The organism is Kitasatospora sp. NPDC127111 (genome assembly GCF_042677465.1).
In the GTDB taxonomy this organism is placed as follows: domain Bacteria; phylum Actinomycetota; class Actinomycetes; order Streptomycetales; family Streptomycetaceae; genus Kitasatospora.
The window spans coordinates 9,400-105,196 of the sequence record NZ_JBHXTG010000020.1 but is presented as its reverse complement, the minus strand read 5'-3'; the positions used below and the strand labels follow the sequence as shown (position 1 = coordinate 105,196).

General features: G+C 74.8%; 66 protein-coding genes, 1 pseudogene and 1 riboswitch. Of the genes and pseudogenes, 27 read left to right on the top strand and 40 right to left on the bottom strand.

Going from position 1 to position 95,797, the window contains the following annotated elements; translation table 11 throughout:
- The 5 genes from ACFVHB_RS15495 to ACFVHB_RS15475 form a co-directional block, all read right to left on the bottom strand.
- Positions 1 to 6,297: type I polyketide synthase (locus ACFVHB_RS15495; protein WP_380321042.1), on the bottom strand; the 6,297-nt coding region annotated here is incomplete at its 3' end.
- 16 nt (positions 6,298 to 6,313) lie between these two features.
- Positions 6,314 to 15,760: an SDR family NAD(P)-dependent oxidoreductase gene (locus ACFVHB_RS15490; protein ID WP_380321038.1), complete on the bottom strand. Its 9,447-nt coding sequence runs from the start codon at positions 15,758 to 15,760 to the stop codon at positions 6,314 to 6,316.
- Between the two features lie 72 nt (positions 15,761 to 15,832).
- Positions 15,833 to 18,796, bottom strand: coding sequence for an AAA family ATPase (locus tag ACFVHB_RS15485; protein ID WP_380321035.1), 2,964 nt, complete (start codon positions 18,794 to 18,796; stop codon positions 15,833 to 15,835).
- 252 nt (positions 18,797 to 19,048) lie between these two features.
- A riboswitch (SAM riboswitch) is annotated at positions 19,049 to 19,161 on the bottom strand.
- 153 nt (positions 19,162 to 19,314) lie between these two features.
- Positions 19,315 to 19,848 carry a DUF4383 domain-containing protein gene (locus ACFVHB_RS15480; RefSeq protein WP_380321032.1) on the bottom strand — a complete coding sequence of 178 codons (534 nt, stop codon included), beginning with the start codon at positions 19,846 to 19,848 and terminating at the stop codon, positions 19,315 to 19,317.
- A gap of 188 nt (positions 19,849 to 20,036) precedes the next feature.
- Positions 20,037 to 21,404, bottom strand: a complete 1,368-nt coding sequence (locus tag ACFVHB_RS15475) for a glycosyltransferase (RefSeq protein ID WP_380321029.1) — start codon at positions 21,402 to 21,404, stop codon at positions 20,037 to 20,039.
- A 189-nt stretch (positions 21,405 to 21,593) separates the two neighbouring features.
- Here ACFVHB_RS15475 and ACFVHB_RS15470 point away from each other — a divergent pair, with 189 nt between their 5' ends.
- Together ACFVHB_RS15470 and ACFVHB_RS15465 are read left to right on the top strand one after the other, a co-directional pair.
- The gene (locus ACFVHB_RS15470; protein WP_380321026.1) at positions 21,594 to 23,681 is read left to right on the top strand and encodes a glycosyltransferase; all 2,088 of its coding nucleotides are present in this window, start codon (positions 21,594 to 21,596) and stop codon (positions 23,679 to 23,681) included.
- A gap of 775 nt (positions 23,682 to 24,456) precedes the next feature.
- Entirely contained in the window at positions 24,457 to 25,704 is a 1,248-nt protein-coding gene (locus tag ACFVHB_RS15465) for an NAD(P)/FAD-dependent oxidoreductase (RefSeq protein WP_380321023.1), read from the top strand.
- Between the two features lie 12 nt (positions 25,705 to 25,716).
- On the opposite strand, the gene ACFVHB_RS15460 is transcribed toward ACFVHB_RS15465, so the two are convergent.
- From ACFVHB_RS15460 to ACFVHB_RS15450, 3 genes are read right to left on the bottom strand one after another with little or no spacing between them, the layout of a single operon-like run.
- Positions 25,717 to 26,202 (bottom strand): hypothetical protein, encoded by a 486-nt coding sequence (locus ACFVHB_RS15460; protein WP_380321020.1) that lies wholly within the window; start codon positions 26,200 to 26,202, stop codon positions 25,717 to 25,719.
- Positions 26,199 to 27,740, bottom strand: coding sequence for an SDR family oxidoreductase (locus ACFVHB_RS15455; protein ID WP_380321018.1), 1,542 nt, complete (start codon positions 27,738 to 27,740; stop codon positions 26,199 to 26,201). The genes ACFVHB_RS15460 and ACFVHB_RS15455 overlap by 4 nt, the downstream gene beginning before the upstream one ends.
- Positions 27,741 to 27,753: 13 nt before the next feature.
- Positions 27,754 to 29,073 carry a cryptochrome/photolyase family protein gene (locus ACFVHB_RS15450; protein WP_380321015.1) on the bottom strand — a complete coding sequence of 440 codons (1,320 nt, stop codon included), beginning with the start codon at positions 29,071 to 29,073 and terminating at the stop codon, positions 27,754 to 27,756.
- Between the two features lie 243 nt (positions 29,074 to 29,316).
- Here ACFVHB_RS15450 and sigK point away from each other — a divergent pair, with 243 nt between their 5' ends.
- The 23 genes from sigK to ACFVHB_RS15335 all read left to right on the top strand — a co-directional run bounded on the left by sigK (position 29,317) and on the right by ACFVHB_RS15335 (position 59,715).
- Positions 29,317 to 29,988 (top strand): ECF RNA polymerase sigma factor SigK, encoded by a 672-nt coding sequence (sigK, locus tag ACFVHB_RS15445; RefSeq protein ID WP_380321012.1) that lies wholly within the window; start codon positions 29,317 to 29,319, stop codon positions 29,986 to 29,988.
- 29 nt (positions 29,989 to 30,017) lie between these two features.
- Positions 30,018 to 31,070: a MerR family transcriptional regulator gene (locus tag ACFVHB_RS15440; protein WP_380321009.1), complete on the top strand. Its 1,053-nt coding sequence runs from the start codon at positions 30,018 to 30,020 to the stop codon at positions 31,068 to 31,070.
- A 793-nt stretch (positions 31,071 to 31,863) separates the two neighbouring features.
- Positions 31,864 to 33,375 (top strand): sugar transferase, encoded by a 1,512-nt coding sequence (locus tag ACFVHB_RS15435; protein WP_380321054.1) that lies wholly within the window; start codon positions 31,864 to 31,866, stop codon positions 33,373 to 33,375.
- Positions 33,376 to 33,448: 73 nt separating this feature from the next.
- A complete protein-coding gene (locus ACFVHB_RS15430; RefSeq protein WP_380321006.1) occupies positions 33,449 to 34,765 on the top strand; it encodes a nucleotide sugar dehydrogenase in 1,317 nt (438 codons plus the stop codon).
- The gene (locus tag ACFVHB_RS15425) at positions 34,755 to 36,059 is read left to right on the top strand and encodes a glycosyltransferase family 4 protein (RefSeq protein WP_380321003.1); all 1,305 of its coding nucleotides are present in this window, start codon (positions 34,755 to 34,757) and stop codon (positions 36,057 to 36,059) included. Before ACFVHB_RS15430 ends, ACFVHB_RS15425 begins: the two co-directional genes overlap by 11 nt.
- On the top strand, positions 36,056 to 37,489 hold the full coding sequence (locus ACFVHB_RS15420; RefSeq protein WP_380321000.1) for a Wzz/FepE/Etk N-terminal domain-containing protein: 1,434 nt from the start codon (positions 36,056 to 36,058) through the stop codon (positions 37,487 to 37,489). Before ACFVHB_RS15425 ends, ACFVHB_RS15420 begins: the two co-directional genes overlap by 4 nt.
- Positions 37,476 to 39,068, top strand: a complete 1,593-nt coding sequence (locus tag ACFVHB_RS15415; RefSeq protein ID WP_380320997.1) for a Wzz/FepE/Etk N-terminal domain-containing protein — start codon at positions 37,476 to 37,478, stop codon at positions 39,066 to 39,068. The genes ACFVHB_RS15420 and ACFVHB_RS15415 overlap by 14 nt, the downstream gene beginning before the upstream one ends.
- A gap of 3 nt (positions 39,069 to 39,071) precedes the next feature.
- On the top strand, positions 39,072 to 40,997 hold the full coding sequence (asnB, locus tag ACFVHB_RS15410) for an asparagine synthase (glutamine-hydrolyzing) (RefSeq protein ID WP_380320994.1): 1,926 nt from the start codon (positions 39,072 to 39,074) through the stop codon (positions 40,995 to 40,997).
- Between the two features lie 38 nt (positions 40,998 to 41,035).
- Positions 41,036 to 43,237: a bi-domain-containing oxidoreductase gene (locus ACFVHB_RS15405; protein ID WP_380320991.1), complete on the top strand. Its 2,202-nt coding sequence runs from the start codon at positions 41,036 to 41,038 to the stop codon at positions 43,235 to 43,237.
- A gap of 2 nt (positions 43,238 to 43,239) precedes the next feature.
- The gene (locus ACFVHB_RS15400; RefSeq protein ID WP_380320988.1) at positions 43,240 to 45,183 is read left to right on the top strand and encodes an alginate lyase family protein; all 1,944 of its coding nucleotides are present in this window, start codon (positions 43,240 to 43,242) and stop codon (positions 45,181 to 45,183) included.
- A gap of 15 nt (positions 45,184 to 45,198) precedes the next feature.
- Complete coding sequence (locus tag ACFVHB_RS15395) at positions 45,199 to 46,725, top strand: right-handed parallel beta-helix repeat-containing protein (RefSeq protein ID WP_380321051.1); 1,527 nt, start codon at positions 45,199 to 45,201, stop codon at positions 46,723 to 46,725.
- Between the two features lies 1 nt (position 46,726).
- Complete coding sequence (locus ACFVHB_RS15390) at positions 46,727 to 48,004, top strand: O-antigen ligase domain-containing protein (RefSeq protein WP_380320985.1); 1,278 nt, start codon at positions 46,727 to 46,729, stop codon at positions 48,002 to 48,004.
- Between the two features lie 2 nt (positions 48,005 to 48,006).
- Positions 48,007 to 49,281 carry a glycosyltransferase gene (locus tag ACFVHB_RS15385; protein WP_380320982.1) on the top strand — a complete coding sequence of 425 codons (1,275 nt, stop codon included), beginning with the start codon at positions 48,007 to 48,009 and terminating at the stop codon, positions 49,279 to 49,281.
- Entirely contained in the window at positions 49,282 to 50,517 is a 1,236-nt protein-coding gene (locus ACFVHB_RS15380) for a methyltransferase domain-containing protein (RefSeq protein WP_380320979.1), read from the top strand.
- Positions 50,514 to 51,326, top strand: coding sequence for a glucose-1-phosphate cytidylyltransferase (locus tag ACFVHB_RS15375; RefSeq protein ID WP_380320976.1), 813 nt, complete (start codon positions 50,514 to 50,516; stop codon positions 51,324 to 51,326). Before ACFVHB_RS15380 ends, ACFVHB_RS15375 begins: the two co-directional genes overlap by 4 nt.
- On the top strand, positions 51,323 to 51,985 hold the full coding sequence (locus ACFVHB_RS15370) for a PIG-L deacetylase family protein (protein ID WP_380320973.1): 663 nt from the start codon (positions 51,323 to 51,325) through the stop codon (positions 51,983 to 51,985). The genes ACFVHB_RS15375 and ACFVHB_RS15370 overlap by 4 nt, the downstream gene beginning before the upstream one ends.
- A gap of 3 nt (positions 51,986 to 51,988) precedes the next feature.
- Positions 51,989 to 53,014, top strand: a complete 1,026-nt coding sequence (locus tag ACFVHB_RS15365) for an NAD-dependent epimerase/dehydratase family protein (RefSeq protein WP_380320970.1) — start codon at positions 51,989 to 51,991, stop codon at positions 53,012 to 53,014.
- Complete coding sequence (locus ACFVHB_RS15360) at positions 53,002 to 54,285, top strand: DUF4910 domain-containing protein (protein ID WP_380320967.1); 1,284 nt, start codon at positions 53,002 to 53,004, stop codon at positions 54,283 to 54,285. The genes ACFVHB_RS15365 and ACFVHB_RS15360 overlap by 13 nt, the downstream gene beginning before the upstream one ends.
- Positions 54,286 to 54,290: 5 nt before the next feature.
- Positions 54,291 to 55,628 carry a hypothetical protein gene (locus ACFVHB_RS15355; protein WP_380320964.1) on the top strand — a complete coding sequence of 446 codons (1,338 nt, stop codon included), beginning with the start codon at positions 54,291 to 54,293 and terminating at the stop codon, positions 55,626 to 55,628.
- The gene (locus ACFVHB_RS15350; RefSeq protein ID WP_380320961.1) at positions 55,625 to 56,572 is read left to right on the top strand and encodes a glycosyltransferase family 2 protein; all 948 of its coding nucleotides are present in this window, start codon (positions 55,625 to 55,627) and stop codon (positions 56,570 to 56,572) included. Before ACFVHB_RS15355 ends, ACFVHB_RS15350 begins: the two co-directional genes overlap by 4 nt.
- On the top strand, positions 56,569 to 57,834 hold the full coding sequence (locus tag ACFVHB_RS15345) for a polysaccharide pyruvyl transferase family protein (RefSeq protein ID WP_380320958.1): 1,266 nt from the start codon (positions 56,569 to 56,571) through the stop codon (positions 57,832 to 57,834). The genes ACFVHB_RS15350 and ACFVHB_RS15345 overlap by 4 nt, the downstream gene beginning before the upstream one ends.
- Positions 57,831 to 58,382, top strand: a complete 552-nt coding sequence (locus ACFVHB_RS15340; protein WP_380320955.1) for a dTDP-4-dehydrorhamnose 3,5-epimerase family protein — start codon at positions 57,831 to 57,833, stop codon at positions 58,380 to 58,382. Before ACFVHB_RS15345 ends, ACFVHB_RS15340 begins: the two co-directional genes overlap by 4 nt.
- A 7-nt stretch (positions 58,383 to 58,389) precedes the next feature.
- Positions 58,390 to 59,715 (top strand): glutamate-1-semialdehyde 2,1-aminomutase, encoded by a 1,326-nt coding sequence (locus ACFVHB_RS15335; RefSeq protein WP_380320952.1) that lies wholly within the window; start codon positions 58,390 to 58,392, stop codon positions 59,713 to 59,715.
- Positions 59,716 to 59,722: 7 nt separating this feature from the next.
- Here the strand turns inward: ACFVHB_RS15335 and ACFVHB_RS15330 are convergent, their stop codons facing one another.
- The 15 genes and pseudogenes from ACFVHB_RS15330 to ACFVHB_RS15260 all read right to left on the bottom strand — a co-directional run bounded on the left by ACFVHB_RS15330 (position 59,723) and on the right by ACFVHB_RS15260 (position 76,271).
- Positions 59,723 to 60,391, bottom strand: coding sequence for a phosphatase PAP2 family protein (locus ACFVHB_RS15330; RefSeq protein WP_380320949.1), 669 nt, complete (start codon positions 60,389 to 60,391; stop codon positions 59,723 to 59,725).
- Positions 60,392 to 60,543: 152 nt separating this feature from the next.
- Positions 60,544 to 61,362, bottom strand: a pseudogene (gene ddaH / locus ACFVHB_RS15325) (dimethylargininase); the annotation flags it as partial.
- Positions 61,363 to 61,422: 60 nt separating this feature from the next.
- Positions 61,423 to 62,790 carry an FAD-binding oxidoreductase gene (locus tag ACFVHB_RS15320; protein WP_380320946.1) on the bottom strand — a complete coding sequence of 456 codons (1,368 nt, stop codon included), beginning with the start codon at positions 62,788 to 62,790 and terminating at the stop codon, positions 61,423 to 61,425.
- The gene (locus ACFVHB_RS15315; RefSeq protein ID WP_380320943.1) at positions 62,787 to 63,125 is read right to left on the bottom strand and encodes a hypothetical protein; all 339 of its coding nucleotides are present in this window, start codon (positions 63,123 to 63,125) and stop codon (positions 62,787 to 62,789) included. The genes ACFVHB_RS15320 and ACFVHB_RS15315 overlap by 4 nt, the downstream gene beginning before the upstream one ends.
- Entirely contained in the window at positions 63,122 to 63,466 is a 345-nt protein-coding gene (locus tag ACFVHB_RS15310) for a cupin domain-containing protein (protein WP_380320940.1), read from the bottom strand. Before ACFVHB_RS15310 ends, ACFVHB_RS15315 begins: the two co-directional genes overlap by 4 nt.
- A 46-nt stretch (positions 63,467 to 63,512) precedes the next feature.
- Positions 63,513 to 64,184: a LuxR C-terminal-related transcriptional regulator gene (locus ACFVHB_RS15305; protein WP_380320937.1), complete on the bottom strand. Its 672-nt coding sequence runs from the start codon at positions 64,182 to 64,184 to the stop codon at positions 63,513 to 63,515.
- Positions 64,185 to 64,311: 127 nt separating this feature from the next.
- Positions 64,312 to 66,072 (bottom strand): tryptophan 2-C-methyltransferase, encoded by a 1,761-nt coding sequence (gene tsrT / locus ACFVHB_RS15300; protein ID WP_380320934.1) that lies wholly within the window; start codon positions 66,070 to 66,072, stop codon positions 64,312 to 64,314.
- 43 nt (positions 66,073 to 66,115) lie between these two features.
- Entirely contained in the window at positions 66,116 to 67,285 is a 1,170-nt protein-coding gene (locus ACFVHB_RS15295; RefSeq protein ID WP_380320931.1) for an acyl-CoA dehydrogenase family protein, read from the bottom strand.
- Between the two features lie 22 nt (positions 67,286 to 67,307).
- Positions 67,308 to 68,513 carry an acyl-CoA dehydrogenase family protein gene (locus ACFVHB_RS15290; protein ID WP_380320928.1) on the bottom strand — a complete coding sequence of 402 codons (1,206 nt, stop codon included), beginning with the start codon at positions 68,511 to 68,513 and terminating at the stop codon, positions 67,308 to 67,310.
- Positions 68,510 to 69,838 (bottom strand): ATP-grasp domain-containing protein, encoded by a 1,329-nt coding sequence (locus ACFVHB_RS15285; RefSeq protein WP_380320925.1) that lies wholly within the window; start codon positions 69,836 to 69,838, stop codon positions 68,510 to 68,512. Before ACFVHB_RS15285 ends, ACFVHB_RS15290 begins: the two co-directional genes overlap by 4 nt.
- The gene (locus ACFVHB_RS15280; protein ID WP_380320922.1) at positions 69,835 to 71,115 is read right to left on the bottom strand and encodes an ATP-grasp domain-containing protein; all 1,281 of its coding nucleotides are present in this window, start codon (positions 71,113 to 71,115) and stop codon (positions 69,835 to 69,837) included. Before ACFVHB_RS15280 ends, ACFVHB_RS15285 begins: the two co-directional genes overlap by 4 nt.
- A complete protein-coding gene (locus ACFVHB_RS15275; protein WP_380320920.1) occupies positions 71,112 to 72,401 on the bottom strand; it encodes an MFS transporter in 1,290 nt (429 codons plus the stop codon). The genes ACFVHB_RS15280 and ACFVHB_RS15275 overlap by 4 nt, the downstream gene beginning before the upstream one ends.
- Positions 72,398 to 73,456, bottom strand: a complete 1,059-nt coding sequence (locus tag ACFVHB_RS15270; protein ID WP_380320917.1) for an NAD(P)/FAD-dependent oxidoreductase — start codon at positions 73,454 to 73,456, stop codon at positions 72,398 to 72,400. Before ACFVHB_RS15270 ends, ACFVHB_RS15275 begins: the two co-directional genes overlap by 4 nt.
- The gene (locus ACFVHB_RS15265) at positions 73,453 to 74,988 is read right to left on the bottom strand and encodes a class I tRNA ligase family protein (RefSeq protein ID WP_380320914.1); all 1,536 of its coding nucleotides are present in this window, start codon (positions 74,986 to 74,988) and stop codon (positions 73,453 to 73,455) included. Before ACFVHB_RS15265 ends, ACFVHB_RS15270 begins: the two co-directional genes overlap by 4 nt.
- On the bottom strand, positions 74,988 to 76,271 hold the full coding sequence (locus tag ACFVHB_RS15260) for a lysine N(6)-hydroxylase/L-ornithine N(5)-oxygenase family protein (RefSeq protein ID WP_380320911.1): 1,284 nt from the start codon (positions 76,269 to 76,271) through the stop codon (positions 74,988 to 74,990). The genes ACFVHB_RS15265 and ACFVHB_RS15260 overlap by 1 nt, the downstream gene beginning before the upstream one ends.
- Positions 76,272 to 76,584: 313 nt before the next feature.
- Here ACFVHB_RS15260 and ACFVHB_RS15255 point away from each other — a divergent pair, with 313 nt between their 5' ends.
- On the top strand, positions 76,585 to 77,223 hold the full coding sequence (locus ACFVHB_RS15255; protein WP_380320908.1) for an ATP-dependent Clp protease proteolytic subunit: 639 nt from the start codon (positions 76,585 to 76,587) through the stop codon (positions 77,221 to 77,223).
- Between the two features lies 1 nt (position 77,224).
- Positions 77,225 to 77,827, top strand: a complete 603-nt coding sequence (locus ACFVHB_RS15250) for a ClpP family protease (protein ID WP_380320905.1) — start codon at positions 77,225 to 77,227, stop codon at positions 77,825 to 77,827.
- 108 nt (positions 77,828 to 77,935) lie between these two features.
- Here the strand turns inward: ACFVHB_RS15250 and ACFVHB_RS15245 are convergent, their stop codons facing one another.
- The 17 genes from ACFVHB_RS15245 to ACFVHB_RS15165 all read right to left on the bottom strand — a co-directional run bounded on the left by ACFVHB_RS15245 (position 77,936) and on the right by ACFVHB_RS15165 (position 95,644).
- A complete protein-coding gene (locus tag ACFVHB_RS15245) occupies positions 77,936 to 78,367 on the bottom strand; it encodes a helix-turn-helix domain-containing protein (protein WP_380320902.1) in 432 nt (143 codons plus the stop codon).
- Positions 78,368 to 78,460: 93 nt separating this feature from the next.
- A complete protein-coding gene (locus ACFVHB_RS15240; RefSeq protein WP_380320899.1) occupies positions 78,461 to 79,690 on the bottom strand; it encodes a nucleotide disphospho-sugar-binding domain-containing protein in 1,230 nt (409 codons plus the stop codon).
- 80 nt (positions 79,691 to 79,770) lie between these two features.
- Positions 79,771 to 81,126 carry an acetyl-CoA carboxylase biotin carboxylase subunit family protein gene (locus ACFVHB_RS15235; RefSeq protein WP_380320896.1) on the bottom strand — a complete coding sequence of 452 codons (1,356 nt, stop codon included), beginning with the start codon at positions 81,124 to 81,126 and terminating at the stop codon, positions 79,771 to 79,773.
- Between the two features lie 197 nt (positions 81,127 to 81,323).
- Complete coding sequence (locus ACFVHB_RS15230; RefSeq protein WP_380320893.1) at positions 81,324 to 83,405, bottom strand: PEP/pyruvate-binding domain-containing protein; 2,082 nt, start codon at positions 83,403 to 83,405, stop codon at positions 81,324 to 81,326.
- Between the two features lie 390 nt (positions 83,406 to 83,795).
- Positions 83,796 to 84,884, bottom strand: coding sequence for a hydrogenase expression/formation protein HypE (hypE, locus tag ACFVHB_RS15225; RefSeq protein ID WP_380321048.1), 1,089 nt, complete (start codon positions 84,882 to 84,884; stop codon positions 83,796 to 83,798).
- A 73-nt stretch (positions 84,885 to 84,957) separates the two neighbouring features.
- Entirely contained in the window at positions 84,958 to 86,082 is a 1,125-nt protein-coding gene (hypD, locus tag ACFVHB_RS15220; protein WP_380320890.1) for a hydrogenase formation protein HypD, read from the bottom strand.
- On the bottom strand, positions 86,079 to 86,369 hold the full coding sequence (locus ACFVHB_RS15215) for a HypC/HybG/HupF family hydrogenase formation chaperone (protein ID WP_380320887.1): 291 nt from the start codon (positions 86,367 to 86,369) through the stop codon (positions 86,079 to 86,081). The genes hypD and ACFVHB_RS15215 overlap by 4 nt, the downstream gene beginning before the upstream one ends.
- Before the next feature lie 13 nt (positions 86,370 to 86,382).
- Positions 86,383 to 88,704 carry a carbamoyltransferase HypF gene (gene hypF, locus ACFVHB_RS15210; RefSeq protein WP_380320884.1) on the bottom strand — a complete coding sequence of 774 codons (2,322 nt, stop codon included), beginning with the start codon at positions 88,702 to 88,704 and terminating at the stop codon, positions 86,383 to 86,385.
- A complete protein-coding gene (hypB, locus tag ACFVHB_RS15205; protein WP_380320881.1) occupies positions 88,701 to 89,564 on the bottom strand; it encodes a hydrogenase nickel incorporation protein HypB in 864 nt (287 codons plus the stop codon). The genes hypF and hypB overlap by 4 nt, the downstream gene beginning before the upstream one ends.
- 5 nt (positions 89,565 to 89,569) lie before the next feature.
- Positions 89,570 to 89,950, bottom strand: coding sequence for a hydrogenase maturation nickel metallochaperone HypA (gene hypA / locus ACFVHB_RS15200; protein ID WP_380320878.1), 381 nt, complete (start codon positions 89,948 to 89,950; stop codon positions 89,570 to 89,572).
- A gap of 117 nt (positions 89,951 to 90,067) precedes the next feature.
- Positions 90,068 to 90,181, bottom strand: coding sequence for a DUF6893 family small protein (locus ACFVHB_RS15195; RefSeq protein WP_380320875.1), 114 nt, complete (start codon positions 90,179 to 90,181; stop codon positions 90,068 to 90,070).
- On the bottom strand, positions 90,175 to 90,753 hold the full coding sequence (locus tag ACFVHB_RS15190; RefSeq protein WP_380320872.1) for a hydrogenase maturation protease: 579 nt from the start codon (positions 90,751 to 90,753) through the stop codon (positions 90,175 to 90,177). The genes ACFVHB_RS15195 and ACFVHB_RS15190 overlap by 7 nt, the downstream gene beginning before the upstream one ends.
- The gene (locus ACFVHB_RS15185; RefSeq protein WP_380320869.1) at positions 90,750 to 92,114 is read right to left on the bottom strand and encodes a hypothetical protein; all 1,365 of its coding nucleotides are present in this window, start codon (positions 92,112 to 92,114) and stop codon (positions 90,750 to 90,752) included. Before ACFVHB_RS15185 ends, ACFVHB_RS15190 begins: the two co-directional genes overlap by 4 nt.
- Positions 92,111 to 92,755, bottom strand: coding sequence for a DUF6084 family protein (locus tag ACFVHB_RS15180; RefSeq protein WP_380320866.1), 645 nt, complete (start codon positions 92,753 to 92,755; stop codon positions 92,111 to 92,113). Before ACFVHB_RS15180 ends, ACFVHB_RS15185 begins: the two co-directional genes overlap by 4 nt.
- Positions 92,752 to 93,399 carry a DUF5947 family protein gene (locus ACFVHB_RS15175; protein WP_380320863.1) on the bottom strand — a complete coding sequence of 216 codons (648 nt, stop codon included), beginning with the start codon at positions 93,397 to 93,399 and terminating at the stop codon, positions 92,752 to 92,754. The genes ACFVHB_RS15180 and ACFVHB_RS15175 overlap by 4 nt, the downstream gene beginning before the upstream one ends.
- Positions 93,396 to 93,863 carry a thioredoxin gene (locus ACFVHB_RS15170; RefSeq protein ID WP_380320860.1) on the bottom strand — a complete coding sequence of 156 codons (468 nt, stop codon included), beginning with the start codon at positions 93,861 to 93,863 and terminating at the stop codon, positions 93,396 to 93,398. Before ACFVHB_RS15170 ends, ACFVHB_RS15175 begins: the two co-directional genes overlap by 4 nt.
- The gene (locus ACFVHB_RS15165; protein WP_380320858.1) at positions 93,860 to 95,644 is read right to left on the bottom strand and encodes a nickel-dependent hydrogenase large subunit; all 1,785 of its coding nucleotides are present in this window, start codon (positions 95,642 to 95,644) and stop codon (positions 93,860 to 93,862) included. The genes ACFVHB_RS15170 and ACFVHB_RS15165 overlap by 4 nt, the downstream gene beginning before the upstream one ends.
- Between the last annotated feature and the right edge of the window lie 153 nt (positions 95,645 to 95,797).

Here is a 95,797-nt window from a genome sequence, read left to right as displayed (position 1 = left end):
GGCAGCCGCGAACACCGGGAACGACGCGTACAACTCACGCCCCATCCCCACCCGCTGACTCCCCTGACCCGAGAAGAGCACCGCGAGCCCGCCGGATCCGGCGGTGCCACGCACCACGCCGGGCCCGTCGAGCGACCGCAGCGACTCGGGTCCGTCGAGGACGACGGCCCGTTCCTCCAGCGCGGCGCGTGCGGTGACCAGCCGGCGGGCGACCGCCACCGGGTCGGCGTGCTCCAGCAGGTCGGCCACCCGCCCGGCCTGCGCCCGCAGCGCTTCCGGCGTGCGCGCCGACACCACGAACGGCACCACGACCGGCACCGGACCGCGGTCCTGGGCCTCAGCCGCCGAAGCCGCCTCCTCCGCCGGCGCCTGCTCGACGATCACGTGCGCGTTGGTCCCCGAGACGCCGAACGCCGACACCCCGACCCGCCGGGGCCGGCCGACCTCCGGCCAGGGCCGGGCCTCCGTCAGCAGCTCCACAGCCCCGGACGACCAGTCGACGTGCGGCGAGGGCTCGTCCACGTGCAGGGTGGGCGGCAGCACGCCGTGCCGGATCGCCAGCACCGACTTGATCACCCCGGCGACGCCGGCCGCCGCCTGGGTGTGCCCGATGTTCGACTTCACCGACCCGAGCCAGAGCGGGTGTTCGCGGTCCTGCCCGTACGTGGCGAGCAGCGCCTGCGCTTCGATCGGGTCTCCCAGCGTGGTACCCGTGCCGTGCGCCTCGACCGCGTCCACCTCGCCCGCGGTCAGCCTGGCGTTGGCGAGGGCCTGCCGGATCACCCGCTGCTGCGCGGGACCGTTCGGCGCGGTCAACCCGTTGGACGCACCGTCCTGGTTGACCGCACTGCCCCGCAGCACCGCCAGCACCTCGTGCCCCGACCGCCGCGCGTCCGACAGCCGTTCGACGAGCAGCAGGCCCACCCCCTCGGCCCACCCGGTCCCGTCCGCCGCCGCCGCGAACGCCTTGCACCGCCCGTCGGGCGACATCGCCCGTTGCCGGGAGAACTCGATGAACGTGGTCGGCGTCGACATCAGCAGGACGCCGCCCGCGACCGCGAGGTCGGACTCCCCGGAGCGCAGCGACTGCGCCGCCAGGTGCAGCGCCACCAGCGAGGACGAGCACGCCGTGTCCACCGTCACCGCCGGCCCCTCGAACCCGAACGTGTACGAGATCCGCCCGGAGGCGACGCTGCCGGCGTTGCCGATGCCGAGGTACGCCTCCAGCTCGGCGGGCACCTGCTGGGCGCCGGTGGCGTAGTCGCGCCCGGAGATGCCGGCGAACACGCCGGTACGACTGCCGCGCAGCGTGGTCGGGTCGATGCCCGCCCGCTCGAACACCTCCCAGGTGGTCTCCAGGAGCAGGCGCTGCTGCGGATCGATGGCGGGTGCCTCGCGCGGGGAGATGCCGAAGAACTCCGCGTCGAACTCCCCGATGCCGTCGAGGAATCCGCCGTGCCGCGCGTACGAGGTACCGGGCCGGTCGGGGTCCGCGCTGTACAGCGTCTCCAAGTCCCAGCCGCGGTCGGTGGGGAACTCGGTCAGTGCGTCGGCGCCGTCGGACACCAGCCGCCACAGGTCCTCGGGCGAGGCGACGCCGCCGGGGTAGCGGCAGGCCATGCCGACGATGGCGATCGGGTCGTCGTCGAGAGCGACCGGCGACGGGTCCGCCGCCGGGTCGGCCTCCTCCGTCCCCCAGAGTTCGGTGGCCAGCCAGTCGGTGAGAGCGGCCGGGGTGGGGTGGTCGAAGACCACGGTGGCGGGCAGCCGCCGGCCGGTGACCGCGCCGAGGCGGTTGCGGAACTCGACCGCGGTCAGCGAGTCGAAGCCCTGCTGGCGGAACGCCCTCGCCGGGTCGACGGCGTCGGCGGACCGGTGGCGCTGGACGGCGGCGGCCTGGGCCCGGACGATCCCGAGCAGACTGCGGCGGCGCTCGGCGGCGGGCAGCGCGGCCAGCCGGGCGACCGGGTCACCGTCGGCCGCGCCCGCTGCCCGGTCGGGCTCGGGGTCGCGGCGGACCAGTTCGGCGGCCAGCGGGTGGCGGCGGCCGTGGAAGAGCACCGGCCAGTCGGCGTCGGCGACCACCAGGTGGCGCTCGCCGTGGTCGAGGGCCTGGCCGAGGAGCTCGACGGCCTGCGCGGGCGGCAGCGAGACCAGGCCGTGCCGCAGCAGCTGCTGCTCCGCCCCGTCGGCGGCGATGCCGTCGCCGGCCCAGTGGCCCCAGGCGATCGACGTGGCCGGCAGGCCGGCCGCGCGGCGCTGGGCGGCGAGCGCGTCCAGGTAGGCGTTGCCGGGCGCGTAGTTGCCCTGGCCGGGGATGCCGCAGAGCCCGGCGACCGAGGAGAACAGCACGAACGCCGACAGGTCCAGGCCCGCGGTCAGCTCGTGCAGCAGGCGGGCCGCTCCGGCCTTGGCGCGCAGCGCGAGGTCGAGGTGGTCCGCGGTGAGGGTGGGGATCAGGCCGTCGTGGAGCGCGGCGGCGGTGTGCACCACGGCGGTGAGCGGCAGGTCGGCGGGGATGCCGGCGAGGACGGCCGCCAGCGCGTCCCGGTCCGCGACGTCCGCGGCGGCGAAGGTGACCCGGGTGCCGAGGGCGGCGAGTTGGGCCTCGAGCACGGCCGCGCCGGGGGCGTCGGCGCCCCGGCGGCTGACCAGCAGCAGGTGCTCGGCGCCGCGGCCGGCGAGCCAGCGGGCCACGTGGCCGCCGAGGGCGCCGGTGCCGCCGGTGATCAGGGTGGTGCCGTGCGGCTCCCACCGGCTCTCGGGCTCTCCGGCGGGCGCGGCGGGGACGAGCCGGCGGGCGAACGCGCCGGCGGGCCGCAGGGCGAGCTCGACCTCGCGGTCGGCGGAGGTGTCGGCGAGCAGGGCGGCCACCTGCCGCCAGGTGTGCTCGTCGGGATCGGCGGGCAGGTCGAGCAGACCGCCGTGCACGGCCGGCTGTTCGACGGCGAGGATCGCGCCGAAGCCCCAGCTCAGGGCCCGCTCGGGGTCGGTGACCGGATCGGCGGTGCCGGTGGAGACCGCGCCCCGGGTGAGGTACCAGAGCGGGGCGGCGGTGCCGGTGTCGTCGAGGGCCTGCGCGAGCGCGACCTCGGCGGCGTACGCCCAGGGGACGGCGTCGTGCCCGGTAGCCCGGCCCGCCCGCAGGCCGAGCAGCGAGACCACCCCGGAGACCGGGCCTGCGGCTTCGAGGGCGGTGGCGAGGGCGGCCCGGTCGGGGGATCCGGGGAGGACCTCGGGGCGGGCTCCCAGGGCGGCGAGCGCGCCGGTGAGCGCCTCGGTCCACGGGTGGCCGGTGTGCTCCTCGGGCGCGACGACCAGCCACGTGCCGGTGAGCGCGGGCGCGGCGGGCGCGGTGACGGGCCGCCAGGTGATCCGGTGCCGCCAGCCGTCGGCGGCGGTGGCGGCCCGCCGGCGGTCCCACCAGGAGGCCAGGGCGGGCAGCACGGGCGCGAGCCGGTCGCCGTCGACGCCGATCGCCTCGCCGAGCCGGCCGGCGTCGCGCTCGGCGACCAGTTCCCAGAACGGGCCGTCGGGTGCGGCCTGCGCGCCGGTGAGGTGCTCCGGCGAGCGGCTGGCGTCCAGCCAGTACCGCTGCCGCTGGAAGGGATAGGTGGGCAGGTCGGCGTGGCGGGGCGCGGTGTCGGCGAAGGCGGCTGCCCAGTCCACCGCGACGCCCCGGACGTGGAGTTCGGCGGCCGAGGCGAGCCAGCGGCTGCGGCCGCCCTGGTCGCGACGGAGCGATCCGGTGACCACCGGGTCGGCGAGGCCGGCGGCGTCGAGGGTGTCCTCGATCGCGCCGGTCAGCACCGGATGCGGGCTGACCTCGACGAACACGGTGTGGCCGTCCGCGGCGAGCCGCCGGGTGGCCTGCTCGAAGCGGACGGTGCTGCGCAGGTTGCGGTACCAGTAGTCGGCGTCGAGGGCGGCGGTGTCCTGCCAGTCGCCGGTGACGGTGGACAGCAGCGGTACCTCGCCGGGCTGCGGGCGCACCGGTGCGAGCAGGGTGAGCAGGTCCTCGCGCAGCGCCTCGGTCTGCACCGAGTGCGAGGCGTAGTCGATGTTGACCGGGCGCCCCTGGACGCCTTCGGCGGCGTAGGCGGCGGTGAGTTCGGCGAGGGCGTCCAGGTCGCCGGAGACCACGGTGGACTGCGGGCCGTTGACCACGCCGATGGACAGCCGCCCGGGCCAGGCGGTGATCCGGGCCTCGACCTCGGCGAGCGGGCGCGGTACCGAGACCATGCCGCCCTTGCCGGAGAGGGTGGCCAGGGCCTGGGCGCGCCGGGCGACGATCCGGGCGGCGTCCTCCAGCGGGAGCCCGCCGGCGACGTACGCGGCGGCGACCTCGCCCTGGCTGTGACCGACCACGGCGTCCGGCCGCACTCCGTACGCCTTCCACAGCTCGGCGAGGGCCACCATGACGGCCCACAGCACCGGTTGGACCACGTCGACCCGCTCCGGGTCGGGGCCGCCGGGGAGACCGCGGACCACGTCGAGCAGCGACCAGTCGGTGTGCGGCGCGAGCGCGGCCGCGCAGTTCTCCAGGGCGGCGGCGAACACCGGTTCGGCGTCGAGGAGTTCGGCCGCCATGCCGGGCCACTGGGAGCCCTGGCCGGGGAAGACGAAGACCACCCTTCCGGGCGTGCCCGCCCGCCCGCGCACCACCGCGGGGGAGTCGAGGTCGAGCAGCGCCTCCGGCCCGCCGACGGCTACCACCCGCTCCTCCAGGTGGGCCCGGCCGGCGGCGAGGGCGTGGGCGACGTCGAGGGCGTCGGCCTGCCCGAGCGCAGCGGACACCCGGGCGGCCTGCACCCGCAGTGCCTCGGGCGTGCGGGCCGACAGTAGGAACGGCAGGGCCCCGGGCGCGGCCCGGCGCTCCACCGGCTCTTCGGCCGGCGCCTGCTCGATGATCACGTGTGCGTTGGTGCCGGAGACTCCGAACGCCGACACCGCGGCCCGGCGCGGACGCTCCAGCTCCGGCCACTCCTGACGTTCGGTCAGCAACCGTACGGTGCCGTCCGACCAGTCCACGTGCGGGGACGGCGCGTCCACGTGCAGGGTGCGCGGCAGGACGCCGTGCCGAATCGCCAGCACCGACTTGATGACGCCCGCGACGCCGGCCGCGGCCTGGGTGTGGCCGATGTTGGACTTCACCGAGCCGAGCCAGAGCGGCCGTTCGGCGGTGCGGTCCCGGCCGTAGGTGCTGATCAGGGCCTGGGCCTCGATCGGGTCGCCCAGCCGGGTACCGGTGCCGTGCGCCTCCACCACGTCCACGTCGGCGGGGGTCAGTCCGGCGGCGGCCAGGGCCTGGCGGATCACCCGCTGCTGGGAGGTGCCGCTCGGGGCGGTCAGCTGGCTGCTGCGGCCGTCCTGGTTGACCGCCGAGCCGCGCAGCACGGCGAGCACCCGGTGGCCGTTGCGGCGGGCGTCGGACAGCTTCTCCAGCACCAGCAAGCCGGCGCCCTCGCCCCAGCCGGTGCCGTCGGCGGCGGCCGCGAACGGCTTGCAGCGGCCGTCCGGGGCCAGCCCGCGCTGGCGGCTGAACTCGATGAACATGCCGGGCGCGGAGAGCACGGTGGCCCCGCCCGCCAGGGCCAGCGCGCACTCGCCGGAGCGCAGCGCGCGGGCGGCGAGGTGCAGCGCGACCAGCGACGAGGAGCAGGCGGTGTCCACGGTGACCGCCGGGCCCTCCAGCCCGAGGGTGTAGGCGATCCGGCCGGAGGCGACCGAGGTGGTGGTGCCGGTCAGCACGTAGCCGTCGGTCTGCTCGGCCGGCAGGTGGTGCATGCTCGGCCCGTACTCCTGGGCGATGACGCCCGCGAACACGCCGGTACGGCTGCCGCGCAGGGCGGTCGGGTCGATCGCGGCGTCCTCCAGCGCCTCCCACGCGGTCTCCAGCAGCAGGCGCTGCTGGGGCTCGGCGGCCAGCGCCTCGCGCGGCGAGATGCCGAAGAAGGCGGCGTCGAACTCGGCTGCGTCGTAGAGGAATCCACCCTCACGGGCGTAGCTGCGGCCGGGCCGGTCCGGGTCCGGGTCGTAGAGGTGGTCGAGGTCCCAGCCGCGGTCCGTGGGGAACGGGCCGACCACGTCGCGCTCCTCGGCGACCAGCCGCCACAGCGCCTCGGGGGTGTCCGCGCCGCCGGGGAAGCGGCAGGCCATGCCGACGATGGCGATCGGCTCCTCCGGGCCGGAGCCGACGGCCCGGGCCTCGGCGTCGCGCAGCCGTCGACGGGTCTGGTGCAGCTCGGTGGCGACCCTGTTGAGGTAATCGCGGAGCTTCTGCTCGTCGGTGCTCATCTCTGCGTCGCCTCTCTCAGGAAATTCCGAGCTCGTTGTCGATGAAGTCGAAGATGTCGTCGTTGCTGACGCCGCTGATCCGGTCGGCGAGCCCGTCGTCGTCCGCCGCCGGGGCGGGCGGTGGCGCGCCGAGCGAGGCCAGCAGGGCGGTGAGCCTCTCCACCGCGTCGGCCCGGCCCCCGGGGTCCTCGGCGAGGGTCGCCAGGACCCGTTCCAGTCGGTCGAACTCCGCTGCCGTGTCCGGCTGTTCGTCCCGCTCCGCGGGGGCGAGACGGACCCGCAGATGGGCGGCGAGCGCAGCCGGGGTGGGGTGGTCGAAGACCGCGGTGGTGGGTAGTCGCAGGCCGGTGGCGGCATTGATCCGGTTGCGCAGTTCGATCACGCCGAGCGAGTCGAACTCGCTGTCCATGAAGCCGATGTCGGGCCGTACCGCGTCGGCGTCGGGGTGACCGAGCACCGCGGCGGCGGTGGCCCGGACCAGGCCGAGCAGCAGCCGCTCCTGCTCGGCCGCCGCCTTGCCCGCCAGCTGTCCGGCGAGCACGGCGGGGCCGTCGGCGCCGGCCGGAGCAGGGCGCGGGCGGTGCCGGACCAGACCGCGGAGCACGGGCGACAACCGGTCGGCCGGTACCGGGCCGGTATCGATCCGGGCCGCCGTGAGCGCGGCATGCGGACTGCCGAGCGCGGCGTCGAAGAGGGCGAGGCCCTGCTCGTCGGTCATCGGTGCCAGACCGGTCGCGGCGAGCCGCTCGGTCTCGACCGCGCCGAGAGCGGCCGCCATGCCGCCGGCCTGCGCCCAGTGTCCCCAGGCGAGCGAGACGGCGGGCAGGCCGCGCACCCGGCGGTACTGGGCGAGCGCGTCCAGCTGGGCGTTGGCGGCCGCGTAGTTGGCCTGGCCGGGGTTGCCGAGCAGGCCGACCGCCGAGGAGAACAGCACGAACGCGGCGAGGCCCAGGTGCTCGGTGGCGCGGTGCAGGTGCCGGGCACCGTCCGCCTTCGGCCGCACCACCCGCTCCAGCCGCTCGGGGGTGAGCGCGGTGAGCACGGCGTCGTCCAGCACGCCGGCCGTGTGCACCACCGCGGTCAGCGGGTGCTCGGCGGGGACGGCGGCGACCAGCGCCGCGACCGCCTCCGGGTCGCCGACGTCGCAGGCGGTGACGGTGGCCTCGGCACCCAGTGCGGCGAGTTCGGCCAGCAGCTCGGGCGCCCCCGGCGCCAGCGGCCCGCCGCGCGAGACCAGCAGCAGGTGCCGTACGCCGTGGTGGGTCACCAACCGGCGGGCCACCAGCGCGCCCAGCGCCCCGGTGCCTCCGGTGACCAGGACGGTGCCGTCGTCGGCGAGCGGCGCGGGCAGGGTGAGGGCGAGCTTCCCGGTGTGCCGGGCCTGGCCGAGCCGGCGCAGCGCCTGCGGCGCGTGCCGGACGTCCTGGGCCCGGACGGGCAGTGGCCGCAGCGCGCCCTCCTCGAACAGGACGCCGAGCCGGGCGAGGATCTCGGCGATCCGGTCCGGGTCCACGTCGAACAGGTCGAACGCCAGGTAGGCGGCGCCGTGGGCGGCGGCGACCTCGGCCGGATCGCGCTGGTCGGTCTTGCCCATCTCGACGAACCGGCCGCCGGGGGCGAGCAGCCGCAGCGAGGCGTCGGTGAACTCCCCGGCCAGCGCGTTGAGGACCACGTCCACCCCTCGCCCGCCGGTCGCCGCCCGGAAGGACTCCTCGAAGTCCAGCGTCCGGCTGGAGGCGATCCGCTCCTCGTCGAGGCCGAGTCCGCGCAGCGTGTCCCACTTGCCGGGGCTCGCCGTGCCGTACACCACCGACCCGCTGTGGCGCGCCAGTTGGACCGCGGCCTGGCCGACGCCGCCGGTCGCCGCGTGCACCAGCAGGCTCTCCCCCGGCCGCAGCCCGGCCAGGTCGTACAGGCCGTGGTAGGCGGTCAGGAAGGCCACCGGGACGGTCGCGGCCTGGGCGTCGCTCCAGCCGGCGGGGGTGCGGATCAGCAGCCGGTGGTCGGTGACGGCTATCGGGCCGAGGGTGCCCCGCACCAGGCCGGTCACCCGGTCACCGACGGCGAGTCCGGTCACGCCGGGACCGGTCTCCAGGACGGTGCCGGCGGCCTCGGCGCCGATCCGGGCGCCGCCCGGGTACACGCCGAGGGTGATCAGCACGTCCCGGAAGTTCAGGCCGGCGGCCCGCACCGCGATCCGCACCTCCCCTGCGGCGAGCGGCCGTTCGGCCTCCGGCGCGGGCAGCAGGGCGAGGCCGTCCGGGCTGCCGGGCGCCTCGGTGTCCAGCCGCCAGGCGGTGTGGCCGGCCGGGTCGAGCTCGTCGCCGGGCCCGGTCCTGACCAGCCGGGGCAGCAGGATCTCCCCGAGACGGAGGGCGAGTTGCGGCTCGCCGGCGGCGAGCGCGGCCGGCAGTGCGGCGAACGACTCGGGGGTGCCGTCGTGGTCCAGCAGCACCAGGCGGTCGGGGTGCTCGGCCTGCGCGGTGCGCACCAGCCCCCAGACGCCCGCGGCGGCGGGCTCGGGCACGTCCTCACCGACGTGGCTGGCGACCGCGTGCTCGGTCACCAGCGCCAGCGTGCCGCCCTCCTCTGCCAGCCAGTCCCGCACCAGGCCGAGCGCCTCCCCTGCGTCCCGCACCGGCGCGAGCAGATGCTGCCCGGCCGCCGCCTCGCGCACCGACGACAGCACCCGCAGCCCCGGCGCGAGACCGGTCGCGTCGCCGCCGAGTACCGCCCAGCCCTCGGGCCACGCCACCCCGCCGGGCCCGGCCGCACCCGGGCCCGTACCGGACGCACCGGCGCCTGCGGCCTGGCGCCGCGCGCCGACGGATGCCACCGTGCCGGCCGCCGCACGCGCTGCGGCCCCGGGTGGCGCTGCCGTCCCGGCCGCACCCGGCTCGGATGCGCCCGCAGTCAGGGCAGTGGCCCCCGCCGGGGTGCCGGACGTGGCGGGCTGCCAGTCCAGGCGGTAGAGCGGCTCGGCGCCGCCGGTGGCAGCGGCTCGCAGGGTGAGCCCACCGACGGTGGCGACCGGCAGGCCCGTCGGGTCGGCGACCGCCAGGGCGACGGTGTCCGGCCCGGCCGGGGTGATCCGCACCCGCAGGGCGGTGGCGCCGGCCCGGTGGACGGTCACCTCGCGCCAGGAGAACGGCAGCACGGTCCGTTCGGCGTCCCGCACGACGGCGTGCAGCGCGGCGTCGAGCAGGGCCGGGTGCAGCGCGTAGTCGGCGGCGTCGGCGGCCGGGGCGATCTCGGCGTACAGCTCCTCGCCGAGCCGCCAGGCCGCCGTCAGCCCCTGGAACACCGGCCCGTACCGGTAGCCGCGCGCCGCCAGCCGCTCGTACAGGTCTCCGAGCTCCAGCGGGACGGCTCCCGGTGGCGGCCAGGCGGCGGACACGGCGGCCGGCGCAGCGCCGTCCGCGGCGAGCGTGCCGTCGGCGGCGAGCGTGCCGTCCGCGTGCAGAGTCCAGTCGCCGTCGCCGTCCTCCCGTTGGGACCGGATCTGCAGCGGCCGCCGCCCGCCGTCGTCGGCACGTCCGACCACGAGCTGGAGGCGGATCCCACCGCGCTCCGGCAGGACGAGCGGCGCCTGGAGCTCGAGCGTCTCGATCCCGACGGCGCCGGCCTGCCGGGCGGCCTGGGCGGCGAGCTCCAGGAAGGCGGTGCCGGGCAGCAGGACGGCGCCGCCGACGGCGTGGTCGGCCAGCCACGGATGCGACCGCAGCGAGAGCCGGCCCGCGAGCAACCAGCCGGCATCGTCCGGGAGTTCGGTGACCGAGCCGACCAGCGGGTGGCCCGTGCCGGCCAGGCCGTCGACGCCGGCGGCTTGGCCGACGGGCTGCTCCAGCCAGTGCCGGCGGCGCTGGAAGGGGTAGGTGGGCAGGTCGGTGCGCGGGGCGTCGGACGGGAACGCGGGCCGCCAGTCGACCGGGACGCCGTGGACGTGCAGCCGGGCCAACGCCTCGGTCAGGGTGTCCCGTTCGGGACGGTCGGCACGGAGCACGGCGGCCAGGGCGCGCGGGGCCGGGTCGCCGTCCAGGCTCTCCTGTGCCAGCGCGGTGAGCACCGGCCCGGGGCCGAGCTCCAGGTAGGCGCTCACCCCGAGCCCGTCCAGGGCGCGGACACCGTCGTGGAAGCGGACGGCCTCCCGGATGTGCCTCACCCAGTAGTCGGGGCTGCGCAGTTGCCCGGGTGTGGCGGGGGCGCCGGTCAGGTTGGAGATCACCGGGATCCGCGGCTCGGCGTACTCCAGCCGTCCGGCGACGGCCCGGAAGTCCGCCAGCACCGCGTCCATCTGCGGGGAGTGGAAGGCTCGGCCGACCTGGAGCAGCCTGGTGCGCCGGCCCCGGGCCCGCCAGCCGTCGGCGATGGCCCGCACCTGGTCGCCGTCACCCGAGATCACCACGGAGGCAGGGCCGTTGACGGCGGCGACCGACACGGTCGGGCCGAGTTCGGGCAGCACCTCCGCCTCGCCGGCCTGGATCGCGGCCATCGCGCCGCCTTCGGGCAGCGCCTCCATCAGCCGGCCGCGCGCGGCGACCAGGGTGACGGCATCGGGCAGTGACAGGACGCCGGCCAGGTGCGCGGCGCTCAACTCGCCGACGGAGTGGCCGATCAGGTGGTCGGGACGCAGCCCGTAGGACTCGGCGAGCCGGTGCAGGGCGACGTGCAGGGTGAACAGGGCGGGCTGGGTGTAGGCGGTGGTGTCCAGCAGCGCCGCGCGGTCGGTGCCCGGGTCGGCGAACAGGACCGGCTTCAGCGGCACCTCCAGTCCGGCGTCGAAGAGGGCGGCGATCTCGTCCACCGCGGCGGCGAACACCGGTTCGGCGGCGTACAGTTCACGACCCGCGCCGGGCCGCTGGCTGCCCTGGCCGGAGTACAGGAAGGCGGTGCGCGCGCCCTTCACGGCGGTGCCGCGCAGCAGCCCGGCGGCCTCCGCGCCCCCTGCGAGGGCGCGCAGCCCGGTCGCCGGCCGGCCCAGGACGGCGGCGCGGTGCTCGAAGTGGGTCCGGGTGGTGGCGAGCGCGTGGCCGAGGCCCGGGGTGCCGTCCTCCGCGAGTGCCGCCAGCCGCTCGGCCTGGGCGCGCAGTGCCCCCTCGGTCCTGGCGGACAGCAGCAGCGGGCCGTGCTCCTCCCGGTCGCGCTCCGGTTCGGGGTCGGAGAGCGGCGGCGCCTCGAGGATCAGGTGGGCGTTCGTACCGCTGATGCCGAAGGAGGAGACCGCGGCGCGGCGCGGGCGGCCGGACTCGGGCCAGGGCGTGGTGCGGTCGAGCAGCCGCACCCGGCCGGCCGTCCAGTCGACGTGCGGGCTGGGCGCGTCCAGGTGCAGGGTGCCGGGCAGTTCGCCGCGGTGCAGCGCCTGGACCAGTTTGATCACGCCGGTGACTCCGGCGGCGGCCTGGGTGTGGCCGATGTTGGACTTCGACGAGCCCACCAGCAGGGGCTGTTCGCGGTCCTGTCCGTACGTGGCGAGCAGGGCCCGGGCCTCGATCGGGTCGCCCAGGGCGGTGCCGGTGCCGTGGGCCTCCACGGCGTCCACGTCACCGGGCGCCAGCCCGGCCTGGGCGAGGGCCTGCCGGATGACCCGTTCCTGCGCGGGACCGTTGGGCGCGGTGAGGCCGTTGGAGGCGCCGTCCTGGTTGACGGCCGAGCCGCGGACCAGGGCGAGCACCCGGTGGCCGCTGCGGCGGGCGTCGGAGAGCCGTTCCAGCAGCACCAGTCCGACGCCCTCGGCCCAGGCCGTGCCGTCGGCCGCGGCGGCGAACGGCTTGCACCGGCCGTCGGGCGCCAGGCCGCGCTGGCGGCTGAACTCGGTGAACATGCCGGGCGTGGACATCACCGTCACGCCGCCCGCCAGCGCCAGGTCGCACTCGCCGCCGCGCAGCGCCTGCGCGGCCAGGTGGATCGCCACCAGCGAGGAGGAGCAGGCGGTGTCCACGGTGATCGCCGGCCCCTCCAGGCCCAGCGCGTACGCGAGCCGCCCGGAGGCGACCGAGCCGAGCGTGCCGGTCAGCGCGTGGCCCTCGTACCCGGCGGGCGTCTCGTGCAGCCGCGGCCCGTACTCCTGCGGCATCGCGCCGACGAACACGCCGGTCAGGCTGCCGCGCAGGGCGGCCGGGACGATGCCGGCCCGCTCGGCGAGCTCCCAGGCGGACTCCAGCAGCAGCCGCTGCTGGGGGTCCATGGCGGCCGCCTCACGCGGGCCGAGGCCGAAGAAGGCGCTGTCGAAGGTGTCCGCGTCGTACAGGAAGCCGCCCTGGCGGGTGTACGAGGTGCCGGGGCGCTCGCCGTCGGGGTCGTGCAGGGCGTCGAGGTCCCAGCCGCGGTTGTCCGGGAACGGGCCGATGGCGTCGCGGCCCTCGCGCAGCAGCTCCCAGAGCTGCTCGGGGCTGTCCGCGCCGCCGGGCCAGCGGCCGCTGAGCGCGACGATCGCGATCGGGTCGTCCTCGCCGCCGCCGCTCTGCGGGCGGGCCGGCGCCGGGTCGCTGCCGGCCGGTGCGGCGAGGTGGGCGGCGACGGCACGCGGGGTCGGCCGGTCGTAGGTGAGGGTGGACGGCAGGGCGAGGCCGGTGGCCCCCGCGAGGCGGTCGCGGAACTCGACGGCGGCGACCGAGTCGAAGCCGAGGTCCTTGAAGGTGCGGTCGGGGTCGACCGCCTCCGGGCCGCTCTGGCCGAGCACGATCGCGGCGGCCGACCGGACGGCGGCCAGTGCGCCTTCCTCGCTCAGCCCGGTCCCGGCGGCCGGGACCGCCGGGCCTGCCGGGACCGCCGGCTCGGCCGGGACCGCGGCGGACCGTTCGGGGAGCGCCGCGGGTGTTCCGTCCAGCCACAGCCGGCGGCGCTGGAAGGGGTAGCTCGGCAGCGGTACGTGTCCGCCGCGCGGCCCGAACAGCGACGGCCAGTCGACCGCGCCGCCGCGCGCGTACAGCTCGGCGAGCGAGGTGTGGAACTGGCCGAGGCCGCCGTGGTCGCGGCGCAGGGTACCGGTGACGGCGGCCGCGCCGTCGGTGATCTGGCCGAGGCCGACGGTGAGCACCGGGTGGGCGCTGCTCTCCACGAAGCTGCGGTGGCCGTCGGCGAGGGCGGCGCGCACGGCGCTCTCCAGCTGTACGGTGCCGCGCAGGTTGCGGTACCAGTAGTCGGCGGTCAGTTCGGTGGTGTCCAGCCGTCCGCCGGTGACGGTGGAGAAGAACGCGGTGGCGGCCGGGCGCGGCCGGACGCCGGCGAGCAGGGTGGGCAGGGTCTCCCGCAGCGGCTCCACCTGCGGCGAGTGCGAGGCGTAGTCGACCGGCACCAGGCGGGCCCGGACGTCCTCGGCGCGGTACTGCCGGACCAGTTCCTCGACGGCCTCGCGGTCGCCGGAGACCACGGTGGCGGCGGGCCCGTTGACCGCGGCGACGCCGATCCGGTCGGACCACGCCGCGAGCCGTTCCGCGACCTGCGCGGCGGGCAGCGGGACGGCGGCCATCGCGCCGCGTCCGGAGCCGCCCGGCCCGGAGCCGGCCAGCCCGGCGATGGCCTGCGAGCGCAGCGCGACCACGGCCGCGGCGTCCGCGAGCGTCAGCGCCCCGGCGACGTACGCGGCGGCGATCTCACCCTGGGAGTGGCCGATCACCGCGTCCGGGCGGACGCCGGAGGCCCGCCACAGGGCGGCCAACGAGACCATGACGGCGAACAGCGCGGGCTGCACCACGTCGACCCGCCGCAGGTCGGGCGCACCGGGTTCGCCGCGCAGTACGGCGCTCAGCGACCAGTCGACGTGCGGGGCGAGCGCCTCCTCGACCGCGGCCAGTTCGGCGGCGAACACGGGTGCGGTGTCGAGCAGTTCGCGGGCCATGCCGTCCCACTGCGAGCCCTGCCCGGGGAAGACCAGGACGGTTCCGCCGCCGGGGTGGGCCCGGCCCTGGACCAGTCCGACGGCCTGGCCGCCCTCCTCCAGGGCGCGCAGCGCGGTCAGCAGCGCGGTCCGGTCGGCGCCGGTCACGGCGGCGCGGTGCTCGAAGTGGGTGCGGGTGGTGGCGAGCGCGCGCCCGAGGTCGGCCGCCCGGAGGTCGGTCCGCCGCTCGGCGAACTCCCGTATCCGGCCGGCCTGTCGACGCAGTGCCTCCGGGGTCCGGGCGGACAGCGGCCAGAGTCCCGGCCCGTCCGCGCCGGTCGGGGCCGCAGGGCCGTCGGGGGCGGCCGCGACCACCACGTGGGCGTTGGTGCCGCCGACGCCGAACGAGCTCACCCCGGCGAGCGGCGGCCGCTCCGGCAGCGGCCACCGCCCGGTCTCGGTCCGTACCCGCAGGCCCAGCCGCTCGAACGGGATGTCCGGGTTGGGGGTACGGAAGTCGAGGCTGGCCGGCAGCCGCCGGTGGTGCACCGCCAGCACGGTCTTCAACAGGCCGACGACCCCCGCGGCGCCCTCCAGGTGGCCGACGTTGGTCTTGGCCGAGCCGACCAGCAGCGGCTGTTCGGCGGGCCGGCCGGTACCGAGCGCGGCCCCGAGCGCGGCGGCCTCGATCGGGTCGCCGACCCGCGTACCGGTGCCGTGCAGCTCGACGTACCGGATCTGCCCGGGCGCCACCCCGGCCCGACGGACCGCCCGGCGGACGACGTCAGCCTGCGCGGTCGCGCTCGGCACGGTCAGACCGTCGGTGGCGCCGTCGTTGTTCACCGCGCTGCCGAGCAGCACCGCGTACACCCGGTCGCCGTCGGCCAGGGCCCGCGCCAGCGGCTTGAGCACCAGCAGCACGCCGCCCTCACCGCGGGCGTAGCCGTTGGCCCGGGCGTCGAAGGTGAAGCAGCGGTCGTCCGGCGAGAGCGCGCCGAACCGGTCCACGGTCAGGGTGGAGTCGGGGGCGAGGTTGAGGTTCACCCCGGCCGCCAGCGCGTACTCCGTCTCTCCACCGCGCAGGCTCTCGACCGCCAGGTGGACGGCCACCAGCGACGAGGACTGCGCGGTGTCCACGGTGAGACTGGGGCCGCGCAGGTCCAGCGCGTAGGAGACCCGGTTGGCGATGATCCCCCGGTTCAGGCCGGTCAGGGTGTGCCGGGAGATCTCGCCGGTCCGGGCGGTCAGCGCCGCGTAGTCGCCGCCGATCGCGCCGACGAAGACGCCGGTCCGGCTGCCCGCCAGCGCGCCCGGCACGATCCCGGCGTCCTCCAGCGCCTCCCACGCCAGTTCGAGCACCAGCCGCTGCTGCGGGTCGGCGGCGGCGGCCTCGGCCGGGGAGATCCCGAAGAACTCCGGGTCGAACCGGTCGACCTGGTCCACGTACCCGCCGGCCCGGGGCCGCTCGCCGTCAGCGAACCGCTCCGGCGGGAACACGCCGACCGCGCTGCCGCCCGAGTCGAGCAGCCGCCAGAACGCCTCGGGGTCCGCCGCACCGGGCAGCCGGCAGGCGGCGCCGACCACGGCCACCGCCTCCGGTGAGCCGGTGTCGAGCACGGACGGGTCGTGGGCTTCCAGGCGCGCCATGGTGAGTTCACTCCTGAGGGGAGGTCGGTTCCTTGCCCCTCAGCGTTCCGTGACGCTCCGTCCGGCGCCCCCCTAGGCAACCCCTGTCGAACCCCTAGCCGCCAGTTCGAGGTCCCGGTCGGGGCCGTCGCCGCGCCGGACCACCGCCGCCAGGTCGGCCCGGCGCCGCACCCCGAGCTTGCGGTACACCCGGGTGAGGTGCTGCTCCACGGTGCTCACCGTGACGTACAGCTTCCGGGCGATCTCCCGGTTGGACAGGCCGCGGGCGGCGAGTTCGGCGACCCGGCGCTCGGCGTCCGAGAGGCCCGTCGGAGCGGCGTCCCCGTCCGGGACCAGTGACAGGGCCGGGGTGCGCCGCAGCCGCCGGTCCGCCTGCCGGGCGCGGTCGGGGTCGCCGTCCGTACGGTGGGACTCGCTCAGGTCGGCCAGCGCGCCCGCCAGGTCGCCCTCGGCACCGGCTTCCTCCAGCAGGTCGACGGAGCGCTCCAGGAGCGCGGTGCGTTCCGCGTGGTCACCGGCGGCCGCCCGGATCCGGAGCGCCTGCCCGCGGATCCGCGCGTGGCCCGACGAGCCCGCCCGGGCGAGTTGCTCGTCCGCCAGTTCCGCCGCTGCCCGGCGCCGGCCCAGCGCGAGCTGTGCCCGGGCCGCACCGAGCCGCCACGGAGCGATCGCCGGCAGACGGTCCAGGCCCCAGCGCGCCATCGTGTCCCCGCACGCCCGGTAGGCCGCGAGCGCCTCCTCCGCGCGGCCGACGGCCAGCAGGTGCCCGCCGCGCGCGTACCGGTGGTGCAGGCCCGCCGGGGTCCGCTCCATGCCCTCCGGGACTCCGATCGCGAGGAACCGGGCCGCGTCCGCCGGCAGGCCGAGCGCGGTCCGGGCGGCCACCATGGTGGACAGCGGCAGGCCCACCGCGACGCCCCAGGCGTCCGGGGAGACCCGCGCGAAGGCGCTCCGGGCCGCCGCGTCCGCCGCCCGCAGATCGCCCTGCCGCAGCGACGCCTCCGCGCGGAGCGCGGACACCAGGGCCTGCCAGGTGGAGCCGCAGCGCGCGCCGGTGCGCTCGGCGAGCGGACCGCACCAGCGCACCGCCCGGTCCGCCCGGTCCGTGTACAGCAGCACCGTCAGGGCCGCGGTCAGCGACTCGGTGCCGCCGCTGCCGCCCGGGCGGCCCTCCCGCAGGATCAGTTCCGCCTGCACCGCGGCCTCGCCCGGTGTGACGGCCCCGGTCAGCAGGGAGGCCAGCAGCCGCATGCCCTCGGCCCTGCCCGCCGGGCCCTCCCCGGTCGGCCCGGGCAGCAGTGACGGGTACCAGTACGCCAGCCAGGCCCGCAGTCCGTCCGCCGACCCCGCGTTCTCCGGACGGGACTCGAACCGCTCCAGCGCCACCAACCCCTGGTCCGGGCGACCGTGCCAGAACAGGTGCCGGATCTCCTTCAGCTCGTGGCGCACCGCGCTCGCCGCGTCCACCACCGTCCCGGGCAGCGAGGGAACGCACCGGATCGCCGCCCCGCCGACCGGCTCGCCGCCGAGGGCGCGGCCACCCGCTCCCGGGGCTCCCGCTCCGCCGGGTTCCGGCGCCGGTGTGCCCCTCCCCTCGGGCGGCACCGGGTCGAGCACCCGCTCCGCGCCGCCGTGGTCCACCGGACCGCCGCGCCGACCGAATCGGTCCGGGCCGTCGAGCCGGTCCGAGCCGTCGGCTCGGTCCCTGTCGTCGAACCGTTCCAGGCCGTCAAGCCGTTCCGGGCCGTCGGCGAAGTCCGGGCCGTCGGCGAAGTCCGAACCGCTCCGCCCCCCGACGTGAACGCCGTCGACCCGCCCGGGAGTGTCACCCGCGGGCCGGCCGGCCTGCGCGGACGCCGGCAACCCCGACGTCCGCAGGTATCCCTCGGCCGCCCGCACGTGGCCGGCCACTTCGCGTGCCTCCGCGCCCGCAGCGTCCAGCAGCCCGCCCGCCCGCCGGTGGAGGCCCGCGAGGTCGGCCGGTGTCATGGCCGCGAGCAGGTCGCCGGCGGCCGTCGGATGGCGGAACCCGCCGTCGCGGAACAGCCCGGCGGCGTGCAGCAGGTACAGCGCACGGGGCAGCGAGTCCGTCGGCAGGAGCAGCAGCTCGGCCAGCAGGGCCGGGGTCGCGTAGGGCCCGAGCACCGCCACCCCGCGCGCGTACCGCAGCGCCAGCGGGTCGATGCGGTGCAGGCAGTGCATCAGCCCCCGCCGGTAGCCCTCGCCGACCACCGGCTCCTCGGGCGCACCGGCCCGCTCCTGGTCGTCCAGCAGGCTGTGGACGAGCAGCGGGTTGCCGCCCGTCAGGTCGAACGCCTTCGCCGCCAGGCCGGCCGCGGCGGAGCTGCCGAAGCGTTCACGGCACAGCTCGGCGACCAGCTCCGGCGAGAGCACGTCCAGCCTGATCTGCCGGTGATGGGGCTGGCGCGCCAACTCGACCTCGAAGAACGGGTTCGGCGGCGTCATGGTCTCGCGCGAGCTGAGCACGGTCAGCACGCCGAGATTGCGGGTGCGCCGGACCAGGTACAGCAGGAACTCCAGCGACTGGGGATCGGCGTCCTGGCGGTCGTCCACCGCGATCAGGACGGGCTTCCGCTCCGCGAGGGACCGGACCAGCCGGAACAGGCCCTCCAAGGTCGGCTGGCCCAGCCGCCCGTGCGCCCCCTCCGCGACGGCCGACCGCGGCCGCGTGCCCTCGATCGCGCCCTGGGACAGCAGGGCCTCCGCCGCGGCCGCCTCGTGCGGCTCGACCGGGGCGCTCTGCAGCAGTTGCCGGGCCAGGCCCAGCGGGAACTCCCGTTCCAGCGGCGAACCGGTGCCCATCAGCACCGTGACGCCCCGCTCCGCCGCCACGTCCGTGAACGTGTACAGCAGTTCGCTCCGGCCACTGCCCACCGACCCGTGCAGCGCGATCACGCTTCCGAGGCCGTCCGCACACCGGTCCAGCGCCTCGCGCAGGCGGCGGTACTCCGCTTCCCGGCCGGCGGGCAGCGAACCGGGAAGATCACGCGGGGGTCTCGGGGAGCCAGCAGACATCGATACTCCTGAAGCAGGCGCGCGAAAGGGCGGCCGCTGGGCGCTCCTCTGTCACGCGGGGTCGAGGCTTGACGACCTGGACGGACCGCGCGGGACACCTCTCGCCCGCCGATCCGTCGCCGTCAGCGACAGAGCGCGCTGGCCCGCCGCCGCAGGTCGACGTCGAGCCTGGCCACGAGCCGGAGGCCCACGACCCGTCGCCCGACCGCCCACCGCACCACGAACTTCTCCGTCCCGGCCCGACCGGGCCCGTCACCGCGCTTGCGGCATGACGCCATGCCACCAGGCTTATCCCCGGGGCACCCCACCGCAGTGTGGGGGTTGCCAGTCAGCCGGCCGGGGCCTGGGGGCTGACATTCTTCGCCGAATCGAGTCTACGAAGATCCGACAGATCCCGTCAATCGCCCTCTGGCGCCCCGTCAATCAGGCGGCCCGGCACAGCCCTGCGGCCCGCCCGGTCGCCGGGCGCGGGAGGTCGGTGAGGCGTCTTCAGGGCCGGCGTCCCCTTACCCCGCGGGTCAGCGCGCGGGGCCGGCGACGCCTGTTCGCCCGGGCGGGGAGGCGAGCTGTCGCGCCACTCCGGGGGGCACCGATCCGGGGTGCCGGTGGCGCCAGTACGGGTTGTCGAGCGGCAACTTGGCGCTGACGCGACCGTACATGCCGAACGTGGCGATGATCAGGCCCATGACGAAGCTGAAGACGACGTTGGGGATCCTGAAGGCCAGGACGTTGACGCCGGAGTCGAGCAGGGCGAGGTTGACGAACCCGCTCAGCACGAACAGGCCGCCCACCGCGATGTTGGTCGTCGAGGCGGTGTTGCCGCCGATCACGGCTCCGGTGATCAGGACCCCGGCGGTGGCGATCGAGATCAGGCTGAGCAGGCCGTTGCTCGACAGGCCCGCCACGCGCTCTCCGGTGGTGCTGAAGAACGCCAGGCCGTCGGACAGACCGAGGCAGCCGAAGACCAGCAGGGCGACGCCGCACAGGCCCGCGCCGGCCCGGTAGACCCGCGCGAGTCGGTGGTCGACGGGAAGCTCGTCGCGGAAGTCCATGACAGTTCTCCTTCGCGTATCCGGTATCCGGAGGCCGGTGCCTCCGGATTCCCACGTTCACCGGCCACGGAACCGTTCGACACTTGCAGCGATCACGCACCGTTTGGCGTGTCGCGTCGGTGCGACGAGGCGAGGTGCGACGAGGCGAGGTGAGACGAGGCGCACCCGTGGGCCGCCCGGGGGCGGGGCTACGACGGTGCGGGCGCCCGGGGAACGCCTCGCATGACGCGGACCAGCTGGTCGGCCGCCCGGTGCGGGCCGGCGGCCAGGACCTCGGCCCGCTGGGCGCCGGTGCCGTGCCCGCCGGTGGCCAGCAGGGCCCGGAGGGCGGCGCCGGCGGTCTCGGCGTCGAGGGTGTTCGGGTCGCGCGAGAGGCCGAGACCGGCGCGTTCGAGATCGTGGGCGATGGCGAACTGGTCGCTGGAGAAGGGCAGGACGAGCGCCGGAACGCCTGCCGTCAGGCACTCCGTGAAGGAGTTGTTGCCGCCGTGGTGGACCATCACGGCGGCGTGCGCCAGGAGCGCCTGCTGGGGCACGGACTCGGCGACGCACAGGCGTTCCGGCGACGCCGCCGCCAGCCACGGATCGCGGGCGAGCTCGTCGGCCCGGTCGCCGGCGGCGACGATCACCGACGCCGCGGTGCACTCGAGCGCCGCCCGGGTGACCGTCCGCAGGACGTCGTGGCGGGCCGAGAGGAAGGTACCGAAGGCGATCAGGACCAGTGGGCGCCCGCCAAGGGTCAGGCGGGCGACGGTGGTCTGCCAGCCGTCGTCGAGCCCGGTGCTCGCCGACTCCGCCGTGCAGTGACCGGCGTAGACGGCCACCGGGCCCGGCGGGGCGGCCGGGAGCCAGGGCAGCGGCGGGTAGTTGAACACCACGGCGTGCGGCGAGCAGAGCGCGAAGGCCCGTTGGGGCAGCGGCCGCCCGGGCGAGTGCCGCCGGACCACGTGGTGGAACGCCTCGGTGAACGCCCGGTCGTTCCCGGCCGCCGCGTCCCGCAGCCGCACGAGGTCCGCCGGCTCGGGACGGACCGAGTCGGGCCAGGCGTAGGGCAGTCCGAAGTACGCCTCCGGGCCGGCCGGGAGGTAGCTGGGGTGGCCGGGGCAGAACGTGGCGTAGGGCAGGTCCAGGCAGTGCATGGCCAGCGTCACCGGGTAGCTGAGCTGGTCCACCAGGTACCAGTCGGGGCGCGCCCTCCGGTCGAGGTCGCGGATCTCCGCGAGGATCCGGTCGGGGTCGGCGAGCAGGTCGTCCCGTCGGTGACGCGCCTGGGTGAGCAGGGCCGCGACGGCGCCGTCGCGGGTCGCGTCCAGGAACTCCCGGAGCCGTTCGGCTTCGCGGCCGGCCCGCAAGGTCCGTTCCGCGATGCCGTGGTTGGCGTTGCGGGTGACGGTGAGCTCGGCGAAGCCCAGGCCGTGGTCGCGGGCCAGGTCGGCGAAGGCCGGTGCGCAGGCCAGCGTCACGTCGGCCCCGGCGTCGCGCAACGCCGCGCCCAGGACGCTCAGCGGTGCGGCGTGCGAGCGGAACGGCGGGCTGACGACCACGACTCGAGGCACGGGATCCTCCGGTTCCGGCACGTTTCCGCGGTCGCCGGTGGCGACTGGGATCGGAGGTGCCGGTGCTTCCCGATGATGCCACGGGCCCCTCTCCGGCCCGACCGAGCGGCTTTTCGGAGCCCGTCCCATCCGCTCGGGGCCCCGGTTCCGAACCCGGGTGGCAGCGCCACCGAGGAAGGGCCCACCCCGATGCCGCGTGACACCTCCAGCCCGGCCGACCACATCAGCGCCGCAGACCCGGCCGTCCTCGACACGGTGGCCCAGTGGCGGCACCACTGGTGGAATCCCGGTGCGCCGGCGCCGGAGGGCGACGACCTCCTGTCGCTGCTCGCCCGGGCCGAGTACGGCCGCGGCGCGGACCGCCTCGGCACCCACACGCTCGCTCCCGACGACCTCCGGGCGGCCGAGCTGCGCCGAGCGGCGCGGGCCGGCACGGCGCACGACCCCCTGGCGCTGGTGACCGCCGCCGACGGCGACCCGATGCTGCGCAGCGCCCTCGCCGAGGCCTGGGCGGTCACCGTCGCCGCGGGCCACCGGAACCGTGCGAGCGCGGCGCTGCGCAGCAGGCTCCTGCCGCCCGTCGCCGCGGCGGAGGCGGCGTGCCTGCTCGACCTGGCGGAGGCGCACGGTCTTCGGCCGCTCACCGCCGCCGAATGCGCCACCCGCGCGCGCAGCGAGGACCGGTGGGAGCGGCACGCGGCGCTGCGTCACCTCTCCGGCCTGCCGGGCGGCCGCGCCCTGCTGCCGACGCGCCCGGCCACCTCCGACCCGTACGAGTCGCTGCTGCTGTCGGCCGCCTGGAACCGCGCTGAGCCGGGTGCCCCGCCGGGTGCCGGCTTCCGGCGGGCCGTTCGAGGCCTGCCGGCCCGGCCGGCGGCCGGCCTGGTCGCGGCCCAGTCGATGATGACGGGACACCTGAGCGAGCCCGGTGTGGGCCTCAGCGGCGGGATGAGCGTCCTGGTCGCCGGCCTCGGAGACGCCCTGGCGGCCACCCGCCGGGTCTCACGGGTCCTCACCGTCGTCCTGCTGGACGCCTCCCGGCTCCGCCGCGGCCGCCCGCTGGTCGAACGGATCGGTTCCGGTCACTGGGCGCTGGGGATCCCGGTGCCCGGCAGCGACCCGGTCGATCCGGCCACCGCCCTGTGCCTGCGTCCCGCCATCTCCTGGTGGGCGGCCCGCCTTCTGGGTCTTCCCGGCGCCGCACCGGACGTGGTGCACGCCCGCTTCGCCGACGACTGCTCGCTGGCCGTCGCCGACGCCGCCCGACGGTGCGGCTTCCGCTTCGTGTTCACCGCCACGCCCGATCCGCACCGCACCGTGGCCGAACGGCACCGGGGCGTGCCGGGGGCCTCGCGGAGCGAACCGGCGGCGGCCCTGCGCCTGGACCTGCACCGGATGTTCGTCGCCGACCAACTGGTCGCCCGTTCCGACCTGCTGGTCACCATCCCCGGGCGTAGCGGCGCCGACGACCTGTCAGCCCACTTCCCCCAGCTGCGGCCCGCACCGGGCACCCGGCGCATCGCCTCCCCTCCCGAAGGCATCCCGCCCTTCACCCCGCGACCCGGCGACGCACTGGTCGCCGACACCCTGCTCGGCCGGCTCTTCCGGGACGGCGGCCGCCCCGACAGCATCGACGCCTCGGCGCGCCGGATGCGCCTCATCCTCAGCGTCGGCCGCCTGCATCCCGTCAAACAGCAGGACCGGCTGGTGGAGGCCTGGCTCGGAGCGGAGCTGCACCGGTCGACGACGATGCTCCTGATCGGCGGATCGCCGACCGCCGCCGCCACGCCCGTCGAGCAGGAGATGCGGGCCAGGATCGCCGAACTCCTGTCCGGACACCCGGAGGCGCGCCGCCGCATCGCCCTGTGGCCCGCCCTGCCCAACCGCGGGGTGCGGATCCTCGAACGAGCCCTCGCCGCCGCGGACCGGGCCGGCCGCGCCCTGTACGTCTGCCCCAGCGCCAAGGAGGAGTTCGGCCTCGCGATCCTCGAGGCGATGGACTCCGGCCTCCCGGCGGCCGGCCCGCAGCGGGGAGGCGTCCCCCACTACATCCGCGACGGCGCCAACGGGTTCCTGCTCCCCACCGGCTCCACCTCCGCCCTCGCGGAGCGGCTGAGCGCGCTCGCCGACCTCACCGACACCGAGCTCGCCCGGGTCGCGGCCGCGGGCCGCCGAAGCGTGGCGACCCGCTTCTCGGCGTCGGCCATGGCGGAGTCCCTGGCGGCCGAGTACCACCGCCTCGTCGCCTCCGCCCCGTCTCCTGGTCGGACCCGGTAACCGGTTCGTGCATCCGCTGCCGCGAGCGGCTGTGGCACGCCCGCGCACTCGACGCCGGCGGCGGTCGTGTCGCGCCCAGTCGCGGCCCGGTCGCCGCACCGGGGCCCCGCCCCGGGATGGCGGACGTCGGGGCCGGGACGGGGAAGCCGCCACGTCGGGGCCCGCACGTTCGGCTGCGCGCGGTCACGGTGAGGCCGTTCGGGTGATCCGTGGCGGCCGCACCGAACCGGGCGGACCGCTGCGACGAAGTCCGAGTGCGCGTGCGTCCGACCCGAGTGGATCGCACGCGTGCGGGACGGGGCCCGGCCGGCCGGCACCTCGCAGGCCCCGTCCCCCAGCGCGGTCGTCGGAGAACGATCAGGACTGCCCGGCTTCCCCGGAGGGCGAGGCGGCCGCCAGCCGAACGCTCTCACGGGTCGGCCCAGCCCTGCGATCCGGTGTCGGCAGGCGGCCGCCGACGGACTCCGCGTGCTCAACGGCACGCGCAGTGGACGGCTTCCCGCGAAAGGGAGAGACGCCGATCGCGGCGTTCCGAAGCGGTTTTCCCGGTCGACCGGAAACGTCGTGCCGGCCGCCGCTCCGTGCGAAGCGGCGGCCGACAGCGCGGGGGTCAGGAGGCGGGCATGAGGACGGCGTCGACGATGTTCACCGTGGCGTTCGCGGTCCGCACGTTGCCGCGGCGCCACCGGACCGGGATCCGGACGGCCGGGTGGCTCCGAACAGGTCGAGCCCGGCGACACCGGCCGGGGCGGGACACGATGGCCGAGGAGGCGTGATGGGCGCGGACGGTGCGGTGGACGTCGTCGTGGTCGGTGCGGGCGTGGCGGGTCTGGCGTGCGCGCTGGACCTCGCGGCGGCCGGGCGGCGGGTGCGGCTGCTGGAGGCGTCGGACGGGGTCGGCGGGCGGATGCGGACCGACCGCGTGGACGGGTTCCGGCTGGACCGCGGGTTCCAGGTGTTCAACACCGGCTACCCGCAGGTCCGGCGCCGGTTGGATCTGCGGGCGCTGCGGTTGCACCGCTTCACTCCGGGCTTCCTCCTGGCCGGCTCGCGCGGCCGGTACCGGTTCGCCGACCCGCTGCGACGGCCCGACCTGGCCGCCGACCTGCTGCCCGGCCGGATGCTGCCGCTCCGGGACGTGGCCGCGCTCGGCCTGCTCGGGGCGCGCGACCGGCTGGTGCCCGCGTCCGTGCTGCGCGGCGGCCGGGACGTGTCGACGGCGGCCGCCCTGCGCGGTGCGGGGGTGTCCCGGCCGACGGTCGACCAGGTGGTGCGGCCCTTCCTGGCCGGGGTCTTCCTGGAGGACGCGCTGACCACCTCCAGCCGGGTCTTCCACCTCTACTGGCGGAGCATGATGCGCGGCACGCTCACCCTGCCCGAGGCCGGGATCGGCGCCGTGCCGGCCGCGCTCGCCGACCGGCTGCCGCCGGGGGCGGTGGAGTCGGGGGCGCGGGTCGCGGGCCTCGGCGAGCAGGGCGTGCTGCTGGCGGACGGCCGGGAGGTGGCGGCGCGCAGCGTGGTCGTCGCCACCGACCCGGGCACGGCCGCGACGCTCCTGCCGGGCCTCCCGGTGCCGCCGCTCCGCTCGGTGACGACCTTCTACCACGCGGCCGAACGCAGCCCGCTGGCCGAGCCGACGCTGCTGGTCGACTCGGACCGGCGGGTACTCAACTCGGTGGTCCTGTCCGAGGTGGTGCCGGGCTGCGCGCCGCCCGGGCTCTCCCTGGTGTCGACCTCGGTCCTGGGCACGGACGCCGACGAGGCCGGGGTCCGGGCCCGGCTCGCCGAGCTGTACGGATGCGACACCTCCGCCTGGCGGCCGCTCGCCGCGTACCCGATCCCCGGGGCGCTGCCGGGCATGGCGGCCCCGCACCCGCTCAGCCGCAGCACCCGCTGGACGCCCGGCCGGTACGTCTGCGGCGACCACCGCGCGACCGGCTCCGTCCAGGGCGCCCTGGCCTCGGGCGCCCGCGCGGCCCGCGAGGTGCTGGCCGACCTCGGGGCCGCTCGGGGCCCCGGCTGAGCGGCGCGGCCGTCATCGTCCGCCGCGCGGAGGTCCGTCCGCGGCCCGGGCGGCCCGTCGTACGGGCGTCGGCCCCCGCCCGGGTGTTCCGCCGTGCCGCCGGGGCCGGGCCCTCGCCGCGGCCGGCACCGCGGCCAGTCCGGCGACCGAGAGCAGGCCCAACCGACCGACACGGCCAGCGCCATCGCCCAGCGCCATCGCCCGGTGGCGGCGCCCCGGCAGGGTGCCGGTGAGCAGCGCGGCGTCACCGAAGTCGGCGGCGATCCGCAGGAGGCTCGCGGTTCGCAGGCTGCGGTCGTCGGGCGCGCACGCCATCGCGAGGCCGCAGACCGCGTCGCGCAGGCCGAGCGGCCGCGGGCAGGTCCCGACGGACCGGGGGACCGTGCCGTCGGCGCCGCTGAGCCCGGACGGCCGGGCCAGGACGGCGGGCCGGGCGGCGACGGCGAGGCCGTACCCGGCGGTCGCGGCGCCCACGGCCCGGAGCAGGGAGCGGTTCATCCTCGGTGACTCCGTCCGTCGGCGGTGGCGGCCCGGCCGGGAGGGCGGCCGTCCGGGCCGCGGGCGGCGCGGGCCCGGTCGGTGATGTTGCGGGCCATGTCGCCGAAGACCACCGAGTGGAAGAGGGCGACCGACCACCAGTAGGCGTGTCCGGCCAGTCCGCGCGGGTGGAACAGGGCTCGCTGGCGGTAGCGGGTGCCGCCGTTGCCGTCCGGGGCCACCGTGAGCTCCAGCCAGGCGAGGCCGGGCAGTCGCATCTCGGCGCGCAGCCGCAGCAGCCGGCCGGGTTCGATCTCCTCGACCCGCCAGAAGTCCAGCGAGTCGCCGACCCGCAGCCGGGCGGGGTCACGGCGGCCGCGGCGCAGTCCGATGCCGCCGACCAGGCGGTCGAGTCGGCCGCGGACCGCCCAGGCGAGCGGGAAGGAGTACCAGCCGTTGTCGCCGCCGATGCCTTCGACGACCCGCCACACGTCTTCCGGCGCGGTGGGCACCTGGAGTTCCTGGACGTCCTGGTAGAGGCTTCCACCGGCCCACTCGGGGTCGGTGGGCAGCGGGTCGCTGGGGGCGCCGGGGAGGCTGGCCGAGGACCAGCGGGTGGAGACCTCGGCGTCGCGGATCCGGCGCAGGGCGAGGGCGACGGCCCGGTGGAAGCCGATCGGGCCGTCCGGCGGGTCGGGCGACCACTTGGCGATGTCGTGCTCGGTGCGGACCACCTCGTGGCGCAGTGATTCGACCAACGGCCGGGCGATGGAGTTCGGCACCGGGGTGACCAGCCCGATCCAGTGGCCGGAGAGCCAGGGCGTGAGGACGGGCGTGGGCAGGATCAGGCGCGGCGGCAGCCCGGCCACCCGCGCGTAGCCCTGCATCATCTGACGGTACGTCAGCACGTCGGGGCCGCCGACGTCGAAGCTCCGGTTGACCTCGGGCGGCAGGTCGGCGGCGGCGACCAGGTGGCGCAGCACGTCCCTGACCGCGATCGGCTGGATGCGGGTGTTCACCCAGCGCGGGGTGACCATCACGGGCAGCCGTTCGGTGAGGTAGCGGAGCATCTCGAAGGAGGCCGACCCGGAGCCGATGATCACCGCCGCCCGGAGTTCGGCGGTGGGCACGCCGCTGTCGCGCAGTTCCCGGCCGACCTCGGCGCGCGAGCGCAGGTGCGGCGAGAGCCGGGCGGCCGGCACGCCGCGCGGGACGAGCCCGCCGAGGTAGACGATCCGGCGCACTCCGGCGGACCGGGCGGCGGCGCCGAAGTCCCGGGCGGCCCGCCGGTCGGTGGCCTCGAAGTCGGGTCCGGTCCCGAGCGAGTGCACCAGGTAGTAGGCGACGTCGGCCCCTCGCAGCGCCTCGGTGAGCGTCCCGGGCCGCGTGACGTCTCCCTTCGCGGTCTCCACCCCGGCCCGCCAGGGCTGGTCGCGCAGCCGTCCCGGGTCGCGGGCCAGGCAGCGCACCCGGTGGCCGGCGGCGAGGAGTTCGGGCACCAGGCGGCCGCCGATGTAGCCGGTGGCGCCGGTGACCAGGCAGGTGAGCGGTGCGGGCATGGCTTCCTCCCGGTCAGCCGAGGGCTCGGGCGGTACGGAGTCTGGCCGACAGTTCCTCCGGCGGCACCAGCGGCGCCGGGTAGCCGGGGGCGAGCAGCCACGGCCGGTGGATCGACGGGCCGGGGAGGTGGGCGAGTTCGGGCACCCAGCGGCGGACGTACGCGCCGTCCGGGTCGTACCGGTCGGCCTGCCGGAGCGGGTTGAGCACCCGGTTGGGCCGGGTGTCGGTGCCGGTGCCCGCCACCCACTGCCAGTTCAGCTGGTTGTTCGCGAGGTCGCCGTCGACCAGCAGCCGCAGGAAGTGCGCGGCGCCCTCCCGCCAGTCGTGGTGGAGCGTCTTGGTGAGGAAGCTCGCGGTGAGCAGCCGGGCCCGGTTGTGCATCCAGCCCTCGTGCTCGAGCTGGCGCATCCCCGCGTCGACGATCGGGTAGCCGGTGCGGCCCTCGCGCCAGGCGTCCGCCTCGCGCTCGTCCCGGTGCCACGCGCCCTCGCGGGTGCGGTAGTCGTGGCGGGCGACCGCCGGACGGGCGGCCAGCAGCTGGTGGTGGAAGTCCCGCCAGGCCAGCTGCCGGACGAAGGCCTCGGCGCCCGCGCCGCCGTGCGCGATCGCCCGCGCGGCCAGTTCGCCGGCCGACAGGCAGCCGAAGTGCAGGTACGGGGAGAGCCGGGAGGTGCCGTCGGCGGCGAGGTCGTCGTGCAGGTCGGCGTAGGAGTCGACGTCCCAGCGCCGCCACTGCGCGCGGGCGGCGGTCTCACCGCCGGGCGGCAGGGCGGGCGAGTGCGGACGGGCGGTGGGCAGCGCGGCGCCGCCGATGCCGTCCGGGGTCACGAGCCGCCGCGGCGCCCCGTGGACCGAGCGCCGCGGGGCCTGCTTCCAGGCCCGGTGGTAGGGGGTGAAGACCGCGTAGTGGCCGCGCCCGGCCGGGGTGACCTGTCCCGGCGGCAGCACGGTCAGCACCGCGTCGTGGACGGACAGCCGGCCCCCCAGCAGCGCCCGCAGCCGGGCCTCGCGGCGCCCGGCGAACGCGCTGACGCCCGCGGCCACGTGCACGCTGCCGGCCCCCGCCTCGGTGGCGACCCTGGCCGCCTCTTCCGCGGGGTCGCCGCGGCGCAGCACCAGCCGGGAGCCGATCCGGCGCAGCGAGGCGTCCAGGTCGGCCAGGCAGTCGGCCAGGAACGCCTGCCGGTTGGGGGCGGCGAACCCGACCGCCGCCACGTCCGGGTCCAGGACGAACAGCGGCACGACCTGATCGGCCGCCCGGTGGGCGGCGTGCAGGACCGGATTGTCGTGCAGTCTCAGGTCCTGGGTGAACAGCGCGACGGCGACGGTCACGGGGTGGTCCCCTCGGGTTCGGTGCGGCGCGCCCGGCCACGGGCGTCTGAACCCCGTTTCGGAGCCCGGCCGTGCACCGGATTGCCCCATTGTCCGTGCGCGCGGAAAGGGGCGCTCGCGGGGAGGCGCGCGGGGATGCTCGGGGCGGGCTCTCGGGGGCGCTCTCGGCGACGCCCGCCCGGCGAAACGATGCACAATGGATGCGAGTCGCCCCCTGCTGCGAAAGCGCTGCACGGTGGCCGCGTGACCACGAGCACCCGCGGACGACCCGTCCGGCACCCCGAGGCCCCGGTCGCCGTCCAGACCGGCGGCCGGGCGCCCGCGGCAGACCAGCCCGACCAGCCCGAGCTGATGGCCTCGGTGGCGCGTGGCGACCAGGACGCGTTCGCCGCGCTGTACGGCACGCTCGCCCCACCCGTGTACGGCATCGCGCTGCGGACCCTGCGCAGCCCCTGGCACGCGGAGGAGGTGACCCAGGAAGTGCTGCTGGAGGTCTGGCGCACGGCCGCCGCGTACCGGCCCGACCGGGGCACGGTGCTCGCCTGGGTGCTCACCATGGCCCACCGCCGCGCCGTGGACCGGGTCAGGTCGGCCCAGGCGGCCGGCGACCGCGAGGTCCGGGTGGCCCTGCGTGAGCCGACCGTCGGCGAATCCGTGGCCGACCAGGCCGAGCGGCTGCTCGACGGCCAACGCGTCCGCCGCGCGCTCGCCCGGCTCACCCGCGCCCAGCGCGAGTCGTTGGTCCTGGCGTACTACGGCGGCTACTCGCAACGTGAGATCGCGCAGTACCTGGATCTCCCGCTCGGTACCGTGAAGACCCGGATGCGCGACGGGCTCCACCGGCTGCGCGCCGCGCTCGACGACCGCGAACCGGCGGGGACGGCGACGGCGACGGCGACGGCACGGACTGCGTGATGGAGGCACCAGTGGCAACAGAGGCACCCGTGAGCGGACCCGACGCCGCCCGAACGGCACGGGCCGGCGAGTCGCCGGCCCGCCCGGCCGCGACGGGGCGGGCGAACGACCACCCCGAGGGCGCGGGCATGCCCACCGGAGCCGTCGCCCGGCATCTCGGGGTCTCCCCCACCACCGTCCGCTCCTGGGAGCGGCGCTACGGCATCGGCCCCGCCGACCGCCGGCGCGGCCACCACCGGCGGTGGAGCCCGTCCGACATCGCCGCCCTGGAGGCCATGTGCCGCCTCACCGCGCGGGGCGTGCCGCCGGCGGAGGCGGCCCGGACGGTGCTCGCCGCCCGCGACCGCCCGCCCGCCCCGCCCGCACCCGCCGCCGGGACCGGTGCCCTCGCCCCCGGCTCCCGTGCCCCGGGCCCGGGCGGCAGCCGCGCCCTGCACGTCGGCTCCGTCCGCCCCGAGTGCCGGGGACTGGCCCGGGCCGCCGTCCGGCTGGACGCCCCCGAGGTCGGCCGGATCCTCCAGGAGGCCGTCACCGGCCTGGGCGCCGTCGACGCCTGGACGGAGGTGATGCTGCCGGCGCTCCGCGCGGTCGGTCGCAAGTGGGCCTCGGACGGCGAGCAGTACGTCGAGGTCGAACACCTGCTCTCCTGGCACGTCGCCACCACCCTGCGGGCCGCCGCCGTCCGCCCCACCGCTCCGCGGGCCGTCCCGCCCGTGCTGCTCGCCGCGATGCCGAACGAGCAGCACACGCTCCCGCTGGACGCCGTCGCCGCCGGGCTGACCGAGCGCGCCCTGCCGTTCCGGATGCTCGGCGCGGCCGTCCCGCCCCGCGCCCTGCTGGACGCCGTCCGCCGGACCGGCCCCGGCGCCGTGATGCTCTGGGCCCAGAGCCCGCACACCACCGACCCCGAGCTGGTCCGACAGGTCGTCCGCACCGCCTGGGGCGCACGCGGCTCCCGCACCCACGCACTCGTCCTGGCGACCGGTCCCGGCTGGCGCCGCTCCGACCATCCGGAGGGCACCGCGGGGCCCCGCACCCTGCTCAGCGCCCTCGACCTGCTCGAACGAGCCGCCGCCGCCTGACCGCGCAGCGGCACCGGCCGCTCCCCCGGGACAACTGAGGGACAACACCAGGCAGTCGCGCCGAGGGCGGCTTCGGTGTCGCACGCCCGCACCGGAGCTGCCGCGCCGTCCCGCACGCGCCACGGTCGCCGCACCCCGTGAGCGGTCTCAACGCGGGACCCGGCCACGCTCTCACCTCCCCGACGGCCGATCAAGACGCTTTCGCGTCAAGGCGTACCGCCGATCACGCCATCCGCCTCGGTCTTTCCGGCGCCGGCGGCCCGAATTAACTCCCGCATCATGCGTCACAATGCACGTCCGCATCCCCAGGAAACCCGTGCCGTCACAGTCCGGTGGATCCGGCTTCAAATCTCGAGCACGCGTTTCACACATCGCCCCCTTCGGGCGGCCCCGATGCTCTAGATTGATTTCCGCTTCGCACGATTGAGTGCGAGGCGGACTCATGAGCTAAGGTCCTGCGCTGCGGTCAGCCAGTATTCGTGTACCCGGCGGCAGACGTGGGGCCGATGGATTCCTGGCGCCCGGGAGCGGGTTTCGAGTACGAAGAGCAACTGTCGACGGTTTCCCACGCACCTCGGGACTCCGGCGGGACGTGCGCGTCCGCCGGCGCCCGGGTGGGATGTTCAAGTAGCGCTGCAGCAGCCGGTTTGCCATTCGCGGGGGGCGGGCCCCCGGAGGTAGGAACAGCGCGGCACGGGAGGCGGGGCCTCCCGAGGGGAGGAACAGTGCGGGAGGCGCAGGCCTCCCGGGGGGAGGAACCGTGTGGAGCGAGCACGTCGAACCCACTCCCGACCTGGAGGGAGCCGTCAAGCAGGGGGAAGGTGAATTGGTCAGCCCGTTCGCACCGGCGCGGGGGCGTCCGATCAACGGGAGGGTCGGCAACGGGAGGATCGGCCGGTCCGAGATCGACTGGGAGCAGCAGTACCGCCGTACCGTGATCATCAGCGATACGGCGGCCACCGCCTTCGTGGTGGCGGCGATAGGCCGCTTCTTCGGAGTTCGGCACGCGGCCAACTGGCACGAGAAATGGGGAATTCTCGCCTTCGGCACCGAGCTGTTGGTGCTGGGAGCGCTTGCGATGACCCGGTCATGGGCTCCGGCTGTACTCGGTCAGGGCGCCGAGGAATTCCGCCGACTCGGGCGCTCCCTGTTCACGGCGGCCGTCATACTGGCGCTCGGCGGGATCGCGCTCACCTCGCACAACATCAAGCTCTGGATCTTCGTCGCGATTCCGGCGATCACGATCGTCACCATGACCGAGCGGTACCTGCTGCGCCTCTGGCTGCACAAGAGGCGGAAGGAAGGACGGTGCCTGCGCCCGGTGCTCGCCGCCGGGAGCCCGGCCACCGTGCGCGACCTGATCGCCCGGACGCGCAAGTTCCCGCACCTCGGCTGGCGGGTGGAGGCGGTGTGCACGCCGTACAGTCTCGGGCCCAACCGTGACCGGCTGGACGGAGTGCCGGTCGTCGGCCGGCTGACGGACGTCGCCAACCACGTCCGCCGCGACGGCTACCGCGTCGTCGCGGTCACGCCGGACCCGCACTGGTCGCCGGACCGGCTGCAGCGGCTCGCCTGGAACCTCGAAGGCGGCGACGCCGAGATGGTCGTGGCCCCCGTGCTGATGGAGGTGGCCGGCCCCCGGCTGCACGTCGACGCGGTGCTCGGGATCCCGATGCTGCGGGTCAGCATGCCGGCCTTCACCGGGGGCCGCCGGGCGGTGAAGGAGGTCGTCGACCGGCTGGGCGCCGCGGTCCTGCTGATCCTGTTCGCACCGCTGATGGTGCTCGTCGGGCTGCTCGTGCTGGTGGACAGCCGGGGCGGGGTCTTCTACCGGCAGCACCGGGTCGGCAAGGACGGCCGCCAGTTCACCCTGGTCAAGTTCCGCACCATGGTCGCCGGGGCCGACCGGGCGCGGGCCGAGCTGGCCGACCGGAACGAGGGCGCCGGCCTGCTGTTCAAGCTCCGCCGGGATCCGCGGGTCACCCGGGTGGGCGGAGTGCTGCGCCGGTACTCGATCGACGAGCTCCCGCAGCTGCTCAACGTGCTCACCGGCTCGATGTCGCTCGTCGGCCCGCGGCCTCCGCTGCCGGAGGAGTCCGCCGCGTACGGCCCGGACATCCGGCGGCGGCTGCTCGTCAAGCCCGGGCTCACCGGTCTGTGGCAGATCAGCGGACGCAGCGACCTGCCGTGGGAGGAGGCGGTCCGGTTGGACCTGCGGTACGTGGAGGACTGGTCGCTCGCCCTGGACGCGGTGATCTTGTGGAAGACGCTGCGTGCGGTGATCCAGGGGCAGGGGGCCTACTGATGGACGGGGGGCGTCGTCCGATCGACGCGCGGACGGCCGGCCGAAAGGGCCTGCCCGAGGGGAGGAACGGGTCATGAGGGTCAGCGTCCTGGGGCTCGGTTACGTGGGCTGCGTGTCGGCCGCGTGCCTGGCCAGCCTGGGGCACCAGGTCATCGGCGTGGACGTGAACCAGGTGAAGGTCGACCTGGTCAACGAGGGCAAGGCCCCGGTGGTCGAGGAGCGGATCGGCGAGCTGATCGCCGAGGTCGTGCGAGCCGGAGCGCTGCGCGCCACCGGTGACGTCCGCGAGGCGATCAGGGGCAGCGAGGTGTCGCTGGTCTGCGTGGGCACGCCGTCGGAGCCCAACGGCAGCCTGTGCACCACCTACCTGGAGCGGGTCACCGAGCAGATCGGTGCCGCGGTGGCCGAGCGGGGCGGGCGGCACACCGTCGTGTTCCGCAGCACGATGCTCCCGGGCACCTGCCTCGACCTGCTGGTGCCGATCCTGGAGAAGCACGTCGGCGGCACGGCCGGCGTGGACTTCGGGGTCGCGGTCAACCCGGAGTTCCTGCGCGAGGGCACGAGCGTGCGGGACTTCTTCGACCCGCCCAAGACCGTCATCGGCGAGCTCGACCCGGCGAGCGGCGACGTGGTCGCGGGGCTGTACGAGGGGCTGCCCGGCGAGGTGTTCCGGGTGCCGGTCCCGACGGCCGAGGCGATCAAGTACGCGGACAACGCGTTCCACGGCCTCAAGATCGGCTTCGCGAACGAGCTGGGCGCGGTGTGCCGGGCGCTCGGGGTCGACTCGCACCAGGTGATGGACGTGTTCCTGGCCGACCGCAAGCTGAACGTCAGCCCCGCCTACCTGCGGCCCGGCTTCGCCTTCGGCGGCTCCTGCCTGCCCAAGGACCTGCGCAGCCTGGTCCACGCGGCGCGGCGGGCCGACGTCTCGGTGCCCATCCTCTCCCACGTGCTGCCCTCCAACTCCGACCACCTGCAGCGCGCGGTGGAGCTCGTCGAGGGCACCGGCAAGCGCCGGGTGGGGCTGTTCGGCCTGTCCTTCAAGCCCGGCACCGACGACCTCCGCGAGAGCCCGCTCGTCGAGCTGGCGGAGAGGCTCTTCGGCAAGGGCTACGACCTGCGGATCTACGACCCCAACGTGAACCTCTCCCGGCTGCTCGGCGCGAACCGCGAGTACATCGAGACCAGGCTGCCGCACCTCGCGCAACTGCTCGCGGAGTCCGTCGACGAAGTGCTCGACCACGCCGAGGTGTGCGTGGTCGGGACCAGGGACCCGGCCGTGCTGTCGGCGCTGCCGCACGGCGACGGCCCGGTGATCGTCGACCTCGTCCACCTTCCCGACGCGGACGCGCGCCGGACCGAGCCGGGGTACGTGGGCCTTGCCTGGTGACACGCCGTTCGATGACACAGCGTTCGATCACGCAGCGCTCGATGACACCGCGCTCGGTGGAACGGGCCCCGGCGGGCGGGGCCGGCGCGCGCTGATCCTGGTGGAGAACCTGTCGGTGCCGTTCGACCGGCGGGTGTGGCAGGAGTGCCTGACGCTGCGCGACGCGGGCTGGACGGTGGACGTCATCTGTCCCCGGGGAAGCAAGCGGGACACCGAGCCGGAGGCGGTGATCGACGAGGTGCGGATCCACCGCTACCCCTTGCGGGCCGCCACCGGCGGGCCGGCCGGCTACCTGCGGGAGTACGGAACGGCGCTGTGGCACACGCTCCGGCTGGCCCGCCAGGTCGGCCCGGTCGACGTCGTCCACGCCTGCAACCCGCCCGACCTGCTGTTCCTGCCGGCCCTCTGGCTGAAGCGGCGCGGCGCGCGGTTCGTGTTCGACCAGCACGACCTGGTGCCCGAGCTGTACCTCTCCCGGTTCGACCGCGGCCAGGACCTGCTCTACCGGGGCGTGTGCGCGCTGGAACGGCTGACCTACCGGGCCGCGGACGTCGTGATCGCCACCAACGAGAGCTACCGGGACGTCGCGCTGCGCCGTGGCGGGCGGCGGCCGGCGGACGTCTTCGTGGTGCGCAGCGCGCCCGACACCGAGCGGTTCAAGCCGGTGCCGCCGGAGCCGGAGCTGAAGCGCGGCAAGCCGCATCTGCTGTGCTACCTGGGCGTCATGGGTCCGCAGGACGGCGTCGACTACGCGCTGCGGGCGCTGGCGAAGCTGCGCGACGAGTGCGGGCGGACCGACTGGCACGCGGTGTTCGTCGGGGCGGGCGACACCTTCGACGCGATGGTGGAGCTGTCCCGGCGGCTCGGGCTCGCGGACCGGGTGGAGTTCACCGGGCGCGTGCCGGACGCCGACCTGGTGCGCTACCTGTCCACCGCGGACGTGTGCCTCTCCCCCGACCCGTGCAACCCGCTCAACGACGTGTCGACCATGAACAAGGTCCTGGAGTACATGGTGATGGGCCGGCCGATCGTCTCCTTCGACCTGCGCGAGGCGCGGGTCTCGGCCGGGGACGCCGCCGTCTACGCGCCCGGCGACGACGAGGCCCGGTTCGCCGAACTCATCGCGGAGCTGCTGGACGATCCGGAGAAGCGGGCCTGGATGGGCAAGTCCGGCCAGGAACGGATCAACGGGCCGCTCGCCTGGCGCAACTCCCAGCGCGCGCTGCTGGCCGCCTACGAGGCCGCCTGCCGTCACCGCGCCCCCGGCCGTCCCGGGAAGAGGCCGCGCCGTTGAACGACGAAGCCATACGCCTGGTCACGATCGGTCGCATCCTCCGTCGGCGCTGGCGGCTGCTCTCCGTCCTCGCCGTGCTGGGTGCGCTGGTCGGCTACGGCGCGTCCGTGCTCTTCCCGCCGCGCTACACGACCTCGGCCTCGGTGCTGCTGCCGGGCGCGTGGCAGGACCGCGAGCTGATGACCCAGGCGCAGATCGCGACCAGCTCGGTGGTCCTCGACAAGGCCGCCGCCACGCTCGGCTGGGCCGGGGTCGACGGCACCGACCTGCTGGAGCGGGTGACCGCCACGGCCGCGGACGGCAACATCGTCAAGATCTCGGGCACGGCGGAGACGCCGGAGCGCGCGCAGCAGCTGTCCGACCAGGTGGCCCAGCAGTTCGTCGCGTTCGCCGCGCGGATCAGGGGCGACGGCGGCACCACCCCCGAGGCGGCACAGCCGCAGGCCCTGAAACAGCTGGTGGCGCAGGCCAGCCGCCGGATCACCGAGCTGGCCGACGCGGCGAACCCGGGGCAGACCGTGGAGAGCGTGCAGACCCGTACGGAGCTCGCGAAGCTGCGCTCCACGCTCCAGGAGGCCGTCAACAAGCTGGACCAGGTCGACCCGGCGGCCGGCCGGGCCACCATGATCGTCATGGGGGCGGCCGCCCGGCCGACCACCGCGGCGGCGCCGACGCGGACCCAGCTCGTCGGCGCCGGGGCGCTAGCGTTCGTCCTGCTCGGCGTCATCGGCCACCTCACCGCCGCCCGGGCGAGCCGCCGGCTGCGGACCGAACCGCAGCTCGCCGCGGCGCTGGGGGCGGAGATCCTCGGCACCGTCGACGTCCCCGGCGACCGGTCCGCGTCCCGGCCGAAGGGTGGTGGCCCGCGGGCCCGGATCCGCCGGCTGCTGGGCACCGACGTCCCGTGGGACCTGCCGGCCCCGCACGTCTCCGGCGACGAGGCCAGCCGGCGGGTCCGCTACCGGCGGGTCTGCGCCCGGCTGCGGGACCAACTGCCCGGCTCCCGGCAGCTGCTGCTCGTCGTCCCGGACGGTGACGAGCCGGCCCGCCGGGCCGCCGAGCAGCTCGCCGCCGAGGCGGGGGGCGACCCCGCGCTGCGGGTGGTGGACGTCCCGGTGTCCCGGCCGCTGGTACCGGACCGTGACGGCGAGTCCGGTGCCCTGGTCGTGCTCAGCGCGGGCAGCCGGACCGAGGCGGAGCTCGGCGGCATCGCCGGGGCGTGTGCGGACGCCGGGCACGAGCTCGTCGGCTTCGTGGTCGCCGGCCCGGTCCGGCCCCGGCCGAAACGTTCCACCGGTCAACCGGGGGGCACCGGTCAACCGCAGGACACCGGTCAACCGCGGGACACCGGTCGACCGCAGGACACCACCAAGGCACCCGCGCTGGCGGGCGGAACGACACGGGGAGAGGCTCGGGGTGACGACGAGTAGCACGTCTGATTCGTCGGCCGCCACTCCCCTGCTGGACTTGCAGGCACTGGTGGTCGCCGTGCGCCGGCGGCGCCGCTTCTGGGGCGCCCTGGCGCTGCTCGGGCTGCTGGCCGGCGCGGCGCTGGCGGTCCTGAAGCCGGCACCGCCGAGCGCGGTGACCACGGTGCTGGTCGCCCACCAGGAGGACCAGCCGAACGACTCCGGAACGCTGATCCGCACCGACGCCGGCCTGCTGCAGACCACCGGGATCGCCGGCGCGGCCCTGAAGTCCCTCGGGTCCGCGGCGGACCCGGCCGAGTTCCTGAAGGACTACGCGGGCCTCGGCCTGACCAACAACCTGCTCCAGATCACCGTGACCGGCCGCAGCGACGAGGAGGCGGTGGCCCGGGCCAAGGCGCTGGCCGACGCGTTCATCGCGGACCACGTGCGGCGCAGCAGGGAGGCCGCGGACGCCGAGGCCAAGGCCCTGCTGGACCAGCGGGACCGGATGCAGCAGGAACTCACCCAGGTCAACCAGCAGATCGGGAGCGGACCGCAGCAGGCCGGGGCCAAGGAGTCCGCGCGGCTGGAGGCGCTGTACGCCACCCGGGCCGACCTCACCTCGCGGATCGCCGACTTCAGCCGGCGCGCCGCGGAGGCGCAGATCGGCACGCCCCGGGTGATCGCCGGCACCCAGATCGTCGACGCCCCGCGCGCGGTGCGGCAGTCCCTGCCCATGACCGCCGCCACCAACGCCGCGGTCGGGCTCGTCCTCGGGCTCGTCCTCGGACTCACGGTGACCGCGATCGGCGCGGTGGTGGCGGACCGTCCGGTGCTGCGCCGGGAGGTCGCGGCGCACCTCGGCGCCTCGGTCATCGCGGAGCTGCGCGGGGTGCCCCGCGGACCGGCCGGACGCTGGCGGCTCCCCCGGACCCGGACGGCCCGGGCCAGGCTCAGCACGACCCTGGCGCGCACCGTGCGCGGCTCCACCGGAGCGGTGTCGCTGCTGGAGCTGGGCTGTGCGCGCAGTACCGGCGCGATCGCCCTGGAGCTCGCCGGGGCACTGGCGCAGGAGGGCCCGGTGGTCGTCGTCGACGGGCTGCCCGGCCAGCAGCTCGCCGACCGCCGCACGAAGGCGGGCGGCCCGACCGTGGTCCCCGCCGAGCGGGCCGCCGAGGTGCCGCCCGGGGAGCGGGTGATCGGCGTCGGCTCGGTGGCGCCCGGCACGGCGTGGACCGACCTGCGCCACCTCGGTACCCGGACCGTGCTCGTGGTCCGGGCCGGCCACGGCAGCGCCGCCTGGCTGCACACCGTGGCGCGGCAGCTCGCCGACCAGCGCATCCGGGTGCTCGGGGTGGTGCTGGTGGACCCCGATCCGCGCGACCGGACCGACGGCACGCTGTGGGAGCGGCCGTACTCCGCGACCCGCGGCCGGTACGAGCGGCCGCCCCGGCAGAACGGCCCGAACGGCCCGAACGGCCCGAACGGCCCGAACAGCCCGAACGGCCAGAACGGCCAGAACGGGGCGGCCCGGCGGCGGATCGGGCCGACGACGGTGTGGACCACACCGGTCCCGGACGACGACCAGGAGGTGCGTTAGGACATGTGCGGCATCGCGGGCACGTACCGGTGGCCGGACGGCAAGGTCGTGACCGACCTGCTCACCGACACCCTCGCCCACCGCGGTCCGGACGGGGCGGGCCGGTACAGCCACCCCGTCGGTGACGGTGAGGTGCACCTGGGGCACCGCCGGCTGGCCATCGTCGACCTGTCCGGGACCGGCGCCCAGCCGATGGCCTCGGACGGCCTCGTCCTGACGTACAACGGCGAGCTGTACAACGCGCCCGAGCTGCGGGCCGAACTGGCGGCCGCCGGGGTGCGCTTCCGCGGCACGTCCGACACCGAGGTGCTGCTGGAGGCCTGGCGGCGCTGGGGCACGGACTGCCTGCCCCGGCTGCGCGGCATGTTCGCGTTCGGGGTCTTCGACGAGCGGACCGGTGACCTGGTGCTCGCCCGCGACCAACTCGGCATCAAGCCGCTCTTCCTGGTCCGGCGCGGCGAGGGCCTGGTGTTCGCCTCCGAGCTCAAGGCGCTGGCCGCCGCCACCGGCGGGTCGCTGGAGGTGGACCCGGCGGCGTTGGTGGCCTCCCTGCTGTACTACTGGGTGCCGGACTCCCGGTGCGCGTTCCGCGAGGCGGAGAAGCTGCCGCCGGGGAGCTGGCTGCGGTGCAAGCCCGACGGCCGGGTGGAGCGCGGCCGGTTCTGGCACCTGCGCGAGGTCGCCGCCGAGGGCCGGGAGCGGGCCCGCGGCGGCGAGCTGCCGGACCTCGCCGCCATCGTCGAGGAGTCGACCCGGCGTCACCTGCTCTCCGACGTCCCGGTGGCGACCTTCCTCTCCGGCGGGCTGGACTCCAGCTACCTGACCGCGCTGGCGGCCCGGGACCGGCCCGGGATCTCCGCCTACACCATCGGGTTCCGCGCCGAGGACGCCAGGTTCGAGGCGATGCCGGACGACCTGCGCTACGCCCGGCAGGTGGCCGAGCGGTTCGGCGTCGACCTGCACGAGATCGAGATCGCCCCGGACGTGCTCGACCTGCTGCCGAAGATGACGTTCCACCTGGACGAGCCGATCGGCGACCCGGCCGCGATCAACACCTTCCTGATCTGCTCGGCCGCCCGGGAGGCCGGGGTCAAGGTGATGCTCTCGGGGATGGGGGCCGACGAGCTGTTCGCCGGCTACCGCAAGCACCTGGCGAACCGGCTCGCGCTGCGCTACCAGCGCGTCCCGCGGCCGCTGCGGCGCGGCGTGTTCGCGGCGGTGGACCGGCTGCCGGTCGCCACCGCGAGCCGGGGGTTGCGGTCGGTGCGCTTCGCGAAGCGGTTCCTCTCCTTCGCCGAGCTGCCGGAGGAGACGGCGTTCCGGCGCAGCTACACCATGTACGACCGGGCCGAACTGCTCGACCTGGTCGATCCGGACCTGGCCGGGACGGTCGACGACGTGCTGACCGAGCACGCGGACGTCTACCGGGACAACGACCTGGACGACTTCGTCAACCGGATGTGCCTGGGCGACGCCCGGATGTTCCTGCCGGGCCTGAACCTCGCCTACACGGACCGGTCGAGCATGGCCGCGTCGACCGAGGTGCGGGTGCCGTACGTGGACGTCGAGGTGGTCAGGGCGGCGTTCACGGTGCCCGGCGACCGCAAGATCGTCGGACGGCAGGGCAAGGCGGTCCTCAAGGAGGCGGCCGCCTCGGTCCTGCCGCGGGAGATCGTGTACCGGCCCAAGGGACTGTTCAGCGCCCCGCTGCGGGCCTGGATGAGCCGGGACCTGGCACCGCTGGTGCGCGAGGTGATCAACGACGGCGAGCTCGTCCGTTCCGGGTTCCTGCGCCGGGACGCGCTGGCGCGGCTGGTCGCCGAGGACGCCGCCGGGCAGCAGGACTACTCCAAGCACCTGTGGCACGTGCTGACCCTCGAGTACTGGTACCGCGGCGCGACCTCCGGCTCCGGCCGCGGCGCCCACTGACGGCATGACGGCATGACGGCTCGACAAGGAGACTTCGGGTGAAGCAGGTTGTGCAGAACTACAAGAGCGGCGAGCTGTCGGTGATCGACGTGCCGGTGCCGGGAGGCAAACCGGGCGGCGTGCTGGTCCGCAGCGCCTTCTCGCTGATCTCCACCGGGACCGAGATGATGAAGGTGTCCGAGGCCGGCATGTCGATGGTGGGCAAGGCCCGTTCCCGTCCGGACCAGGTGGCCAAGGTCATGCAGAGCGTGGCCACCAACGGGCTGCCCGCCACCTACCGCAAGGTGATGGGCAAGCTGGACTCCTACACGCCGCTGGGCTACTCGCTGTGCGGGGTGGTCGAGCAGGTCGGGGCCGGCATCGACGACGTGAAGGTCGGCGACCTGGTGGCCTGTGCCGGCAACGAGCACGCGCTGCACGCCGAGCTGAACTGGGTGCCGAAGAACCTCTACACCCCGGTGCCGGACGGCCTGGCGCCGCGGCACGCGGCCTTCGGCACCGTCGGGTCGATCGCCCTGCAGGGCGTCCGCCAGGGCGAGCCGCAGCTCGGCGAGGTGGCCCTGGTCATCGGCCTCGGGCTGATCGGGCAGCTGGTGGTGCAGCTCCTCGCCGCCTCGGGAGTGCGCGTCGTCGGGGCCGACCCCGATCCGGCGCGCTGCGAGCTCGCCGAGCGCCTGGGCGCCGTGGCCTGCGGCGATCCCGCGTCCACCGCCGTGGCGGCGGCCGTCGCGGAGCTCACCGGCGGTCACGGCGTGGACCAGGTGTACCTGGCCGCCGGCGGGGGCAGCAACCAACCCGTCGAGCTGGCCGCCGAGTTGAGCCGGGACCGCGGCCGGGTCGTCGACATCGGCAAGTGCCGCCTGGACCTGCCGTGGAACGCGTACTACGAGAAGGAGCTCGACGTCCGGTTCTCCCGCTCGTACGGCCCCGGCCGCTACGACCCGGAGTACGAGCTCGACGGACGGGACTATCCGATCGGCTACGTGCGGTGGACCGAGCGCCGCAACCTGGCGTGCTTCCTCGACCTGATGGCCCGCGGCCGGGTCGACGTGGACCCCCTGATCTCCCACACCGCCGACTTCGGCGACGCCGTCGAGACGTACCGGCGGCTGAAGGACGGCGAGTTGAAGGCCGTGACCGTGCTGTTCCGCTACCCCGACGCCGCGGGCGACGAGAAGGCGCAGGCCCCGGCGGTGACGGTGCCCGCGGTGCGGCGCGGCGACCGCGCGCCCGGCCCGACGCGGTCCGCTCACGCGCCGGTGCGGCTGGCGTTCGTCGGCGCGGGGAACTACGCCTCCTCGATGCTGCTGCCGCACCTGGCCCAGCGCGACGGCGTCACGCTGTCCACCGTGGTCACCACCACGGCGCTGTCCGGGGCCAACGCGCAGCGCAAGTTCGGCTTCGCGCGGGCGACCACCGACCTGGACGCCGTGCTCGGCGACCCGGCCGTGGACGCGGTGTTCGTGGTCACCCGGCACAGCTCGCACGCCGAGCTGACCCGCAAGGCGCTGCTGGCCGGCAAGACGGTGTTCGTGGAGAAGCCGCTGGCCCTCACCGAGGAGGAACTGGCGGGCGTGCTCGCGGCGGTGGAGGAGTCCGGCAACGACCGCCTCCAGGTGGGCTTCAACCGCCGGTTCGCGCCGCTGCTGCGCGAGGCCAGGAGCCGGTTCGGCGCCCGGACCGGTCCGGCGAGCCTGCGCTACCTGGTCAACGCGGGCCGGCTGCAGCACGGCAGCTGGTACCTCCACCAGGGCACCGAGGGCTCGCGGTTCGCCGGCGAGGGCGGCCACTTCATCGACACCGCGAGCTGGCTGCTGGGGGCCGACCCGGTCTCGGTGTACGCCGTCGCCCCGGCCGGCAACGAGGACCTCCAGGTCGTGCTGCGCTACCCGGACGGCTCCACCGCCACCCTCAGCTACCTCACCAACGGCGCGCCGGGCTTCCCCAAGGAGACGCTCGACCTCGTCGCGGACGGCAAGGTGCTGAAGCTCGACGACTTCGTCCGCGCCTCCGTGTACTTCGCAAGCGCGGCCGGCCGCAAGCGGTGGGTCAGCTCGCGGCTGCCCAAGGCCCGGGACAAGGGCCAGTCCGCCGAGCTGGCCGCGTTCGTCAAGGCCGTGCGGACCGGCGGGCCGATGCCGGTGCCGCTGGAGTCGCTGGTCGCCACCACGGCGGCCACCCTCGCCGCGCAGGCCTCCCTGGGCGCCGGCGCCCCGGTGACCCTGGCGAGGTCGCTGTGACGATGAGCGCGGGCTGGTACCTGCGCCGGCTCTCCCGGATGGGGCCGCAGGAGGTCGGCGGACGGATCGGCGACGCGGTGCGCCGGCGGCGCTGGCGCTCGGCGCCGCCGGACGGCCCGCGGGTGACCGGCGCCCGGTTCACCGCCGTGCTGCCCGCCGGGGCGATCGCCGCGGTGCCGGAGGACGCCGCGAAGCGTCTCCTCGCCGAGGCGGACCGGCTGATGGACGGACACGCCGAGTTCTTCGGGGTGGAGCGCGACGACCTGGCCGACCCGGACTGGTGGCGGGACCCGAAGACCGGGCGCCGGGCCCCGGACGGCTACGCCTTCGACGTGCCGTACCGGGACGAGGACGCGGTCGGGGACGTCAAGCAGATCTGGGAGCCGTCCCGGCACCAGTACCTGACCGTGCTCGCCACCGCCTACGCGGTCACCGGGGACGAGCGGTACGCCGAACGGGTGGCCGAGCACCTGCGGTCGTGGTGGGCGGCCAACCCGCCGCTGCGCGGCGTGCACTGGATCAGCGGCATCGAGCTGGGCATCCGGCTGCTCTCCTGGGTGTGGGTGCGCCGGCTGCTCGACGGCTGGCCGGGCGCCGCCGACCTGTTCGAGGGCAACCCGGTGGCGCTGCACCAGATCTGGCACCACCAGCGCTGGCTGGCCGCCTTCCCCAGCCGGGGGTCCTCCGCGAACAACCACGTGATCGCCGAGGCCGCCGGGCAGTTCGCCGCGGCCTGCGCGTTCGACTGGTTCCCCGCCTCGGCGCGCTGGCGGTCCGCCGCGCTGAAGTCGCTGGAGCGGCACCTGCGCGCCAACACCTTCCCGTCCGGCCTCAACCGCGAACTGGCCACCGAGTACCACGGGCTCGTCCTGGAGCTCGGGCTGGCCGCGGTGGCCGAGGCGGACGCGGCCGCCGTCCCGGTCCCCGGGACCGTCCGGCTGGTCCTGCTGCGGATGACCGACGCGCTGGCGGCCGTGGTGGACGACCGGCTGCGGCCCCCGCGCCAGGGGGACGCCGACGACGGGCACGGGCTGGTGCTGGACGGCGCGGGCACCGACCGCTGGGCCTCGCTGCTGGCCACCGGGGAGGCCGTGTTCGGCCGGCTCCCCTGGTGGCCGGAGGTGACCGGCACCGATCTGCGCACCCCACTGCTGGCCGCGCTCCTGCGGCCGTACGCGAAGGACGGAACCGTGACCCGCCCGGCGCGCCGGCCGGTCCACTTCCCCGACGCCGGGATGACCGTCCTGCGCGGCGGCGACGGGATCTGGTGCCGCTGCGACGGCGGCCCGCACGGGTTCCTGTCCATCGCCGCGCACGGCCACGCGGACGCGCTGTCCGTGGAGGTCCGGCACGACGGGGTCGACGTGCTCGCCGACCCGGGGACGTTCTGCTACCACGGGCAGCCCGAGTGGCGGCGGTACTTCCGCTCCACCCTGGGCCACAACACCCTGGAGCTGGACGGCACCGACCAGTCCGTCTCCGGCGGCCCGTTCCTGTGGACCCGGCACGCCGGGAGCCGCGTGCTGGTCGCGGACACCTCCGACCCGGCGGTGGCCCGCTGGTGCGCCGAGCACGACGGCTACCGGCCCTCGGTGCACCGCCGCCGGGTGGAGCTGACCGCCGCGAGCCGGGAACTGCGGATCCTCGACGAGGTGCGCGGCCCGCGCCGGCCGGTGCGGCTGGCGTTCCACCTCGGCCCGGCGGTCACCGCCGAACTGACGGGGAACCGGGCGGTGCTGCGCTGGACCGCGGACGGCGAGGACCGCTCCGCCGTGCTCGACCTGCCCGGCGAGCTCTCCTGGCGGGCGCACCGCGGCGCGACCGAGCCGCCACTGGGCTGGTACTCCCCCGGCTTCGGCCGCAAGGTGCCCGCCACCACCCTGGTCGGCACCGGCTTCACCGACGGCACGCGGGGGTTCACCACCGTGCTCGGGTTCCAGGGCTAGGGGGAGCGGGTGCGGATCGCGAGGCGGCTGCGCGGGGCGGCGGTGCTGGCACTGGCCCTGCTGGTGGCGACCGGCTGTACGAGCACACCGGACGGCGCCCCGGCGGGGCCGACCGCCACGCCGTCCGGGCAGCCCGCGCCGGTGGCCGTGGCCCGGGTGTGCGACCACCTCGCGGAGGGGCCGACGACGGCGCCGGCGGGCGCGGTGACGGTCGACCCCGCGGTGGTCGACGACCTGGCCGTGAAGACCAGGAACAGCCCGCCGCACACCACGTTCTGGCTCCTCCCGGGCACCCACACCCTCGAACCGGACCGCTACGCCCAGGTCATGGCCAAGGAAGGGAACACCTACCTCGGCGCGCCGGGCGCGGTGCTCGACGGTCGGAAGACCAACAACTACGCGTTCAGCGGCACCGCCCCCGACGTCACCATCCGCTACCTGACCGTGCAGGGCTTCGTCGCGCCGCACGACGAGGGCGTGGTCAACCACGACATGGCCGACGGGTGGGTGATCGAGCACACGACGATCCAGCGCAACTCCGGCGCCGGGCTGATGGCCGGCGCCCGCCAGCAGGTCCGCGCCAGCTGCCTGCGCGAGAACGGGCAGTACGGCATGAACGCGTACAAGACCGGTGACTCCATCAAGGGCCTGGTGGTCGAGGACAACGAGGTGGTCGGCAACAACACCGACGACTGGGAGCGGCGGGAGCCGGGCTGCGGCTGCACCGGGGGCATCAAGTTCTGGGCCGTCGACGGCGCCGACGTCCGCGGCAACTGGGTGCACGACAACCGCGGCACCGGGCTGTGGGCGGACAACGACAACAACGACTTCCGCATCGAGCGCAACGTGCTGGAGGGCAACGACGGTGCCGCGCTGATCTACGAGACCAGCTACAACGCGGTCGTCCGGGACAACACGATCCGGCGCAACAACTGGGTCGAGGGCCGCCGGCACGCCGCCGAGGGCGACGACTTCCCGCACTCGGCCGTCTACCTGTCGGAGGCCGGCGGCGAGCCGCGGGTCCCGGCCCGCACCGACAAGATCGAGATCTACCGCAACCTGCTGGAGGACAACTGGTCCGGGATCACCCTGTGGGAGAACGCCGACCGCTTCTGCAACAGCCCGGCCAACACCTCGACCGGCTACTGCACGCTGCTGGTGAAGGACACCCGGCGCTGCGCGGACCCGGCGATCGGCACCGCGCCGCTCTACGCCGACTGCCGGTGGAAGACCCAGCGGGTGGACATCCACGACAACCGCTTCTCCCTCGACACCTCCGTCGTCAAGTGCGCGGCGGAGTGCGGCCGGATGGCGGTGCTCTCCAACTACGGCACCTACCCGGACTGGTCGCCGTACAAGGGCAAGAAGGTCTCCGAGGCGATCACCCGCCAGCAGGACAACCGCTGGCACGACAACGCCTACCGCGGACCGTGGACCTTCGTCCACGACGACCCGGCCCGGCCGCTCGACCCCGGGCAGTGGCAGGGCGCGCCGTACCAGCAGGACGCGGGCAGCACCTTCGCCCCCGGGGCCGGTGGTTGAGATGCGCGCGGACGCGGACACCCGCACGCCGAAGGCCGTCTGGATCGTCTGGGCGCTGCTGGGCCTCAACACGCTCGGCTCCGCCGGGGCGAAGACCATCGTCCGGCTGCCCCGCTCGCTCATCCAGATGGCCACCATGGGCGCGCTGTTCTCCGCGTTCGCGCTGGCGCTCGTGCTCAACCCCCGGCTGCGGGTCCGGGCCAGTGCCTTCGTCCTCCTGCTCACCCTGCTGCTGGTGCCCAGCGTGATCTCCAGCCTGCACCTGGAGGTCGGGTTCGGCGCGCTGTTCCGCTGTGCCCGGCTGGCGATCTTCGTCGGCACGCTGTGGCTGATCAGCCGCTGGTGGGACGGCGGCCTGATGCTGGTCCGCACGCACATCCGGATGTACTTCGCGGTCCTCGGCTCGGTGGCCGCCGGCCTGGTCATCTCGCCGGGCACGGCCATGCCCGAGTACTACGGCGGGCGCCTGGTCGGCGCCCTGTGGCCGCTCACCCCGCCGCAGATCGGCCAGTACTCCGCGGTGATCATCGGGCTCACCGTGCTGCTCCTGCTCGACCGCCGGACCACCGGGAGGAGCGCGGCGCTGATCATCGTGCCGACCTTCGTCCTGCTCGCGATGACCCACACCCGGACGGCCACCCTCGGCCTGCTCATCGGGCTGGCGCTGGCGATCGGCTCGCTCGTCCTGACCAGCGCCGCCGCCCGCCGGTTCTTCGCCTGGGCGGTGGTGGTCTCCACGGTGGCCGCGGTGGCGTTCGCCTCCGCGCTGCAGACCTGGTTCATGCGCGGGCAGAGCAAGGAGAACTTCTCCAACCTCACCGGCCGGGCCAAGGTCTGGGACGCCCTGCTGACCGCGCCCCGGTCGGCCACCGAGCAGGTGTTCGGCATCGGCCTGGGCGACAAGTCCTTCGGCGGGCTGCCGATCGACAACAGCTGGCTGGCCGTCTACAACGAGCAGGGCCTGTTCGGCGTCGCGCTGGTGGCGGCGATCCTCCTCGTGCTGTTCGGGGTCGCGCTGCTGCGTCCGCCCTCGCTGTCGAGGGCCTGCGCGGTCTTCCTGGTCAGCTACGTGGCGATCTCCTCCTACACCGAGGCCGGGCTCGGCGACGCCTCGCCGTACCTGCTGCACCTGGCGCTGGCCGCCTCGCTGCTCGCCACGCCCGCGCCCTCGGCGTCGCCACTGACGCCGCCGCTCCCGGGGCCGCCGCCGGCCCCGACGACGCCCGCGGTCCTGCGGCGGCGCGTCCCCCGCTGGACCCGGAACCGGGAGGTGACCTGACCGTGCACGTCCTCGTGGTGCACAACCGCTACTCCTCGGCGCAGCCGAGCGGGGAGAACAGGGTCGTCGACGAGGAGGTGGGGCTGCTGCGCGCGGCCGGCCACCGGGTCGACGTGTTCGAACGGCGCAGCGACGACATCGCCGCCCGGTCCCTGCTCGGCAAGGCCGCGGTGCCGCTCCTGGTGCCCTGGAACCCGGCGGTCCGCGCGGAGCTCACCGCCCGGCTCCGCGCCGAGCGGCCGGACGTGGTGCACGTCCACAACGTCTTCCCGCTCCTGTCGCCGGCGGTGCTCGCCGCGTGCGCCGACACCGGCGTGCCCGTCGTCGCCACGCTGCACAACTACACCCAGGTCTGCCCGCCCGGCACGCTGCACCGGGACGGCCGGGCGTGCTCCGAGTGCGTCGGGTCGGTGGCGGCGCTGCCCGCCGTCCGGCACGGCTGCTACCGGAACTCCCGGCTGGCGACGGTGCCGCTCGCGGTCAGCCTGTCGGTCAACCGGCGGCGGTGGTGGTCCGGCGTGGAACGGTTCCTCTGCATCTCCGCGGCGCAGCGCGACGTCCTGGTGCGGTCCGGCATGCCGGCCGATCGGCTGGTGGTGAAGCACAACTTCGTGCCCGACCCGGGCGCCCGGCGGGTGGGCGACGGCGAGCACCTGCTCTTCCTCGGCCGGCTCACGGAGAGCAAGGGCGTGCGGCTGCTCATGGCCGCCTGGGACGGGATCGCGGCGGACGGCGGTGTGGGCGTGCCGCTCGTGCTCGCCGGCGCGGGGCCGCTGGAACCCGAGGTGGCCGCCTGGGCGGCGGGCCGGGACGACGTGCGCTACGTCGGCCTGTACGACCCGGCGCGGGTCCGGGAGACCGTCGCGCGCTCGGTCGCGGTGGTGGCCCCCTCGGTGTCGCCGGAGACCTTCGGCCTGGTGGTCGCGGAGGCGATGGCGGCCGGGGTCCCGGCCGTCGCCGCCGGGCACGGCGCCTTCGTCGAGCTCGTCGAGGACGGGGTGACCGGGCTGCTGCACCGGCCTGGCGAGGCGGCCTCGCTGGCGTCCTGCCTGCGCCGGATCACCGCCGATCCGGCCGTCAACCGGGAGCTGGGCCGCACCGCCCGGCACCGTTACGACCAGTCCTTCAGCCCGGCCGTCGGGCTGGAGCGCCTGGTGGAGCAGTACCGGGCCGCGGTCGCGGGCCGGTCCGGCGGCGCGAGCGGTGCGCCGCCGGCAGGGAACGGAAACGCTGGCTCGCGGCGGGACACCCCGCCCGGGCAGGAATGGGGGCAGTAGATGACACGATGCCGACTCTGCGGCTCGACGGCGCTGGGGAGCGTCGTCGACCTGGGGGCGACCCCGCCGTGCGAGAGCTTCCTCGCCGCGGACCAGCTGGACCGGCCGGAGCCGGCGTACCCGCTGCACCTGCGGGTCTGCACCGACTGCTGGCTCGCGCAGATCCCGCCGCTGATCACGCCGGAGGAGACGTTCACGCAGTACGCGTACTTCTCCTCCTACTCGACGTCCTGGGTGGAGCACGCGCGCGCGTTCGTCGAGGACGCCGTGCGGCGGCTGGGTCTCGGCCCCGACGCCTTCGTGGTCGAGGTCGCGAGCAACGACGGGTACCTGCTGAAGCACGTGGTGGACCGCGGGATCCGCTGCCTCGGCATCGAACCGTCGGTGAACGTCAGCGCCGCGGCGCGGGAGAAGGGCGTGCCCACGCTCACCGAGTTCCTGTCCCCCGACACCGGCTCGGCCGTCCGCGCCGAGCACGGCCCGGCGGACCTCGTCGTGGCCAACAACGTGTACGCGCACATCCCCGACGTGGTCGGGTTCACCCGGGGGCTGCGCGCGCTGGTGGCCGACGACGGCTGGGTCTCCATCGAGGTGCAGCACCTGCTGACCCTGATCGAGGAGAACCAGTACGACACGATCTACCACGAGCACTTCCAGTACTACACGGTCGCGTCCGCGACCCGGGCGCTGGCGAGCGGCGGGCTCGCGCTCGTGGACGTCGAGCTGCTGCCCACGCACGGCGGCTCCATCCGCCTGTGGGCCCGGCCGGCGGAGGTGGCCGGCCCGCCGACCCAGCGGGTGGCCGACGTGCTGGACCGGGAGAAGGCCGCCGGACTGCAGGAGCTGTCCGGGTACACCGAGTTCTCCGCCCGGGTGGCCAAGGTGCGCCGGGACCTCCTGCGGTTCCTCGTCGACGCGGCCGATCGCGGCGAGACGGTCGTCGGCTACGGCGCCCCAGGCAAGGGCAACACCCTGCTCAACCACTGCGGCATCCGGCCCGACCTGCTCCCGTACACGGTCGACCGGAACCCCTACAAGCACGGCAGGTTCACCCCGGGCACCCGCATCCCGATCCTGCCGCCCGAGCGGATCGCCACCGACCGGCCGGACTACGTGCTCGTCCTCCCGTGGAACCTGCGGGCCGAGCTGGTCGAGCAGTTGTCCTTCGTGCACGAGTGGGGCGGCCGGCTGGTCTTCCCCATCCCGGAACTGAGCATCGTCGAGGTGAAGCCGTGAAGGTCGTCCTGTTCTGCGGCGGTTACGGGCTGCGGATGCGCAGCGGAGCCTCCGACGACGTGCCCAAGCCGATGGCGATGGTCGGCCCGCGGCCGCTGATCTGGCACGTGATGCGCTACTACGCGTACTTCGGCCACACCGAGTTCATCCTGTGCCTCGGCTACGGGGCGCGCCACATCAAGGACTTCTTCCTCAACTACGAGGAGACGACGTCCAACGACTTCGTGCTGCGGGGCGGGCGGACGGAGCTGCTGTCCACCGACATCTCGTCCTGGACGATCACGTTCGTGCAGACCGGCATCGAGTCGCCGATCGGGGAGCGGCTGCGCCGGGTGCGGCACCACCTGGACGGCGAGGAGATGTTCCTCGCCAACTACGCCGACGTGCTCACCGACGCCCCGCTGCCGGAGATGATCGACCGGTTCGCCCGGCGCGACGCCGGTGCGTCGATGATGGTGGTGCCGCCGCAGCAGTCGTTCCACTGCGTGGACCTGGGCGATGACGGCCTGGTGGGGGGCATCACCCCGGTGAGCGACCTGCCGCTGTGGGAGAACGGCGGCTACTTCGTGCTCCGCCAGGAGGTCTTCGACCACATCCCGGAGAACGGGGACCTGGTCGCCGACGGCTGCACCGAACTGGCCAAGCGCGGCCGGCTGGTGGCGCACCAGCACCGCGGCTTCTGGAAGCCGACCGACACCGTGAAGGAGCGGGCCGCGCTCGACGCGGCCTACGCGCGGGGCGACCGCCCGTGGGCCGTGTGGGAACGGGACGCCGCGCACCCGAGCGGCATCGGGAAGGTGACCGCGTGATCCGGCTCGGGTCCGGGCGCCTGGACCGGATCGTCGCGGTGGCGGCGCACTGCGACGACCTCGCCATCGGCGCCGGCGGCACGCTGCTGACCATGTGCCTCGCGCGGCCCGGTCTGCGGGTCGACGCCCTGGTGCTCTCCGGCGGCGGCGGCGAGCGGGAGCAGGAGGAGCGGGCCGCGCTCGCCGCCTTCTGCCCGGGCGCCGAACTGCACCTGACCGTCGACAAGTTGCCGGACGGCCGGCTGCCCGCGCACTGGGACGAGGCCAAGGCCGCGGTCGAGGAGCTGCGCGCCAGGACCGAGCCGGACGTGGTCCTCGCGCCGCGCACCGAGGACGCGCACCAGGACCACCGCGGCCTGGCGAAGCTGGTGACCACCGCGTTCCGCGACCACCTCGTGCTCGGCTACGAGATCGTCAAGTGGGACGGCGACCTCGGCCGCCCGACGGCGTACCAGCCGCTGTCCCCGGAGACCGCGGAACGGAAGGTGCGACTGCTGCAGGAGCACTACCCCTCGCAACGGCACCGGCCCTGGTACGACCGGGAGGCCTTCCTCGGGCTGGCACGGATCCGCGGCATCGAATGCCACGCGCGCTACGCCGAGGCGTTCGCCGTCACCAAAGTCACACTCGATCTCGGCACACCCAACCTGGGGGGTTGACCCATGCGCGTACTGCTGACCGGACACCAGGGCTACCTGGGCACCGTGATGGCCCCGGTCCTCGCGGCCGCCGGGCACGAGGTCGTCGGGCTGGACGCCGGCCTGTTCGCCGACTGCGTCCTCGGCCCGGCGCCCACCGACCCGGCGGGCCACCGGGTGGACCTGCGCGACGTCACCGCCGAGCACCTGGCCGGGGTGGACGCCGTGATCCACCTGGCCGCCCTGTCCAACGACCCGCTGGGCTCGCTGGCGCCGGACCTCACCTACGACATCAACCACCACGCCTCCGTCCGGCTGGCCCGGCTGGCCCGCGACGCCGGGGCGCGGCGCTTCCTGTACGCCTCCACGTGCTCGGTCTACGGCGCCGCCGGCGGCGACGAGCTGGTGGCCGAGAACGCCCCGCTGCGCCCGGTGACGCCGTACGCGGAGTCCAAGGTGCGGGTGGAGGACGACCTGCACGACCTGGCCGACGGCGACTTCAGCCCGGTGTTCATGCGCAACGCCACCGCCTTCGGCTACTCGCCCCGGCTGCGCGCCGACATCGTGCTGAACAACCTGGTGGGCCACGCGCTGCTGTCCGGCGAGGTGCTGGTGCTGTCCGACGGCACCCCCTGGCGCCCGCTGGTGCACGCCGCCGACATCGCCCGGGCCTTCACCGCCGCGCTGGTCGCGCCGCGCGAGGCGGTGCACGACGAGGCGTTCAACATCGGCAGCGAGACCAACAACGTCACCGTCGCCGAGATCGCCGAGCTGGTCGCCGAGGCGGTGGAGGGCTCGAAGGTCCGGATCACCGGGGAGGCCGGCGCCGACCCCCGCTCCTACCGGGTGGACTTCTCCCGCTTCCGGGCCGCGGTCCCCGACTTCGAGTGCGAGTGGACGGTCAAGCGGGGCGCGCTCGAACTCGCCGACGCCTACCGCGCGTTCGGGCTGACCCAGGAGGCCTTCGAGCAGCGCTTCACCCGGTTGGCCGTGCTGCGCACGGCGTCCGAGGCCGGCACCGTCGACGACACCCTGCGGTGGCGCCGGTGACGGCGGCCGGCGCGGAGATGCACGCGCTGGTGGAGCGGCTGTACCCGCTGTGCCGGAGCATCACCGGCGACGGGGTGCGCGCCACCCTGGAGATCATCGGCGAGTACCTCCCGCTCCAGGTGCACGAGGTGCCGACCGGCACCCGGGTGCTCGACTGGACGGTGCCGCAGGAGTGGAACATCAGGGACGCGTACGTCGCCGACGCCGCCGGCAACCGGGTCGTCGACTTCGCCGCGTCCAGCCTGCACGTGCTCGGCTACAGCGTGCCGGTGTCGGCGACCATGCCGCTGGCCGAGCTCCGCCCGCACCTGCACACCCTGCCGGACCACCCGTCCTGGGTGCCGTACCGCACCAGCTACTACCAGCCCGCCTGGGGGTTCTGCCTGGCCCAGGAGACCTTGGACGCGCTGCCGGACGGCGAGTACGAGGTGCGCATCGACTCCACGCTCGCCGACGGCCACCTCACCTACGCGGAGCACGTCGTCCCCGGGCAGGTCGCCGACGAGGTGATCGTCTCCTGCCATGTCTGCCACCCGTCGCTGGCCAACGACAACCTGGCCGGCATCGCGGTGGCGACGTTCCTGGCCCGGGCGCTGGCCGAGGAGAGGCCCTGGTACACCTACCGGTTCCTGTTCGCGCCCGGCACCATCGGGGCGATCACCTGGCTGGCCCGCAACACGGAGCGGGTGGCGCGGGTCAAGCACGGGCTGGTGCTGGCCTGCGCCGGCGACCGGGGGCAGCTGACGTACAAGCAGAGCAGGCGCGGCGACGCGGAGATCGACCGGGTGCTGCGGCACGTCCTGCGCGCGTCCGAACGGCCGCACCACATCACCGAGTTCACACCGTACGGCTATGACGAGCGGCAGTTCTGCTCGCCCGGGTTCGATCTCGGCGTGGGCTCGCTCAGCCGGACCCCGTACGCCGGCTACCCCGAGTACCACACCTCGGCGGACAACCCGGACTTCGTCTCCCCGGAGGCGATGGCGGACACGCTCGCCGTCTGCCGCGAGGCGTTCGGGGTGCTGGACCGCAACCGGCGGTACGTCAACCTCAGCCCGTACGGCGAGCCGCAGCTCGGCAGGCGCGGGTTGTACGACTCGCTCGGCGGCCGCAGCGACGCGAAGCAGGCCCAGCTGGCCATGCTCTGGGTGCTCAGCCTCTCCGACGGCGAGCACGGTCTGCTGGACGTCGCCGAGCGATCCGGGCTGCCGTTCGACACCGTCGCCGCGGCGGCCGACGCCCTGTGCGGCGCCGGGCTGATCAAGGCGTGACGCCGATGACCACCGAGGCGGCGAAGACGGCGGAGGCGGCGGAGGCGGAGGCGGCGGCACCGGCCCGGTCCTCCGCGAAGCGGGCCCTGGTCGGCCGGCTGTCCTGGGGACTGGCCGACCAGGCGGCCTCCAGCATGTCCAACTTCGTGGTGGGCGTCTACGTCGCCCGCTCGCTGGGGGTGACCGCGTTCGGCGTGTTCAGCCTCGCCTGGGTGACGTACGGCGTGGTGCTCAACGTCTCCCGCGGGCTGGCCACCGACCCGCTCGTGGTGCGCTTCAGCGGCGTACCGGAGGCCTCCTGGCGCGGGGCGGTGGCCCGGTCGACGGGCACCGCCCTCGGTGTCGGCGCGGTCATCGGCGCGGTCTCCCTGGCGGCCGGGCTCGCCCTCGGGGGCCGGGTGGGGTCCGCGTTCGCCGCGCTCGGCGTCATGCTGCCGGGGCTGCTGCTCCAGGACGCCTGGCGGTTCTCGTTCTTCGCCGCCGGCGCCGGGCGGAAGGCGTTCGTCAACGACCTCGTCTGGGGCGTCGCACTCGTCCCGGCCATGGTCGTGGCGGCCCGCGTGGGCAGCGTGGCCGCCTTCGTGCTCGCCTGGGGCGCGTCCGCCGCCGTGGCCGCCGCGTACGGCTGCCTCCAGTCCGGCATCCGGCCGAGGACGACCGGGGCGCGCGGGTGGCTCCGCGAGCAGCGCGATCTCGGCTACCGGTACCTGGTCGAGAACGTCAGCCTCAGCGGCGCGAGCCAGCTGCGGGCGTACGGGCTCGGCGCGATCGCCGGGGTCGGCGCGGTGGGCGCGGTGCGGGGCGCCGAGCTGCTGCTCGGCCCCTTCCTGGCGGTGCTCATGGGGCTGTCGCTGGTCACCGTCCCGGAGGCGGCCCGGGTGCTGCGGCAGGCCCCGCACCGGCTGGGCGCGTTCTGCCTCCTGCTGGGCGGGGGCCAGGCGGCCGGCGCGCTGCTCTGGGGCGGGGCGCTGCTGCTGGTGCCGGACCGGCTCGGTGAGCCGGTGCTCGGTGACGTGTGGCAGTCCGCCGCGCAGCTCGTCGTGCCCCTCACCCTCGGCGTCGCGGGCGCCGGCCTCGGCACCGGCGCGGCGGCCGGGCTGCGCGCGCTCGGCGCGGCCCGGCGCAGCCTGCGCTGCCAGCTGTTCGCCTCCGTCTGCTACGTCGGCGGCGGGCTCGGCGGGGCGGCCCTGGCCGGCACGGCCGGCTCGGCCTGGGGCGTCGCCGCCGCGACCGTCAGCAGCTCGGCCGTGTGGTGGCTGCAGCTGCGGCCCGCCCTGCGGGAGCACAGCCAGGACCCCATCCCCGAAGTAGAGGACGGCATCCCCGAAGTGAGGACCGCATGACCACCCGACCCAGGCTGAGCATCGGCCTGCCCGTGTACAACGGCGAGGAGTACCTGGCCGAGTCGCTCGACGCCCTGCTCGGCCAGACCTACGAGGACTTCGAGCTGGTCATCTCCGACAACGCCTCGACCGACGGGACCGAGGAGATCTGCCGCGCGTACGTCGCGCGGGACCGGCGCGTCCGGTACTTCCGGCTGCCGCGGAACATCGGCGCCACGCCGAACCACAACCGGGTGTTCGCCGAGTCCCGCGGCGAGCTCTTCAAGTGGGCCTCGCACGACGACCTGTACGCCCGGGACCTGCTGCGGCGCTGCGTGGAGGCGCTGGACGAGCGGCCGGACGTGATCCTCGCGCACGCCGACCAGGCGGTCATCGACGGCGACGGCCAGGTGAAGGTCCCCTACGAGTACGGGCTCGCCACCGCCTCGCCGCACGCGCCGGAGCGCTTCCGCAGCATGCTGTTCGAGCCCGGCGGCGACGACTTCTACGGGGTGATCCGGGCCGACGTGCTGCGCCGCGTGAAGCCGATGGACAGCTACCACCACGCGGACCGCACCTTCGTCACCGAGATCGGCCTGCACGGGCCCTTCCACCAGGTGCCGGAGCTGCTGTACTTCCGCCGCGACCACCCCACCCGCGCCGAGCGGGCGAACCCCTCCAAGCGCTCCCGGTGCGTCAACCTGGACCCGCGCCGGGCGGGTCCGCTGCACCCGACGCCCCGGCTGCTCGCCGAGTACGTCTGGGGCTTCGTCACGGCGATCCGGCGGGCGCCGCTGTCCTCGGCCGACCGGCGCGCCTGCTACCGCCACCTCGCCGCCTGGATGGCCAGCCGGGCCCGGCCGGGCGCCGGCGAGCGGGTCGAGGACCGCGCCCCGGTCGACCCGGCCCTGCTCACCGTCTCGGTCGACGCCCTGGTGGCCGGCCGCGAGGGGAGGCGGACATGACGTCCGCGCACCGGAAGCCGGTGCGGGTCGGGGTGTTCGGACTGCTCGGCTCCGGCAACCTCGGCAACGACGGGTCGCTGGAGGCCGTGCTCGGATACCTGCGCGCCGAACACCCGGAGGCGGTCGTCGACGCGCTGTGCGGCGGGCCCGAGGCCGTGACGGCCCGGTTCCGGATCCCCGCCACGCGGCTGCACTGGAACCGCGCCGAGTACCGGACCGCGTCGCGGGCGGGCGCGATCGCGGCGAAGGGCCTGGGCAAGCTCGTCGACGCCGTCCGCACCGCCGCCTGGGTGCGCCGGCACGACGTGGTGATCGTGCCGGGCATGGGCGTCCTGGAGGCCACCCTGCCGCTGCGGCCGTGGGGCTTCCCGTACGCGCTGTTCCTGCTCTGCGCGAGCGGGCGGCTGCTGCGCACCCGGGTCGCGCTGGTCAGCGTCGGCGCAGCCGAGATCCGCAGCCGGCCGACCCGGGCCCTGGTGCGCTGGTCGGCGCGGCTGGCCGCGTACCGGTCGTACCGGGACGCCCCGTCCCGCGACGCGATGCGGGCGATGGGCGTGGACACCGCGCGCGACGAGGTCTACCCGGACCTCGCGTTCGCCCTGCCGACGCCGCCGGCCGGCACGCGACCGGCCGGCGCGCCCCCGGACCCACCGGGCCCGGTCTGCCTCGGGGTGATGGACTTCCACGGCGGGAACGACGACCGCGCCCGGGCCGAGGAGATCCACCGGCGCTACCTCGACGGGACGATCCGGTTCGTCCGCACGCTGGTCGAGGAGGGCAGGCCGGTCCGGCTGCTCACCGGCGACGCGTGCGACGCGCCGGTGGTCGCCGCGGTCCTCGACGCGGTGGACTCGCCGCTGGTCACCGCCGCCGAACCGGCCTCCCTGGCCGACCTGATGACGGAGATGGCGGCCGCCGACACCGTGGTCGCGGTCCGCTACCACAACCTGGTCTGCGCGCTGAAGACCGGTACTCCGGTGCTCGCGCTCTGCTACGCGACGAAGAGCGCCGCGCTCATGGCGGAGATGGGCCTCGGCGCCCACTGCCACCCGGCGCGCGAGGTCGACGCCGACCGGCTGCTCGAACAGTTCCGGGAGCTGGAGAAGAGGTCGACGGAGCTGAGACGGACCCTCGCCGAGCGCAACCTGGCCGCCGCCCGGCGCCTGGAGCACCAGTTCACCGCCCTGACCGCGGCCCTCTTCCCGACGGCCGACCACGCCCACGCCCACGCCCACGCCCACGCCCTGCGGGAGGCCCCATGAAGGTGACCGAAGTCCCGGCGATCGCCGGCGCGTACCTGTTCGAACCGACGCCGTACGCCGACGAGCGCGGCTTCTTCTGCCGCACCTTCGACGCCGACGTCATCCGCTCGGTGGGCCTCGACCCGGACGCCTTCGTCCAGCACAGCGTGTCCCGCTCGTTCCTGGGCGTGCTGCGCGGACTGCACCTGCGCTCCGGCGCCGGCGAGGCCAAGCTGGTGCGGTGCTCGTCCGGGCGGGTCTTCGACGTCGTCGTGGACCTGCGGCCCGGCTCACCGACCTACCTCAACCGGGCCTCCTTCGAGCTGTCCGGCGAGACGCAGGTGAGCGTGTACGTCCCGGCGGGGTGCGCGCACGGCTTCCAGGCGCTCACCGGGACGGCCGACGTCTCGTACCGGATCGACCGCCCGCACGATCCCGCCGAGGACGTGACGATCGCCTACGACGACCCGGACCTCGCCATCCCGTGGCCGCTGCCGGCCGCCTCGGTGTCCAAGCGGGACCGGGAGGCACCGAGCCTCGCCGAGGTCCTGCGGCACGGGGGGAGGTGAGGCCGGCATGGACACCGAGGAGTTCGTCCTGCCCCGGTCGCGGATGGCGAACGCGAGGCTGCACGCCATGGTCCCCGGGGGCGCGCACACCTACGCCAAGGGCGACGACCAGTACCCCGAGCACCTGGCCCCGGTGATCAGCCACGGCCGCGGTGCCCACGTGTGGGACGTCGACGGCAACCGCTACGTCGAGTACGGCTCCGGCCTGCGCTCGGTCAGCCTCGGCCACGCCCACCCACGCGTGCTGGAGGCGGTGCGGCGGGAACTCGACCGCGGCAGCAACTTCGTCCGGCCGTCCATCGTGGAGGTCGAGGCCGCGGAGCGTTTCCTCGCCACGGTGCCGACCGCCGAGATGGTGAAGTTCGCCAAGAACGGCTCCGACGTCACCACCGCCGCGGTGCGACTCGCCCGCGCCGTCACCGGGCGCCCGCGGGTGGCCATCTGCGGCGACCACCCGTTCTTCTCCGTCGACGACTGGTTCATCGGCACCACACCGATGGACGCCGGAATTCCGGCGGCCACCACCGAGCTCACCGTGGCGTTCCCGTACGGGGACCTCGCCGCCACGGAGGAGCTGCTCACCCGGTACCGGGGCGAGGTCGCCTGCCTGATCCTCGAACCCGCCGGCGCCACCGAGCCGCCGCCCGGGTACCTCGCCGGCCTGCGCGAGCTGGCCGACCGGCACGGCTGCGTCCTGGTCTTCGACGAGATGATCACCGGCTTCCGCTGGTCCGAGGCGGGCGCCCAGGGCCTGTACGGCGTCGTCCCCGACCTCTCCACCTTCGGCAAGGCGCTGGGCAACGGGTTCGCCGTCGCCGCGTTGGCCGGGCGCCGCGACCTGATGGAGCGCGGCGGGCTGCGCCACTCCGGCGACCGGGTGTTCCTGCTGTCCACCACGCACGGTGCGGAGACGCACGCGCTGGCCGCCGCGATGGCCGTGCAGGCCGTCTACGTCGAGGAGGGAGTCACCGCCCGGCTGCACGACCTCGGCGAGCGGTTGGCCGCCGGTGTCCGCGAGGCCGCCGCCGGCGCGGGCGTCGGCGACCACCTCCTCGTCCGGGGCCGGGCCAGCAACCTGGTCTTCGCCACCCTCGACGAGAACGGGCAACCGTCGCAGCGGTACCGCACCCTGTTCCTGCGCCAGCTCCTCGCGGGCGGGGTGCTGGCCCCGTCGTTCGTGGTGAGCGGCGCGCTCGGCGACGCCGACATCGACCACACCGTCGACGTGGTGGCCCGGGCGGGTGCCGTGTACCGGAAGGCGCTCGACGCCGCCGACCCCACCCCCTGGCTGGGCGGGCGGCCGGTGAAGCCCGTCTTCCGCCGCTCGGTGTGACGCCGGCTCAGCGACGCTCCCGCCGACCGGCGCCGGCCGTCCGGTCGGCCAGCCGGTCGGCGGTCCGGTCGACCAGCCAGGCGGTCGCCGGTACCACCGCCAGCGCGGTGCACCAGCCGCCGAGGGCGTCGGTCGGATAGTGCGCGCCCAGGGCGACCTGCGCCCAGCCCATGGCGACGCCGGCGACCGGCGGCGCCGCGAGCACGAGCGCGGTGCCGACCGCGCCGCCGGGCCCGGGTCCGTCCCGGCCCCGGCGGCGCGCCGCGAGCATCGCCACCACGAGGGCGAGCGCGGTGGCGAAGGCGGTGTGCCCGCTGGGGTAGGACAGGTTCCCACCGTGGATGGTGCGCCCCACCAGGTGCTTGAGCAGCGTCGCCGTCCCCACGGCCGTACCGGCGCCGGCGACGACGAGCACCGCCGCGCGCGGACGCCGGAGCAGCAGGCAGCCCGCCACCATGACCGCGACCAGCGCCGCGGCTCCCACCGGCTCCCCCAGGAAGTCCGCCACCAGGGCGGCGTACCGCCACGGCGGCCCCACACCGTCCACCGCCGCCAGGATCCGCGCGTCCACCGCGCCGGGCTCACCCGCTCCGGCGTACCGGATCCCGAGCACGGCGACCACCGACGCGGCGAGGGCCGCGATCAGCCCGAGCCACCCACGCGGTGCTGGGGGCATCGGAACCAGCCTCCACCGGTCGACCTCGGCGACGATCCGGCCGCGGACACGATCTCCGACGGACCGTCAGGAACACTGCCCAGCCTACGCCGAGCCGGCCCGCCCGGTCCGCCCGATCTCCGGGAAAGGCCGCGCGCACGAGGGCCCCGGTGTCAGTGGCGCAGCTCCAGGGTGCAGCACTTGACGCTGCCGCCCGCCCGGAGCAGTTCGGTGAGGTTGACGCCGATCGGGGTGAAGCCGCGCTCGCGCAGCCGCTCGGCGAGGTGGACGGCCGCTTCCGGGAGGATGACGTGCTCGCCGTCGGAGACGGCGTTGAGGCCAAAGACCTGGGCGTCGCCGGCGGTGGCCAGGAGGGCGTCCGGGTACAGCCGCTCCAGCACGGCGCGGGAGTCGGGGGCGAAGGCCTCCGGGTAGTACATGATCTCGGTGTCGCCGAGCACGGCGAGCGCGGTGTCCAGGTGGTAGTAGCGCGGGTCGGTCAGCTCCAGGGTGACCACCTCGCGGTCGAGGAACGCGGCGGCCTCGGCGTGCGCCCGGGTGTCGGTGCGGAAGCCGCTGCCGGCCAGGATCCGCTCGCCGACCACCAGCAGGTCGCCCTCGCCCTCGTTGGTGTGGGCGGCCTGCCGCACTTCGCGGTAGCCGTTCTCCCGGAACCAGGCGGCGTACGCCGGGGCCTCGGCGACCCGTTCCCGGTACCGGAACCGCGCCACCAGCACCTTGCCGTCGACGACGGTGGCGCCGTTGGCGGCGAACACCATGTCGGGCAGGCCGGGGAGCGGGTCGATCAGCTCCACGGTGTGCCCGAGCCGGAGGAACAGGGCGTGCAGCTGCTCCCACTGGGCCAGCGCCGCGCCGTTGTCGGTGGGCTTCGCCGGGTCCATCCACGGGTTGATCGAGTAGTCGACGGTGAAGTGGGCGGGACGGCACATCAGGTAGTGCCGGGGCTGGGCGGTACGCGGCGACACGGTGGTGTCCTTCCGGGCATGGGGAACCGAGCTGACGGTCGGTCAGCGTGCGGGTGGAGGGATGGGTCAGCTGCCGATGGACTGGGGGAAGCGGAACAGTCCGTCCGGGTCGTGGCGGCGCTTGGTGGCGACCAGCCGCGGATAGTTCGCACCGTAGTAGGCGTCCCGCCAGTCCCGCAGGTCCGGGTCGGTGAAGTTCAGGTAGGCGCCGGTGATCGCGTGCGGAACGATCAGGCGGTCCAGTTCGGCGAGCCAGGCCAGGTTGGCGGCCACCGTGCCGGGGTCGTCGCCCTCCTGCCAGGAGGTGTCGAGGCTGACCAGGTACTCGGCGCCGCGGTGGACGAAGGCGGTGTCCTGCGGGTGGACCCGGTTGATCGCGCCGCCCCAGCCGAACAGGGCGAAGCCGCAGCCGTCGGGGTTGTCGCTGCCGGGCCAGGCCGCCAGGTGGGCGAGGGCGGCGTCGACCGCCGCGGCCGGCAGCGGCCGCGTGGCGAAGTGGGTCCGGACGGCGAACGCGCCGGCGCTGGTGTCGTGCTGGAGATGATCCATGGCGTCCCAGAAGTCCCGGTCGGCGATCTCGGCGCGCAGCGGCGTGCCGGCGGCGAACGCGGGGGCGAGCAGCTCGCGCAGGTCGGCGGCGGGGCCGAGGTGGAGCCCGATCGCGGAGACGACGGTGCCGGTGCGCCCGGAGGTGGCGACGCCGAGCCGGAGCGAGGTCTCCTCGGGGGTGGTGAGCATCAGCCGCTGGACGGCGTCGAAGACCGCGGGGGCGTGCTCGGCCTCCCAGAGCAGCAGGCAGGTGCTGGCGGCGGGGGCCTCCACGGCCTGGAAGGTGAGGTCGAGGTTGATGCCGAAGTTGCCTCCGCCGCCGCCCCGGCAGGCCCAGTAGAGGTCGGGGTTGCGCCGCCGGTCGCAGTCGAGGGCCCGGCCGTCGGCGGTGGCCAGGGTGGTGTGGAGCAGGGTGTCGGCGGTCAGGCCCAGTTTGCGGGAGGTGGCGGCGGAGCCGCCGCCGAGGGCGAGTCCGGCGATGCCGACGCCCGCGCCGTTGCCGAGCGGCAGGGCGAGCCGGTGCGGGCGCAGCGCGGCGTAGAGGGCCCCGGTGAGGACGCCGCCGCCGACGGTGACCCGTCCGTCCGCGGGGTCGACGGAGATCGCGTCCAGGGCGCGCAGGTCGACCACCAGGCCGGTGTTGACGGAGTGGCCGGCGTACGAGTGGCCGCCGCCGCGCGGGACGATCGGCACGCCGTGCTCCCGGGCCCAGTCGATGGCCCGCATGACGTCGGCGCGGTCGGCGGCCTGCAGGACGGCGGCGGGGGCCCGGTCGGCGTACCGGCGGTTGAACGGGGTGGAGGAGTCGGCGAAGGCGGCGTCGCCGGGGCGCAGCAGGGCGCCGGTGGTGTGCTTGTCGAGCAGCGCCCAGTCGGGGGCGGTCATCCGGCCACCTCTTCGAGGGTGGAGGTGCCGTGGGCGGCGTGCGGGCCGTAGCGCTCCCACTGCTCGTGCAGGCGGATGCGGCCGTCGTGGGTGAGCGAGGGGGTGTTGCTGGTGCGGCCGCAGACCACTTCGCCGCTGGTGAAGACGATGGTGTAGCCCATGGCGAGGGTGCCGTCCTCCTGTTGGGTGCCGGCCGTCCAGCCGCGTTGGACGGTGCCTCCGGTGACCTCGCCCCAGACCAGGTCGCCCTGTTGGTGGTAGACGGCGACGGTGCGGTGGTCGCCGTCGGGGGTGTGGAAGCGGCGGCCCTCGTAGTCGATCTGCCGGGGGTTCACGCCTGCCACCAGATGGCGTAGTAGGTGAAGTCCTCGTCGTGCGGGTTGGCCACCGCGTGGTCGGTGTCGACGGGCAGCAGGACGAGGTCGCCGGCGGCGACGGGGTGGCTGCCGTCGGCGGTGCGCACCTCGCCGCGGCCGGCCATGCAGATGAAGAGTTCGCGTTCGGTGTGCCGGTGGACGTCCGTGACGTCGCCGGGGCGCAGCACGCACCAGGCGCCGTGGAAGGGGGCGGTGAGGTCGCCCCAGGGGTGGAGCAGCCCCAGGTCGAGGCCGTGGGCGCGTTCGAGCCGGGCGGGTTCCTGGCGGCGGATGGTGAGGCCGGGGGCGGTTTCGGGCATGGTCCGGCTCCGATCGTGGCTGGGGTGTGAGGAGTTGACGGGTCCTTCAGGCGCGGGTGAGGCCGAGGCCGGCGTCCCGGGCGAGCACGATGGCCTGGGCCCGGTCGGCGACGCCGAGCTTTCCGAAGATGCTGGAGATGCGGTTGCTGATGGTCTTGGAGGCGAGGGCGAGCTCCCGGGCGATCGCCGTGTTGGACCGGCCGGCGGCGAGGTGTTCCAGCACGTCGCGCTCACGGTCGCTGAGTTGCGGGAAGGGGTAGCTGCGCGGGCCGGGCGCGGGGCCGATCAGGGCTGCGAGCCGGGCGGCGATGGTGCGGTCGACGATCGCCTCGCCGGCGCCGACGGCGTGGATGCCGCGCAGGATCTGGTCGGCGGTGGCGCGTTTGACCAGGTAGCCGCGGGCGCCGGCGTGGAAGGCGGAGGCCACCGTCTTGTCGTCGTCCAGGGTGCTGAAGACCAGCACGCCGGTCTCCGGGGTGAGCCGCACCACCTGGCTGATCATCCGCAGGTCCGGGGCGTCGTCCATCAGCGGGTCGAGGACCAGGACGTCCGGGCGGTGCCGGGTGGAGGCGGCGAGCACCTCGCCGGTGGTGCCGGCCTCGCCGACCACCGCGAGGCCGCCGGAGGCCTCCACCATGGCGCGCACGCCCTGCCGGACGGCCGGCTGGACGTCGGCGAGGAGCACGGTCAGCGGCGCGGAACTCCCGTGCTGGTTCATCTACCCCTCGTGACGTGTGTGGTCGGCGGCGGGCGGTGCGGATGCGGATGGTCCACGGGGCCCCGGCGGTGATGATTCCGTGCCTCATCATGGAGCCGTCAAACCGCGTCCTCAAGTGTCCAAAATGTCATCGGACGTCGATCGGCTCTCGACGGGTGGTTCGGTCCGGCGCGCAGGAGGGGGCGAGCGCGGCGTTCCCCTCCCGGGCCTTGCGCAGGATCTCCTCCCGGCCGCGCCAGTGCGACCAGAAGGCCCCGGTGTACCCGAGTCCGCTCAGGCTGGTGAGGAACGGGTTGTCGGCGTAGTTGTTGTCGTGCTCGCTCATGCCCTCGACGGTCGGCAGCATCACCCGGTGGTGCTCGGCCGGGTCGACCAGCTCCCACAGCGCCGTGACCGCGCCGTGCCAGCGCTCCCCGGGGTCGGTGGCCCGCGCCGGGTCGGGCAGCAGCCCGGGCGAGAAGTAGCAGACCAGTCGGAAGTTGCCCTGCTCGTCGAACATGAACTGCCGTTCGTACTCGGCCGGGGAGGCGCACCGCCGCAGCGGCTTGAGCACGATCGGGCCGCTCGCGGTGTTGGACTGCAGGCCGGGGACGGTGCGCACCCCGTCGCACCGCTCGGCCAGCTCCATGCCCATCGGGGTGTACGGGAAGAGCCGCAGCCCGAGCGAGAAGCCGGTGACGGTGGCGTCCAGCGCCATGAAGGCGTCCACGCACGCCTTCACGGTCTCCTGGGTCTCCCCCGGCATGCCGAACAGCGCCTCCACCATGGTGAGGATGCCGCGTTCTCGGCACAGCCGTACCAGCCGTTCGGTGTCCGCGAAGGTGTAGTAGGTGCTGCCCTTCTCGGTCACCTTCCAGCCGCTCAGCACCTCGGGGCGGATGTGGTCGCTGCCGACGTTGACGCCGCGGCAGCCGGCCTCGGCCAGCAGGTCGGCGAACTCCTCGTCGAACGGGCTGGGCTGGCAGTAGACCCAGAGCCGCAGCTCGTTCAGCGGGTTGTCCCGGTCGCCGTGCCGGCGGCGGACGATCTCCCGCAGCAGCGCCTTGGCGTGGGCGATGGAGAGGTTGAACTCGCTGTCGGTGGTGTGCTGGTCGAGGATGCCCTGGGCGGCCAGGTCCTCCATCTCGTCCACCACGGCGGTGATCTCCCGCTGCCCGTACCGGGTGCCCTTGGCGTCCGGCTCCACGCAGTGCGAGCAGCGGTAGGCGCAGCCGTTCTTGGTGAGGATCGAGCCGAGGCCGCCGCGCCGGTAGTACTCCAGGTTGTCGACCCGGTAGCGCTCCCCGGATCGCCGCCGGTACACGGACTGCCGGTCGACCTGCCACACCCTGGGCTCGAACCGTCCGGTGGCGTCCACGGTCTGGGTCTCGCCGTGGCGGACGGTGAGCACCGCGGGCGGGACCCGGACGGCGCCCCGCTCGGTGTTGCGGATCAGCCCGGCGACACCCGCGGTGTCCCGGCCCTCGGCCAGCGCGGAGGCCAGCTCGCAGAGGATCTTCTCGCCGGGGCCCTTCACGCCGTACTCGATGCCGAAGTACTCGACGAGGGCGAACGGCATGGTGGAGAAGCCGATCCCGCCGCCGACGATCGGGGCGTCGGTGAGCCGGCGGATCTCGGTGATGATCTCCCGGTGCTCGCCGACGAACGGGCGCTGCTCGAAGGCGTACACGGTGTCGGTGTTGCGGACGGTCACCCCGACCAGCATCGGGCTGCGCTCCGCGAAGTACTCGCTCAGGCTGGTCTTCCAGTCCTCGCGGTGGAAGGTCAGGTCCAGGACCTCCACCTCGAAGCCGGCGGTCTCCAGCGCGGTGGTCAGCACGTCGAGCGCGTAGGGCGCGATCGGCGGATGCACCTTGTTGGGGTTGACCAGAAGGACGGGTCTGCTCATGGGTTCCCTTTTCCGGGCCGCGCTCGGGCGCGGCGGGCTGGAGTCAGACGAGGCCGAGGCTGATGCCGAACTCGGGCGTGCCGCCGAGCAGATACGCCCCGGCGGACTGCAGGATGCGGTCCTGGGCGACCAGGTGCTGGGCCATCACGGCGGTGTCGCGCAGCCAGCGGTCCATCGGCGAGGAGCGGTTGATCGACCAGGTCTGCAGCAGGTCGTAGGTGCGGGCCACGACGGCCCGGGAGTTGCGGAAGGCGTGCAGCCAGGCGAGCGGGGAGGCGGCGCGCTCGGTGGGGGTCAGGTCGTCGAGGGTCCCGCCGGCCGCGAGCACCTCCCACTGGCGGCGCATGCTGCCGTACACGCCCTCCCGGGTGGCGTTGAACTCGGCCTCCAGGCGGGCCAGTTCGGTCTGCACCCGCCAGCTGTCGGCCCACGCCCGGCCGGCCATCCGGTCGAACCGGGTGGTGGCGATCTCGCGGGCGTGGTCGAGGGCGGCGCGGGCCACGCCGAGCGGCACTCCGCACATCGCCCGGGTGAAGGCGTCGGGCTGGGCGAGCGGGCCGCGGCGGCCGTGCACGGTGGCGAAGGTGTAGGTGTGCTCCTCCGGGACGAACACGTCGGTCATGGTGTAGTCGCAACTGCCGCTGCCGCACAGGCCGGTGGTGTCCCAGTTCTCCACCACCCGGACCGCGGAGCGGGGCACCAGGAACTGCCGGGAGTCGTGCGCGTGCTTGCTGCCCGGCGCGGCCCACGGCTCGCCGTCCTGGAAGATGAAGGCGCCGGACGTCACCCAGTCGGCGTGCCTGATGCCGGAGCCGAAGGACCAGCGGCCGCTGAGCCGGAACCCACCGGGCACCCGCTCGGCCCGGCCGGAGGGCTGGAGCAGGCCGGCCACCACCAGGTCCAGGCGCGGGAAGAGCTCCTTGGCCACGGTCTGGTCCAGGAAGTTGGCGTAGATGCCGGTGTTGGCGCCGATCACGGCGCACCAGGCCGCCGAGGCGTCGCCGTACGCGAGCGCCTCGACCACCTCGGTCTGCTCCATCGAGGTGAGCTCCGGGCCGCCCCACTCGCGGCCGAAGCACATCCCGAACACGCCGGTGCCGCGTAGCAGTTCGACCACCTCGGCGGGCAGCGTGCGGTTGGCCTCGATCTCCGGTGCGCGCTCGCGCAGCACCGGCGCCAGCGCGCGGGCCCGGCGCAGGATCTCCGTCGTCATGGCGTCACGTCCTTCCACGGGGTCAGCGGTCCAGGCCGAGGCTGATCCGGAACAGCGGCGGCCGGCCCAGCAGGTAGGCGCCGACCGACTCCAGCACCGCGTCCTGGGCGGTGAGGTTCTGGCACATCACGGCGGTGTCGCGCAGCCAGCGGTCCATCGGCGAGGTGCGGTTGATCGACCAGGTCTGCAGCAGGTCGTAGAGCCGGTTGACGACGGCCCGGGAGGCGCGGAAGGCGTGCAGCCAGGCGAGCGGGGAGGCGGCGCGCTCGGTGGGGGTCAGGTCGTCGAGGGTCCCGCCGGCCGCCAGCACCTCCCACTGCCGTCGCAGGGCCCCGTACACGCCCTCCCTGGCGGCGTTGAACTCCGCCTCGCAGCGGGCGAGTTCGGTCTGCACCCGCCAGCTCTCCGACCACGCGCGGCCGGCCATCCGGTCGAACCGGTCGCTCGCGATCCCGCGGGCGTGGTCGAGCGCGGCCCGGGCGACGCCGAGCGGGACGCCGCACAGCGCGCGCATGAAGGAGTCCGGCTGGGCGAGCGGGCTCGGCGTGCCGCGGACCTCGTAGAAGGTGAAGGTGTGCTCCTCGGGGACGAACACGTCGGTCATCGTGTAGTCGCAACTGCCCGTCCCGCACAGGCCGGTGGTGTCCCAGTTCTCCACCACCCCGACCGCGGAGCGCGGCACCAGGAACTGCCGGGAGTCGTGCGCGTGCTCGCTGCCCGGGGCGGCCCAGGGCTCGCCGTCCTGGAAGATGAACGCGCCGGACGTCACCCAGTCGCTGTGCTTGATGCCGGAGCCGAAGGACCAGCGGCCGCTGAGCCGGAACCCACCGGGCACCCGCTCGGCCCGGCCGGCCGGCGCCAGCACGCCCGCGGTGATCAGGTCCAGGCTCGGGTAGACCTCCTTGACCACCGACTGGTCGAGGAAGTTGCCCAGCAGGCCGCTGTTGGCGCCGATCACGGCACACCAGGCCGCCGAGGCGTCGCCGTACGCGAGCGCCTCCACCACGGCCAGCTGCTCCAGCGAGGTGAGCTCCGGGCCGCCCCACTCGCGGGCGAAGCACATCCGGAACACACCGGTGCCGCGCAGCAGCTCCACCACGTCGGCGGGCAGCGTGCGGTTGGCCTCGATCTCCGCCGCGCGCTCGCGCAGCACCGGTGCCAGCGCGCGGGCCCGGCGCAGGATCTCCGCCGCGTGCTGCGGCGCCCCGGCGGCGTCCACGGCGCTCACTCGTCCACGTCCAGCAGTCCGGCGGGCATCGCGAACGGCGCGTCCTGCGCGGGCGGCTCCACCGGGGAGGTGTCCAGGCGGACCAGCGCGGCGGCGGCGTCGAGCCGCTGCTCGCAGGCGGCCGGGGTGTCGGCCTCGCAGACCACGAAGGAGTGCCGGGCCAGGTAGCCGCCGGGAGGCAGCCGCAGCACGGTCCCGGGCGGGGCCATCGGGGCGGCGGTGACCAGGCCCGCGGCGTCCCCGGCTGCGGGCACGGTCACCGCGTCCAGCCGGCAGTCCCGCTCGGGGTAGCCGAAGCGGATCCCGGCCACCGCGGCGCGGGTGGGGGCGATCTCCGGGCGGCGGCCGACCGCGACGTCGAAGAGCACCTCGCCGGGCTCCAGGCCGGTGGCGATCCGGCCGAGCAGCGGGATCAGGTCGCCGCCGAGCCGGCCGTTCACCTCGACGATCAGCGGGCCGCGGTCGGTGAGCCGCAGCTCGGTGTGGGTGATGCCGTCCTCCACGCCGAGCGCCCGGTGGGCGCTCGCCAGCACCTCCAGCAGGGCGGGGTCGGCGAGCAGCGGGTCGGCGGCGTCGACGACGTGGCCGACCTCCTCGAAGTACGGCTCGTCGCTGCTGTACTTGCGGGCCAGGAACAGCGGCAGGTACTCGCCCTTGTGGACGGCGCCGTCGACGCTGATCTCCGGTCCGCCCGCGTACTCCTCGACGATCACGCTGGCCCGGTACGGCCCCGGGTCGACCCGGCTGGCGGAGAGCGCGGTGTCGAAGGCCGCGTCGAGTTCGTCCGCGCGGGCGGCGAAGACCACGCCGATGCTGGCGCCCATGGCGCGCGGCTTGAGCACCACCGGGTAGCCGATCCGCTCGGCGGCGGCCCGGGCCTCGTCCAGGCCGGTGGTGAGCGCGAAGCCCGGCTGGCGCAGGCCGGCGGCGGTGAGCACGGTGCGGGTGCGGTCCTTGTCGCGCACCCCGCGCACGCCGCGCTCGGACAGGCCCGGCACGCCGAGTTCGGCGGCCAGCAGGCCGGCGTCCAGCACCAGCGGCTCGTCCCAGCAGAGCAGCCCGACGACGGTCCGACGCGCGGCGATCTCGCGGACGGTGGCGTTCATCACCTCGGTGTCGAAGACGTTGGCGACCACGATCTCGTCGAAGTACTCGCGCTGCCAGGTCGGCCGCAGGTTGTTGACCAGCACCAGGTCCAGCCCGGCGGCGCGGGCGCGGCGGCTGATCGGGCCGACCAGGTACTCGCGGTACTCCTTCAGTCCGCTGCCGATCACCAGCAGCGTGCCGGCGGTGGGCACGGCATCCCCTTCCTGACGCTGGGTCATGAGTTCTCCTCGGTGCTGTCGAGTTCGATCCGGACCAGGGCGGCGGCCGCGTCGGCGAGCCGGCGGGCCTCGGCGGGGCTGCCGGCCCGGGTGGTGACGATCCCGACCCGGTCCCAGGAGCTGCGCAGCCCGGCGGTGCGGTGGCCCGGGCCGATGCCGATCGCGGCCAGCAGCACGCCCTCGGCGGCGGCCGCCGCGTCCAGCCCGTGCACGGCGGTCACGGTGCCGGGCCGGTCGGGGGCCAGGAAGCGGGCGGCGGTCGCGTGCGCGGCCCGCCCGGGCAGCGGGCCGACCGGCTCACCGCTCATCAACGCGAAGTAGGCGCGCACGAGTTCGACCGGGTAGGCGGCCTCGATCAGATCGGCGATCGAGTCGCCGGGGAGCCGTCCGGCGCACTCCACCAGCACCGGGACGCCGTCCTCCAGGATCCACTCGCAGTGCAGCACCCCGTCGCCGAAGCCGACCGCGGCGGTCAGCCGCTCCGTCTCGGCGACCAGCAGTTCGCGCTGCTCCTCGGGCAGTTCGGCGGGGACGGTGTGTCCGGCCTCGATCGGGTACGGGCCGGGGTAGAGCACCTTGCCGGTGGTGTTCGCGAACACCGGGCGGCCGCGGGCGACCAGCAGCTCCACGCTGAACTCCGGTCCGCTGACGAAGCGTTCGGCCAGCATCGACGGCTCGATCGGCCGGTCCGGGACGAACACCCCCTCGTCCTGGGCCAGGCACTGCGCCCACGCCTCCTCGGCCTCCTCCGGGCGGCGGATCACCCGGGTGCCGACCGAGGCCTGCCGGTTGGCGGGCTTCAGCACCGCCGGCCCGGGGTTACGGGCCAGGAAGCCCGCCAGCTCGGCGGCGCCGCGCACCGGCTCGGACACCGGGTTGGCGATCCCCGCGGCGGCCGCGACCGTGCGCAACTGGTGCTTGTCGCGCAGGAGTTGGGCCGCCCCCAGGCTCGCCCCGGGCAGCCCGTAGCGCTCCGCGAGCCGGGCCGCGAACGGCACCGCGTACTCCACGGCGGGGATCACCGCGACCGGGTCGAGCCCCGGGTGGGCCGCGAAGAAGGCGTCCGCCCGGCCGGGCAGGTGGTACTCCCACTCGATCAGCCCGCGGACGAACGGCACCTGCTCCAGCGCCTCGGCGACGTGCCGCTTCCGGGCGACGTCCGGCTCCTCCACGTAGACCACCGAGTCGGCGGGCTGGAACGCCGCGATGGCGGGCACCGCGAAGGCCACGTAGCCGACGACCAGGACCGGCCGGGCGACCGGGGGTTGCGCGCTCATACCGTCCCTCCGACGACTTCCTGCTCGGCCTCGGCGCCGGCCCGCCGGCCGGCCCGGTGTTTGACGCCTGCCACGGCGAGCACCCCCGCCAGGCCGTTGACCAGCGCCATCAGCACCCAGAAGCCCGCGCCGAGCCGGTTCCACAGGACGACGCCGAGCAGCGGGCCGAGGGCCGACGCCAGGCCGGCCACGGCCTGCATGGTGGCGAGGTAGCGGGCCTTCAGCTCGGCGGGGAAGGTCGCCGGGTGCGCGAACATGCTGGGTCCGGCGATCATCAGGCCGCTCACCGCGAGCACCGCGCCGAACAGCACGAACGCCCCGGAGTGCGCCGCCAGTCCGTACACCGCCAGCCCGATCGAGTTGACCAGGTGGCCGACGCCGACCGCCAGGTGGGTGGGGATCCGGGTGATGTACGCGGTGATCTTCAGCTCGCAGGTGATCAGCACCACCGAGGAGGCGGTGAGCACCGCGCTGTACAGCCAGGTCGGGTGGCCGTCGTCGACGATCTCCAGCGGCAGCGAGATCGAGGACTGCACGTACGCGACGGTGCCCAGCATCACCGAGGCCAGGTAGGCGAGGTACGCCCGGTCGCGCAGCATCGCCGCGTACGCCGCCCGGCCGCCGGTGCGCCGCTCGGTCCGGTCCTGCGGCGCCTCCCGCGGCGCCTCCCGCGACGCCTCCTCCGGCACCGCGCGCCGGGGCAGCAGCCGGTAGGCGAGCCCCGCGTAGACCAGGGTGGTGGCGCCGTCCAGCCAGAACAGCAGGTCCCAGTCGAGCAGGATCACCCCGGCGGCGATCAGCGGCGCGAGGGCCGCACCGGTGTTGAGGGCGATCCGCATCATCGAGAACGCCATCACCTGGTAGCGCTCCGGCATCAGATCGCTGAGCAGCACCGACGCGGCCGGCCGGTACGCCTGCGCGAACAGTCCGGCCAGCGCGATCGCGACCAGCAGCGGGGCGAGCAGCCCGGGCCGGGCCAGCAGCGGCAGTACCGCGACCAGCGGCGCCGAGCCGGTCATCGCGACGACCGTCGTGATGCGCGGGCCGAGCCGGTGGGTGATCTCGCCGCCGAGCACCGTACCGAACACGGTGCCCAGGCTGTACGCGCCGAGGGCGAGGCCGGCGGTGCCGTCGGACATCCCCCGGTGCGTCAGGTAGAGCACCAGGAAGGTCTGGACGAACGCGCCCAGCTGGTTGACCAGGACGCCGCCGAGCAGGTAGCGGACGGTGGCCGGGGTGGCCCTGAGCGCGTCGAGGACGCCGATCGGTGGCTCGTCGTCGGTCATGCCGCCTCCTTCACTGCCGTGGCGATGCGTTCCGCGACCAGGGGCGCGGTGGAGAAGCCGCTGCCGCCGCAGGCGGCGCGGACCCACAGGCCCGGGGTGACCCGGACCAGCAGGGGACCGCCGGTGACGGCGTCCGCGGTGTAGTGGCAGACCCGGACGGTCGCCGGCGGGTAGCGGCCGAGACCGGGCAGGATGCCCTCCCCGGCCAGCCGGTCGACGTACGGCCGCTGGTCCTCGCCCGTGCTGTCGGTGTGGTCGACGGGCCGGCACACGGTGTCCGAGCTGAGCTTGAGCAGGGCGCCGGCACCCGGCGGCAGCAGCCAGCCGCGTCCTTCGCGGCCCAGGCCGCCCGCGGCGGGCGCGGCCTGCCACCAGTGCGCGTCCGGCGCGGGCGGGCGCACGTAGAGCATGGTCTGCCGGAACAACGTCACCCGGTGGTCCGTCAGCTCGCGGGTCCACGGCCCGGCGCAGAGCAGGGCGGCGTTCCCGCGGACCACCTCGCCACCGGCCAGCACGATCCGCCCGGCGTCCGGGTGGACGGCGGTGACCCGGCAGTACGGCCGCAGCGCCACGCCGGGCCGCACCGCCAGCCAGCGGGCGGCGGCCCGCAGCACCCGGTCGGCGAGCAGCACCCCGCCCGAGCGCTCCCGTACCGCCCCCGCGCCCGGCGGCAGGCCGAGCAGCGGCAGCCGGCCCGCGGTCAGCCGCTCCACCGCCACCCCGGCCCGGTCCGCCTCCGCCTCGACCGCGGCGAGCCGGTGCTCGGGCCAGGCGGTGACCACCCCGACCCGGCGGTACAGCGCGGCGCCGAGCACGGACTCCAGCTCCCGCCAGTGCCGGTGCGCGGCGAGCCGGTCGGCGGTGCCGTCCGGGTCGCCGGGCAGCAGGGTACGGATCACCCGGTGCTGGTCGTACGAGGTGGCGTCGGGGTTGGGCACCGGGCCGCGGTCCAGCACGGTGACCCGGTGCCCGGCCCGGGCGCAGGCGACGGCGGTGAGCAGTCCGGTGACCCCGGCGCCGACCACCACCACGTGCGCGGCGGTGCTGCTGCTCACCGCCTGCCGCCGGTCAGCCTGGGCAGTGGCCGCGGACGGACGGAGCGGGCCCGCGGCTCGGCCGGAATCGCCGTCTCGACCAGACCCGCGGCGGCCAGGTCGACCAGCAGCGGGGCGGCGCAGCGCAGGAAGAGGTCCAGCTCGTGCCAGAAGTCGCCGGCGTCGCGCGCGGTGACCTCCCGGCGGTCGAGCCGGGCGAGCTGCTCGGTGAGGGTGAAGGCGGCGGCGGTCAGGCTGAACCGGCGCGGGCCGAGTGCCGCGGCGAACCGTTCCACCAGCAGCTTCCCGGCCTGCCGGGAGCGTTCGCTGACCGGCAGCTCGCCGGCGCCCACGAACCGCTCGGCCTTCTCGGCCACCCGGTTCCACGGCTCGACCAGACGCTGCCCGCAGACCCGGTCCATCGCGGCGCGGGTGAAGTTGGTGCGCTGGAAGTCGGGTCCGGTGGCCGCCAGGTAGTAGCGGATCAGGTCGCGCGGCACCTCGGCGGCCAGCTGACGGCCCGTCACCACGTGGCCGCGACTGGTGGAGAACTTGTCGCTGTCCAGCTCGTAGAACTCGTTGGTGACGAAGTACGCGGGCAGCGCCAGCCCGCCGAGGGCGAGCAGCATGGCGGTGCCGGCCAGGGCGAAGGCGAAGCTGGCGTCGGAGCCGAAGAAGTACACCACTTCGGGCGCGGCCCCGGCGCTCCAGTACCGTTCGCCGTCGCCGGGCACCTCGCCGCGGGCCTCGGCGGCCAGCGCGATGGTGTGCAGGCTCCAGGCGATGGTCTCGGTGTCGGAGTACAGCACCTGGCCCGGGGTCTCGGCGAACGGCGCGGGGATGCCCCAGTCGATCGGCAGGGTGATCGGGTAGTCGGGCAGCGGGGCGGCCATCAACTCCTCGATCAGCTGGGCCAGTCGGGGCCGCATGGTAGGGGCGAGCCGCTCGAAGTAGGCGGTCAGCGCGGCCCGGTGCTCCTCCAGCGGCAGCACCAGCACCTCGCGGTCGCGCAGCTCGACCGCCAGCTCCGGGTGCTGGGTGGACGTCGGCCCGATCAGCTCGCCGGAGGCGATCCAGTGTCCGCAGTTCTCGCACAGCCCGGCGCAGCCCTCGCCCAGGCACACCGGGCAGCCGCCGCGCACGTAGGCGTCGGTGAGGAACTCCCCGGTGGCCGGCAGGTACGGGAAGGGCGTCGCCCGGAGCCTCAAGTGCCCCTCGGCGTGCAGCCGTTCGAAGAACCGCCGGACGGTCTTGGCGTACCGCTCGTCGAACCGGACGAAGCCGTCCGGTTCGATGCCGGCCGCGGCGAGCGTGGCCTCGACCTGCTCGGCGGCGCGCAGCCGCAGCCGCTCGGGCTGCTCGCCGAGCCGGCGGGCGGTGGTGACGATGTAGTTCTGGGTGAAGTGCACGCCGGTGCCGAACAGGGTGTCCCGGCCGGTCGCGCGGGCGTGCCGGGCGCACACGTCGGCGGAGAGGAACGGCCCGGCCAGGTGACCGAGGTGGAGGTCCCCGTTGGCGGTGGGCCCGGGGGCGACGACCAGCAGCCGGCCCATCACCGGCTCCCCCGGTCGGCGAGGGCGGTGTGCCGGTCGAGCAGCTCGCCGCAGATGTCCCGGGCCCGGTGGGCGAGCACGCTGATCAGGGAGTCGGCGATGCCGTGGGTGGCCTCGTTGACGCCCTGCAGGTAGAGCGCGCCGCCCGCGGTCTCGCCCAGCTCGACCCGGTAGTTGCGGCTGACGGTGACCTCCGGCAGACCCGCCTTCTCGGTCAACTCCCGTACCAGGGCGGGCATCCGGCTGTCGTAGCCGGTGCCGAGCAGCACCAGGTCGCAGCGGTGCTCGGTGACCTTGCCGGTGCGCCGGTCGCGCAGGTCGAGCACCACCTCGCCGTCCTCCTCGCGGGCGGCGACCACCTCGGTCATCGCCTGCACCTCGGCGCGGCCGGTGCCGATCATCTTCTCCCGGTACAGCATCAGGTACAGCTCGTCCAGGAACGGCGGCGCCAGGCCCGCGTAGTTGGTCAGCCGCATCTCGTCCAGCACCTGGGCGCGCATCTCGGCCGGCGCGTCGAAGAACTCGTCGACGAAGGACGGGTAGAACAGCTCGTTGACGAACTTGCTGGTCTGGTAGTTCTGCAGGCCGATCGAGCGGACCAGCATGGTGACGCTGGAGTTCGGCAGGTTCTCGTACACCGCCATGAACATCTCGGCGGCGCTCTGCGCTCCGCCGACCACCACGGCGCGGAGCGGGGCCTCCTTGTCCACGGCGGCGATCCGGCTGCGGAAGCGGGCGCTGTGGATCACCTTCTCGGCGGACAGGCCGGCGAAGACCGCCGGAACGTTCGCGTCCCGGCCGGCCCCGATCACCAGGTCCCGGCAGCGGATGGTGTCGCCGTCGGCCAGCGTCACCTGCCAGCCGGTGAGCCGGCCCCCCGCGTCGTACAGCGGCTCGGTGGCGGTGGCCCTGGCGTCGTAGCGGATCCGCACCTTCTCCAGCGAGGCGGCCACCCACTGCAGGTAGTCGGAGAACTCCCAGCGGTGCGGATGGAACGTGCCCAGGTTGATGAACTGGTCGAGTCTGCCGTGCTGGTGCAGGAAGTTCAGGAACGAGAACCGGCTGCGCGGGTCCCGCAGGGTCACCAGGTCCTTCAGGAAGGACACCTGGCTGCGCGCCCACGGCATCAGCAGGTCGCGCTGCCACTTGATGTCCGGCGCCTGCTCCAGCAGCAGCGTGCGCTCGGCCAGCTCGGTCGACCCGCACTCCTCGATCGCCGCCGCCAGCGCCAGGTTCGCCGGGCCCGCGCCGATCGCCAGCACGCCCGCCTCTAGGTCAGCCACACTTCCCCCTCGTGGACTCGGGTTCCGGCAACAGGAGTTGTTGCGCCTGGAAACCTAGGCAGCAGCCGTTCCCGGCAGGTAGGGAGGGCTTCCCGGCCCCCCGGGAAATTCCAGACCCGCCCCACCACCACCCCCGGGAACGCCACCCCCCGGGCCCCCGGCACGGGTCAGCGCCCGCCAGTCGTTCCGAACGCCGGCGGGAGCCGGCGGCTCTGCCCGTGGCGAATCTGCGGCGGGCAGAGAAAGGGGAGGCGGGGGGCTCGGGCGGTCAAGAGTGGAGTCGACGGCATCCACGCCTCGACAAGGAGACCCGATGACTCCACTCACCCCGCTCCCGCTCCGCGCGGAGGAGGGCGACACGCCGCCCAGCCGCTTCGACGACCACCTCGCGGCCCAGTTGCTCGGACAGCGGATCGTGCTGCTCGGCACGCAGGTCGACGACGTGTCGGCCAACCGGGTGTGCGCGCAGTTGCTGTTGCTGTCGGCGGAGGATCCGCGCACCGACATCAGCCTGTACATCAACAGCCCCGGCGGGTCGGTCACCGCGGGGCTCGCGATCTACGACACCATGCGGCTCATCCCGAACGACGTCTCGACGCTGGCCATGGGGTTCGCCGCCAGCATGGGCCAGTTCCTGCTCACCGTGGGGGCGCCCGGCAAGCGGTTCGCGCTGCCGAACGCGCGGATCATGATGCACCAGCCCTCGGCGGGCATCGGCGGGACCACCGCGGACATCGAGATCCAGGCGGAGAACCTCCAGTTCACGAAGAGGGCCATCGAGCGGATCACCGCCGAGCACACCGGGCAGAGCGAGGAGACGATCGCGCGGGACGGCGACCGGGACCGCTGGTTCACGGCCGAGCAGGCCAGGGAGTACGGGATCGTGGACCGGGTGGTGGAGTCGGTCACCGACATCCGCCCGGCCGCGTCGCGCCGACGGATGGGGCTGTGACATGGGGTCGTACACGGTTCCCTACGTGATCGAGCGGACCGCGCAGGGCGAGCGGTCCTACGACGTCTTCAGCCGGCTGCTGAACGAGCGGATCGTCTTCCTCGGCACCGAGATCGACGACGGGGTCGCCAACGTGGTCATCGCGCAACTCCTGCACCTGGAGTCGGAGAACCCGGAGCGCGAGATCTCGATCTATCTCAACTCGCCCGGCGGATCGTTCACTTCGCTGATGGCGATCTACGACACGATGACGTTCGTGCAGGCGCCGATCTCGACGTTCTGCGTCGGTCAGGCGGCGTCGACGGCGGCGGTCCTGCTGGCCGGCGGGGATCCCGGGCGACGGTTCGTCCTCCAGCACGCGCGGGTGCTGCTCGGCCAGCCGGCCAGCGGGGGCCGGCAGGGGACGGTCTCCGACCTCAGCCTCGCGGCCAAGGAGATGGTCCGCGTCCGCTCGGAGGTGGAGGAGGTCCTGTCGCGGCACACGCACCACGACGTGGCGACGCTGCGCGCGGACATGGACCGGGACAAGGTGTTCACCGCCGAGGAGGCCGTCGCCTACGGGCTCGCCGACCAGGTGCTGAGCCGGCGGCTCGCGCTCGCCTGAGCCGGTCGGCGGTGGCCGACGGCCGGGGCCGACGTCTGGGGCCGGCGATCCGGCCGGAACGGCGCGGTGTACCGCCACCACCGCCGTTCCGGCCGGACCGCCGGTCCGTCAGGCGGCCAGGCAGAGGCCGTCGTGCCGCGCCGTGGGCGAGGTGCGGCCGTGGCCCACCCGGCTCGGGGTGTACCGGGTCAGCTCGTCCTGGGCCAGCGAGAGCAGGTCGCCGAGGCCGAGCCCGAGGGCCTTGGCGGCGGCCGCGAGCACCTCGGAGGAGGCCTCCTTGCGTCCGCGCTCCAGCTCCGACAGGTACGGCATCGAGATCCTGGCCTCCTCCGCGACCTCCTTCAGCGTGCGCTCCTGGGCGAGCCGCTCGCGCCGCAGCACGCCGCCGACCAGGTCGCGCCAGAGGGGTTCCCTCGGCGCGGGGGTCGGCGGGGCTCCCGCCGGTCGCTGCGGGGTCCGGGCGGCCCCGCCGGAACCGGGCGGCGAGGCCTTCGGGCGCAGGGGAATGACGCGGGCTTCGTTCGGCGCATGAGTGCTCACCCCTTCAGCCTAGGGATCCGGGGCGCCGGGGGAAGGGAGTGGCGTTCTGCCCTGGGTGAAGCCCGGTCGTTCCCCGGCCCCCGTCGGCCTTCCTCAGCCCGCCGCGCGGGCCGTGGGGGCCGCACCGGCGGTACTGGCCGTACCTGCCGTACGGGCCGTACCTGCCGTACGGGCCGTACCTGCCGTACGGGCCGCGCCGGCCATTGCGGTGAGCCGCTCCGCCACTGCCGCCGGGCTCGGCATCGCCGCGATCTCGGCGCTGACCTCCCGCGCGGCGCGGGCCAGCGCGTCGTCGGTGAGCAGCCGGCGCAGCAGCTCCGGTCCGATCTCCTCGGCGCCCGCGCTGAGCCCGGCTCCCCGCTCCCGCACCGCGTCCGCGGTGATGAAGCGGTCCGACCCGTCGGGCAGCACGAGTTGCGGGACGCCCGCGTCCAGCGCGCCGAGCGCGCTGCTGCTGCCGCCGTGGTGGATCACGGCGGTGCAGGTGTCCAGCAGCGCCCGCCACGGCACCCAGCCGTACGCGCGGACGTTGTCCGGCAGGGTGCCGAGGGTGCCGAGGTCGAGTTCGCCGGTCGCCAGCACGAACTCCGCGTCGAGGTCGGCGGCGGCCGCGATCACCCGTTCGAGCCTGGTCAGGCCGTCGGTCTTGGGCGGAACGGTGCCCAGGGTGACCGCCACCCGCGGGCGGTCGGCGGGCGTGGCCAGGGGCTCGGGGACTCCGCCTTCGCCGTTGTAGGCGACGGGCCGCAGCGAGCAGCCGTACCGCTCGCCCCCGGCCATGCTCGGCGGCGCGAGGTCGATGGTGTCGGCCGGCTCGGGCAGCCGGTCGATTCCGTGCCGGGCGAAGGTGTCCGCCATCTCCGCGAGCATCAGGGCGCGCAGCTTCGGGGTGCGGACGAAGCCCAGGTCGTGCTGGACGGCGGGCACGCCCAGGCGGGCCGCCGCGAGCAGGGCCACCGGGAACTGGTACTCGTACACCACCAGGTCCGGCCGCCACCGCGTGGCGAGCTCGACCATCGCGTCGGCCACCCGGCTGTTGACGTGGGCGGCCAGCGGGACGAAGGCCTCGCGGTCGGCCGAGTTGGTCTCGATCACCCGCCGCATCAGGTCGGGCCGCCGGGTGCGGCCGGCCTCCCTGATCTCCTTGCGCCAGTCGATCCCGGGCGCGAGGGGCAGGTAGGGCAGTCCGGAGCCGGCGACGGGCTCGCCGCCGTCCATCGAGGTCACCGCGACCTCGTGGCCGAGCTGACGCATCGCCCTGGCCAGCGGGACCAGCGGGAAGAGGTGGCCGAAGCCGGGGGCGCCGGCGAACAGTACACGCATGAAGGAACCTCGATCGTCGGGACGGGGGAAGGAGGGCGGGACAGGTGCGCGGGACAGGCGGGTGGGAACGGGCCGGCGGCTCAGGAGGCGGCCCGGTGCAGGGCCTTTTCCAGGCCGTTCAGCACGGCGTTGCAGTCGCGGTGCAGCGTGGCGGCGTCGACGGCGCTCAGCAGGTAGACCCCGAGCCAGTTGCGCGATCCCGCGGAGGGGTCGAAGGCGGGGACGGGCTGCCCCGCGGGCATGGCGAAGGCCGGTACGGCCTCGATGGTGCTGCCCGGTGACAGCAGGCTCTGCCAGTCGACGGCCTGCGGGTTCCAGACCGGCCGGCTCCGCCAGGGCACTCCGGCCGCGTCGGCCGGGACGACCGCCACCGACGCGGCGGCCCGGACCCCGTCGGTGAGCATCGCCTCGGGGTAGCGGACCCGCTCGCCGAGCAACTGCCGGACCAGCATGCCGATCGGGTCGAGCCCGAAGACCTCGTGGACCTGCCTGGTCGTCAGCAGGCCGCCGAACCTGGCCGCGGTCTCGATGACCACCAGCCCGCCGTCCTTCATCAGCTTCAGCTCGGTGTGGGTGCCGCAGTTCTCCAGCCCGAGCGCGTCGACCGCACGTCGCGACACCTCCTCGATCCGGCGCTGCAGCGGCACCGGCATGACGGAGGGCGAGGTGCTGGCCACCTCGACGAAGGACGGCACGGTCGGCAGCTTGGCGGTGATGGCCAGCGGGTGGTAGACGCCGTCCGCGACGATGCCCTCCACGCTCACGTAGTCGCCGTAGCCCGGCTCCTGGTACCAGCCCTCGGTGGAGCCCTGGGCGATCTCCTCGACCAGGCGGTCCCGGTCGGTGTCCGCGGCGTAGAGCTCGTTCATGCCGACCTGGCTGCCGGCCCGGAGTCCGCGCTCGATCTCGGCCCACGCCGAGGCGGCGTCCTCGGGCGATTCCAGCACGATCTGGGCGACCGACCCGGCGCCCCAGGCCGGCTTGAGCAGCAGCGGGGGTGTGAACTCGGCCAACGCGGCTTCCAGGTCCGCGAGTTCGTCGACCCGGCGGAACCCGGGTATCGGCACGCCGGCGGCGGCCCACGCCTCCCGCATGAGCCGCTTGTCCCGGGCGCGGAGGATGCCCGCGCCGGCACCGGCCAGGCCCAGCCGGCTCGCGGCGTGCGCGACGGCCAGCACCGCGAACTCCGAGAGGGTCAGCACCGCGTCGGCGCCGATGGCCTTGGCGTGCTCCACGATCAGCTCGACCAGTTCGTCGCCGCGCGGCGCCGCGGGCACCAGCTCGATGCTGGTACAGCTGGGCCGCCACACCTCCTCGGCGGTCGTGGGCAGCGGTGCCAGCGCGAGGACGTGCAGCTCCCCGCAGGCGGCGATGCGCGGGAAGGCGTACTCGAGCGGGGCTCCGCCCTTGACGTAGACGTACAGGATCCTGTTCAACGTGCTTTCTCCTGACAGAAGTTCATGAGGCCTGGGACGCGCGCAGCGGGCTGCCGCACACGGGGCCGCCGTGACGCGCCCGCGTGCCGGGCCGACCGTGACGCGCCCGGACCCGCGTGCCGTCCGGCGCGCGGGCCGTCCGGGCGGTGTCGCTCCCGCCCTTACGCCATCCGGGCCCGCGTGCGGTCCGGGCCGCGTCAGCCGGCGGTGCGGAAGGGGCGCAGTTGCAGCAGGTCGATCCGGTCGCCCTCGATCGCCCACTCGATGTCGACCGGGGCGCCGTACGTCTCGTCGGGCGAGAAGTGCGACTGCAGCAGCCGGCTGATCAGGGCCAGCCGGCGCAGCAGGTCCTTGGTCCCGGCGTCCAGGTCGGTGGTGGCGGTGCCCAGCGAGACCGTGCGGCTGCCGCCCTCCACGGTGTTGCACAGGTACTGCAGCGGGGCGCCCGTGCCGGTGACGACGTCGGTCACCGAGCGCGGCGAGACGTTGAGGTAGACGTCGCGGAAGTCCCGCGGGCTCAGCGGGTTGCAGGTGACCAGGACGCCGCCGACGGTGGCGCCGACCTGTTCCTGGACGATCACGCCCATGCGGCAGTGGTCCAGCGGGATGCCCGCCTGGCGCCGCAGCAGCACCGCACGCGGCGAGAGCAGCGAGGCCCACACCTCCCGGACCGCGTCGACGACCGCGTCCGTGCCTCCCCGGACGTTCGCCACCGACTCGTAGAGTCCGGCGGCGGAGAAGCCCGGAAGGTCCTCGGCGTTGGAGGAGCTGCGGACGACCTGGACGGGGACGCCGTACAGGTGCCGGTGGATCGCCCGGTCGATCTCGGTGCGGATCGGGCCGGGCAGCGGGGTGCCGAGGATCAGCCGCTGGGCTTCGAGGCAGAGTTCCTCGATCCGCGAGGTCCCCTCCGCGGACGAAGCCTCCTCCCGGCCCGAAGTCCGGTGCCGGAGCTCGGTGTCGGGCCGGTCCCGGAGCTCGGAGTCGAGCCGGCCGAGGGCGTCCCGCAGCTCCGCCGAGGAGTCGAGGAAGCGCTGCTGGAGGGAGAACGGCAGCACGATCCCGCGCGGCACGTGGGCGTGCTCCTTCACCAGGTGCCGCGCGGCGGCGGTCAGCTCGGCCTCGTCGGCGCCCTCCGGAAGGCCGAGTTGCCGGGCCAGGTAGCGCAGCAGGTTGTCCCGGGGCGGGCGGGGCACGCGGTAGAAGCCGAGCCAGCGGGGTGAGCCGTACTCCAGCAGGTGGGTGAGTTCACCGAGGTTGGCGGCCTTGGTGCCGAACCGGACGTGGTCGCCCGCACGCAGCGCGGAGAGCGGGGTGATCGGGGTGGGCCCGAGGTCGGGCCGCTCCACGGCGACGCGTTCGGCCGGCGGCGTCGGGCGGACGCCCCCGCCGCCCGGCTGGGCGGCCTCGAGGAGGAGGTCCTCACCGTCGGCGTCGACCCGGTAGCGCACCCAGCGGCCGGCCAGGCCGGCGCGGTCGATCCGTTCGGCGGCTCCGATCCCGATGGCGTTGGGGATCCGCCATCCGGCGGCCATCACGTTGATGTGGGAGAGCGGTGTGGTGTGCTCGGTGTGGATGATGCCGGACACCCGGGGGATGTCCTCGGGCACCCGGGGCATCACCACGATGTCCTGCCACTCCAGGGGCTCGGGGTCGGCCCGGTACTCCTCCTCGGAGCGGAACACCCGCAGCCGCCCGTGGGCCGCTCCGGGGTTCAGCGGCACGAACGAGGCCGTGGAGTAGAGCTCGTGGGACAGGATGCGAGGTATCTCGCTCTCCGGGATGCGGGCGACGTAGCCCTCCTGCCGGTGGCCGGCCGGTTTGAGGAGCAGCGGCAGCGTCGGGTCGATGTGCTCGCGCACCCGGTGGTAGAAGAACCGCAGCATGTCCTGGGACATGGTGTCGACGTCGACCGTTTCCAGCGACAGGAAGCCGTCGGCCGCGGGGCCGCTTTCCGCGGCGCGGCGGGTGTGGTGGGCGAGGGTCCCGAGATAGAAGCGGCGGTCGGGATTCCGGTAGACGTCGTCGTTGAACGAATCGAGCCCGCGGGCCAGTTCCTCGATCGACATACCGAGGATCTCGCCCGCGATGTAACGGACGTGGAGGATACCGTCCGCACTGTCGATGAAGTGGAGCACCGACTCGTCCCGGTCGAGCACGATCTTCACATAGGGGTGACCACCGACGCGGCCGGCGAGCCGGTAGAACTCCGGGAGGGTGAGCCTGTTGCCTGCGAGGCGGGGCCGCGTGGTCGCGTCATTGCGATCCGAACGGGTCATGCGCACAGTTCAGCCATTCGTCATCGTACACACGATCAGTGTGCGTGTGGTTCAGAAGGGTGGTACGGCTACGCACACAGTGCCATCACATCCGAACGTTTGACGAATGGTCATGTGACATCAGGCCATCGTGCATCGATTTCGGCCATGGAATCCCCCTCGGCGGAATCCACGGCACCACCGATCGTGGCGGAGGTCACAGGAACTCACCAGAACTCCCGGGAACTCCCGGGAACTCCCCGGAACTCCCCGGAACTCTCCGGAACTCTCCGGAACTCCCCGGAGGGCGTGATCCCCGAGGGCGATCGAGCATTTCCGGAAATGTTGACTGTTGCACGACCCCGGCGCGTGGCAGGGCACGCACCGGGGCCGTTGCGGGGCGGGTCGCGGCTAGCAGATCCGCGGCAGCTGTTCGCCGATCGGGAGGTCCACCACCCGGGTTCCGCCGAACGCCGTGCGGGCGACGACCATGCCGGGGTGGTCGGGAACGCACTCGCCGATCACCGCCGCGCCCGCGCCCAGCGGGTGGGCCCGCATGGCGGCGAGCACGGCCTCCGCCTCCCGGCGCGGTACGAAGGCGACCAGCTTGCCCTCGTTGGCGACGTACATCGGGTCGAGGCCCAGCACGGCGCAGGCGTTCGCCACCTGCGGCGGGACCGGGACGGAGCGCTCGGTCACCACCACGCCCACGCCCGCCGCCGCCGCGATCTCGTTGAGCGCCGCGGCCAGGCCGCCCCGGGTGGGGTCGCGCAGGACGTGCAGGTCGGGAGTGACGGCCAGCATCGCCTCGACCAGGCCGCCGAGCGCGGCGCAGTCGCTCTCGATCCCGACCCCGAACTCCAGGCCCTCGCGGACGCTCATGATCGCGACGCCGTGCAGCCCGATCTCCCCGCTGACGATCACCACGTCACCCGGGACAGCCCGCTGCGGCCTGATGTCCACGCCCGCCGGGACGAGCCCGATGCCGGCGGTGTTCAGGTAGACGCCGTCGCCGTGGCCGGCCTCGACCACCTTGGTGTCCCCGGTGACGACCTCCACCCCGGCCGCGCGCGCGGCGGCGCCCATCGACCGGGCCACCCGGTCCACGACGGCCATCTCCACCCCTTCCTCCAGGATGAAGCCGCAGGACAGGTAGGCGGCCCGCGCGCCGCTCATCGCCAGGTCGTTGACCGTCCCGTTGACGGCGAGGTCACCGATGCCGCCGCCGGGGAAGAACAGCGGCCGGACGACGTAGGAGTCGGTGGAGAAGGCGAGCCTGGCGCCGCCGAGCTCCAGGACCGCGGAGTCCGCGAGGACGGCGAGGGTCCGGCCGCCGAACGCGGGGGCGAAGAGGTTGGCCACGAGCTCGGCGGACATCGCCCCGCCGCCGCCGTGCCCCATCACCACCCGGGGGTGGTCGCGCAGCGGCAGCGGACAGCTCCACCCGGAGAAGTCGGGCGCCGGGGCCGGCCCCACGGCCGGCTCCGCGCCGGGCGCCACGGCCCGCTCCGCGGCCGCCTCCGCGACGTCCTCCACGGCCGGAACCGCCGACGGCCCGGTCAGGATCTCGGTGTCAGCCAACGGGGCTCGCCTCCCGGGAAACGCCCGGCGTGCCGAGCCGCCGGTAGAGGTAGTACGCGGCGCAGGCCCCCTCGCTGGACACCATGGTGGCGCCGAGCGGGGTGCGCGGGGTGCAGACGGTGCCGAAGGCCTCGCACTGGTTCGGCTTGAGCAGGCCCTGCAGGACTTCGCCGCTGCGGCACTGGGCGGGTTCGCGGGTGGTGATCCCGGCGACGTCGAAGCGGTGCTCGGCGTCGTGGTCACGGTAGCGCGGCGAGAGCCGCCAGCCGCTCCGCGGGATGACGCCGATCCCGCGCCAGGCCCGGTCGGTCACCTCGAAGACGTCCTCCAGCATGGCCCGGGCGGCCGGGTTGCCCTCCGGGCGGACGGCCCGCGGGTAGGCGTTGTCGACGGTGTGCTCCCCGCGCTCCAACTGCCGTACGGTGCGGCGGATCCCCTCCAGGATGTCCAGCGGTTCGAAACCGGTGACCACGATCGGCACCCGGTGGCGCTCGGCCAGCGCCGGGTACTCGTCGATGCCCATCACGCTGCACACGTGCCCGGCCGCGAGGAAGCCCTGGACCCGGCAGTCCGGCGAGTTCATGATGGCCTCGATGGCCGGGGGCACGCGCACGTGCGAGACGAGCATGCTGAAGTTGCGCACCCCGTGCTTCCTGGCCTGGTGGACGGCCATGGCGTTCGGCGGGGCGGTGGTCTCGAAGCCGATGCCGAAGAAGACCACCTCGCGGTCCGGGTTCTCCCGGGCGATCCGCAGCGCGTCCAGCGGCGAGTAGACCACGCGCACGTCACCGCCCTCCCCGCGGACGCGGAAGAGGTCCCGGTCGGTGCCCGGCACCCGCAGCATGTCGCCGAACGAGCAGAAGATCACCCCGGGCCGGGCGGCGATCGCCAGCGCCCGGTCGATCACCTCCAGCGGGGTCACGCACACCGGGCACCCCGGCCCGTGGATCAACTCCACTCCCTCCGGCAGCAGTTGGTCGATGCCGTGCCGGATGATGGTGTGGGTCTGCCCGCCGCACACCTCCATCAGCGCCCACGGTCTGGTGACCACCGCCCTGATGTCGGCGAGCAGGCCGCCCGCCAACTCCGGGTTCTGGAACTCCTCCAGGTACCTCACTGCCGCTCCTCCGTTCCGGCCAGGCCGGCCGCCGCCTCCCACGGGTCGCCGAACTCCTCCTGCAGGAGCCCGAGTTCGGCGAAGAGCTCCAGGGTCCGCCGGGCCGACTCCTCGTCCAGGCGCTGCAGGGCGAAGCCGACGTGCACGATGGCGTACTCACCCACCTCCAGGTCGGGGAGGTACTCCAGGCACACGTCCTTGACGACTCCGCCGAAGTCGACGACCGCCATCCGCGTCCCGTCACGCTCCGCGATCTCCATCACCCTGCCGGGCACCGCCAGGCACATGGGTCCTCTCCTCTCAACCGGCGCCCGAGCCGCCGGCCCGGGCGGCCACCATCAGCTGGCCGAGCGCCAGTCCGCCGTCGTTGGGCGGCACCCGGCGGTGCCGCAGCACGGTGAAGCCGTCCGCCCGCAGCCCCCGCGCGCAGTCGGAGGAGAGCAGCGCGTTGGCGAAGACCCCTCCGGTCAGCGCGACCGTCTCCAGGCCGTGCTCCTCCCGGGCGGCCCGGCACAGCGCGCGGACCAGTCCCGCCACGGCGCCGTGGAACCGGCCGGCGACCAGCCCGCTCGACGCGCCGGCGGCGAGGTCGGCGACCACCGCCGCCAGCACCGGTCCGGGATCTGCGGTCAAACCCCCACCGGCCCCGCGGAGTTCGAAGCCGTAGGGCTCGTCGGCCGGGCCGTGGGCCAGCGCCGCCGCCTCCAGTTCGATCGCCGCCTGCGCCTCGTACTCGGCCAGCTGGCAGACACCGGCCAGCGAGGAGACCGCGTCGAACAGCCGGCCCATGCTGGAGGTCGGCACGCAGTTCAGCGAGCGCTCCAACTGCCGCTCCAACACGGCCGATTCGCCATCCGGACAGGCCCGAACCGGCGGCAGGCCGGCCGCCCACGGGAGGCCCGCCGCCCACAGGTGGGCGAGCGCCATCCGGTACGGGCGCACCACCGCCGCGTCACCGCCCGGCAGCGGGACGTACGCCAGGTGTCCGAAGCGGCGGAAGCCGTCGTAGTCGGCGAGCAGCACCTCACCGCCCCAGACCGCCCCGTCGTCGCCGTACCCGGTCCCGTCGAACGCGACCCCGATGACGGGACGGCGACCGTCCAGCCCGTGCTCCGCCATGACCGAGGCGACGTGCGCGTGGTGGTGCTGCACCGGCCTGAGTTCCTCCCGCCGGAAGGACCGCCGGGCGTGCCGGGCGGACCGGTAGCCGGGGTGACGGTCCACCGCCAGCACCTCCGGCCGGACCCCGGTGACGGCCCCCAGGTGCGCCACCGCGCGGTCGAAGGCGTCCAGCGTGGCGAGGTCGTCCATGTCCCCGATGTGCCCGGACATCCAGGCGTAGCCGTCGCGCGCCAGCGCGAAGGTGTTCTTGAGGTCGCCGCCGACGGCGAGCACGGGGCGGACCGGCACGGGGAGCGGCAACGGCAGCGGCGCTTGGCCGCGGGAGCGGCGGACCGGCAGCTGTTCCCCGTCCACCACCCGCACCACCGAGTCCTCGCACGGGACGTGGATGGTCCGGTCGTGCGTCAGCCAGGCGTCCACCAGCGGGGCGAGTCTGGCGAAGGCGTCCCGGTCGTCCGTCACGATGGGCTCGCCGGAGAGGTTGGCGCTGGTCATCACCAGCAGCCCGGGGCCGGGCGGCGCGAGCAGCAGGTGGTGCAGCGGGGTGTACGGCAGCATCACGCCGAGGTCGGGGCTGCGCGGCGCCACGGCCTCCAGCGCCGCCGACGGCGGGCCCGACCGGCGGAGCAGCACGATCGGCCGGACCGGACCGGTGAGCAGTTCCTCCTCGACCGGTCCCAACCGGACCAGCCCGGCGATCTCCCCGAGGTCCCGGGCCATCAGGGCGAAGGGTTTGGCGCCGCGCCGCTTGCGCCGGCGCAGCCGGGTGACGCTCTCCTCGTTCAGCGCGTCGCACGCCAGGTGGTACCCGCCGATGCCCTTGACGGCCAGGATCGCCCCGGCGCGCAGCAGCCGGCGGGCCTCGTCGAGGGCGGCCCCGCGCTCGACCGCCGGCCTCCCCGGCACGGCCAGGGCGAGTCCTGGCCCGCACGCGTGGCAGCAGACCGGCTGCGCGTGGAAGCGCCGGTCGGCCGGATCGGTGTACTCCCGGGTGCAGTCCGGGCACATCGGGAACCCGGCCATGGTGGTGTTGGCCCGGTCGTAGGGCAGCCCGGTGACGATGGTGTGGCGCGGGCCGCAGTTGGTGCAGCTGATGAACGGGTGCCGGTAGCGGCGGTCGCCCGGGTCGGCCAGTTCGGCGAGGCAGTCCGCGCAGGTGGCGGTGTCCGGCGGCACCAGGGTCCGCCGCGGGCCGTCGTCCCGGGACGGCGTGATGGCGAAGCCGGACGCACCGGTGGGGGGCAGCGGCGCGTGCTCCACGGAGGCGACCCGGGCCAGCGGCGGCGCGTCGCTCGCGACGCGCCGGCAGAACGCCTCCACGGCCTCCCGCCGGCCCTCGACCTCGGCCAGCACCCCTTCGCCGGTGTTGGTGACGGTGCCGGCGAGACCGAGCTCGGCGGCGAGGGCGAAGACGAACGGCCGGAAGCCGACGCCCTGGACGACCCCGTGGACCGCCACCCTCCGCCGTTCCGGCCCGGCCTGTGCCTGACCGACCGTCACGACCGCCCCGCTTCCACGTCCGGGAGCTGCGGATCCGGGTGCGGGTGGGCGTGCGGGTGCGGATCCGGGTGGGCGTGCGGATGCGGGTGGGCGTGCGGGTGCGCGTGCCCAGGTGCCCCGTGTCCCGGCGCGCCGTGTCCGAGCGCCCCGTGTCCGAGCGCTCCCTGCTCCGGCGCGCCCGCCATCACCGGCCGGTGCACCTCCGCGCCGTCCAGCACGGCGCACGCCCGGTCCAGCAGCTCCCCGACCCCCTGCCCGGTCCGGGCCGAGGTGAACAGCACCTCCACCCCCGGGTTGACCCGCGCGACGCTCGCCAGGAACGCGGCCTCGTCGAACTCCACCGCCGCCGCGAGGTCGGCCTTGGTCACCAGTACCAGGTTGGCCAGCCCGAACGCCGTCGGGTACTTGAGCGGCTTGTCCTCCCCCTCGGTGACCGAGGCGAGCACCACCCGCAGCGACTCGCCGAGGTCGTACGAGGCCGGGCAGACCAGGTTGCCGACGTTCTCCACGAACAGCAGCCTGGTCCCCCGCGGCAGCCAGCCGTCCAGCTGGCCGCTGAGCATCTCCGTCTCCAGGTGGCACAGCCCGTCGGTGAGCACCTGCTTCACCGGCGCGCCCGAACGGGCCAGCCGCATCGCGTCGTTCTCCGTGGCGAGGTCCGCGGTGAGCGCCGCGACCGGGATCCCCCGCTCCCCGGCCAGCCCGAGTTCGGCCTCCAGCAGCGCCGTCTTCCCGCTGCCCGGGCTGGAGAGCAGGTTCACGGCGACGGTGCCCTGGGCGGCGAGCCGCGCACGCAGCTCGCGGGCTCCGTCGTCGTTCCGGGCGAGCACCGCCCGCCGGAGTTCCACCGTGCGACACATGGGTTTCAGCCTTCCTGTCCGGCTCCGGCGCCCGCCGGGCGTTCGGCCCACTCGACGCCGAGGATCTGCAGCTCCCGGCCCGCCAGCAGCTCGACCCGGGTGCCGTCGCAGTGCGGGCACCCCAGGTCGGGCGGCATGCCGACCGCCCACTCCACCTCGCACGGCACGCACCTGGCGCGTGCCGGCACCGCCTCGGTCTCCAGTACCGCGCCTTCCAACAGCGTGCCGGAGCAGGCGAGTTCGAAGCAGAAGTCGAGCGCCGACGGCACCACCCCGGCCAGCTCACCGACCTGCAGGCGCACCCGCGCCACCGCGTCCACGCCGTGCTCGCGCGCCGCGGCGTCCACCTGCTCGACGACTGCCGTCGCGATCGACATCTCGTGCATGGGCCCCGCTCCCGCCGCTGGAGGCAACAGGCTTCATTACAGGGTGCGGCGGCGGCAGCGGCTCGAAGCCGCGCCGCCGCCGCACCCGGGACTACGCCGTTCGCAGCAGTCCGCCGCTCACATCCGGCGAATGCGCAGATAGCGCTTCAGCTCGTCCAGGTTCTGCCAGACCAGCGCCGCGACGACGGCCCCGGCGGCCACGGCGGCCACGCCGAGCAGGTTCTTCACCATGTCGATGCCTCTCTCTCCGTTTGCACGTCCGCTTGCCGGTGCACCACGTGCCCGTCCGCGGTCCCGTCCGCGTTCCCGTCCACCCGCTCGTCCGGCCCGTCCGCACCGACGGCCCGCAGGACCAGCCGGACCGCCTCCTCGACGGCGGCGGCCACCGGTGCGCTCAGCCCGATGCCCTCCTCCAGCGACTCCGGCTCGCACCCCACCACGAGGACCCGCCCGGGCGGCGACCCGCCCGTCCCGGCGGCCAGCGTGCCGAGCAGGCCGAGCACGGCGTCCGGTCCCATCCGGTGCCCGTCCAGCGCGGGCGCCTCCACCGGTCCGGCGTCCGGCTCGATCAGGTGGACCGTCCCCGGCGCGGACCCGCGTGCGGTGGCGTCGACGAGCACCAACATCCGGTACCCGTCGAGGAGTTGATAGGCCAGGTGGACGCCGCGCACCCCGACGTCGACCACGTCGACGTCCTCCGGCAGCCGGTGCTCGCGCAGCCGCCGGACGGTCTCCACCCCGAACCCGTCGTCGCCGAGGAAGATGTTGCCCACCCCGGCGACCAGCACCCGCCCCGCCGTCACGGCCCCTCCAGCGGCGTGATCTCGTCCGGCTGGAAGTACCGGTACCGGCCCTGGGCCCGCCACAGGTCCGCCCCCGGGTCGTCCTCCAGCGTCACCGCCAGGTGCACCGAGCCGTCGACGTCGTGCAGGACGGCCTCCACCACGGCGGTCCGCCCGTCCAGGAACAGGTCCTGGGCGTCGGTGCGCCGCCGGCCGGGCCGGAGCAGCACCCGGCTGCCGGCTCCCACCTCGTGGCCGCCGACCAGCACGTGGTCCCGCCCGGGGTCGACCCCGGCATCGGCACCCGGGTCCCACCAGGGCTGCTCGGGGGCGTTCCCGGTGAGCTCACGCAGGCCCCGGACGGCGCCGTGCAGCCGCTCCAGCACCTCCGGGGGCATCGAGTCGGCGAGGTCGATCACGGCACCCGCCCGCTCGTCGGTGCCCCGGGCCTCCCGCTTCTCTCGGTCCGTCAGGGCCGCGGTCCGCATCGCGAGGATCTCGTCGATCTCGGTCGCGTCGTAGAGCACGCCGGGGCTCTCGGGGGCGACGCTCGGGTGGTCCTCCAGGATGATCGGCGAGGAGAGCAGCACCTGGTCACGGCCGGGCGGGCCCGCCAGGACCGGCCAGGTGTGCTCGTTGCGGCACCGCGCGACGGCGGCCCGGGCCCACTCGGGCGGGTCGGTCACCGACAGGAAGGAGCCGCGGTCCAGCCCCAGCAGCAGGTGTGCCGAGACGAGCGAGTGCGGCAGCGCCGCCTCCCGCCGGTCGCCCGGCCGCGGCGCCCAGTCGGTGGTGTTCTCCACGAGGGCGGTCAGCCGTCGCGCCCCGTACGGTCCCGGGACCTCCGGCGCCGTCAGCCGCAGGACGCCGTCGATCCGCTGGCGCCGGCGCAGCAGCCGGCCGACCGGCGCGCCGTGCTCGCGGAGCAGCTCCATCTCCTCGCAGGCCGGCAGCCGGAACGGCCGCACGACCTCCTCGTCGGCCAACTCGTCGACCGGGACGACGAGTTCCACCCGCTCCTCGACGCCCTCGTCCCACGGGACGAGCACCCGGTCGGCGAGTTCCAGCTCGTCGACCGTCTCGAAGCCGCCGGTGGGGGTGGCGCGCTGGACGGTGCGCCGCTGTGCCCGGAGGAACCGCAGTTCGACGGCCAGCCGGTCGCCGGGGCGCGGCTCCATCAGGCACTCGGTGCGCTGGTGGCTGTGCTCGCCGCTGTCCGCTCCGTAGCCGGGCGGGACGAGCACGCCGAACTGCCAGCGCAGCCGGTTCTTGGCCGCGGAGGCCCGGTAGGGGTAGAGCACGTACCCCTCGAAGAGGACGGCGTCGGCGATCTGCCGCGCCTGGGCGAACCGGCTCTCGGTGCCGGCCGTGAAGGCGGTCACCGGGCCACCCCCTCGGCCCGGTCCCCGTCGAGCAGCTCGCGCACGGTGGCCTCCCAGGACGGCAGGGCGCGGCGCGAGCGGTAGGCGAGCAGCGCGTCCATGAGGTCCTCGGGCAGCCGCAGCCACCCGCAGCCCGGGAAGTGCCGGTCGATCGCCTCCCGCCAGACCCGTACCGGCATCCGCACCGCGGCCTCCCGGTCCCAGGGCACCGGGGAGACCTGGAACCCGCCCGGGCCGGTGAACGCGGTGCCCGAGAACAGCAGCAGCAGGGGGACGTCGCCGCCGTCCAGCGCCCTGAGGTAGCGGGCCGAGGCCACGTCCATGTCGTAGGTGCACGGCACGGGCACGTCGGTCTCGGTCTCGCCGGTGAAGCCGGGCACCATCAGCGGCACCTGGGCGAACTCGACCGGGTTCAGCGTGCTGCCCCAGCGCGAGCGTTCGCCGAAGAGGTCCGCCAGCCGCCCGCCCTCCGCCTCGCCGTACGGGCGCCGGGCGGGCTCGATGCGCAGCTGGCAGCGGAGCGCCAGGGCGTGCACCCGGGTCGCGGGGGGTGCGGTGATGCGCAGCCGGAAGAGCAGGGTCGGTCCGGCCGCGTGTTCGGCCGCCCGGACTCCGGTGCAGGCGAAGGCCAGTTCGGTCACCGGGTGCCGTCCTCTCGCAGGGGCCGGGCCCGCTCGGCGAGCCGGGCGAAGAAGGCGTCGAGCTCGGTCCTGGCCTCGGCGCCGCCGTCGAAGCCCTTCCAGCAGCGCCGCAGCCGGCCGACCAGTTCGTAGCAGACGTCGATCGGCACCAGGTGGCAGTGGACCCCGTCGGCGGTGTGGCGCAGCAGCAGCGCCTCCACGTCGGGTTCCAGGGCGGCGGCGAGCCTGCTGGCGCCGAGCGCGGCCTGCCAGGCGCCCTCGTCCGGCTCGCTCTCGGTCGCTCCGGCCGGGCCGGGGTAGAGCAGCACGTACCGCTGCTGCCGGGCGTTGCGGAACAGGAAGGCGGTGCCGACCGGGATGCCGAGGGCCGCCCAGGCCTGCTCGCCGATCCGGTGGTCCGGGTCGGTCAGGTAGCGGTCGGGGACGCCGCGGTAGCGTCCTCCGGCCGCGGCGGGCTGCTGGAACAGCAGCCCGCAGGCGGTGCAGACGCAGGTGAGGGCCTGTTCCTCGGTGTCCACCAGGTGCCGGTGCGGGTCGGGGACGCTCCGGCCGCAGAAGGCGCAGCGCTCCGGCTGCGGCGGGGCGGGCTCGCGCAGCCGTCGCAGCAGGGCGGTGCCGGGCCGGTCGAGCTGACGGGCGCTCACCGCGCCTCCGCCGGGGCCGGTGGGCGGGTGCCGATCTGCAGGAGCTGCGGCGCCCGGTCCAGCACCACCGCGGTCACCTCGGGCGCGTGGCAGGCGAGCGCGGCCTCGACGTCCTGCTCGGAGCAGCCGCAGCCGCTCCGGGCCCGGCGCACCCGCACCGTGCCGCTCCCGGGATCGTAGCCGAGCAGCTCGACCGGTTCGGGCAGCGAGGCCAGCGCGCGGGCGATCCGGGTGGCGGTGTCCTCGGGGTGCAGGTCGTGCAGGACCAGCAGTCCGGCCACCGCCGGGTCGTCCAGCAGGGCGGAGAGCTCGGGCGCCGGCAGCGCCCGGACGAGCCGGGCGAGGCCGTCGGCGTAGAACGCCATGAGGTCGCGCACCAGCTGTTCGCCGGTCTCCTGCGCGCCGTCGTCGGCGAGCCGGTCCAGTGCCTCCTGGATCCGCAGGCCGGTCTGCTCCGGCGTCATGCGGTGAGTCCGCTCAGGCCCGTGGGCACGTGCATCTTCTGCACGGTCCGGCCGCCGCCCACGTACATGTGGACGCCGCAGGGCAGGCAGGGGTCGAAGCTGCGGACGGCCCGCATGATGTCGATGCCCTTGAAGGTGTCGGGCGGGTTCTCCTCGAAGATCGGGGTGTTCTGCACGGCGTCCTCGTACGGGCCGGGGGTGCCGTAGCTGTCGCGGACGCTGGCGTTCCACGGGGTCGGCGGGTACGGGTGGTAGTTGGCGATCTTGCCGTCCCGGATCACCATGTGGTGCGACAGGACGCCGCGCACGGCCTCGGTGAAGCCGCAGCCGATGGACTCGTCCGGCACCTCGAACCGTTCCCAGGTCTGGCTGCGGCCGGCCCGGACCTCGTCCAGCGCCTTCTCCGCGAAGTGCAGGGCCGCCGCGGCCGCGTACGCCTGGAAGTAGGTGCGGGCGCGGTTGCGTTCGAGGGCGTTGCTCCACCGCGGGATCTTCCACTCGAAGGTGACCTCGGGTTTGGTCATCGTCCGGGGCAGGTTGATCTGCACGCTGTGGCCGGTGGCCTTGACGTAGCCGATGTCGACCAGCCCCGACAGGGCGGTGGACCACAGGCGGGCGATGGGTCCGCCGCCGGTGTCGAGGGCCAGGTGCTCCTTGCCGTCGAACCAGCGCGGGGACATCACCCAGCTGTACTTGTCGTCGAAGTTCCGCTTCTGCGGCTGCGGGAGGGTGTGCTGGTTCCAGGGGTGCCGGGGGTCGACCGGGTTGCCGAGCGGGTCGTGCGTGACGAACAGCTCCTTGCCCTGCCAGTCCTCGTAGTAGGAGCTGCCGAGCAGGATCCGGATGCCGAGGTTGATCTCGGTGAGGTCGTTGGTGACCAGCTTGCCGTCCACGACGATGCCCGGGGTGACGAACATCTTCCGTCCCCAGTCGGTCATGTTGCGGTACGTGAAGTCGCAGTGGTCGGGGTCGTTGAGGCTGCCCCAGCAGCCGAGCAGCACGCGCCGCCGGCCGACCTCCTCGTACCCGGGCAGCGCCTGGTAGAAGAAGTCGAAGAGGTCGTCGTGGAGCGGCACGACCTTCTTCATGAACTCCACGTAGCGCGTCAGCCGGGTCAGGTAGTCGGTGAACAGCTGGACGGTGGCCACCGTGCCGACGCCGCCGGGGTAGAGCGTGGAGGGGTGCACGTGGCGGCCCTCCATCAGGCAGAACATCTCCCGGGTGTAGCGGCTGACCTGCAGCGCCTCGCGGTAGAACTCGCCCTCGATCGGGTTGAGCGAGCGCATGATGTCGGCGATGGTCTTGTAGCCGTGGTCGCCGGCGTGCGGCGCCTCGGTGCGCTCGGCCAGTTCGAGCACGCCGGGGTTGGTCTCGCGGACCATCTTCTCGCAGTAGTCGACCCCGACCAGGTTCTCCTGGAAGATGTTGTGGTCGAACATGTACTCGGCGGCCTCGCCGAGGTTGATGATCCACTCGCCGAGGTGCGGGGGCTTCACGCCGTACGCCATGTTCTGCGTGTAGACCGAACAGGTGGCGTGGTTGTCACCGCAGATGCCGCAGATCCGGCTGGTGATGAAGTGCGCGTCGCGCGGGTCCTTGCCCCGCATGAAGACGCTGTAGCCGCGGAAGACCGAGGAGGTGCTGTAGCACTCCGCGACCTTCTTCTGCTTGAAGTCGATCTTCGTGTGGATGCCGAGGCTGCCCACGATCCGGGTGATCGGGTCCCAGGACATCTCCACCAGGCCGCTGCCGTCACCGGTCGCCTTGGTCGTCGGTGCCATCGTGTCTGTCGTGCCCTTCTGAAGACGGGGAGGGGATGCGCCGGGCGGGGGGGCCCCGCCGGGGGGGCGGGGGCCCCCCCGGGGGAGCAGCGGGCGCCGCCCCGCCGCCGGGCCGCCGGTACCACCGCCGCGCCCGCCTGCGCGACGAAGCGC

Coding starts and splice junctions, on each gene's coding strand:
- ACFVHB_RS15490 (WP_380321038.1), bottom strand. CDS start 15,760: ATGGCGCGCCTGGAAGCCCACGACCCGTCCGTGCTCGACACCGGCTCA.
- ACFVHB_RS15485 (WP_380321035.1), bottom strand. CDS start 18,796: ATGTCTGCTGGCTCCCCGAGACCCCCGCGTGATCTTCCCGGTTCGCTG.
- ACFVHB_RS15480 (WP_380321032.1), bottom strand. CDS start 19,848: ATGGACTTCCGCGACGAGCTTCCCGTCGACCACCGACTCGCGCGGGTC.
- ACFVHB_RS15470 (WP_380321026.1), top strand. CDS start 21,594: ATGCCGCGTGACACCTCCAGCCCGGCCGACCACATCAGCGCCGCAGAC.
- ACFVHB_RS15465 (WP_380321023.1), top strand. CDS start 24,457: ATGGGCGCGGACGGTGCGGTGGACGTCGTCGTGGTCGGTGCGGGCGTG.
- ACFVHB_RS15460 (WP_380321020.1), bottom strand. CDS start 26,202: ATGAACCGCTCCCTGCTCCGGGCCGTGGGCGCCGCGACCGCCGGGTAC.
- ACFVHB_RS15455 (WP_380321018.1), bottom strand. CDS start 27,740: ATGCCCGCACCGCTCACCTGCCTGGTCACCGGCGCCACCGGCTACATC.
- ACFVHB_RS15430 (WP_380321006.1), top strand. CDS start 33,449: ATGAGGGTCAGCGTCCTGGGGCTCGGTTACGTGGGCTGCGTGTCGGCC.
- asnB (WP_380320994.1), top strand. CDS start 39,072: ATGTGCGGCATCGCGGGCACGTACCGGTGGCCGGACGGCAAGGTCGTG.
- ACFVHB_RS15400 (WP_380320988.1), top strand. CDS start 43,240: ATGAGCGCGGGCTGGTACCTGCGCCGGCTCTCCCGGATGGGGCCGCAG.
- ACFVHB_RS15390 (WP_380320985.1), top strand. CDS start 46,727: ATGCGCGCGGACGCGGACACCCGCACGCCGAAGGCCGTCTGGATCGTC.
- ACFVHB_RS15380 (WP_380320979.1), top strand. CDS start 49,282: ATGACACGATGCCGACTCTGCGGCTCGACGGCGCTGGGGAGCGTCGTC.
- ACFVHB_RS15365 (WP_380320970.1), top strand. CDS start 51,989: ATGCGCGTACTGCTGACCGGACACCAGGGCTACCTGGGCACCGTGATG.
- ACFVHB_RS15355 (WP_380320964.1), top strand. CDS start 54,291: ATGACCACCGAGGCGGCGAAGACGGCGGAGGCGGCGGAGGCGGAGGCG.
- ACFVHB_RS15350 (WP_380320961.1), top strand. CDS start 55,625: ATGACCACCCGACCCAGGCTGAGCATCGGCCTGCCCGTGTACAACGGC.
- ACFVHB_RS15345 (WP_380320958.1), top strand. CDS start 56,569: ATGACGTCCGCGCACCGGAAGCCGGTGCGGGTCGGGGTGTTCGGACTG.
- ACFVHB_RS15340 (WP_380320955.1), top strand. CDS start 57,831: ATGAAGGTGACCGAAGTCCCGGCGATCGCCGGCGCGTACCTGTTCGAA.
- ACFVHB_RS15335 (WP_380320952.1), top strand. CDS start 58,390: ATGGACACCGAGGAGTTCGTCCTGCCCCGGTCGCGGATGGCGAACGCG.
- ACFVHB_RS15330 (WP_380320949.1), bottom strand. CDS start 60,391: ATGCCCCCAGCACCGCGTGGGTGGCTCGGGCTGATCGCGGCCCTCGCC.
- ACFVHB_RS15320 (WP_380320946.1), bottom strand. CDS start 62,790: ATGACCGCCCCCGACTGGGCGCTGCTCGACAAGCACACCACCGGCGCC.
- ACFVHB_RS15310 (WP_380320940.1), bottom strand. CDS start 63,466: ATGCCCGAAACCGCCCCCGGCCTCACCATCCGCCGCCAGGAACCCGCC.
- ACFVHB_RS15305 (WP_380320937.1), bottom strand. CDS start 64,184: ATGAACCAGCACGGGAGTTCCGCGCCGCTGACCGTGCTCCTCGCCGAC.
- tsrT (WP_380320934.1), bottom strand. CDS start 66,072: ATGAGCAGACCCGTCCTTCTGGTCAACCCCAACAAGGTGCATCCGCCG.
- ACFVHB_RS15295 (WP_380320931.1), bottom strand. CDS start 67,285: ATGACGACGGAGATCCTGCGCCGGGCCCGCGCGCTGGCGCCGGTGCTG.
- ACFVHB_RS15285 (WP_380320925.1), bottom strand. CDS start 69,838: ATGACCCAGCGTCAGGAAGGGGATGCCGTGCCCACCGCCGGCACGCTG.
- ACFVHB_RS15280 (WP_380320922.1), bottom strand. CDS start 71,115: ATGAGCGCGCAACCCCCGGTCGCCCGGCCGGTCCTGGTCGTCGGCTAC.
- ACFVHB_RS15275 (WP_380320920.1), bottom strand. CDS start 72,401: ATGACCGACGACGAGCCACCGATCGGCGTCCTCGACGCGCTCAGGGCC.
- ACFVHB_RS15265 (WP_380320914.1), bottom strand. CDS start 74,988: ATGGGCCGGCTGCTGGTCGTCGCCCCCGGGCCCACCGCCAACGGGGAC.
- ACFVHB_RS15255 (WP_380320908.1), top strand. CDS start 76,585: ATGACTCCACTCACCCCGCTCCCGCTCCGCGCGGAGGAGGGCGACACG.
- ACFVHB_RS15250 (WP_380320905.1), top strand. CDS start 77,225: ATGGGGTCGTACACGGTTCCCTACGTGATCGAGCGGACCGCGCAGGGC.
- ACFVHB_RS15240 (WP_380320899.1), bottom strand. CDS start 79,690: ATGCGTGTACTGTTCGCCGGCGCCCCCGGCTTCGGCCACCTCTTCCCG.
- ACFVHB_RS15230 (WP_380320893.1), bottom strand. CDS start 83,405: ATGACCCGTTCGGATCGCAATGACGCGACCACGCGGCCCCGCCTCGCA.
- ACFVHB_RS15215 (WP_380320887.1), bottom strand. CDS start 86,369: ATGTGCCTGGCGGTGCCCGGCAGGGTGATGGAGATCGCGGAGCGTGAC.
- hypB (WP_380320881.1), bottom strand. CDS start 89,564: ATGTGTCGCACGGTGGAACTCCGGCGGGCGGTGCTCGCCCGGAACGAC.
- hypA (WP_380320878.1), bottom strand. CDS start 89,950: ATGCACGAGATGTCGATCGCGACGGCAGTCGTCGAGCAGGTGGACGCC.
- ACFVHB_RS15195 (WP_380320875.1), bottom strand. CDS start 90,181: ATGGTGAAGAACCTGCTCGGCGTGGCCGCCGTGGCCGCCGGGGCCGTC.
- ACFVHB_RS15170 (WP_380320860.1), bottom strand. CDS start 93,863: ATGACGCCGGAGCAGACCGGCCTGCGGATCCAGGAGGCACTGGACCGG.
- ACFVHB_RS15165 (WP_380320858.1), bottom strand. CDS start 95,644: ATGGCACCGACGACCAAGGCGACCGGTGACGGCAGCGGCCTGGTGGAG.